The organism is Pseudomonas paraglycinae (assembly GCF_021601625.1).
Lineage (GTDB): Bacteria > Pseudomonadota > Gammaproteobacteria > Pseudomonadales > Pseudomonadaceae > Aquipseudomonas > Aquipseudomonas paraglycinae.
Genome location: NZ_BQHR01000004.1, coordinates 173,015 through 286,636, shown reverse-complemented (window position 1 = coordinate 286,636; position 113,622 = coordinate 173,015). Strand labels below are relative to the sequence as shown.

Here is a 113,622-nt window from a genome sequence, read left to right as displayed (position 1 = left end):
GCGCGGGGTAGCTGACCGCTACGACAAACCCCAGTCCCATGCCTTGCAACAGTCGCAGGGCGTTGAACACTTCGATGCCGGGTGTGGCGACAGCCGCCGCACAGGTCACGCCGAACAGCGCACAACCGCCCAGCAGCAGCGGGCGCCGGCCGAACCGGTCGGACAGCGGCCCGATCAGCCATTGCAGGCAGACACCGCCGATCAGGTAAAGATTGAACGCGTTGGGGATGTGAGCGGCATCGGCTTCGAGATCCCGGGTGACGGTCAGCATGGCCGGCATGACCATGTCACTGGCCATGTAGGTCAGCCATTCGAACAGCGTGATGGCCAGACAGAAGCCGAGCGCCCGGCGCGGCGGGAGGTTGATGAGAGTTCTTTGCATGCGCTTCCTGGACAGTTGAGAGGGAGCGCAAAGGGTAGGGAGGGGAAGTCATTGTTCCTACGTCGTTGGTGTGACGGTCTGTGACTTCGTTATGCGTGATGTTGCAGAGGGACACTTTCTTGCTTGCACAGGTGAAGCGCCCTACAGCATTGATCGCCGATCGATAAAAAAAGCCCACATTCCTGTGGGCATTTTTCCTGACGCTAAAATCCGTTGTTGCATTTGAACGGACGGACGCTGGCATCCTTTCCGTGAGATGACTTAACGATGGTAGTAATAGCCCGGGCCAGGCCCATAGTGGCGATGATCGCCATGCCAGCCGCCGTGGGGAAAGATGATGCAGCCGCTCAGGGTGAGCAGTGCAAGGACAGGAATCAGCCAGGTGATTCGACGCAGCATTTCAAGGATCCTCATGGTTGACGCCGTTTGAAGCCAAAGCTCTTCATCGGCTGTAACATGAGACCCCGTTTACCGCGGCGCATCCCCGTCAAACGGTATGTGCATGGCATCAACGCCGATACAAACCCGATACATTCCAACGGTTCAGGAACCTGTAATGACCCATAAGCAACGCTTGATATATTCGATTCTGATCGCCGTCGCCGTACTGCTGATCATGCTCGGCCTGTCCTGGCTGCAAAACGCCGGCAAGCTCAGCGAGCAAACGTTCCAGTACATCGCCATCGGTGTGGCGGTGGTAGTCGTTGTGATCAACGGCGTGATGCGCCGCAAGGTCAAGCCCTGACGGCGTCTGCCGGGTGCTTCAATCGTTGTTGAGCACCGCGGCAGCCTGGGGATGGAGGCTGTAGCTCTTGTCGTCGTTGAACGTGATCACGCCTTCGGCACACAGACGCTTGAGTACTTCACGAACGCTGAGGAAGGACAACGGAATGTCCAGATCCAGCAGTTGGCTATGCACGCCACGCACACCCAGACGCCGGTCGTCCTCGGCGGCGACCAGCAGGGTGTCGATGACTTTGAGGCGAATCAGACTGGTGCGCAGGCCGAAGCTTTTGAGCAGCAAACGGATGCGCTCATTGCCGTGACGCTCGACCCGTTGCCCGAATACGTCGACGTGCGAACCCATGGGCGCTCCTTGTGGGGTCTGGCTACCTTCCGATGGTAGGGGTGGGTTGTACATGCGATTACTCCTTTCAGAGCCTGATCAGGAAAGGTTTTTTGTGCTCTCTCTAAACAAGACGTTTCAGCTCGACAAATCATGAAGCGAAAAATGTAGAAAATTTGTCGTCGTTTCGTCTTTTCCCCGTGATTACGGTTCGAGACGGATGTGTGGCTGACTAAATTTTTTTTCCGCGGCTTCGTTTTCTGGACAGGCTCATTGCGCGTGACGCGTGGGTGATTTCAGAGCGAGCCGGGCCCGACGTGTTCACGGTGGCGGGCGGTTCGCTCTTCGGCATTTCGATCAGGAGCGAGCGTGACTATTTCCAGGCAATTCACCGGACTGACCCTTGCCGGCCTGTTTCTCGGGCTGAGTCTGTCGGCGCAGGCGTTCAGCCCTTCCGGCCAGACCGGCGCCGATATCCGTCGCACAGGTTTTGGCGTACCGCACATCCGCGCGGAAAACGAACGTGGTCTCGGGTTCGGCATCGGTTACGCCTATGCGCACGACAATCTCTGTCTGCTGGCCAACGAGATCGTGACGGTCAATGGCGAGCGGTCGCGGTATTTCGGGCCGGAGCAGCTGACAGTCGAAGAGCGCGAGAACCGCGTCAGCGACGTGTTCTTCCAGTGGCTCAACACGCCGCAGGCCGTGAATGCCTTCTGGCAGGCGCAACCGGTGGAAGTGCGTGATCTGGTGGAAGGTTATGCCGCCGGCTACAACCGTTATCTGGCCGAGCGCCGTCAGCAGGGACTGCCCCAGCAGTGCCAGGGCGAATGGGTGCGCGACATCGCTGCCGAAGACCTGGTGAAGCTGACCCGTCGCCTGCTGGTCGAGGGCGGTGTCGGCCAGTTCGCCGAAGCCTTGGCAGGTGCTACACCCCCGCAGGCCACTGCGCAGATTGGAAACGATGCCCGGGCTTATCAACTGGCTGAAACGCGCCAGCAACGCTTCGCCCTGGATCGTGGCAGCAACGCCGTGGCGGTGGGCAGTGAGCGCTCGTTCAATGGCCGCGGGATGCTGTTGGCCAACCCGCATTTTCCGTGGGTCGGCGGCATGCGCTTCTATCAGATGCACCTGACCATTCCTGGCAAACTGGATGTGATGGGCGCGGCGCTGCCGGGCCTGCCGATGATCAATATCGGCTTCAACCAGCACCTGGCCTGGACCCACACTGTCGACTCGTCCAAGCATTTCACCCTGTATCGTCTGCAACTCGATCCGAAGGATCCGACCCGTTATCTGCTCGACGGCCAGTCCCTGCCGATGAACAAGCAGACGGTCACGGTGCAGGTCAAACAGGCGGACGGGCAGGTGGTGCCGGTCCAGCGGGATGTCTACAGTTCGCAGTTCGGCCCGGTCGTGCAGTGGCCTGGCAAGCTCGACTGGAACAATCAGTACGCCTATAGCCTGCGCGATGCCAACCTCGACAACGACCGGGTGCTGAAACAGTGGTACGCCATGAACCGCGCCGGCAATCTCAAGGATCTGCAGGATTCGGTGCATACCATCCAGGGCATCCCGTGGGTCAACACCCTGGCTGTGGATGACAAGGGCCAGACGCTGTACATGAACCTGTCGGTGGTGCCGAATGTCAGTGCCGACAAACTGGCCAGGTGCAGCGACCCGCGTATGGGCCTGCAAATGATCGTGCTCGACGGCTCCAGCAGCGCCTGCGCCTGGGACATCGACCCGCAAGCCGCACAGAAGGGCATTTACGCGTCCAGCCAACTGCCGCAGCTGTTGCGCAAGGACTTCGTCCAGCACTCCAACGACTCGGCGTGGCTGGCCAACCCGGCGCAACCGCTGACCGGCTTCTCGCCGCTGATCAGTCAGGACGGCCAGCCTCTGGGCCTGCGCTCGCGCTTTGCGCTGGATCGTCTGGCGACCCTGAGCAAGAAAGGCCCGGTGTCGGTGCAGGACCTGCAACACATGGTGATGGACGATCAGGTGTTCCTGGCGACTCAGGTGGTGCCGGATCTGTTGAAGTTCTGTGCTTCCCAGCCTGAGGCAGCGCTGAAATCGGTGTGCAGCAGTCTGAAAGCGTGGGACGGCCGGGCGAATCTGGAGTCGGGCATCGGGCTGGTGCATTTCCAGACCATCATGCAAGCGATGCAGGAATCGCCGCAGGCCTGGCGTGTGGCGTTCGACCCGAAGGATGCGCAGCACACTCCGCGCGGACTGGCCATTGAAAAGCCCGAAGTGGCCAAGGCACTGCGCGAGGCCATGCTGGCGTCGGCCGAGTCCGCCACCAAAATGGGCCTGACCGAGAAAACCCGTTGGGGCGATGTGCAGGTGGTCAGCAGTGCAGGACAGCAAACGCCGATTCACGGTGGCCCGGGCACGCTGGGCATCTACAACGCGATCCAGAGCGTGCCCCGTGAAGACGGCAAGCTGGAAGTGGTCAGTGGCACCAGTTACCTGCAAGTCGTGACGTTCGACGACAAGGGGCCGCATGCCCAGGGTTTGCTGGCGTTCTCGCTGTCCAGTGATCCGGCGTCGAAGTATTCCCGCGACCAGACCGAGGCGTTCTCGAAGAAACAGTGGAGCGTGTTGCCATTCACCGAGCAGCAGATCAAGGCAGATCCGCAGTATCAGGTGCAGACCGTGCGTGATGATCTGGAAAAGGCGGGGAAAGTCGCGGCGCAGTAATCAGCTGTTCAACCCGTCGATAACCGCAAAAGCAGAAGGCCGCTCCCTCACGGGACCGGCCTTCAGTTTTTTGGCGGTTGCTGCGGCATCGGGTTGATCACCGGGTTGCCGTCCTTGTTGCGGGTCAGGAACACCGGCAGCACCTTGGGCATCGAGCCGGCGAAGCTGTTAAGCTCCTTGATGTTGTAAATGCCGCCGACCCGGATCGATCCGGTCGCGCTATCGGCAAGCATCAGAGGTTTGTCCAGGTAACGGTTGATCATCGGCAGCGCGTCGTTCAGCGCCAGGTTGTCGAGTACCAGTTTGCCGTTGCGCCAGGCCAGCGAAGTGTCGCTGGCATAGGTCTGGCTGATTTGCGGCATGAAGTCGCCGTGTCGGTAGCGAGCCTGCATCGAAGGGCCGAGGCGCAAGCCATCGCCTGGCAGCTGAGCGTTGCTGGTGACCAGTACCGAACCTTCGATCAGGTTGACCTTCACCTGATCCTCATACATCCAGACGTTGAAACGGGTGCCAGTGACGCGAATCCTGCCTTCTGCAGCCCTGACGACGAAAGGGTGGCTCAGGTCATGGCTGACTTCGAAGAAGGCCTCACCCTTTTTCAGGGTGACGCGACGCTCGTCCTTGTAATTGCTGTAGGTCAGTTCGGTGTTGAGGTTCAGCTCGACCTGACTGCCGTCGCCCAAAGTGACGTGGCGCACATTGTCGGTGGCGGCGAAGTGCTGATAGCTGTTGGGCAGCCACCCCAGATTCCACCCGGTCCAGGCCGCCAGCGGGAGCGCCAGCGCGCAAACGGAGGCAGCCACCGCGTATTGGCGCCACGTCCGGGCCGGCGGAGTGATCGGTATGACTACCGCAGGTTCCGGGCGTGGCAAATGTTCGGCGACATCCCAGATCTCCAACATCGCCTCATATTCGAACGCGTGAAGCGGGTGCGCATCGCGCCACTGGTCGAACGCCTGCCGCTCTTCAGCGGTGCAATCGACGGCGTGCAGACGCATGCACCAATGCGCGGCGGCATCGGTGATCGCATCGTATTCGGCTTCCGAGAGGGTGTTCTGGGTCATTGACTCATCCTGATTTCCCGCATTCTAACCTCGGGGGGGAGGTGCCGAGAACAACCGTCATGGCAATTACCCATCAAACGTGGAACTTTTTTCGCTCAGACGCCCCAAAAACCAGGACGTTTCGTGAACATTAACCACAAATGGAGTGAAAAAATGATCAAAAGAACCTTGGCCGCTTTCGTCGCCACCGCCAGTCTTCTGAGTGCAGGCGCGGCACTGGCTGACCGTCCTGGCGCAGGATGGATCACCATCGAGAAGGCCATCGAGATCGTCAAGACCAAGGCCGGTTATGTCGAGGTCTACGAGATCGAGGCCGACAATGACGGCTATTGGAAAGGGGAAGGGCGCAAGGCTGACGGTGTGGTGTACGAATTCCGCATCGACGGCGCTTCGGGCAACGTCCTGCGTGACCAGAAGGACTGAGTCTCACGGTTGTCGAGCAATGCGCAGGTGTCGAACCTGCGCATTTTTTTTTGGGGTCAGACGGTCGGGACAGGATCCAGCTGGCGGCCGACTTCGCAGATCAGCAGGGCGATCGAGTCCGCGTTGTGCAGGATGACACCCACCCGGGCATCCGATGACTGCTGATCCATGAACGCATTGCGCGCCTCGTTCATTGTCGTACTGTTCGTTTGCTTGAAAATTTCCGCAGCCGTGGTCTCTTTTTCGGGAATCCTGTCAAAGTCGATCCAGATCGCGCGATCCGGATTCCATTCCGCGAACAGTTGTGCCCGGGGTGTGGCCAGTGACAGCGCCATTCTCCGTTCGTCCTGCAACGACCGGAGCAACTTCGCACCGTCGGGTGTCACCGCCGATATCAGGTCACAGAAAGGCTCACGCCCGCGTACGGTTGCGATATCCCAGGCGTTGCTCAGTTGATGGGCGAGTTCGTGGATCAGGGTTTCGGCTTGCGCATGACCGTCAATATCAAACCCTTGAGCAACGACGGGGACGTAGTCACCCAGGTCCTGGTCAAAAAAGTGCTGGGTGAAATGGACCTTGTTCTGCAGATCGCCATCGAGGACAAACGCAATCACGTCGTGGAACCAGTTGGTCGAACCGACGATGAACCGGTCGGTGTTGAGCAAATCATCAGCGGGATCTACCAGGGCGTTGCAGATCGGCAAGATCGCGGTTTTTATCCTGGCCAGGATCTGCGTTGTGAGACGCGGGACATCAAAAAACTCCATTAGAAACCGGTTGACCCGTCCACCGGGCACAGCGGTTATGTCCAGAATCGCCAGGTTGTGCAGGCAGTTGAACGCATAATCCCGGGCCAGCCCCACTGCGTGCCCGAGTACCCGCGCTTTTTCAGGGTAGCGTCGAGTGATTTCTTCCATGCCGTGCGCTTCGATGTTGAGCATCGTGCGGCGCAGGCGCGTGTATTTGTTGTGCTCCAGCATTCTGGAGAAGGCTTTGCCGAAATGAACGGTCTGGCCGTGCGCGATCTGTACCATCCGCGAACCGTTTTTCAACAGCAACGGGCCGCGTTCCTCAGCTTTGGCCAATTGCCAGGCCGAACCCTGCTTGACGACCCGGTAGACCTTGCCATCAACGGCCGCATAGCTGCGGTTGTTCGCGGCGTTCTGATAGACGCCCTGAGCCGCGCTGTACGTGAGGTCCTTGAGCGCGACATCCGTCGCCTCGAAAGGCTGCAGGCGTGTGCGTTGTGGCGAGGTGGTTTCGATCTCGGCCAAGGTCGGTGCAATCGGTTTTTCGACTTTTCCAGTGCCGGTCGCGACGGTCTGCTCGCCGACCTCGGCGCTCACTGTGCTTTCGGCCGACATTTCCGGCAAAAGGCCGACAAGCACCATCTGCTCCGCGCCGTCGAAAAAAGATTTCAGTGCTCTTTTCCAATGATGATTCTGCAGGGCTTCGGCCGAGTCCTTGAATTCGTCGTAGGCTTGCCAGAGAAAGCGCCCATAGGCGAGTTTGCCTTGCAACATGTCCGTGACCTGTTTGATCTCGTCACTGAACAGGACTTTGGCGTTGTCCCAGTCGGATTGCCCGTCGCTGTCTTTCTGCGACCCGAGCATTTGTTTCAACACATCGAGGTTGTCCTGAAACAGCCGCTCCAGCAGGTTGCCCCCGATCGGGCGGTAATCGAGTGTTACTTCACTGGTCTGGCCGAGGGTGTCGGCGAACAGGCTGCGAAATGTTGCGCGTTGTGTGGGTGGCAGACGACGGAACAACAGGTTCTGCAGCAGCCCCGGAATATTAAGGGCGGCGATCAGACCCTGTTCATCGGGGAATTCGTGAAAGGCCTGCTCCGCATACGGGGTATAAAGCACTAACGGGCCTTTGTGCCCGGTATCGGGAGCCAGCACATACAGGCCACATGCCTCGACGGCGTTGGCCTTTTCCGTCTTGATCAATGACAGCGGACACACGATCGCGTGTGTCCCGGCGACGGCCGCGCGGGCGATGGCATCCGGCATGTCCAGTACCTGGCGGATGTAACTGAAGGCCTTCTCGGACAAATGCTGCTGAAGTTTCAGTGCATGAGCGTGTTGCAGCAATTGCCAGGGCACCTGGCGAAAAAAAACCTGTTGCCGGGCCAGACCCGCCACCGATGTCGTCGATAGCGCGTCACGGACCTTGTCGCTGTAGGTGGTCGGTATCGCCAGGGACAGCAGTAGTTGTGTCACGGCGCTTTGGTTCAGCCCGTCCGGAAGGGCCTGGGTGGTTTTCGAGGTGACCTTGAAACCGGTGCCCTGGGCGATGTTGATGTGATTGAGGGCAAACTCGACCAGGTTTCTGGCGGGCCCGGCCAGCGCCAGATTGGGCGTTATCTGAATGTGCCGGGGATTGAGCCCGCTCTTGGGGAATCGACTGTCGAGCAGTGATTTCAAGGTCTGCTCGACATGGCTGACCAGCGTCGGCACGCCTGTCAGGTAGTCCTTGTCGTCGACGACACTCTGGCGCCACTGCTCCATGAGTTCGACGTGCAGTTTCTGTTCCGCGTTCGCTGCCATGCCCAGCCACGCCGGGTAGGTCTGTTGTGTGGCAATGGCCCGGGCATGGGCCTTCGCCAGTTTGAGGTTGGTGTGAAAAGCCTGATTGCGCAGTTTCGTCAGAGCATTGTTGCGCCTGACGGGATCTTTCACGCGGGTGCGCACCTGCTCGCAGCGCCCGAGAAAATGCTCGATGGCCGATTGCACGCGATTGTGCAGCACGTTGTGTTCGATGATTTGAAATGCCCCAAGGGTGTAGCGCTGGTGGGGCTGAAACTGCGCGGGCAGCAGGTTTTCCAGTAACGACAGACGTTGCACGCTGTGCAGCAGCCGCTGATCGAGCATGCGCCGTGCAGCGGCGACAGTGTCGAACACTTCAATGCCCAGCGCGGGCGTCCAGATCACTGCCCGCCCGGAGTGACTGGCGTCCAGGCCGCCGCGCTCGGTCATCAGCAGGCAGTGGGCGAGCGGCAGCAGATTCTGCTGACCGGAAGACTCAAGGCTGAGTGTATAGGCATCGGGGCGAAAGCCCTCGAGGGAGTGCCGCAACGCACGGGTCGGCTGATCAGCGTTGATCACGGTGTTGACAATTGCCTGTACGGAGGCCGACAGGCTGTCGCCCAGCACCCGCAACCGGGCTTCGCCGGTGACACCGATAAACCATGCATGAGCAAGCATTGACTTCAGGCTTTCGAGAAACGGCCGTTGGGCCTCCTGATGCGCCATGGGTTGTGTTTCGAGCATCGCGACAAGCGGGCCCTCGACGCTGCTGAATGTCTTGATCGCCGCGCGCGCCTTGTCTGCCAGTACCTGAGAGGGTTGCTGGTTGCCTGCCAGCACCGGATGCGTGCTCCATCGACCTGCACTGTCCAGCACCAGCAAACGCTCATGAATCATCGAACGGATGTCCAGGCTCTTGTCGAAAAGGGCGTGCAGATTCACCGCGCCATCGCTGTGGCGAAACACTTGCAAGGCGTATTCGATGTTTTGCCGCTGCTTGGTGATGATCAATTCGAAGAGGATCTTGAAGATTTCTCCGATGATTCGGTCTCCCGACACCTGCGGCTGGTCGAAACCCAGAAACCGGTTGCGCTCGTCAAGGCTGAGCAGGCCGTAGAGTTCGTCTTCGTGGCCCTTGGCAATGAACTTGCTCTGCAACGTCTGTTTCAAGTCTTTGTAGTCGGTGAGAACTTGCAGGCCCTGCACCGGCGTGTAAAGAAATGCCTGGCTTGCGCTGATCATCAGCGACCCCGCCAGTTCGACGTAGTTGGCTTCGTGCTCCCAGAGCCGCACGGTTTCGGTGAGAGGGCGTTGCGGGCCTTGCGCGTCGTGCGTTATCAGCTGATGCAGTGCGTTGAACTGTGTTGCATCGAGAATGCCGCTTTCGCGTTTGATCATCCATTCGCTGCGTGCCTGGTCTTGCAGCACGTCGGCGAAGAACGTGCGGCGCGGCGCGGCGCGCCGTCTGCAGATGCCGCATTCCAATAGTGTTCCAGTTGCCGGAAAAGCAGCGCTGGCAACATGCCGGACGCGCTTTTGACAGCCTCTTCCCATTGCGCTTGATCGCCTTTGGTGACTGATCTGCCTGGGTTGCTGAACTCCCGCAGTGCGGCGGTCGGCCACTGTTGATGCCGGTAATGCAACAGCACCGCATCGCTCAGGCTCATGGAGTCGAGCCAGTGTCTGGTCGGCGTCGCGGCATCGGCGCCGGTGGCATCGTCCAGGGTGTAGAAACCGACACGAGTACGGTTTTGCTGCAGGCTGCCGAAATGCGACTTGAGCAATTCATCCAGAATGCTTTCCAGCAGATGATTGAGCGTCGGCAACTGCTCCAGCTCCGCACGCATGGCCTGCGTATTCAGAACTTGCCCCTGTTGGATGGCCGCGGTGTTTTCATCGAATACATCACCTTCGATGAGGCTGAACGACACCGTTATGTTTTCGGCATCGAACAGCCGCTTGCGTTGCGGCAACGACAGGAACGCAAACAGATTGGCCTGGTCGTCAGGATTGTTCAGTCGCTGCTCCAACTGTTGTTTCAAGTCGGCGCGGTCAGGGTACTTCTTGAGGCCGTCATACACGGTGTACAGGATCTGGGCTTTATTGACGGGCGTCTCGCCGAGAACGAACGCACCCGGCAACGGCAGCGGCATTTCCTTGCCAACATTGAGCAGGATGTGCTCGGCGCGCATGGCCGGGGTCTGCTGGCTGCGCAAGGCATGGGTGGACAGCTTTGCATGGGCGAGCCATCTGAATTCGTGCTCCGACAGGCCATGGGCCTTGCCCAGCTCGGTCCAGAGTCCGGGGGAATCAAAGACTTCGGGGAACAACAAGGGTTTGATGGGGGCTGACATGATCGAGTCTCGATGAGGGGCGCATGCTGGCAGGCGCCGATGGGTCGAGACGCAAGGCTAGGGCGGGTGACGGAGGCGAGGGTGGTAGATAAATATTGCGGGGTTGACAGGTAACCGGCCGGCCATGGTTAATCCTCAGGCGGGTTGTTCGTTCGCTGTTGTTCCCTCCAATAATTACTCTGGAGCTTCAGATGTCTGCGCCACACGATCATGCGGTCTCGTCCACGGTATCCCTGGACGAGCTGACTCAATTGCTGGAAAGGATTTTCACCCGTCACGGCACCTCCGCCGAAGTCGCCAGAACGCTGGCCGCGAATTGCGCGAATGCCGAGCGGGACGGTGCGCACAGTCACGGCGTATTTCGGATCCCCGGATATGTCTCGACGCTCAACAGCGGCTGGGTCAACGGCAAGGCTGTGCCGAAAGTCGAGGATGTGGCTTCAGGATTCGTCAGCGTCGATGCCGGCAACGGTTTTGCCCAGCCTGCGCTGGCGGCAGCACGTGCGCTGCTGGTGGAAAAGGCCCGCAGTGCCGGGATCGCGGTGTTGGCGATCCGCAATTCCCATCACTTTGCCGCGCTGTGGCCGGACGTCGAGCCTTTCGCCGATGAAGGCCTGGTAGCGTTGAGCGTGGTCAACAGCATGACATGCGTGGTGCCCCACGGCGCCGACCGGCCATTGTTCGGCACCAACCCGATTGCCTTTGCCGCGCCACGGGCTGACGGTGCGCCGATCGTGTTCGACCTGGCCACCAGCGCCATCGCCCATGGCGACGTGCAGATCGCCGCGCGCAAGGGCGAGAAGCTGCCGGCGGGCATGGGTGTCGACAGCCTCGGCCAGCCGACCTGCGACCCGAAAGCGATTCTGGAAGGCGGCGCATTGCTGCCGTTTGGCGGGCACAAAGGCTCGGCGCTGTCGATGATGGTCGAGCTGCTGGCCGCCGCGCTGACCGGCGGCAACTTCTCGTTTGAGTTCGACTGGAAGAACCATCCCGGCGCCAAGACCCCGTGGACCGGCCAGTTACTGATAGTGATCGACCCGAGCAAGACTGCCGGGCAAAGCTTTGCCGAACGCAGTCAGGAACTTGTGCGGCAGATGCACAGCGTGGGGCTCAAGCGCTTGCCGGGTGATCGGCGGCATTTGCAGCGGGCCAAGTCACTGGCCAAAGGAATCGAACTGGATCAACAGACCCTGTCGCAGTTGCGTGAACTGGCCGGCGAATGAGTGTGTGCCGGGCATGAAAAAGGCGAGCCCGAGGGCTCGCCTTTTTTGTTCGCGCTCAGCGGCGACCGAGCAGCAATCCGACCACCAGACCGAACCCGGCGGAAATCGCCACGGTCTGCCACGGATGACCGCCGATGTAGCTCTCGGTGGCGTCCACCGCCGGTTTGGTGCGGTCACGCACACTGGATACCGAATCCAGTGCCTGCTGCAATTTCAGGGCGATTTGTCCGCGCAGGGTTTCCGCTTCCTCGCCGACCAGTGAAGCACTGCTCTTGAGCAGTTTGTCCGACTCTTCGATCAGAGCCTGAAGTTCGCTGAACGCTTGATCCTTGATTTGGTCTTCAGCGGCTTGAACGGCGCTTTTGCGGGCCATTGGGTGACTCCTTGCAGGTGAATGGACAGTGAACAATGGAGTGTGGCGCGACTTGAAAAGTTGCAGCGATTTTCCATCCGGAGCAAAAACCAGCGTCAGAGGTTTCCGTCCAGAGTGTAAGATGTCGCCATTTCATGCAGCAGGTAATTCCCGATGAGTTTCAATCTGGCCGACAAATCCCTCGCAGAGCGCGCCGCGCTGGAAGATGAAAAATCCCGACTGTTCGAACTCTGGCAGAACAATCTGGGCAAAGCCAAGGGCGAAGCCGCGCGGTTGTTCGGCGAGCGCTCCAAACGCAAGGGCAAATGGGCCGAGTTCGTTCGCGCTGAACTGGACGGCATGTCGCCTCCGGAATTCGCCAACATGGTGCGCAGTGAAGTCAATCGCCTGATGGCGGCCAACAAGTAATCACTCGGCCCTGAAACTGGAGCCAATCGCTTCGCGCACCGTCAGCACCACCGGATCGATCTGGGTGCTGGTGCGCCAGCCCAGTTCGATCGGGTAACGCGGCAGCGCCAGCGGGCAGGGCAGCAGCGCCAGCCCGCTCATTACGGCAATGGCCTGCGCGGCGTGGGCCGGAATGGTCGCCACCGCATCGCTGCCCTTGAGCAGGTGCGGTAATGCCGCGAAATGCGTGGTCGAGGCGCAGACCCGGCGACTGCGGCCCAGCGCCGCCAGCCCTTCATCGGTGATCCCGATAAAACCGCCCGACGACACCAGAAGGTGCTCGCGGGTGACGAACTCCTCCAGATCGATCTGCTGCTGACCCGGCGCCAGGCTCGCCGGATCCACCAGACACGCGTAACCCCCTTCACCCAACACCTGACGGCTGAGCAGCCGCTCGGCGAACCCGCCGGCGGTAATTGCCAAGTCGATGCTGCGTTCCATCAGTGCCCGGGCGACGATCTGGCTGTGGGTCTGGCGGAAAATCAGCCGCAGTTTTGGCGCACGACGGGCGATTTCCTCGATCAGTCGCCGGCCGTAAGCGATCTCGAAATCGTCCGATAGGCCCACGGTGACCGAGCGTCCTTCGTAGTGATTGGCCGTCGGGTCGACCATGGCCAGGCTTTGCCGACATTTATTCAGCGCATCGCTGACCACTGGTTTCAACTGGTTGGCCTTGAGCGTCGGCGCCAGTCCCCGGCCGGTGCGCACGAACAATTGATCGCCATACACCTCGCGCAACCGCCGTAAGGCCGCGCTGACCGCCGACTGGGTCACGCCCAGGCGCAACGCCGCGCGGCTGGCGCTGGACTCTTCATGCAGCGCTTCGAAGACTTTCAGCAGGTTGAGGTCGACGGTCGCGATATTCATTTGGCTCATATCATTCAGCAGTGGATCGGTCTTTATTCATGATCCCTTGGCGCCGGACAATGAGCAACACCTGAACTTCACGGAGTGACCGCCATGCCCAAATCAATCGTTGCCGCCCTGCAGATCGGCGCCTTGCCCGGTGGCAAGGCTGAGACCCTGGAACAGATCCTGAGCTGGGAAACCGCGATCATCGAATCCGGCGCCGCGCTGGTGGTGATGCCCGAAGCGTTGCTCGGCGGTTACCCGAAGGGCGAGGGCTTCGGCACGCAATTGGGTTACCGCTTGCCCGAAGGCCGCGAGGCCTACGCCCGTTACTTCGCCAACGCCATCGACGTGCCGGGTGCGGAAACCGAAGCGCTGGCCGGTCTGTCGGCACGCACCGGGGCCAATCTGGTGATCGGCGTGATCGAACGGGCCGGCAGCACCTTGCACTGCACCGCGCTGTATTTCGACCCGCAGGCAGGACTCGTGGCCAAACACCGCAAGCTGATGCCTACCGGCACCGAACGGCTGATCTGGGGCAAGGGCGACGGTTCGACGCTGCCGGTGCTCGACACTCAGGTCGGCAAGCTCGGCGCCGTGATCTGCTGGGAAAACATGATGCCGCTGATGCGCACGGCGATGTATGCCAAGGGCATCGAGGTCTGGTGCGCGCCGACTGTGGATGAGCGCGAGATGTGGCAGGTCAGCATGCGCCACATCGCCCATGAAGGGCGCTGTTTTGTGGTCAGCGCCTGTCAGGTCCAGGCCTCGCCGAATGAACTGGGGGTGGAAGTTGCCAACTGGCCGGGGGATCGACCGCTGATCGCCGGCGGCAGCGTGATCGTCGGGCCGATGGGCGACGTGCTGGCCGGGCCGTTGCGCGGCGAGGCCGGACTGCTCACCGCCGAGATCGACACCGAAGAACTGGTGCGCGCCCGCTACGACTACGACGTGGTCGGCCACTATGCGCGGCCGGATGTGTTCGAGTTGAGCGTCGATGAGCGGGCTAAACCGGGCGTGCGTTTCACGGTTTGACGGATTGTCGGCGCCGCCATTCATCTCGGGTGATTTCCCAGATCTCCCGTGGGAAGCGGCCGCCGACGAAGTCGTCCTCATCGGTGCGAATCAAGCGCATGTCAGCGCGTTCCGAGAGCTTTCGCGAGCCAAGGTTCGGTGCGGCTTTCGGCACGCGCATCAACGGTTGATCGAGGGTTTCGAACCAGTACCGGGTCACGGCTTCGCTGGCTTCGGTCATCAAGCCCTGGCCCTGCCAGGTCGGGGCGAGCCAAAAACCGCGGTGGTTGTCCGGCTCGTCCATCAGGCTGATGTTGCCGATCAATTGCTCTGGCGCCGACCTGAAACGAATCGTCCATTGCCACTCTTTGCCTGCCGCAATGGCAGGCAGCGCAATGTCACGCAGATAGGTGAGGGCGCCATCGTCCGGATAAGGCCAGGGCACGAAGACGTTCAGATAACGCACCACTTCCCAGTGGGGGAATTGCTGCTGGATGGCCTCGGCGTCCGCCAGTTCAAGTGGACGCAAGATCAGTCGTTCGGTGTACAGCGTGGGGATGTCTTCCATAAACCTGCGGCTTCCATGTTTCTGATAGTAAACGCTGCAGGCTACCGCATCTTTACCAGGTTGCGGCACTGGCTCTCGGCAGACTCAGCTTGCCGGTGTCGACAAAACGCATCGTGCCAAACAACCCGCCCGCAAGTTTGCCGCGCAGCACATAGGGCAGGTTGTCGAGGGTTTGCGTCTGGCTCAGGCCCAAGGTCTGGCGCAGCACCGAGAACGCGGAAATGCTCACCGGGACGCTGACGATGGTTTCGGAGAACCGTGGAATCGAGCCGCTCTGATCGCTAACGCCCGACGCCAGGGAGTGGCCGTTGACCTCCAGATCCAGCGCGATGCCGTTGTAGTCGATGGGCGTTTCGTTGGGGTTCTGCACCCGCAGCTTGATCGCGAAACGGACTTCCAGATCCTGGCTCGGCAGCGGTTCGAGGCCGACCACGTTGATGTTCACCGGGTCGCGGTTGGGAAACAGCGCACAGGCGCTGAGCGAGAGCAGAAGCAGGGACAGGATGACGGCTTGGAAACGGCGCATTGATGCTCTCTCATTGAAAAAGGGCTGAACCGTCGCCGGTATCAGCCCTTTTTTCATGGAGCGGACAGGATCAACGGTTCAACTGTGCGACAGCGGCCGGCGCGGCGGGTTCAGCTTTGGCCGGCAGGTCGGGGTTTTCCATGACCTGAAGGATAGAGGCTTCCGGGTCGAAGTCATCTTCTTCCAGTTCGATGAATTCTTCCGGCAGGAAGATATTCAGCACGATGGCACACAGCGCGCCGACGGTGATTGGCGACTCGAAAATATTGCGCAGCGCCTGCGGCAGTTCACGCAGCACTTCCGGCACGGCGGCGATGCCCAGGCCCATGCCGACGGAAATCGCCACGATCAGCATGTTGCGCCGATGCAGGCCGGCCTCGGCGAGGATCTTGATCCCGGCCACGGCTACGGTGCCGAACATCACCAGCTCTGCGCCGCCGAGCACCGGTTTCGGCATCAGTTGCAGCACCGCGCCGATCATCGGGAATAGCCCCAGCAACACCAGCAGGCCGGCGATGAAGAACGCGACGTAGCGGCTGGCCACGCCGGTGAGCTGAATCACCCCGTTGTTCTGGGCGAAGGTCACCATCGGCATGCTGTTGAACACCGCCGCCATGGCCGAGTTGAGGCCGTCGGCCAGCAGCCCGGACTTGATCCGGCGGATGTACAGCGGGCCTTTGACCGGTTGCCGCGAGATCATCGAGTTGGCGGTCAGGTCACCGGCAGCCTCCAGCGGCGACACCAGGAAAATCACCGCCACCGGCACGAACGCCACCCAATCGAAGTTGAAACCATACTTGAACGGCACCGGCACGCTGACCACCGGCACTTCGGGCAGGTTGGCAAAGTCTACGGTGCCCATCAGCCACGCCACCACGTAGCCGAGGGTCAGGCCGATGACGATCGCGCCCAGCCGCAGGAACGGCACATCAACCCGGTTCAATACCACGATGGTGCCCAGCACCAGCGCTGCCAGAAACACATGGCTGGCCGCGCCCAGGTCCGCCGCGCCGAAGCCGCCGGCAATGTCGGTCATCGCCACTTTGATCAGCGACAGGCCCATCAGGGTGATGATGGTGCCGGTGACCACCGGGGTGATCAGCATGCGCAACTTGCCGATAAACTGGCTCAGCACCACTTCGATGAAGGCGGCGAAGAAGCACACGCCGAAGATCGTCGAGAGGATTTCATCGGTGCCGCCGCCCCGGGCCTTGACCATGAAACCGGCGCTGAGAATCACGCTGATAAAGGAAAAACTGGTGCCTTGCAGGCACAGCAGCCCCGAACCGACCGGGCCGAAGCGCTTGGCCTGAACGAAGGTGCCGAGGCCCGAGACGAACAGCGCCATGCTGATCAGGTACGGGATTTCACTTTGCAGGCCGAGGGCACCGCCCATGATCAGGGTCGGGGTGATGATGCCGACGAAGCTGGCCAGCACGTGTTGCAGGGCGGCAAACACCGTTGCGGTGAAGTGCGGACGGTCGTTGAGGCCGTAGATCAGATCGTTGTTGCGCGGGGCTTTTTCAGAGACGGTCATGGTGGTTTGCGTGCCGCAATGCGGGGCCGGGTCGGAAAATGGGTGCGCAGGATGCCGTAAGCGAGGGGCGAGGGCAACGCATGATCGTTCCCACGCTCTGCGTGGGAATGCAGCCGGGGACGCTCCGCGTTCCAAAAAATGCTCAGGTTCGACCAAAGGCTGACAGCAGATCTTCTTCAAAAGCCTTCTGTGCATCGCCGGGCACCTGCGCCCGATGGCGGGCCAAGTGGAACGCCACGTCAAAGCTCAACTCGCCTTCGCGCACCGGGCGCAACAGACCCTTTTCCTGCCATTGGCGGGCGTAATGGTTGGGCAGATAACCGACGTGTTTGCCGGACAGAATGAAGGCGAGGGTGCCTTCGACCTGTTCCGAGCGCGCCGAGCAGACCTTGCCCTGAAACGGCTCGTCACTGCGCAGGAACCGGTAGGGATGATCGACCCGGTCGCAGGCCTGCAACGCGGTGTCATCGGGAGCATCGTCGGTAAACAGCGGATGACCGGGGGCGCAATACAGATGCTGGGTTTCGCTGAACAGCTCGCGATAGTCGAACGCGCTCTGCACCTGGGAGAAATAACCGATGGCCAGGTCCAGCCGCTGTTGCAGCAACAGACGCTCCATTTCGCCGGGCATGGCGCTGATCAGTTCGATGCGCACTGATTCGTCCCGCTCGCGAAACCGCCGGATCGCATCCGCCACCCGTTGCAGCACCGACTGATCGACCGCTTCCGACAGACCCAGCCGCACTTCACCGATCAATCGTCCGGCGACGCCGTTGGATTGATGGCGGAAGGTTTCGATCGAATCGAACAGCGCCCGGGCGGCAATCAACAGCTGTTCGCCCTTGGGCGTCAGGCTGAAACCGGCCTTGCCCCGGTTGCACACCCGATAGCCGAGACGGGTTTCAAGCTTGGCCATTTGCTGGCTGATGCTCGACTGGCTCAGGCCCAGTTCACCTTGCGCAGCACTGAAACCATTGGATTCGACCACGCCGAGAAACAGCCGCAGAAGCTGAAGATCGACATCGTGGAGCTGACCGAGCATCACATTACTCCGGGATAAAGTCAGGTTAACAAACTTGATATTTCTCGAATGTATCCGACGGCGCATCCTGCCACCACTTCCTTCGGTCAGGTGTTCGTCATGGCTCCCGTCTTCAAGCTGTGTTTGCCCGCTTTGTTGCTTACCGTCTCCATCGCCGCCCAGGCCGAAGAGAAAACCCTCAATCTCTACAGCTGGGCCGATTACGTGGCGCCTGAAACCTTGCAGCGCTTCGAAAAGGATACCGGCATCCACGTGCGCTACGACACCTTTGATACCTCCGAGGTGCTGGAAACCAAGCTGCTTACGGGCGGCAGTGGCTATGACGTGGTGGTGCCATCGTCCAGCGTGTTGGCCCGAGGTCTGGCCGCTGGAGCGCTCAAGGAAATTCCCCACGAAGGGGTCAAGGGTTACGCCAATCTCGATCCGGATCTGCTGGAAAAACTGGCGGCGGTCGATCCCGGCAACCGCTACGGCGTGCCTTACACCTGGGGCACCCTCGGCCTGGGCATGAACGTCGAGGCAGTCAAACAGCGGCTGCCGGATGTGCCGCTCAACAGCCTCGATCTGCTGTTCAAGCCAGAATATGCCAGCAAACTCAAGGATTGCGGGATTGCGATTCTCGACTCGCCTCAGGAAGTGATCGGCCTGGCGCTGCACTATCTCGGTAAAGATCCCTACAGCACCGACAAGACCGATCTGGCCGCCGCCGAAGCCTTGTTGCAGAAGTTGCAGCCCTCGGTGCTGTACGTCGCCACCGGCCGGCAGATCAGCGATCTGGCCAACGGCAGCGTCTGCCTGGCGCTGACCTATAACGGTGACGCGAGCATGGCTGCCGATCAGGCGCGCAAGGCCAACAAGCCGTTTGAGGTTGCTTACCGGATTCCCAAGGAAGGCACGCTGGTGTGGCAGGACAACCTCGCCATTCCCAAAGACGCGCCGCATCCCGAGGCCGCGCGCACCTTCATCGAGTTCATGTTGCGCCCCGAATCCGTGGCGGCGCTGACCAATACGCTGTTCTTCGCCACCGCCAACCAGGCCGCCACGCCGCTGGTGGATGAAGCGGTGCGCAACGACCCGGACATTTATCCGAAACCCGAAGTGCGTGAGCGGCTGTACGCCGACCGCAGCATGAGCCTCAAGGACATGCGCCAGCGCACGCGCTTGTGGACCACTTTCCGTAGCCGCCAATAGCCCTTCATAACAACAGGAACACACCGATGGACGTGCCCATGCAAAACGATCAGGCCCTGACCCGTGACAGCCTTTACGGCACTGCTGCCGAAAGCACCTACGCCGGGATCACCAGTTTCATGCGCCGGCGCTACAGCCGTGACCTGCGCGGCGTGGACGTGGCGGTCAGCGGTGTGCCGTTCGACACCGCCACCAGCAACCGTCCCGGCGCGCGTTTCGGGCCGCGCGGAATTCGTGCGGCGTCCACCGGGATTGCCTGGGAACGGCACTGGCCGTGGGCGTTCGACCCGTTCGATCATCTGGCGGTGATCGATTACGGCGATTGCGACTTCGATTACGGCTCGCCGCACACCATTCCGGAAAGCATCGAGGCCCACGCCGAGCACATCCTCAGCTCCGGCAGCGCCATGCTCACCTTTGGTGGCGACCACTTCATCAGTTACCCGCTGCTCAAGGCCCATGCGCGCAAGCACGGCACGCTGTCGCTGATCCACTTCGATGCACACAGCGACACCTGGCCGGACGAGGGTGGCAAGCGGGTCGATCACGGCACCATGTTCTGGCACGCCGCGCGGGAAGGGCTGGTGGATCCGGCGCGTTCGGTGCAGATCGGTTTGCGCACCACCAACGACGATCATCAGGGTTTTCAGGTGCTGGACGCGCGGCAGGTGCATCGCCGTGGTTGTGAGGCGATCGTCGAGGCCATTCGTGCGCGAGTCGGGGATAACCCGGTGTACCTGACGTTCGACATCGATTGCCTCGATCCGGCCTTTGCACCGGGCACCGGTACGCCGGTTTGCGGCGGCCTGAGCACGGTGCAGGCGCTGGAGATCCTTGGCGGCCTGCGCGGGATCAATCTGGTCGGCATGGACGTGGTGGAAGTGGCCCCGGCCTATGACCACGCGGACGTGACGTCGCTGGCGGCGGCAACCCTGGCCATGGAGATGCTTTGCCTGTATGCGGCCCGGCACAAAGTCGACGCGTGATCCCCTCCGAGTCTGGTGAAAGCTCCTGACAATTTCTGACACCAGGCTCTGCTAAGCTCCGGCAAACTTTTGTCCGGAGCCTCTCACCGTGTCGCGAACCACTCGCCTGTTGACCCTGCTGCAAGTGCTGCGTGGCAAGAAACGCCCGGTGACTGCGGCGACGCTGGCGTCCGAGCTGGAGATCTCCGAGCGCACGCTCTATCGCGACATCGCCGAATTGACCGCACTCGGCGCGCCGATCCATGGCGAGGCGGGCATCGGTTACGTATTGCGCAGCGGTCTGTTTCTGCCGCCGCTGATGCTCAACGCCGACGAGACCGAAGCCATCGTGCTGGGCCTGCGTTATGTCGATCAGCGTGGCGACGAGGTGCTGAGCAAGGCTGCGGCGGATGCGCTGGCGAAAATCGCTGCGGTGCTGGACCCGCAGGCCCAGGAAGCGCTGCGCAACCCGACCGTCATGCCCGGGCCGCCGGGTTACGGTTTTCCGCAAAACGCGGTGCCGTTGAACGTTTTCCGTCACGCGATCCGCGATCAGGCCAAGTTGCACATCGATTACGCCGATGCGCAGCAGGTGCAGAGCCAGCGCTTGATCTGGCCGCTGGCGCTGGGCTTTCTCAACGAGGTGCGGATCATCGTGGCGTGGTGTGAATTGCGCGGCGCCTATCGCACCTTTCGCACCGACCGGATTGCCGCGGCGAGCCTGCAGGGCGAGCGCTATCCGGGGCGGCGCAGCGACCTGTTGCGCACCTGGCAGCGGCAGATGCAACTGGACGAAAATGGCCGTTTCACTCCTGACAGGAATTGACGCAGGGCTGTTCTAGGATGGCGACAGAACCCGAAAAAAGGAGCTGTAACCATGTTCCATCCCACCTCGATACTTGCCCCGGCCATCGTTGAGTACATCAACGCCGCCAATGCTCGCGATACGTCCCGGGTCGGCAGTTTTTTTGCCGAGGATGCCCATGTGTTCGATGAAGGCCATCATCAGGTCGGCCCGCAGGCCATCGCCAACTGGATGCAAGACACCGCCCAGCGCTATCAGCCGCGGGTGGAAGTGCTGGGCGTTCAGCAGCGCACCGGCAAGGTGCTGGTGCAAGGGCTGATCTCCGGAACGTTCCCCGGCAGCCCGTTGGAGCTGCGCTACACGTTCCGGCTCAACGAACAGGGCAAAATCGCTCGGCTGGATATTTCCCTGTAGCCATCGTGGCATACTGCCGCGCATGACTTTCGACTCCCCTTTGAGCGCCTGGCAATACGCCGTCGACCACAAGGGCTTCATCCAGGATGAAGCCCAGGAACACGCGGTCTGGTCCTTGCAAAAATGCCATGAAGCCCTGCACGCCGGTGCCCGTTCGGTCACCGGCGTTTACCTGTGGGGCCCGGTCGGGCGCGGCAAGACCTGGCTGATGGATCAATTCCACCAAAGCCTGCGGGTGCCGGCGCGGCGCCAACACTTTCATCACTTCATGGGCTGGGTGCATCAACGCTCGTTTCAACTGACCGGGATCGCCGATCCATTGAGGGCCCTGGCTCGTGAGTTGGCGGTCGAGGTGCGGGTGCTGTGTTTCGATGAACTGTTCGTCAATGACATCGGTGACGCGATCATTCTCGGACGACTGTTTCAGGTGATGTTCGATGAAGGTGTGGTGGTGGTCTGCACCTCTAACCTGCCGCCGGATCAGCTCTATGCCGACGGCTTCAACCGCGATCGCTTCCTGCCGGCAATCACCGCGATCAAGCAGCACATGCAAGTGGTCGCGGTGAATGGCGCCGACGATCACCGCTTGCATCCCGGCGCTGTCGAACAACGCTATTGGGTCGCCTCTGCGGGGCAGGGTAGCGAGCTAAGTCAGGTGTTCGACGCCTTGGCCGCCGGGCAGACCGTCAGTGCCGAACCGGTGCCGGTCGGTTACCGTGCTTTGAACGTGGTACAGGCCGGCGATTCGGTGCTGTGGTGCCGCTATGCCGATCTGTGCGAGCAACCGTTCGCCGCCATGGACTTCATCGCGCTGTGCGACACCTACCGGGCTATCCTGTTGAGCGAGGTGCCGAACCTCAGCGCGAAAAAGCGCGAAGGGCGGATTGCCCGTGGCACCGAGGACGGCGCGGAACGGGTAGTGGCCGGCGATCGCGAATTGCCGCAGTTGTCGGTGCACGACGACGGCGTGCGCCGGTTCATCGCGCTGGTCGACGAGTGCTACGACCGCAAGGTGCCGCTGTACATTGAGGCCGAAGTGCCGATGGACGCGCTGTACACCGAGGGCTACCTGGAATTCCCGTTCCGCCGGACCCTCAGCCGCTTGCAGGAGATGCAGCTGCAACGCTTCGCCGAGACCTGAAACACGGAGGGCGCGACATGACTCAGCCACTGTCCCATCATTTGCTGACCATGGCTTATCAGAACGCTTGGGCCAACCATCGACTGGCCAAGGCCTGGAGCCAGCTCGATGATGCGCAGCTGGCAGCGCCACGGGTGAGTTTCTTCCCGAGCATCCGCCTGACCCTCAATCACATCCTGACCTGCGACTGGTTCTACGTCGATGCGCTGGAGCGCGAGTTGCGCGGTGACGAACCGCATCCCGATTGCTACGTGTTCTTCAACGCTGACGAGCCCTTCACCGAGGCGCAGGCCCTGCGCCGTGAGCAGGACCATGTCGACCGTCGGCTGATCGCCTACTGCGAGCAACTGCGCGATGCCGATCTGGGGCGCATCGTCACGATCGCCCGCGACACGCCGCAGCACGACAGTCGGCTGCGGATGATTTCCCACCTTTTCGAGCATCAGATCCATCATCGTGGCCAGGTCCACGCGATGCTCAGCGGCACCTCGGTGAAACCGCCGCAGCTGGACGAGTTTTTCTGTGCCGGCGAGTCCGGTCTGCGAGCCGAGGATTTCGCCGAGCTGGGCTGGACTGAAGAACTCATCTGGGGCCACTGAATACGTCGGGTTGTGGCCGGGGCCTGCCTCGCGCTAAGGTCGCCGAGCCTATCAGTGCGTATCAAACGCGCCGGGGCCCCGTGCGATCGAGGAAGGAAATGGATTCCGCAGAAATTCTTGTGCTTCAAGCCAGTTACACCAACCCGGTGCATGCCGAGGCCATCGGTGTGGTGCTCAATCATTACGCCGAAGACCCGATGGGCGGCGGCCATCCCATTGCCCCCGAACTGTTGCAGCAACTGCCCGCCGAACTGGCCAAGCGGCCCCACGCGTTCAGCGTCCTGGCGTTCGTCGGTGGCGAGCCGGCGGGGCTGGTGAACTGCTTTGAAGGGTTTTCCACGTTTGCCTGTAAACCATTGGTCAACGTGCACGATGTGTCGGTGGTGACCAAGTTTCGCGGTCTGGGGTTGAGCCAGAAAATGCTGCGCAAGGTCGAGGAAATAGCCCGTCAGCGCGGTTGCTGCAAGATCACTCTGGAAGTACTTGAAGGCAATGCCGTGGCGCAAAACTCCTACGCCAAGTTCGGCTTCGCGCCGGGCATGTTCGACCCCAGTCACGGGCGCATGCTGTTCTGGATCAAGGATCTGCAGGCATAAAAAAAGGCGCCCGGAGAGGGCGCCCAACTGTCATCTGCGGGGCCAGAGCGGAGCCATCGCAGGTCCATCGGTAAAGCGTTCGCTCAAGGGCGATAGGACTCGGTGACCTGGGCGGTCTGGTCGTCCGGAACCTTGAGTTCGTTGGTCTTCGCCTCAGCCTGCTGGCTCTGTGCGGAATGAACCGGGAAATTGGCCCAGTAATGTCTCATGCGCTCGGCGCCGCCTTCGGCGAATGCGCTGGCGGATGCGAGGGTGAGCAGGCCTGCAAGAATTGCAGTCGTGGTTTTCATGGTGCCTCCTACGAAAAATGTCGGAGCCGTTCGTCCATGAATCAGGGCCTCGGGGCGCAGTGTCCGTCGAGGGCATTAACAAGAGGTTAACGCTCGTTCAGTGTAGGTTTTACAGGGTGTTTCCACGGCGTATCGGACGAACGCTGCACGCGTGAATGACGCGTGCTGGTCGTAAGGAAGGAGGGGGCAGTGCGGCTGTGAATGTCGAAAAGGGCCGTTTCCGGCCCTTTTTGTTACTGTTGCAGAACCACTTCCGTGGTCGCAGTGGCGGGTTTCTTCGGCTTCATCAGGCTGAAGTCGATCAGAGCCCGCTGTTCGCGTTCGTAAGGGTTGCCGATCAACAGCGGACGCGGCTTGAAGCTGTCGCTGACCACGCTCTTGGTGCGATCCAGTTCATCGAAACTCAAACCGGCCAGGTCCGCCCAGGTGTGGATCAGGTGCGAGCTGCTGTAAGGGCGGCTCAGATCCCCGGCGAAACTCCAGTCGTGGTTTTCACGCCACTTCGGCGACGCCCAGGCCATGAACGGAATGGTGTACATCGGTGCGGTCGGCTTGTTTTCGTTGCGACCCAAGGTGCTGTGGCCGACCGAGTCGAACACGTCTTCACCGTGGTCGGAGAGGTACAGCAAAAAGCCGTTAGGATCGGATTTGGCGTAGTCCTTGATCAGGCTCGAGACCACGAAATCGTTGTACAGCACCGCGTTGTCGTAGCTGTTGTAGGTCGGAACCTGATCGTCACGCACACCGGCCGGAACGCCGTTGCGGTCCTGGAACTTGTCGAAGCTCGGCGGATAACGGTACTGGTAGCTCATGTGCGTACCGAGCAGGTGCACGACGATCAACTTGCGCGGCGCCGCGTCGGCCAGGGCCTTGTTGAACGGCTCGATCACGTCGCCGTCGTACTGGGCGGCGTTCTGGTTGCGGTTGTTGTTCAGGTACACCTGCTCGTCGGCCTGTTCGGAGAAGGTCGTGAGCATGGTGTTGCGTTTGGTCATGGTCTGCTGGTTGGTGATCCAGAACGTCTTGTAGCCGGCCTGTTTCATCATGCTGACCAGCGACGGCGTGGACAGGTACAGGTCCGGGTTTTCTTCGTCGGCGAAGGTCAGCACCTGTTGCAGCGCTTCAATCGTGTAAGGGCGCGGAGTGATGACGTTGTCGAAGATCGACAGCTGATCCTTGAGCTTGTCCAGCTCCGGCGTGGTTTTACGCGGGTAGCCGTAGAGGCTCATGCGCTGGCGGTTGGTGGATTCGCCGATCACCAGCACCAGGGTTGCCGGCTGGTTGGCGCCCGAGTCCTTGAGGTTTTTCAGCGGCGGGATCTTGCTCGCGCTGTGCAGCATGCCCTGCATGTCGGCCAGGGTGTCCTGATAGCGGTGGTACGCCACGGCCATCTGCCACGGCACGGCCGGCTCGATGCGGGTCTCGAATTTCTCGAAACCGCCAGCAAGGCTGCCCGTGCGCATTGTCTGCTTGACCAGCGGGTAGCCGATCACGGCCACCAGAATCGCCATGGCGGCGACGACTGCCCGGCCACGGGGCAAGTACACCGGACGCAGGCGGGTCCACAGGAAGTACGCGAACGCGGTGTGTGCGATGAACGCCGGAACCATCCACCAGGCAAAGTACTGGGTCATGTACTCGCCGGCTTCGGACACGTTCGATTCGAACATGATGAAGATGACGCTCTGGGAGAATTCCTGCTGATAGATGAAGAAATACCCCAGGCTGGCCATCGAGCAGGCCCACAGCACCACGCCGATCAGCGCGGCGAGCAAACGGGTGCGTTTGGGGAACAACAACATCGGCGCGAGCCACACGGCGCTCATCACGAAGGCCTGGCGAAAGCCCGTGAACCCTGAAGTGCCCGTCAACTGGATCAGCAGTTGGGTGATACCGGAGAAGTACCAGAAAAACACGAACAACCAGATAAAACCGGCCCAGTCGAAACCTGTCGCAGTCGTATTGCTGCGTTTGAACACCGCCATTCAGCACTCCAGCTCAGTCGTCACATCCACCGCCGGGCGCTTCATGTAACCGCGTATGAACCCGACGAACGGAGGCCATGCGCAGACACGCACGGCCAGAATGCGCCGGAGTATCAACAAGCCAATGTGAAAACTTTGTTAGTTGCCGAAACAGGCAGGAGGTGCAGCATGTCGGGAACGGCAATGGCCGCTCCCGAAGCGGGCGGGGAGATCAGGCGTGGGGCGAGCGCTGTACGCGCGGCAAGGGCTGTGGCTCGGCGCCTTGGGTCAGCAGGCGCAATTGCGCGAGTTCCTGCTTGAGCTGATCGCGTTCATCTTTCAACTGTCGCAATTCATCGCGACGGATGGTGACGTACAGGGTTTGTGGCGGCATTGCTGTATGTACTGTGCCCATTGCTCACCTCGCAAATGGCGTGTCTCAACTGCAGATCAGCCCCGGTTTCGGGCCTTGAACTGCTATCGGCGCCGATTTTGATTTCTTTTGCTCGTGAATGGAACTTTTTTATTTTTCATGGTCGTTGTGTCTTCGACACGTTTCCCGACGTTATCAGTCTGGATCGGGCACAATGCACGGAAACTTCAACCCGACGCTCTGGACTAACCTCCATTAGTCGCGTTGGGCTATACCTTTGACACACTTTTATTTGTAGTAAGGAGCATCAGCACATGCAACTCGGGATTATTGGACTGGGCCGCATGGGCGGCAATATTGCGCGACGTCTGATGCTCAACGGTCACACCACCGTTGTTTACGACCGCAATACCGCCTTTGTCGACACCCTGGCCGCCGAGGGCTCTACCGGCGCCGCCGACCTGCCTGCACTGGTCGCAGGCCTGGCCAAGCCGCGTGCGGTGTGGGTCATGCTGCCGGCCGGCGCACCGACTGAAGACACCATCGAAACCCTGAGCACGCTGCTCGAGGCGGGCGACACCATTATTGATGGCGGCAACACCAACTATAAGGATGACATCCGCCGGGCCAAAACCCTGGCCGAGAAGGGCCTGCACTACATCGACGTCGGCACCTCCGGCGGCGTCTGGGGCCTGGAGCGCGGCTACTGCATGATGATCGGCGGCGATGCCGAGACCGTTAAGCGTCTGGATCCGCTGTTCGCCGCGCTGGCGCCGGGCATGGGTGACATCCCGCGCACCAGGGACCGCAAGTCCGATGACCACCGTGCCGAGCACGGCTACATCCACGCAGGTCCCGCCGGTGCCGGTCACTTCGTCAAGATGATCCACAACGGGATCGAGTACGGGATGATGGCGGCGTTCGCCGAAGGCTTCGACATCCTCAAGACCAAGTCCAGCGAGCTCCTGCCGGAAGATCAGCGTTTCGACCTGAACGTGGCTGACATTGCCGAAGTCTGGCGTCGTGGCAGCGTGGTGTCGTCCTGGCTGCTCGACCTGACCGCCGATGCCCTGGCGGTCGACCCGAAACTCGACGGTTTCTCTGGCTCCGTAGCCGACAGCGGCGAAGGTCAATGGACCATCGAAGCGGCAATGGAACAAAAGGTGCCGGTACCGGTGCTGTCCAACTCGCTGTTCTCGCGCTACCGCTCGCGCGGTCAGGGCACTTTCGGCGACAAGATTCTTTCGGCCCAGCGCTTCGGCTTCGGCGGCCATGTGGAGACACCGAAGAAATGACCCATACGATCCGCAGGAAATCCAAGGCAGAACCCGCGCCACCGACCACGCTGTTTTTGTTCGGCGCCCACGGTGATCTGGTCAAGCGCCTGCTGATGCCGGCGCTGTACAACCTGAGTCGCGACGGCCTGCTGGATGAGGGTCTGCGGATCGTCGGCGTTGATCACAACGCCATCACCGATGAAGCCTTCGCGCAAAAGCTCGAAGACTTCATCCGCACCGAAGTGGCAGCGAAGGTCGGCAAGGGCGATCAGATGCTTGATCCGGCCTTGTGGGCCAAGCTCGCCAAAGGCATCAGCTACGTCCAGGGCGATTTCCTGGACGACAGCACCTATTCAGCCCTGGCGGCGAAAATCGCCGACAGCGGTACTGGCAATGCGGTGTTCTACCTGGCCACCGCGCCACGTTTCTTCAGCGAAGTGGTGCGCCGTCTCGGCAGCGCCGGATTGCTCGAAGAAACCCCGGAAGCCTTCAGAAGGGTGGTGATCGAAAAACCGTTCGGCTCCGACCTGCAAACCGCCGAGGCGTTGAACGCCTGCCTGCTCAAGGTCATGTCGGAAAAGCAGATCTACCGGATCGATCACTATCTGGGCAAGGAAACCGTGCAGAACATTCTGGTCAGCCGGTTCTCCAACAGCCTGTTCGAAGCGTTCTGGAACAACCATTACATCGACCACGTGCAGATCACCGCCGCCGAAACCGTCGGCGTCGAAACCCGTGGCAGTTTTTACGAACACACCGGCGCCCTGCGGGACATGGTGCCCAATCACCTGTTCCAGTTGCTGGCCATGGTCGCCATGGAACCGCCGGCGGCGTTCGGCGCCGATGCGGTGCGCGGCGAGAAGGCCAAGGTCGTCGGTGCGATCCGCCCTTGGACCACCGAGGAAGCACGGGAAAACTCGGTGCGCGGTCAATACAGCGCCGGTGAAGTCGCTGGCAAACCGGTATCCGGTTACCGCGACGAGAACAACGTCTCGCCCGACAGCACCACGGAAACCTACGTGGCGCTCAAAGTGATGATCGACAACTGGCGCTGGGTCGGCGTGCCGTTCTACCTGCGCACCGGCAAACGCATGAGCGTGCGCGACACCGAGATCGTCATCTGCTTCAAACCCGCGCCGTATGCGCAGTTCCGCGATACCGAGGTCGACGAATTGCAGCCGACCTACCTGCGTATCCAGATCCAGCCCAACGAAGGCATGTGGTTCGACCTGCTGGCCAAGCGGCCGGGGCCGGCGCTGAACATGGCCAATATCGAGCTGGGTTTCGCCTACAAGGACTTCTTCGAAATGCAGCCGTCCACCGGCTACGAAACCCTGATCTACGACTGCCTGACCGGTGACCAGACGCTGTTCCAGCGCGCTGACAACATCGAGAACGGCTGGCGCGCGGTGCAGCCGTTCCTCGACGCCTGGCAACAGAACGCGAGCGTGCAGAGCTACGCCGCTGGCGAAGACGGGCCGAAAGCCGCCGATGACCTGCTGACTCGCGATGGTCGCGTCTGGCATGGTCTCGGATGAGTGAGCCGATCCGTTTTCTGTTGAGTGACATGGACGGCACGCTGTTGCTGCCCGATCACAGTCTGAGCCAGCGCACCATCGATGCCGTTCGTGCGCTGCGCGAGGCGGGCCTGCTGTTCAGCCTGGCCACCGGGCGTCCGCCCAAAGCCATGTTGCAGCAGATCGAAGCGCTGGGCGTCGACCTGCCGACCGCGGCGTTCAATGGCGGCACGATCGTCAATCCGGATGGCAGCATTCTGGTTGCGCATTACCTGCCGGCCACAGCAGCGTTGACTGCACTGGCGTTGTTCGCCGATCAGCCGGATGTCGAAATCTGGGTGTTCAGCGGTGGCGACTGGCTGCTCAAGGATCCGCACGGGCCGATGGTGCCGCGCGAGCAGCACGGGCTCGGTTATCCGCCGGTGGTGGTGGAGAGCTTCGAGCCGTATCTGGAACGTATCGACAAGATTGTGGCGACCAGCAACAACACTGAACTGCTGATCGAACTGGAGGCGCAGTTGCTGCCGAAGGTCGAAGGGTTGGCACAGGTGTCGCGCTCGCAACCGGTGTACCTTGACGTGACGGCGCTGGACGCCAACAAGGGCGCTGCGTTGGCAACCTTGGCCGCGCATTTGGGCGTGCCGCTGGCGCAGACCGCTGCAATTGGCGATGGCGGCAATGATCCGGCGATGTTCCATGTTGCCGGGTTGTCGATTGCCATGGGGCAGGCCGAGGACGCGGTGAAGCGTCAGGCCGACGTGGTGACGGGGTCGAACACAGAGGATGGCGTAGCGCAGGCCATCGAAAAGTACCTCTTGCCGCGCTGATCGAAGCATAAAAAAACGGGAGCCCCAGGGCTCCCGTTGTTGTTTCTACAGCCAGTAACTCACGGCGTACCAGCCGAGCAATCCCATCACCACGGTGTAGGGCAACGCCATCCACACCATCCGCCCGTAGGACAAGCGCACCAGCGGTGCAATCGCCGACGTCAGCAGAAACAGAAATGCTGCCTGACCATTGGGCGTCGCCACGCTCGGCAGGTTGGTGCCGGTGTTGATCGCAATCGCCAGCGTCTCGAAGTGTTCGCGGCTCATGTGGCCGGACAGGAACGCCTGTTTCACTTCAGTGATGTAGATTGTTGCAACGAACACGTTGTCACTGATCGCCGACAGCAGACCGTTGGCGATGAACAGCATCCCCGGCTGCTGATCGGCCGGAAGTGCCAGCACCCACTGGATCAGCGGCGCAAACAGTTGCTGGTCGTGAATCACCGCCACCACGGCGAAGAACACCACCAAGAGCGCGGTGAACGGCATGGCGTCCTTGAAGGCGCTGCCCAGTCGGTGCTCGTCGGTGATGCCGGTGAAAGCCGTGATCAGCACGATCACCATCAGGCCGATCAAGCCGACTTCAGCGATATGGAACGCCAGCCCGGCAATCAGGATCAGCGCAGCGCAGCCTTGCACCAGCAGGGCGGCGCGTTGGCGCGGGGTGCGCTCTGCGTTGTCTTCAGCGGCGTAGTTAGCCAGCACGACGCGTACGTTGTCCGGCAGCAGCGTGCCGTAGCCGAACCAGCGCAGTTTCTCCAGCAGCAGGCAGGTCACCAGTCCCGCGACCAGCACTGGTAGCGACACCGGCGCGACTTTTTGGAAGAATTCGGCGAAGTGCCAACCCATCTCATGGCCGATCAGCAGGTTCTGCGGTTCGCCCACCAGGGTGCAGACCCCGCCCAATGCAGTACCGACGGCGCCGTGCATCAACAGGCTGCGCAGGAAGGCGCGAAACTGTTCCAGATCCTCATGATGCAGCTGGGGCAGATGCTGGTCATCGCTGAATTCGCTGTCCTGGCGCGGATCGTTGCCGGAGGCCACCCGGTGATAAACCGAATAGAAGCCCACGGCGGCGCTGATGATCACTGCGGTCACGGTCAGCGCATCGAGAAATGCCGACAGAAACGCCGACAAAAAGCAGAACATCAGGGCCAGCAGCGCCTTCGAACGCACGCCCAGCAACAGACGCGAGAACAGAAACAGCAGCAGGTCTTTCATGAAGTAGATGCCGGCGACCATGAACATCAGCAGCAGAATCACCGGGAAATTGTGCTGCAGCTCTTCGTACAGCGCCTGCGGCGTGGTCATTTTCAGCAGCAGTGCTTCGATCAGCAGCAAGCCGCCAGGCATCAGCGGGTAGCACTTGAGCGCCATGGCCAGGGTGAAAATGAACTCGATCACCAGCAACCATCCGGCGGCGACGGGACCTGCGGCCCACAGCACAAGCGCATTGAGTAGCAGAAACCCGACGATGCACGCCTTGTACCAGCGGGGTGAATGCCCGAGAAAGTTGTGCGCGAACGCCTGGGCCATCGAACCGGACATTGGTTGCTCCTTGTATTAAGAAGCGCGCAAGTTGCCGTAAGCGATGGGCAAGATCAAGTGTGGGAAGGTTCGCATCAGTGATTCAGATAACGTGCGACCACTGCACGGTGGTTGCCATCCAGCGTATAACCGCCCACCAGAATTTCGCCATTCGTTTGAATCGCCACTGAAGTAGCGGTATCGAGGCTGCGCCCCAGCCGCGTACGCAACCAGCCATTACCGGAACCGAAGCTTCGATCAAGGCTGCCGTTGGCCAGATAGCGGGCGACGATAAAGTCAGCTTCAACCCCGCCGATCGTCGCGCCGACCGCGATGATGCGCTCGTCCGGCATCACTTGTGCCGCGCTCCACTGACATCCGCTTGGGCCGACTTCCAGCAGGTGTGGCTGACCACCGTTGCAGTGCAGGTCGGGGCGACCGTTGCCGTGAACAGACTGCGCCATGCATCGGATCGGATCGCGACTGCTGCCAAAACAATGCAGATGCTCTGCCGATTCGATGACCTGATTGACCAGCGCACTGCGCCCGTGGACTTTGAAGGCCAGAAAACCGTCTACTGCGAAGCGTTCGTCGAGTTGCCCGTCCGGCAGATAGCGGGCGAGCAGGCCTTCCTGTGGGAAATCGATGGAGCCGGCCACCACGATTCTTCCGTCTTCTTGCAACAGCAGGCCGCCGAGCCAGGTATTGAGCAGCAAGTGGCGAACCATGACGAATCCGCGACCGTTGAAGGAGGGATCCAGGCGGCCGTCGGGTTTGAGGCGAATCAGTATGCCGACGTGATCGGCCAGTTCGAAGTGATGGTTGGCGATCAGCAGGATATGCCCGTTGGGCTGCACCGCGAAATCACAGGCTTCGGCGCCCGGAACGCCCGGCGGGAGCCAGGCATCTCGGGTGCCCATGGACAGGTCGCCGGGTAGGCGGACAATTTTCCGGCCGTTGTCACCAAAATCCGGGTCAGGGCGGCCCTGGGCATCGAACAGAGCCAAGGCGGGCAGGGAGCGATGTTCCGATTCGTAGTGCAGACCCGCCAGCAGAATCCGCCCGTCTGGCAAGACCTGCACCTTGCTGCCGGTGGCTTCGAAACCGGCAGCGAACCGGCCGATCACGCTGCCTTGAAAACCGAACTCCAGATCCGCCGAGCCGTCTTCGAGCAGGCGGGCCAGACCGAAACGGCTGCCTTGAGCGGTGCCCACCTTGGCGGCGACCAGAATCCGACCTTGCCCATCGAGCGCCACGCTCTGAGTCAGGCTGGACGTACTGCCGGAGAAGTAGACCTGCGCCACACCGTTGCTGGAAAAGGCCTTGTCGAGTTGTCCGGCGTTATTCGCAAGCGTCGGCAGCGCTATGGCGATCTGGGATGACATGCATGCTTCTCCTTGCGAGTCGACCGATTTCCGGGAGGCGGAACGGGTAACTGCATGAGCGGAACATTCAATCCCTGAATACGCGCAAGTACAACTGACAGAACTAACAGGTGGAGGGTCGCACTGTGCCAGAACAGTGTCTTTTTGAACCAGTCGCAAGCCTGCCAAGCATTCAGGCGCGAAAGTATTGAGGAAAGTTGTACAAAGAGACTGAAGTTGGAAAAAGATTCGCAACTTACAGAAGAGGGCGGATGACTTGATCGTCATCCGCATTGCCCGCAAATATCAGTGTGGCATCGACCACGATTGCAGCGCGTAACCTTCTTCGCTCAGTTCGGCGCGGGCTTGTTGCAGCAGGTATTCAAGTTGCGCCGGATCGGAGTAGGCGCTGCTTGGAATCTGAGTACGACCGATGTGAGAGTTGGTGCGGTCGATGACGGTCAGGCTCAGTTCGCCATTGCCGTCTTGTGGTGCCCAGGCGACGCATTGAAAAGGTTTAAATGCGCGGTTGGCAATCAAAAGAGCTTCGTTGATACGGAGCGGGGCGGTCATGGGGTCTTCTCTCTATTAGTGCCCAATCAAGTGATGTGCCGTCGGTTGGGCTTACCGTTCGGCGAGTTACTTGTACTGATGCACGCAACCCGCTGGCGGGTCACACAGAATCTGAAGAAATTTCGACTTTCTTTCATACACTCAATATTCAGACAGGTTTTGAAAGCCTGGCGAAAGAATCAAGTCGATAGCTAACTAATAAACCGGCTTCTTATAACTGCTTCACTTGTACATCTATAAGCAATCGATACAAGACGCCGTCAAATTCTTGCTAATGTAACAGTCAGGTTTGCCAAATGACTGTTTTTACGATCATTTCCTAAAATTTGGCGCCAAGGAACAGTCATGAGCGAAGCGCCTGCATTAAGACGTTTATTGGTCGTCGACCCGTGCGACGACTGTCACCGATTGCTCCCTGGTTTACGTGCCGTGGGTTGGGACGTCGACAGTTGTAGCCTGGAAAATGCCGCCGATCGAAGCTGCGATGTCGGCCTGTTGCGGTTACAGCCTTTTCACCTGGAACGCCCCGAAGCCGTCAAAGAGCTGATCAGCCGCAGCGGCACCGAATGGATCGCCGTGCTGAATCAGGAAGTGCTGCGCTTGCAGAACGTCGGCGATTTCGTCTGCGAATGGTTTTTCGATTTCCATACCTTGCCGTTCGACGTGTCACGGGTGCAGGTCACCCTTGGCCGCGCGTTCGGCATGGCGCGCCTGCGCGGTCAGGGCACGATTCACGTGGATCAGCCGGAACATGAGCTGCTCGGCGACAGCAAACCGATCCGTGAGCTACGCAAGTTGCTGAGCAAACTGGCGCCCACCGAGTCACCAGTGCTTATTCGTGGCGAAAGCGGGACGGGTAAAGAATTGGTCGCCCGCACCCTGCACCGACAGTCGCAACGCCACAGCAAACCGTTTGTGGCGATCAACTGCGGAGCGATTCCCGAACACTTGATCCAGTCCGAGCTGTTCGGCCACGAGAAAGGCGCGTTCACCGGTGCGCATCAACGCAAGGTCGGGCGTATTGAAGCAGCCAATGGCGGCACCTTGTTTCTCGATGAAATCGGCGATCTGCCGCTGGAACTGCAAGCCAATCTGTTGCGCTTTCTGCAGGAAAAACACATTGAACGGGTGGGCGGCAGTCAGCCGATACCGGTGGATGTGCGGGTGCTGGCGGCGACTCACGTCGATCTCGAAGCTGCCATCGAGAAGAAACGCTTTCGTGAAGACTTGTACTACCGGCTCAATGTGCTGCAAGTAGTCACCGCGCCGTTACGCGAACGCCACGGCGACCTGTCGATGCTGGCCAACCATTTTTCCCATTTCTACAGTCACGAAACCGGCCGTCGTCCGCGCAGCTTCAGTGAAGATGCGCTGATTGCCATGGGCAAGCACGACTGGCCGGGCAATGTCCGCGAGCTGGCCAACCGCGTACGCCGCGGTCTGGTACTGGCCGAAGGACGGCAGATCGAGGCCCGAGACCTGGGGCTGATCAGCCAACAGTCGATCGCTGCACCGATGGGCACGCTTGAAGACTACAAGACCCGCGCCGAACGCCAGGCGTTGTGCGACGTATTGAACCGGCACAGTGACAATCTCAGTGTGGCGGCCAAAGTGCTGGGGGTTTCCCGGCCGACCTTCTACCGTTTGCTGCACAAGCACCAGATCCGCTAGGGCGCGGTGCTTCCTGAAGACAGGAAGCTGAAAAGGCCCGCTGCGATGCAAGTCGCAGCGGGCCTTTTCATGATGTTGCTGTTTAAAAGTAGTACGGGAATTTCAGGCTGAAGGAGAAGTCCGGGGCATCGTCCGTCATGCCGATGGACAGGTTGGGCACGATGGTCAGGTTGTCGGTGGCCGCAATGGTCATGCCGACGTTGAAGTAACCGGCGTTGGCGTCGCTGGACACCACCGATTCCCAATCCCCGCCATCCTGTTTCAGCTTGCTCTTGCGTTGCACCAGGTCAGAGACGGAGAACGACATACTCATCTTCTCGTTCAGAGCGAAGGCAACACCCGCGCCAATCTGGAAGCTGTCGCCGATGCGTACCTTGCCCGGGTTTTTCTGGTTGACGGTCGAGCTGATGTCGTCGAACGATTCCTCGAAGTTATGGGTGTAGGACAGGCTGCCAAACAGCACGGCCGGGTCAAACGTCTTGACCAGCGAGATGCCCGGGGTGATCGACCAGACGCCGTTGCCGGTGGGCAGGGTGTCAGGCACGAACAGGTTCGAGTTGGCATCGGTCTGGCGCAGCTTGATCCCGAACGGGTCCTTGCCCGTAGGCGCCTTGACCCGCAAGGAAACCACGGCGTCCGGGGTATTGACCGACTCGTCCAGGAACTTGTACGCAATGCCGAAGTTGACGTCGCCGATAGTCGGATCGCGGCTTACGTCCTGTTCGGTGGTGACGTTTGAGGCCCCTCCGTTGCCGCCGCCGGACTGATAGGTCGATTCACGGTAGACCACCGGCACGTTTAGGTCGAACTGCCAGCGGTTGTCAAAGTTGTAGCGTCCCGTCAGGTCGAGGGTCCAGGTGTCGGCCTTGATCCGGTCGAGGTTGATGTTGCCGAGGAAAATCGAGTCCAGGGCGAGGAAGCCGTTGAGAATCAGCTGGCGGGTGTCGTAGCGTGAATAGGTCACGCCGGTTTCAAAGCTGAACTTGCCGCCGCCAAAAAAGCCGCTGGCTTCGTCGTACAGGTTGGACACACTCTGTGCCGGTTGCGAATCGTCGGCCAGCGACTGGCCATAGGACGCGCCACTGCCCCCGGCGGCGCCCCCCGACGCTGCTGCAGCCCCGGTCCCTGCGGCCACCCGGTTGCCTTTCATGTCCGAAGGCGATTTGGCCAGGCGTTTAGGAGGTGGGGAGGCGGGTTGTTCTTCGACCTGGCGGACCCGTTGTTCGAGTACCGCCAGGGCTTTTTGTTGTACTTCGTATCGTTGTTTCAGCTCCAGAAGTTCCTGTTTCAGGGCTTCTACATCTGCGTCGGGTGCCGCTTGCAACATCGCCGCGGGTAGAAGAGTACTCAAACATACAGCGGCACGCAGTGATACTGATCGATACATGAATAAGCCGTCCCTTTAAGCCCGATGATCGAGACTCAGCGTAGTTCAATATCCGATGTTGCGTAGTGCCCTGAGTTGAGTCAGGTTGCAGTCCAGTGCGCCGGCACTCATGCCGTTATTGTTAAGGACAACGTTGAGTTGTGTCAGGTTGTTGACTACGTTCGCGTTACCCAGCAAACGGGTGTTTTGCAGCAGTCCGCCCTGGGCGACCTGTTGCAAGGCTGTACCCTGATTGCCGGAGGCCTGAATGGCCATTTGCACTCCGCCATTTGTGGCTGAAACCGCGACGCTGCCAGCGCCGTTGCTGCCGGAAATGGTCTGGCCGGCCATCAAGGCCTGGCCCTGGGCAGGCATCAGTGCAGGTGCCTGACTGGCTTCTTTGACGTTGATCGCAACGTTGTTGTAGGCGGCGTTGCCGTCGCCAGCGGCGCGCACACTCTGCGTCACGCCCTGGCTGGAGTTGAGTCCCGCGCCACCCACGACCGAGCCAGTCCCCAGTTCCGGGGTACTGCCATTGCCGTGTTCCTTGATGGTCGAGACGTAGAATTCGGGTTTTACCGAAGCTGCCTGCAATTGCATCGTGGCCGAGGCCCCGATCAGATCTCCACTGGCGTTGCGCCAGGTACTGCTCATGACGACACCGAAGCTGATGATCCGGCCCGGCATGACATAGCGACCGCGTAGCTCAGCGAGCTCCTGGTCCTTGATTTCGATGGGTTTGAATCCTGCATTGGCATAGCCTGACGCGCTCGCTGCCAGGCAGGCGGCGGCCAGCCAGTATGAGGTTTTCATCTGCTGCTCCCGGGACATCCAGCCCCACTCTTGTAATCGGCGATTAAAAGAAGTCGCTCTGTATGAACCCGAAGTCCATCAATTCAGCATCTTTGACCGGGTTGAAGGCATCCAGCTTGTTTTTGGCCGTCACCGGTACCGGAGGGCTGCGCAAGGCATTGGCCTTGTCATATCCGGGGCCGACGATGGCAAAGACAATGCCGTTCCAACCTTTGACAAAGTCATCATGGGAGTAGCGTTTGTGTCCTAAAACCGGGTCTCCGATGTAAACCCAATCCTTGTCCGCCCGCTGCATCACCACGAAATGCTTGTAGCCGCGAATTTCCATCAGTACCACCACCGGGATCGTGACTGCGTCGAGTTTTTCCGGCGGAATCTTGTAGCCCCTGGCGCGCATGCCGATGCTTTCTATGTAGCGTTTCATGTCCAGCATGGAAAAACCCTGAGTACGAACAAGGTCCTGGTCAGCGTTGACCAGCATGCCTTTGATGATGTGCTCCTCATCGACGTCGAGCCAATAAGCCTGGCGCAATACCGTGGCCAGTGCGGCGGCGCCGCAGCTGAAGTCGGTTTTCTGTTCGACGATGTCGGCAAACTTGCGCTCACGAATGCTTTGCACGTTCTTGTAGACGAGTGTGCCGCCAGGCAGGGCGGCAACGGGCATCTGGGCAGCCTGGGTCAGGCCGCAGAAGCAAAGCAGAGCGAGGAGGGCAGTCTTACGCATGATCGATACGCCTTTGGGACTGAGGAAAAGCCCCGTTTCCGGGGCTTTCGTTTCGATCGCGATTACATGCAGGCTTTGCAACCTGCGGCGATGGACAGCGAGTTGCTTTGTTGGTTGCCAACACCAGCGGCGTTGTTGTAACCAGCGTTACCCGAGAAGTTGTTACCAACATTGGAGATGGAAGCGTTGTTGGTCACAGGGTTTTTCCAGCCATCAGGGGTCATCACTTGTTGAGTGGTCACACCTGCCAGGCCAAAGACGCCCACTGCTTCGAATTTGGCTTTTTGATCTTTGTCGCCACCATGGCCTCTGTCGTTATTGCCATATCCGCCATGACCGTGATCGTCGTCTTCGATTTTTGCAGTGCCCTTCGCGTAGAACGCGCCAGCCCCGGCGAAAGTACCGGTGAGGGTATCTTTTTTGTAGGTTTGAGTGCCGTTGTTGGCTACGGTCAGGCCAGTGGAGGTTTGGTTCGCAGCAGCAGCGGCGTTAGCTACACGACCACCCGATACAGCAATTGCCAGGTTGTTTTTCTGTTGGTTGAAGTTGCCGGCACTGTTGTTCACGCCAATGTTGCCGGAACCGCCGTTACCCACGTTGTTGAGGTTGGCGTTGTTTGTGGTGGAGTAGTTCGCAACGGCGTTGTTGGTGTTGACTTGAGTTGCGCTGGAGACCGACACCGCAGAGCCGAAGATGAAACTTTCATCGGCAGTGGCCAGAGCGGCGGCATTGTCTTGCTGGTTGCCATCGCCGGCGGTGTTGTTCATGCCAACGTTGCCGTTGGTGCCATTGGCCGAGTCGCGGACGGAGGCATCATTTTTGGTGCCTTGGTTGCCGACCAGGTTGCCAGAGCTGCTTTGCGTGTCGAGCACTGCCGCCCCGGCGCCAGCGCCGATTTGCAGCAGTTGTTCCAGGGTTGGGCCTTTTGGTTCATGGTTGCCATGCCCGTTACCATGACCGTGATTATCATCACGACCGCCTGCCTGTGCTGCGATTGCCATCACTGCTGCGAGTGCGAAAACCAGTGGTTTGAGGGCCATTGTAGGTTTCATGGTGTTTCTCCGTCGTGCTTATTAGTTGGTTAAGTGTTGGTACTTTCTAATTGCACTGCTTTTGTTGTTTGGGTCAGTCAGCGACCCGGATGCTCAGGGTGTTAGCCATTCGGTTCCCCACCCCGGCACTCTGGTTCACCTGGATTACCCCTCGGCTGCCGGTGAAGGCCTGATCACTTGTCGTGACCTGGCGACTGCCGGGTGAGGTGCCAGTTGCTCCTGAGCTCGGTAACAACGCCACGTTCTGTTGGGAAAGGGCGCTATCGTCAACGCTCTGCGGGGCAGCACTGATGCTGACGCGCGTAACGTTGGCCATCTGGTTGTTGGCCCCGGCGCCCTGATTCACGCCCAGGATTCCGTTGCCATTGCTGAAAGAGTTGCCGCCAATGGTGGCGCTGGCATTGCCAGTGCGCTCGGCGGGTGTGTTGATGTGCTGGATGACACTGGTGGTCGCACTGGCATTGGTGCCAATGGCGATTGCTTTGGTATTGGTCTGTTGCATCTGGTCGCCTGCCGCCTGGTTGACGTTGTAGTTGCCGCGATACTGGATGCCGGTGTCTTGAATGTTCGCGTTGTTCACAGAGCTTGGGTCGGCCATGACGCTGGTGCAGCCGAGGAGGGCGAGCAGGAGCAGAGAGCGATTCATTTATTGGCCTCCAGCCATACGGGTCAGCGGAGCAAGACCGGAGCTCATGGCACGGTTGACGGTATTGGAGATCGAGCCGCCGGCGCCGCCGCCGTGACCACCTCCCATGCCTGGCAAACCATTGGGGTTGGTTACAGTGTTCATGCCGGGGATGTTCGAAGTCGGGGTGGTGATGCTGCCGCGAATCGAGGAGCCGCTGGCTACACTGGCAAATTCACCGTCGTTGAGTTCGGTGCTGGTCATTGCTTGACCGATGCGGCCCGAAGGATTGGCATTGACGGTGGTGGGGTACGGGTCTTTGCCGCCGCTGCGGCCGATCGGGATCGGCTGGACGTCACGATTGAGCACGATCACGCCATTGCCTTCGGCCTGAACGTTGAAACTGAGAAACGGGCTGGCGGCTGATCCGATCAGCAGAAGGCAGGTAAAGGCTTTTTTGATATTTCCCACGGTGGCAATTCCTTCTTCAGTGGGCTGGCCTGGTCAGCGTTGTGAAGGAGAGAGCGAAAGCTGTGCCGCTTTTGAAATATCTTTGAATTTCAGTGCCTTGGGTTGGATTAGCGCAGGGCTGATACAAAAACTGTTTCAACGCTGAAACAGGCCAGGACCTTCCCCGCCCCCCATAGCCATTGCAAAGCTCTGGAACAAGGGTTTGCAGGGCAGTGTTTCAACCGCGTAACAAGTCGGATGACAAAGGCATGAAGGGCGCTGAGACGGGCACTTTGCACCCGAAAGAGTGTTTCAGGAACGGACACTTTGGCCCCAAAACAGGGGGCTGCGGCGGGGCAAACGCCCCGAAAACCGGGTCAGTCCGCGAGCAGGGCGCGGACCGCGTCGAAGGCTTGCTGCTGGCGTTCGAGCCAGTTGCCCTGAATGATCTGCAAGGGTTGGTGATGGATTTCCAGCCAGGTCCGGGTGGCCTGATAGAACGCGAGCCGTTCACTGAAATCGGGCTGGCAGCGCTGACCATCGTCCGTCCACTCGATCTGCTCGGGGGAGAGCAGCAGGTGCAAGTCGTAATGACGGGCCAGCAATTCGGTTTCCAGCCAGGGCGGGCAGTCGCCGAACAGGGTCTGGCTCCACAGAATGTTGCTCAACAGATGGGTATCGAGAATCAGCAATTGCGGCTGCTGCGTGCGTGCCGCGTCTTCCCATTGCAACTGGCCGCGCGCGATCTCGGGGATATCGGCCAGGCAAGTATCCCGCTGGTTCTGCTCGATGAACCAGCGCACATACTCGTCCACCCGCAAACCGCCGAACTGCTGTTGGATTCCAGCCGCCAGCCAGCTCTTGCCCGTGGATTCGGGGCCGGTCAGAACGATTACTTTCATCGTTGCAACGCCGGATCGGCACGCCATTCGCGCCAGCCTTGCACCGCGATCAGGGTGAACAGGGCATACAGCGCCGCCGTGAGGTACAGCCCTTTATAGAGGAACAGCCCGACGAAGATCACATCCAGCACGAACCACAGCGCCCAGCATTGCAGGCGCTTGTGGGCCATCCAGAATTGCGCGACCAGGCTGAAACCGGTCAGCGCCGCGTCGAGCCACGGTTGCGCAGCGTCAGTCCAGTGGGCCATGGCCGCGCCCAGTAACAGACTGCCCACCGCGCCGATGGCCAGGCCCTGCGCAATCGAGCGATTGTCGAGCCGGCTGACTTCGCGCCCGTCATGCATCGTCCCGGCCCGTGTCCATTGCCACCAGCCATAGATTTGCAGCCCGGCATAAACCACCTGCAGCAGCATGTCCGAATACAGCTTCACCTCGAAGAACACCCAGGTGTAGAGCGACACCATGACCAGCCCGATCGGCCAGCACCACGGATTCTGTTTGACCGTGAGCCACACGGCGATCACGCCGAGGGCGGCCGCAAACAGTTCAAGCCCGGACATGCAGGATCCTTGGGGGGAAATAAAAGAGGGAGCGGATTGTACCGAAAAACAGGTGGGAAACGAGTTCCCACCTGCAAGGGCTATCAGACGCGGAACTGGCGCAGCAGCCCGTTCAGTTGTTCGCTGAGCTGGCCGAGTTTCACACTCGCCACGCTCGACTGTTCGGCCGCCAGCGCGGTGCTGTGGGACAAGCCCGCCGCCTGGGTGACGTTCTGATTGATGTCCTCGACCACGTGCGCCTGCTGCAGCGTTGCGCTGGCAATAGAGGCGTTCAGGCCGTTGAGGTTGCGCAGCGCCTGGCCGATGGCGTTCAGGCTGGCGCTGGCGAGGCCGGCCTGTTCGATGGTCAGTTGCGAGGCCTTGCTGCTGTCGCCGATCACCTTCACGGCGGCTTCGGAGTGATTCTGCAGGCGTTCGATCATCGTCTGAATCTCCGCCGTGGACTTCTGCGTGCGCTGAGCCAGCAAACGCACTTCGTCAGCCACCACCGCAAAACCGCGACCCTGTTCACCGGCGCGAGCCGCTTCAATCGCGGCGTTGAGGGCGAGCAGGTTGGTCTGCTCGGCAATTGAACGGATCACCTCCAGCACGCTGCCGATCTGCGTGCTTTCCGTCGCCAGCGTGCGGATGACTTCAACGGCCTGATCGATGGTGCCGGAGAGCTTGTCGATCTGCTGCAGGCTGCCATCGATGTTGATCTGGCCTTGCTGGGCCTGCGCCTCGGCATCACGCATTTCGCTGGCGGCGTGTTCGGCATTCTTCGCCACGTCCTGTACGCCGTAGGTCACTTCGTTGACGGCAGTAGCCACCAGTTCCATCTGCTGCGACTGCTGTTGGCTGCGTTGCTGGGCCTGCGCTGCATCATTGCCCAATTCGCTGGACGACTGGCCTAATGCGCTGGCGGACACCTGCAAGTCACCGATCACCCGGCGCAACTTGGCGGTGAAGGCATTGAAGTGATGGGCCAGTTGAGTGACTTCGTCCTGGCCGTGGGTGTCGAGGCTGCGAGTCAGATCGCTTTCGCCGCTGGCAATGTTGGCCATGGCGTTCACGGTTTCCTGCAACGGGCGGACGATGCTGCGCGCGATCAGGATCACCAGCAGCGCCATGATCACCGCGATGACCAGCCCGACCACCGACGCCTTGATCACCTGCCCCTGAAACTCGGCCTGCACGTCGTCGACGTACACGCCCGAACCGATGACCCAGCCCCACGGCTCGAACAGTTTCACGTAGGAGGTCTTGGCCACCGGTTCACTGGCGCCGGGTTTGGGCCAGCGATAATCGACCATGCCGGCGCCCTTGGCCTTGGCGATGGCGACCATTTCGTTGAACACCGCAAAACCGTCCGGATCCCGTATCGCCGAGAGGTTCTGGCCTTCAAGCTTTGGGTTGGTCGGGTGCATGACCATCACGGGCGTGAGGTCGTTGATCCAGAAGTAGTCGTTCTGGTCATAACGCAGGCCGCGGATCGCGGTCAGCGCCTGTTTCTGCGCCACGTCGCGGGTCAGGGTGCCTGCCGCTTCAAGGCCTTGGTAGTAGGTCAGCAAACCGCTGGCGGTCTGCACCACATGCTGGGTTTTCTGGGCCTTGGCGTGATACAGGTCATCGTGGATCTGCTTGAGCATCAACACGCCCAACGTCAGGAGCATGACCACCGCCACAATCAAGATGAGCCACAAGCGTCGGCTGATCGACACACTGCGCAAGCTGTTCATAACGCTGTCACTCCGGATTCTTTTTCTTGTAATAAACCACCGCCAGCATCCAACCACGTTTCGGTGACCGGGCATACGCGACCCAAGTCGTAGAACGCGGCAGCGCGATTACGACTTGTCTGTTAGGATTTCGGCCCCGCGCGTGAAAACCTGAATCCAAATTGATTTTTCACGGAATTTTGACTGTTTCGTGTGGATCCTGCGCGTGCGGAATCGGTACAGCTACAACCAGCTACGCTGAACGAAGTGAACGTAAAAAATACTATCGGAGCATGCCGCTGCGCATCGCTCTCTGGGGGATTGATGGATCTTTGGACGGCCTTGCAGGCACTAATTCTTGGAGTTGTAGAGGGGCTGACGGAGTTTTTGCCCATTTCCAGTACCGGACACCAGATCATTGTTGCCGACTTGCTCGATTTCGGAGGCGAGCGGGCCATGGCGTTCAACATCATCATTCAGCTCGGCGCGATTCTCGCGGTGGTCTGGGAGTTTCGACGCAAGATTCTCGACGTGGTCATCGGCTTGCCGACCCAGCCGAGTGCGCGGCGCTTCACGGTCAACCTGCTGATCGCTTTCATGCCCGCCGTGGTGTTGGGGGTGATCTTCGCCGACTTGATTCATCACTACCTGTTCAACCCGATCACCGTTGCCGCCGCGCTGGTGGTGGGCGGGATCGTGATGCTGTGGGCCGAACAGCGTCAGCATGAAGTCCATGCCGAAACGGTCGACGAGATTCGCTGGACGGATGCACTGAAGATTGGCTTCGCCCAGTGCCTGGCAATGATCCCCGGCACCTCGCGCTCTGGCTCGACCATCATCGGCGGCCTGCTGTTCGGCCTGTCGCGCAAGACCGCCACCGAGTTTTCGTTCTTCCTGGCGATGCCCACCATGGTCGGTGCGGCGGTGTACTCGGGCTACAAGTATCGCGACCTGTTCGTACCGGCAGATTTTCCGGTGTTCGCCATCGGTTTTGTCACGGCCTTCATCTTCGCCATGATCGCCGTGCGCGGTTTGCTCAAGTTTATTGGCAGCCACAGCTACGCGGCGTTCGCTTGGTATCGGATCGTCTTCGGTCTGGTGATTCTGGCGACCTGGCAGTTCGGCTGGGTCGACTGGACGGCCGCCCAGCCATGAGTGATTCCCGCGCACGTCGCCCGGAACGCGGACCTTCCGGTGGCAATGTTCAGCATCTGAAATTGAAGCTGGTGGTGCTGCTGATCGTCTGCGCCTTGCCGTTGTCCGGCTCGCTGTCGATGTGGCTGCGCGGGATTTCCCTGGTACCGCTGACGGCTTACGGGCTGGTCAGCGTGCTGGCGTTTTTCCTGTACTGGGCGGACAAGCGCAAGGCCCGCGCCGACGCCTGGCGTACGCCGGAGAACATCCTGCACGCCGTGGAACTGGCCGGCGGCTGGCCTGGCGCGTTGATCGCCCAGCAGGTCTTCCGGCACAAGACGCGCAAGGTGTCGTTTCAGGTGCTGTTCTGGATGATCGTGGCGTTGCACCAGATGTTCTGGATCGATCAGTTGTTCCTCGGTTCCAACCTGCTGGCGCTGTTCTAGAGCAACAGCCCGACCTGCACGCGCTTGGGCAGCTTGCTCACCACCAGTTGATGAGAACGCTGCAGCAACCCTTGCAGTTCCTCGGCGCCCAGCGGGTAGGGCGGGTGCATGATGATCCATTGCGCCCGGGCCAGATACGGCGCCGGGTGAATGCCCGGCCGGTCGCAATGACCGAGAAACAGGTCCTTGTCGACCTTGAATGCCAGCGAATCACCGCGCAATCCCTGCAAGGCGAACATCTTGTTGCCGGCAATCGAAAACACCCGCACGCCACCCCATTTGTAGTCTTCCCGGGCGCCGGGCAGGGCCAGGCAGAACTCTGCGACGTCCTTCTCGCTCATCTTTCCTTGTTTCATAACAGCCGTTCTCCACAGGCATTGAACGATTCGACCAGATGATCGATCCACGCGCGCACCGCCGGCATCACCCCGCGCCGATGCGGATACACCGCTTGCAGCCAGCCGCCAGGCAGTGACCAGTCCGGCAACAATTGCACCAGCGTGCCGTTATTCAACTCGGCTTCGCAATACATCATCGGCAACAGGGTGAAACCCTGGCCGGCCAGCACACACGCCTTGCGCACGATGAAATCGTCGATCCCCAGCCGGGCTTCCAGCGCCAGATCGCAACTCTTGCCGTGCTGATCGAGCAGGCGCACATGCACCATGCGGTCGGCCTCCAAAGCGCCTAACACCGGCAAGTTCTTCAAGTCTTGCGGATGATTGATTTCCACGCCTTGTATAAAGGAAGGGCTAGCCACCACCACCATTTGCGCTTGCCGCAGGCGGCGGGTCACCAGCATCGGTTCTTCATCGCCGTGTTCGCGCACGCGCAGGGCCACGTCGATGCCTTCGGTAATCAGGTCGACCCGGCGATTGATCAGGGTGACTTCCAGCTGCACCTGAGGGTATTTGCCAAGGAAATTGCTGATCACCACTGGCAGCATTTCATGGGCCAGCCCGGTAGGGCTTGAAACGCGCAGGCGTCCGCGAGGCTCGCTGGACATGCTGGCGACCGTCTCGTCGGCCATTTCCGCTTCCAGCAGCATTGCCTGACAGTGACGCAGATAGCGTTCGCCGACCGCCGTCAGCTTCAATTGGCGAGTGGTGCGTTGCAGCAAGCGTGCGCCGAGGCGTTCTTCCAGCTCGGCGATGCGCCGTGAAAGGCGTGACTTGGGAATGCCCAGCAAGCGGCCGGCGGCGGCGAATCCGCCAGCCTCGACCACTTTGGCGAAATAGTAGAGATCGTTGAGGTCTTGCATGGGGAAATCCGACTGTTCTATCAGTGGGACAAACTATCGCATTGTTGCCGTCTAATCAGCTATTGGTTTCGTCGGTAGGATTGTCTCCATTCCGTCGCCACCGGCGATTCATTCCAGGAGATTCCACATGAAACTGCTGCACATCGATTCGAGCATTCTGGGCGACAACTCCGCTTCCCGTCAGCTGAGCAGTCAAGTGACTCAAGCCTGGCAAGCCGCCGAGCCAAGCGCTGTCGTGACCTACCGCGACCTGGCCGCCGACGCCATCAGCCACTTCTCGTCGACCACTCTGGTTGCCGCCGGCACCACCGCTGAACTGCGCAACGCCGCACAACAGCACGAAGCCGAACTGAGCGCCACCACCCTGGCCGAATTCATCGCCGCCGACGCCATCGTCGTCGCTGCACCGATGTACAACTTCACCGTGCCGACCCAGCTCAAAGCCTGGATCGACCGCATTGCCGTTGCCGGCCAGACCTTCCGCTACACCGAAGCCGGCCCTGAAGGCCTGTGCGGTGGCAAGAAAGTGGTGATCGTGTCCACCGCTGGCGGCATCCACGCAGGTCAGGCTTCGGGCGTGGCGCACGAAGACTACCTGAAGCTGGTGTTCGGCTTCCTCGGCATCACCGACATCGAAGTCGTGCGTGCTGAAGGCCTGGCCTATGGCGAAGAAGTGCGCAACAGCGCCATGAGCGCTGCTCAGGCGAAAATCAGCGAGCAACTGTTCGCCGCCGCGTAAGGCTTGCGTAAAGAACAGCTCCTGTTCAGGCAAACCCAAAAAAACTCTGTATTCTGGATCCGCAAGGGCCAGATACGGAGTTTTTTGTTTCTGACTGTTACATAATCTGGCCCGGGTTATGCAGTCTGATGATCAACGTCTGAGTGCAACGCCGCGCCGGATCACCGAACCTCGGAATTTCGGGCGTCGAACACAACGGATCTTTCGATTGAGTAACAACAGGGTGGGGCATCCCATGATGCGTCTTTGTGCAGCGTTACTGATTTGCCTGCTCGGCAGCCTCAATTCAGTGCACGCTGCGCCCGGGCAGCACCCACGCTGGAGCGTCGGCTATCACGAGATGACGTTCCTCGACCCGCTCGACCTGCAACCGATGCGTGCCATCGCGTTCTATCCCTCCAGCGATCGCGAACACATGAGCCTGCTCGAAGGCTATTCGGTCGAGGCCGGCGAAGACACCAAAGTCGCCATCGGCCGCTTCCCGATGCTGATGCTGTCCCACGGCAACACCGGCACGCCACTGGCGCTGCACGATCTGGCCACGTCACTGGCACGCAAGGGCTTTGTGGTGGTGGCGGTGATTCACCCCGGCGACAACTCCAAGGATCACAGCCGCCTCGGTACGCTGAGCAACCTTTACGGCCGGCCGATCCAGATTTCCGAAGCCATTACCGCCACGTTGGGCGACCGTATGCTCGCGCCGTACGTGAATGCTGATCAGGTTGGCGTCATTGGTTATTCGGCAGGCGGCGAGACCGCGTTGATTCTGTCCGGCGCACAGCCTGATCTGGATCGTCTGCGCCGTTACTGCCAGGAACGCCCGGACGACCGCGACGCCTGCAACACCCAGGGTGAGTTGATTGTCGATCGCGACGATCTGCAACCGGTGGCCGATCCGCGCGTGCATGCGCTGCTGTTGATGGCACCGCTGAGCCTCAAGTTTGGTCGTCACACCCTCGCCGATGTTCACGTGCCGGTGCTGCTCTACAGCGGTGACGGCGACAAACTGGTGGCCTTCGACAAAAACGCCGCCGCCCTGGCGCGCAAGCTGCCGACCGCGCCCGACTTCAAATTGCTGGCCGGGGCAGGGCACTTTGTGTTCATGGCGCCGTGCACCGAAGAGCAGATCCTCGCCATGCCGGCGCTGTGCACCGATGCCGATGGCGTGGATCGCGAAGACATCCATCGCAACCTGATTTCCGAGGCCGGGCGGTTCTTCTCCCACGCTCTGGGCAGGCCGACCCGCGCGGGGATGCAGACGGCGGATCAGTAAAGGCTCAGGCCATTGCCCGACGCTTGAGCCATAACGTCAGCGCCAGTCCGGTGACGGACAGCAGTGCAGCGATCAGGAAAATCCACGAATACCCCAGATTCAACGCCACCGCGCCCATCAACGGGCCGGCAATCGCCAGTGCGAGATCGAAAAACACCGCATAGGCACTCAGCCCGGCACCACGGCTGGAGTTGGGTACCTGCTTGATCGCTTCAACGCCCAGCGCTGGATACACCAGCGACAGACCGAATCCGGCCAGGCCTGCGCCGATCAAGGCGTACGCGGTCGAGGGTGCGAGCCACAGCAGCAACAGTCCGACGGTCTCGATGGCCATGCAGGCGATGGCGGACGCAAAACCGCCAAAACGTGCGATGGCTGAAATGAACAGCAGTCGCGACAGGATGAAGCACACACCGAATACCGTCAGGCAGTACGCCGCGCCGGTCCAGCCGCGATTGAGGTAATACAGGGTGATGAAGGTGGTCAGGGTGCCGTAACCGATCGAAGCCAGGCTCAGACTGGCGCCGAACGGTGCAATGCGTCCGAATACATTCCAGAACGGCAGGCGTTCGCCGCGCACCACCGGCACCGAAGGCTTGTTGCGGATCAGCAACAGGGCGCCAGCGGCCAATACCGAGAGCGCGATCCCGAGGCTGGTAAAGCCGTAGTCGGCCACCATCAGCACACCCAACGGCGCGCCGATGGCGATGGCGCCATAAGAGGCGATGCCGTTCCAGCCGATGGAACGGGCGGTATGTTCCGCCCCTACCTGACCCATGCACCAACTGATGGTGCCGACGCCGATCAATCCTTGCGCGATACCGAGCAGCAAGCGCCCGGCGATCAGGATGATCAGGCTCGTCAGCGGGAAGTCCTGCAGCAACGTAGAGACAAGCGTCAACAAGCCGCTGAGTACGATCCCCGACAAGCCGTAAACAATCGCCCGTTTGGTCCCGACGGTATCCGACATGCGCCCGGCCATGGGCCGACTGAGCAGAGTGGCCAGGTATTGCGAACCGATCACCAGCCCCGCGATCACGGCACTGAAACCCAGTTGTTCGTGCACGTAACCGGGCAGCACCGCAATCGGCAGGCCGATGCAGAGGAAGGCAATAAAGGTATAGAAAACGATGGAGACGATCTGCAGGGTGATCGCCATGGAGCTTTGCGGTGGCTGTTGCTGCGCAGACATGAGAACTCGTTCGCGGGCGGCGGTGGGAGAGTCCGCATCATGGCGTGGCGCTGAAATAAAAGAAAGCAGGCTAACGATCGATTCCACGCACCACGCACCCACGGCCTCATGTTGATCGTTCCCACGCTCCGCGTGGGAATGCAGCCCGGGACGCTCTGCGTCCCATTCGAGAGCTGGAACACGGAGCCTCCCTTGAGGCATTCCCACGCAGAGCGTGGGAACGATCAGCAATGAGCAAAAAAAAGCCCTGTCACAAGGACAGGGCTTTCTGTTTACCGCTCGATTCGACTCAGAACACTACGCCTTGGCTGCGCAGGTAATCGTCGTAGGTGCCGCTGAAGTCGGTCACGCCGTTCGGGCTCAGCTCGATGATGCGGGTGGCCAGGGACGATACGAACTCACGGTCGTGGCTGACGAAGATCAGCGTGCCCGGGTAGTTTTCCAGCGCCAGGTTCAGCGCCTCGATCGATTCCATGTCCAGGTGGTTGGTCGGTTCGTCCATTACCAGTACGTTCGGCTTTTGCAGGATCAGCTTGCCGAACAGCATGCGACCTTGCTCACCACCGGAAATCACCTTCACCGACTTGAGGATCTCGTCGTTGGAGAACAGCATGCGACCGAGGGTGCCACGGATCACTTGCTCGCCCTGAGTCCACTGACCCATCCAGTCGAACAGGCTGACGTCGTCTTCGAAGTCGTGGGCGTGGTCCTGAGCGTAGTAGCCCAGCTCCGCGCTTTCAGTCCACTTCACCGTGCCTGCGTCCGGGTTCAGTTCGCCCATCAGCGTGCGCAGCAGAGTGGTCTTGCCGATGCCGTTCGGGCCGATGATCGCTACGCGCTCGCCGGCTTCAACGGTGAAGCTGAAGTTCTTGAACAGGGTCTTGCCGTCGAAGCCCTTGGACATCTGCTCGATGGTCACGGCCTGGCGGTGCAGCTTCTTGGTCTGTTCGAAACGGATGAACGGGCTCACGCGGCTCGATGGCTTGACTTCGGCCAGCTGGATCTTGTCGATCTGCTTGGCACGGGAAGTGGCCTGCTTGGCTTTCGAGGCGTTGGCCGAGAAGCGGCTGACGAACGTTTGCAGTTCGGCGATCTGGGCTTTCTTCTTGGCGTTGTCCGACAGCAGTTGCTCGCGGGACTGGGTCGCCGCGGTCATGTACTCGTCGTAGTTGCCCGGGAACAGACGCAGCTCGCCGTAGTCCAGGTCGGCCATGTGGGTGCAGACGCTGTTCAGGAAGTGACGGTCGTGGGAAATGATGATCATGGTGCTGTTACGCGCCGTCAAAATCGTTTCCAGCCAGCGGATGGTGTTGATGTCCAGGTGGTTGGTCGGTTCGTCGAGCAGCAGCACTTCAGGATCGGAGAACAGTGCCTGGGCCAGCAGAACACGCAGCTTCCAGCCCGGCGCGACTTCGGTCATCGGGCCGAAATGCTGTTCCAGCGGAATGCCCAGACCCAGCAGCAGTTCACCGGCGCGGGATTCGGCGGTGTAGCCGTCCATTTCGGCGAACTCGGTTTCCAGCTCGGCCACGGCCATGCCGTCTTCTTCGCTCATTTCCGGCAGCGAGTAGATGCGGTCGCGCTCGGCCTTGACCTTCCACAGCTCCTCGTGACCCATGATCACGGTGTCGATCACGGTGAATTCTTCGTAGGCGAACTGATCCTGGCGCAATTTACCCAGGCGAATGTTCGGCTCCAGCATGACCTGGCCACCGGACGGCTCGAGGTCGCCGCCGAGGATTTTCATGAAGGTCGACTTGCCGCAACCGTTGGCGCCGATCAGGCCGTAGCGGTTGCCGCCGTTGAATTTGACCGAAACGTTTTCAAACAGCGGCTTGGCGCCGAACTGCATGGTGATGTTAGCTGTAGAAATCAAAGGTTTTTCCTGCGAAGCGTGCTGAGTAGCGAGGGTGCAGCCGGAGCGCTTGGCCCGAGTCGAAGTGCGCTGAGGCGGGACAATCCCGTCATCAACCAAGGGGGGCGCGTAAAGTTTGGCGGCGATTGTACTGGTCTGGCTCTTTAAACGATAGGGCGGTGACATCCCGATTGCCGTTTGGCGCGATCGCGGGACAGTTTTTCACAGACGAGTGTTCACTATTGGTTACAAACTGTGGCTAAAATGCCATCCATTCACCCAATGCCTTGTCCGGCATGGGCTCAAGGATGCGCCACCGGGACGTTTTTTTTGATTTCAGACCACTGCCACAGACCTTGGGCCACAGCCCTGAAGGCGCGCAGTTTGCTCACTTCTGACGTGTGACGATTTCCGTGAAACTCATCATTGCCGCTGTATATGTCATTTCCATTGCATACGTTCATCTGCGTGGTCGCGTGCGCCACAAGCTCGGTCGACAACTTAGCGATCACTCTTCGTTTCTGGCACCGATCAACTGCTTCCTTTATCTGTTCTCGAAAAAGCCCAACACGCCGTATCTCGATCCGAAGGATTTTCCCGACCTGACTCCGTTACAGACCCACTGGGAAGAAATCCGCGAGGAAGGCCGCAATCTGCTGCGCGCCGGCGAGATCAAGCGCTCGAATCAGTACGACGACGTCGGTTTCAACTCGTTCTTCAAGACCGGCTGGAAGCGTTTCTACCTGAAGTGGTACGGCGACAGCCACCCGTCGGCACTGCAACTGTGCCCACGTACTACCGAACTGGTGCAGAGCATCGGCTCGATCAAGGCTGCGATGTTTGCAGAATTGCCGCCGGGCTCGAAACTGGTGCGTCACCGCGATCCTTACGCCGGTTCCTACCGTTATCACCTGGGCCTGGAAACGCCGAACGACGCCGGTTGCTACATCAATGTCGATGGCGAGAACTATCACTGGCGTGATGGCGAAGCGGTGATGTTCGATGAGACCTTCATTCATTACGCAGAAAACACCACCGACCAGAATCGCATCATTCTGTTTTGTGACGTCGAACGTCCGATGAAGTATCGCTGGGCAGCGGCGTTCAACGGCTGGTTCAGCCGTACCGTGATGTCGGCGGCCGGTGCACCGAACGACGCGGGTGACCGCACCGGTGGCATCAACCGATTGTTTACCAAAATCTACAAGATTCGACTGCGCGGCAAAGAGCTGAAGAAGCGCAATCGCAAGCTCTATTACATGGAAAAGTGGGCGATCTTCGGCGGACTGCTGGCGATCTTTATTCTGATCTGACGCATCGGGCGACTGTTGAAAGGCAGTCGCCCGATTTCATTTTCACGACGCTCTTTTGGTCTTCTTCGCTGGTGTTGCCTTGCTGGCGGTCTTCTTCGCCGGTTTGGCCGGGGCTTTCCCGCCGAGGCTGCGCTTGAGCAGTTCGGTCAGGTCGATAACATCGGCCGATTTGCGCTCTTCCTCACCGGAAACGGTTTCAACGTCTTCGATCTTGCCTTCATGGGCCTTTTTGTCCACCAGCGCCATGATCTTGTTTTCGAACTCGTCGTTGTAGTCCTCGGGCGTCCAGTCTGCCGTCATGTCTTCCACCAGCCGCTTGGCCATGTCCAGTTCACCCTTGGCCAACTGCGGTTTGGTCACTTCGCTGCCCAGTGCCAGTTCATCAAGGCTGCGCACTTCCTGAGGCCAGCGCAGTTTCACCAGCACCAATGCCGACTCCAGGGGCATCAACGCGGCCAGATACTGACGCGTGTGTAAAACCACACGGGCGAGGGCGACCTTTTGGGTTTTGCTCAGGGTTTCACGCAGAAGGGCGTAGACCTTGCCACCGCGCTTGTCCGGGGCCAGGTAATAGGGCGTGTCGATGTTCTGCAACGGAATTTGCTCGCTGTCGACGAAGGCGAAGATGTCGATGGTCTGGGTCGAAACCGGGTGTGCCGAACGGATCTCTTCCTCGCTGAGCACCACATAGCGGCCTTTTTCGAACTGCACGCCTTTGACGATGTGCTCCTTGGTGACTTCCTTGCCGGTGACCTTGTTGACCCGTTTATAGCCGACCGGGTCCATGCTGCGGCTGTCGAGCCAGTCGAAATCGACGCCTTGGGACGAGGTCGCCGAAACCAGCGCAACGGGGATGTGCACCAGACCGAAACTGATTGCGCCTTTCCAGATTGCCCGAGCCATGGTGCTGTTCTCCGAGTGATGTTCGGGTGACCCGTGGCCCTGCGTAAAAGTTTCCGTTGTTTGCAGGGTGCGGCGGTAAACGGCAGGTCAAGCCGTGTTACATCTTGTTTAGCGGTGACGGGTTAACAAATCCGAACCCTGGGCGTAGCGTGGACTCGAAGGCTCTAATCCACGTGCATCGAAAGAGGCCGTTCATGAACCGTTTCCTGCTTGGCATTGCATTGCTCGCCCTCACTGGTGGTCTGGTTCACGCAGAGGGCGCAATCACGCATTCACCGTTGTTGCTGGCGCAAAGTCCGACCGGCAACAGCAACAACCCCTACAACAGCCCGATCCGCCGGGCCAACCCCAACAGCATGCAGGGCACCCAGCCCAGCGCTCCGCCTGTTCGCGGGCCGAACACGGTGCCCGTACCACGCCCGCCGACCCTGGAAAACCGCGGCATCGGCAATGGCCAGCCGCTGCGCTCCGTCCCGAGCACGCCACCCACCTTCATCCCCAATCCTCCAGCCCGTGACAGCGGGAGCAACCGTTGAATGGCAGAACCGCTTCTGTCAGCCCTTCACACGAACAAAAGGAATCGTGCATGTTGCGTAAAACACTTCTGGCCGGCCTGTGTGCCAGTGCACTGATCACTAGCCCGGCGTTCGCTGCCGCTCCCAAAGAGCTGCAAAGCGAGCAGGGCACCCTCGAGGTCACAACGATTACCCAAGGGCTCGAGCACCCATGGGCCTTGGCGTTCCTGCCGGATCGTCAGGGCATGCTGGTGACTGAGCGGCCCGGTAACCTGCGTGTGGTAGGCGCTGACGGCAAACTGTCCGCGCCGATCACCGGTGTGCCGGACGTCTGGGCCAAAGGGCAGGGCGGATTGCTCGACGTAGTGCTGTCACCGGATTTCAAACAGGATCGCCTCGTGTACCTGTCCTACGCCGAGGGCGGCGGTGCGGGTGACAAGGCTGGGACGGCGGTGGGGCGCGGGCGCCTGTCGGATGACCTGAAAACCCTGAAGGACTTCAACGTGATTTTCCGTCAGGAACCGAAACTGTCGGTCGGCAACCACTTCGGCTCGCGACTGGTGTTCGACCGCGACGGTTACCTGTTCATTACCCTGGGCGAAAACAACGACCGCCCGACCGCGCAGGACCTGGACAAGCTGCAAGGCAAGGTTGTGCGGATCTACCCCGACGGCAAGGTGCCTGATGACAACCCCTTTGTCGGCCAGTCCGGCGTGCGCCCGGAGATCTGGTCTTACGGCCACCGCAATCCCCAGGGCGCCGCGCTCAATCCGTGGACCGGAACCCTGTGGGAAAACGAGCACGGCCCGCGCGGCGGCGACGAGGTGAACATCATCGAGCGCGGCAAGAATTACGGCTGGCCGCTGGCGACCCACGGCATCAACTATTCCATGCAACCGATCCCGGAAGCCAAGGGCAAAACCGCAGAAGGCACGGTAGGGCCGCACCATGTCTGGGAAAAATCCCCGGGCGTCACCGGCATGGCCTTCTACGATGCCGATCGCTTCAAACCCTGGCAGCACAACGTGTTCATCGGTGCGCTGGTGACGCAGGAGCTGATCCGTTTGCAGTTCGACGGCGACAAGGTGGTGCATGAGGAACGCTTGCTGGGCGAACTGAAGCAGCGGATCCGTGATGTGCGCCAAGGGCCGGACGGTTACCTGTATGTGCTGACCGATGAGTCCGATGGTTCGCTGTACAAGGTCGGACTCAAATAAATGCGTCATGCGGGCGAGCGGGCGTAAAGCACCACCGCTGCCCGCAACTTGCCACGACCGAAGCGGCACATCTTCTCGAACTCCCCATGGCTGACCGGCACGTGCTGGCAGTCCATGGGCTGACGATGCTGGCTGTGATCGACATCCGGGTCGTGCAGGTAGACGAAGTCTTCATCGCAGTCGGTGACGATCACCCAGTGCGGCGATTTGGACCGGGTCAGGCGATAGCTGCTGATCAGCACCAGGGGCTGACCGCCGTTGGTCAGCAATGCGGGCAAGTCCAGCGTTACGCCAATGACCTGATCGACGTCTGTGTCGTTCAGTTGCGCCATGAACTCGTCATGGACCAGGCGCATGACGTCTTTTTTATGCGCATCGCGCACGCCATCGAGAAACAGCGGCCCGCTCATGCTCAGTTGCAAGCGCACTTTGAAACCCCGGCGCCAGGCTGCCAGTGCCAGACCTTGCGGGCTGCAACCGCCATGGCCAGCCGTCATGAACACCGTGGTTGCCTCGCGCCACAACTGCAATTCCTCGCGCCGCTCCAGCAAATGATCGGCCTGCAACGCACCCATGGCCATCAGCAGGCAGGCCGGGCCGCAGGTGAAGTCGGTAGTTTGTCGGTAATAGGGGACCTTGATGTTGCGTGAGTCGCGGTGCTGGAGAATGCGTTTCTCCAGACGCAGTGCGTCGGCGTGATCCTCGTAGTAGTCATGGATCAAGGCAAAGCGTCGGTAACCGTTGCGCTCGTACAGGGCGATGGCGGTGGGGTTGTCGGTGCGCACTTCCAGCCGCAGGTAGGCGCAGTCGTGATCGAGCGCACAGGTCTCGATCCGTTGCAGCAATTGCTTGCCCAGACCGCCGCCGCGCGCCTCGGGGGCAATCGCAATGGAATACAGTCGGGCCAGCGAGGTGCCGCGATGAAACAGCACCAACGCATAACCGGCGAGTTGGCCCTCACGTTCGGCCACCCACAATTGCCCGTTGGCCCGGGTGATCATCCATTGGAAACTGCGGCGGGTGAGCCGATCCGTGGTGAAACAGTGCATCTCCAGCGTGAGCAACGCTGGCAAATCTTCAACCACCGCCAGGCGAAAAACAGCATTCATATGACCACCGTAAAAGTTGCGTAACGAAACGGGACTTTCGAAAAACTTCGTGCTTAATAGAAAAGGTCTTGTTCTCCAACGGATCAATTTCTATGTCAGCGGTACAGGGTCATTGGCGCGAAGTATCCAGTCAAAATTTGCCACCGGCAACTTATTTAAAACCGCAGATCAGGACTTCCAGTCAAGTGTTGATCATCGTCGAACGCGAGGAAGACTGGGCCTCGTATTTCCCCAGCGAAGACATCCTGACGGCCCAGGAATACCTTGAACAACCACCCGACAGCGAGCCGGGAAAACGGGTGCAGGTGATCAACCTGTGCCGCAGCTACAAGTATCTGGGGCACGGTTATTACTGCTCGCTGCTGGCTGAAGCGCGCGGGCACAAGGTGATTCCTTCGGTGCGCACCATCAGCGAACTGACGCGAAAATCCCTTTACGGTCTGGCGCTGGATGACCTGGATAAAACCCTGGAAAAAGCCCTCAGTCATCATCTTTACAGCGATACCGAAGGTTTTACGCTGACACTTTATTTCGGCAAAACCCATATCGAGCCGTTGCAGGATCTGGCCCGGCAATTGTTTGAAGTATTTCCGTGCCCGATTCTGTTAGTTGAGTTTCGCAGAACTAACGGATGGCACATCGAAGGCATAAAGTCCGGTGCCTTGCACAAGTTGCGTGACGATCAGGAAGATCAGTTCGCCAATGCGCTGGACGGTTTCAGCCGCAAGATCTGGCGCGTACCGCGTTCGCCGCAAGTGGCGCGTTATGATCTGGCGATCCTGCACGATCCGCAGGAGGCGTTGCCGCCGTCCAACGCCCGCGCACTGGAAAACTTTGTGCGGGTCGGCAAGGGCATGGGCATCGATGTCGAGCTGATCGAACGCAAGGACTATGCAAGGCTGGCCGAGTACGACGGCCTGCTGATCCGCGAGACCACCAGCGTCGACAACCACACTTATCGCTTCGCCAAGAAGGCCGAAAGCGAAGGTCTGGTGGTGATGGACGACCCGACGTCGATCCTGCGCTGCACCAACAAGGTCTACCTCACCGACCTGCTCAACAGCCATCAACTGGGCATGCCGGCTACGGAAATCCTGTACAAGGAGCGACCCGAAGACTTCGAACGGGTCGGCGAGCGCCTCGGTTTTCCGCTGGTACTGAAGATCCCCGACGGATGTTTCTCCCGTGGCGTGATCAAGGTTGAGAGCCAAGAGGCTTTGCTGGAGGCCACCGCCGAGCTGTTCGAACATTCGGTGCTGTTGCTGGCCCAGGAGTTTTTCTACACCGAGTACGACTGGCGCATCGGCGTGCTCAACCGCAAACCGATCTTCGCCTGCCAGTACTTCATGTCCAAGGGCCATTGGCAGATCTACAACCACAAGGCCAAGGGCCAGGACGTCAACGGCGAATGCCGCACGCTGGCGATTCACGAAGCGCCGCGCGCGGTGGTGGAACTGGCGGTGAAGACCGCCAACCTGATCGGCGACGGCTTGTACGGTGTTGACCTGAAACAGGCCGGCGACAAGGTGGTGGTGATCGAGGTCAACGACAACCCGAACCTCGACGCCGGCATCGAAGACGCCTACCTGCAGGACGATTTGTATTCGCTGGTACTGGAAGAGTTCGTGCGGCGTCTCGAACTCAAACGCCGCGGGCAGGCCTGGTGACCGGCCGATGATCAACAGCTTTGCACTGAATCACGGCGGTTTGCAGCGGGTCGAGCGACTGGACGCCGAGGTGATGCTGTTCAGCGACCCCGACGCCGCCGAGCGCGACTTGCTGCACAGTCACTTCAAACTCGATGAACACGCGCTGGCCTCGGCGCTGGATCCGGACGAGGTGTCGCGGATCGAGTTTCACCCCGATCACTTGTTTCTGATCTGGAAACGCCCGGAGAATTATTCCGGCGGCGGCAGCCTGGCGTTCGAGGTGTCGTCCTGCGGATTGCTGTTCTCACCGGGCCAGTTGCTGGTGATCGCCACGGACGACACGCCGCTGCACGGTGTCGGCACACGTCAGCCACTGAACACGCCGCTGGACGTGTTGCTGGATCTGCTGTTCAACAACATCCATCACTACCTCGGGCATTTGAAGGTGATCAAACTGGTCGCCCGGGAGTTGCAGCAGAAATTCAACGCCTCGATGCAAAACCAGCATCTGGTGCAGATGTTCAACCTCAGCGAAAGCCTGATCTATTACATCAACGCCCTTCACAGCAACGGCGCGGTGCTGACGCGGTTGCGCAATCACGCGGAAAAACAGCATTTCGGCAGCGAAGCCATCGGCCTGATCGACGACCTGATCATCGAAAACAACCAGTGCTACAAGCAGGCGGAAATCTATTCGACGGTGTTCTCCGGGCTGATCGACGCCCGGGGCAACCTGATGAACAACAGCATGAACAACCTGCTGCGCAAACTGACACTGATCAACGTGGTGTTCCTGCCGCTCAACCTGATTGCGAGCATCGGCGGCATGTCGGAATTCAGCATGATGACCGCCGGCACGCCGTGGTGGGTGTCGTACCCGTTGTTCCTGGCGGCGATGCTGCTGGGGGCGGGCGGGATGCTGTTCGGGCTCAGGCGTCTGGCGAAATGAAAACAGAATTCGCCATTGACTTGCCAGCAGCGCCCGGGCTAATTTCGGGGCCATGACTTCCACCGTACTGCGCTGCCAGCCAAGCATTATTACCGCCATTCCTCATTTGGCGGGCTAGCTCACGACTGCAGCACCCAACCCGCCCTAGAGGCGGGTTTTCATTTTCTGTCTCCGGGGTTCTGAATCAAACGTCAGGAGACGACCATGCGCTACAGCCCCGCCCAGCAAGCCCTGCTTGAGCAGTACGTGAAAAAGATCCTCGCCGCGCCGGTGTATGAACTGGCGGTGCGCACGCCGCTGCAACCGGCGCCGGCGCTGTCCGAAGCGCTGGGCAACCGGATCCTGCTCAAACGCGAAGACCTGCAACCGACGTTCTCCTTCAAGATCCGTGGTGCCTACAACAAGCTGGTGCAGTTGAGCGACGAGCAGAAGGCGCGCGGCGTGATCACGGCGTCGGCGGGCAATCATGCGCAAGGCGTAGCGCTGGCGGCGCGGGAACTGGGCATTGCCGCGACCATTGTGATGCCGGCAACCACGCCTGAGTTGAAAGTGCTGGGGGTCAGCAGTCGCGGGGCTGAGGCGCTATTGCATGGTGAAAGCTTTCCCTTTGCCCTGGCCCACGCGCTGCAAATGGCTGAGCAGACTGGGCGAACGTTCGTTTCGCCTTTCGACGATCCAGATGTGATCGCTGGCCAGGGCACGGTTGCGATGGAAATCCTGCGCGAGCATCAGGGCGCACTGGATGCGATCTTCGTCCCAGTGGGCGGTGGCGGGTTGATCGCCGGCATCGCGGCGTATGTGAAATACCTGCGACCGGAGGTGCGGATCATCGGTGTCGAGTCGGAGCACTCGGCCTGCCTGAAAGCTGCCCTGCAAGCGGATGAGCGAGTGGTGTTGCCCAACGTGGGCACTTTCGCCGATGGCGTGGCGGTGGCGCAGATCGGCGCTTACGGGTTCGAGGTTTGCCGCTTCTGCGTGGATGAGGTCATTACCGTCAGCAACGATGAGCTCTGTGCGGCGATCAAGAATATCTACGACGATACCCGCTCGATCACCGAGCCTTCAGGTGCATTAGCGGTCGCGGGCATCAAACAGTACGTGGCGCAAACCGGCGCACGGAATCAGACGTTCATCGCCATCGATTCTGGCGCCAATATCAATTTCGACAGCTTGCGCCATGTCGCCGAGCGAGCGGCGGCGTGCGGCGTTGTGGCTTGAAGTTACTCGGGAATGGCCACGCCAACCTTGTCCGAGGCCGACCAGATGCGGAAGCGCACTTCGACGTCCTGCGGTGCGTAGATCACGATCGGCAGCTTGCTGTTGTAGCGCACGGTGAAACCGTCACCGATCACCGGCACGAATGCGCGTTTTTTCTGGGTGCCGGGCGGGCAGGCCATCAGCGTGCTCATCGGGCCGCTGACTTTTTCCAGGCGGTAGAACGGATAACCCCAGCCTTCGAGGTTTTTCTCTTCGAGGGTGCCGCCCAGGCGTTGGCGGTTGCAGTCGACTTCGAGGGTCTTGCCAGCGAGGATTTCGACTTTGAAGTTTTCTTCCTGGGCCTGCTGCGGCAGGTGGATGACTTGGCGAGTGAAGCCCGCTTCGGCCTTCGGATAAGGCGCGGTGTCTTCAAGTTTGGCGGCGTGGGTGAGGGTGGACAGGCTGGCGAGCATCAGGCCGGCGGTCGCGTAAACAGTGAAATTTCCCATTGAAGCCTCCTGGCGGGTGTACGTTGGTTGACGGGCATTCTCACTGCCAAGGGCGATGAATGCAAACCGCCAGCCGCATGCAAATTGCAGTGCCTGCACAATCGAATCTTGCATTTTGCAACTGGCCAGTGGCCTGCCTTTTTTCCAAGCCTTTGATTTGCAAGGAGGTGAATGCAACCTGATGAAAGGCACGTTTTATGCGTTGATTTGGTGCGGCGCACCGAGTTCGGGCGCCTACACTCCAATGGGCATTTCGCAGTACAGCCGCTTGTCACACCCAGGGATTCAGCGGGGATACACCCGTGGGAAGCCGTGGCAACGGTCGACGTGAATACTTGATTGGCAGTCTCACAGTAAGGAGAGGTTTCGCCATGTTTCTGTCTGCCTTGGAACTCCGCAACATCATAGAAAGCAGTTTTCTACCGAAACGCTGCCAATGCACGCTGTCCCCGGATCTGTCGATGACCGTCAAGGTGTATGGCGATCACCAGACCGATCAGGTTGAGTTGCAGGTGAGTGGCATTGATGCCAGTCATTTGAACAGCTGTCGCGAAATCAACGGCCTGATCGCCGGATTGCGCTCGGATCTTGCGCAACAAACGGCAATCCATCATTCAGTGCCGCGATCCCGAGTCGTCTAACCGACTGTTTCACCCAGTTCGACCGTCACGCGCCGGGCCTGCAAGAAGCCAAGGCCCAGCGCGAACTCGACCAGCACCGCGAGCAGAATCCCGGGGCCGGCGTGGCCGTTGAGCCATTCAGCAAACCCCAGCACCGCCAGGCCAAAACAGCCGACGATAAAGCCGTTGCTCAGCGCATTGCGCGCGATCGACACCGGCGCGTTGCGTACCAGATAAAACATCACTCCTAACGCTGCAAACAGCACTGCGCTGCGCCGTGCGACGAATCCGGCTGCCTCCGAATACTCGATGCTCCAGATCGCCAGCAACATCTGTGGCGCCAGACCCCATGCCAGGGACAGCAGAAAACACAGGGAAAAGGTGATGGTCGAGAGCGTGCGAAACGACAACTGCATGGCGAATCCTTGCGGCAGTGAGGAGGGCCCCGAGCATACTCTTCGAGACCCGTGCTCGCCTACCGCAAAGCCGCAAATCAGAGCTTTCTGTCAGTTCTGGAAGCTGCACGCGTCAGATAATTTCCGGTAACTGATTTCTTCCGGTTTCCCGGTGCTGTCGAGGTACTTCATGTCGGCGGTGATGACCTTGCACTCCTGCGTCTGCGGCTCGGTCAGGGAAACCACTTTGGCGACATGCAGCGGCATGCCGTATTCATAGGGAACAGCCTTGGAGGTGTCATTGGCCTGGGCCAGCCCGGCAAACGCGGTGCAGACGAGGGCGGTGGTGAGCAGGAACGGACGAATGTTCATGATGGACTCCGGTGCGACGGAAATGGAGTTTGGCGGATTGCCAGCCAAACCTGCCGCACTCGGCGTCAGCCTGGGGCTGAGGGTGTGCGGTTCAGTAGAGTTTTTGACCGCGGCGTTAAGCGATGGTTAACCGGGCTGAACGCCGGCTGTCTGGGCGGGGATTGTTTCGCGGGGGAGACTCGGCGGATTCCTACAAGGGTGGATGCCTTGTCTGCTTTCGGGGGCTGGAGTGGGGCGGTTATGGTTTGGCGTCGCTGCAAAATCAGCGGCTTAGGTTTGGTCACCTGAAAAACTCGACACATCTGTGCCATGATTCGCGCCGCGGACACTCACGTCTTCGGAGTACATTGCTGTGGCGGCTGTGTGCAGGGGCGCCTTCGGGCGAGCTGATCGGGTTTCTCAGTTGACCAAGCCTTGCATACAGTCCGCCTCCCATCGTTTGGTCACGGTGTCGGCGGGTCATTGAAGCCTATCGAGTAATGACAATGCCAATCCTGAAACCAAGCTCCGCCCGCTATCTCCCACTCAACAGCGGCGTCACCGACAGCGCGCCGCTGGTCATCGACACCCAAGCCAACCCGAAAGACCTCTTCGAAGCCGCCGTGCAACGCATCCGCGCCGCCAGCGACCTGCTCGAAACCCTGCACTGCCTGTGCTTCAAACACGCCGACGTCCAGGACATCCCCCACATCACCCATGCGCTGTACCTGCTGACGCAGGATGGCAGTGATTTGCTTCAGGTTGCGCAGCAGAAAATGTTGAACTGGACCGCACCGGTCTGACGTTTCACCAGCGTTCAACGGGGGACGCGATGGTCCCCCGTTGAAGAAAAAACCTCAGCGACTACGGGTAAGGTTTCAGCTCAATCAGCGATTCGCCGGTTGCAGGAACGGGCAGCTCATCCGTTTCGAGGTAAGCATCCGACGGACCGTAAATCAGGTACTTGTGGACGCTTTCATGTCCGACGTTCTCGAATATCACTTGAGGGCTTTTCGAGCCGCTCAATACCCAGCGAGGACGGTTCCTTTCGGCAAACTCCACACGGTGTATCCGTCTGTCGCTTGTATCTCGAAAGAACAAGATGCCTTGTTGGTAGTTGGAGCTGAACTCGCCGGTAATCAGCAAGACATTCACGTCGTTGCCTATAGACACGCACTGCCAATCGACACGGCTGCCATTAGACGCGTCGGCATCCGCATACAAGAATCTGGTTTCGTGTTTCTGACTGATTTTGTAAACGTGAGAGTCGGAGAGGGGATGGCCCCGCAGCAGGGACACTCTGCTGTCGGAGCCGGCGAGATTACACTCAGCCACCGTCGTGAACGGTGGCTGATCGGCAAAGACATGAAGGCTTGATGCGATGAGTCCAGCCGCGATGACTGCGTTGCGCATCAAGCCGACTTCACAACCTGCTTCGGCGAAACAACGGTGCCAGGCTTGTCGTTGGCGGCCGGTGCTGGAATGACCGGCGGTAGAATCGCGATCCCGGTGCCGGCGCCCGGCGCGCCGCCGGTGTTGGCCTTCACCTCGGCACCGCTGATGGTCACACCACCGGCATCAACCTTGACGAAACTGCCGCCAGCCTTGGCCGTGAGTTCCATGCCACCTTCGATAACCACTTTGTCGCCAGCGTGGTAGTGAATCTCCGTGCCTGCTTCCACGAACTGCCCGGTGCCGACCTTCACATGTTGGGTCACGCCGACAGTCAGGTGATCGTTGGCGCGCATTTCGCTCTTGCGATCCAAGTGGGTGATGCGGTGTTCCTCGACCTTGAATTCACTTAAAACATTGGCCTCGACGGTGTCATGCCGTTCGTTGCCGACGCGGATCTTCTGGTCGTGCTCGATGTTTTCGTCCCAGTCGCGCTGGGCGTGGATGTAGATCTGCTCGACGCCTTTCTTGTCTTCGATACGGAACTCGTTGTAGCCCTTGCCGCCCGGTGAACTCAGGGTTTTGAAGGTGCTGCGGGTCTTGTTCGCCGGCAAGTCGTAAGGGACGACGTTTTCCTTGTGGTACAGGCAGCCGGTGACCAGCGGCTGGTCGGGATCGCCTTCAAGGAAGGTCACCAGCACTTCCATGCCGATGCGCGGGATGGCGATGCCGCCATAGGCAGCGCCGGCCCAGCCGCTGGCGACGCGTAGCCAGCAAGTAGTCTTGTCGTCGGCCTGGCCGTCGCGGTCCCAGTGGAATTGCACTTTCACGCGGCCGTACTGGTCGCAGTGGATTTCTTCGCCGGCGGGGCCGGTGACGATCGCGGTCTGGCTGCCGAGGACTTTCGGTTTCGGGTGCTCGAGGGCAGGGCGGTAGTGGGCGTCCCACGGGGTGGCCACGAAGCTGTTGCGGTAGCCCTGGTGGAAATCGCTCTTGTGGTCGGTGACGTCGCTGGTGACGTTTTCGCCCAGCACTTGTGGCTGCTTGCCTTCGTGGAAGATTTCCAGCAGCAGCCACAGGTCGTTCCATTCGGCGCGCGGGTGTTCGGCCAGGGTCATGAAGTGGCCGCTGGTCAGGGTCGGTTCGTCACCCTTGCCTTCGGCGAGTTTGTAGTCGCTGCGGTGGCGCTCCAGCGCACGGGTCGAGAGGAACTTGCCGCGCTCGCGCGTGGTGAAACGGCCGGGGTAGTCGTAGTCTTCCAGGTCCGGCATGAACGCGGATTTGGCCGCGCCTTCAGGCAGAATCTTTGGTTTCTCGAAATCATAATCGCGGCGGCTGACGCGGCTGGTACGGGTTTCCAGGCGCAGGTTGAAACGCTTGATCACCGGTTTGTCGGCGGTCATGCCCGAGTCTTGCTGGTAGTTGACCGGTTTCAGTTTGCGGAACACGGTCTGGTCATCGCCGAACACCAGTTTGTGGCCGCTGCTGCTGTGCTGGAAGTGGAAGTGGATGCCTTCCTCTTCGCACAAGCGCTGGATGAAATGCAGGTCGGATTCGTCGTACTGCACGCAGTAGTCGCGTTCCGGGTATTCGGCGCTGAGCTGGAAGCTATAGGCGTTGGCCAGAACCCCGCGATCTTCCAGAACCTGGGCAATGATCTTCGGCACCGTCAGTTGCTGGAAGATCTGCTGGTCATGGTTGTGCCGCAGGTAGGCCAGTTGCGGCACCAGACTGATGCTGTAACGGGTCAGGGTCTTGCCGGAATCGCCTTGCTCGATGCGATACACCAGACCGTGAATCTTGCCCTCGCCGGTGGCGCCGAAGGTCAGGCAGCCGGGCTTGTGCAGGAGTTCTTCAAGTTTGAGGTCGGGGCGGGCGCTGACCAGTTCGATGTCGAAACGGAACGGCTCGTTGAGGGCTTCGCGACCGGTGAAGCTGAGGACTTGCAGGTCGGCGGAAGCGCCTTCGAGCGTGAGGGTAATGTGGGTAGCGTTGGCGTCCAGCATGCCTTGATTTCCGTCCTTTGGATTAGCGTGGGCGGATGGTGCAGGATTAAATCGCCTCGTTCAAGGCGCAAATGCCGTAGAGGCAGTGGTCAGAACCCATAGGGAAAACCCTTAGGCCCACGGTTTGGCCCAGTAAAACAGGCACTTGCGGACGAACCAGTCTGTCGCGAACGCCGAATACCGCGTCCGGGAACAACCAGTCAGTTTCAGACTAAAGTCGCCTGTAGCACGTCAAAGCCATCTGCCATCATTGCCGTTCACCCCCGCGTGTTCACTGCCTCCCGGTTCTTTATCGATCCGGGACGGGAGCTATTTCTGGTTGTTTGCGCCTATGCGCAATCGTTGTTCTGTTGGAGTTTTCAATGCGTCCCCCATTTTCCCTCATCACCCCGCGCCAGTCGCTTGGCTTCGGAGCCTTTGTGCTGTGCGCCGGTTTTACCGCACAGGTCCAGGCCAGCGGTTTTTTCGAAGACACCACGGCGAAGATCGAATCGCGCACGGTGTACTTCAACCGCGATTTCCGTGACGGGCACACCTCCAGTGATCAGGGCGCGTCCAAGCGCGAAGAGTCGGCGCAGGGTTTCATTCTCAATCTGCAATCGGGCTACACCGAAGGCACCGTGGGTTTCGGGATCGATGCGCTGGGCATGGCGGGTTTCCAGCTCGATTCCAGCCCGGATCGCAGCAACAGCGGCCTGCTGCCGTCCAGCGGCGACAACCCGCGCGGTTCGAAAGGTCAGTACGCAAAAATGGGCCTGACCGCCAAGGTCAAAGTCTCGGATACGGTGCTGAAGTACGGCGCGCTGCTGCCGGATCTGCCGCTGCTCAAGTACAACGACGGCCGCCTGCTGCCGACCATGTTCAACGGTGCGATGCTGACCTCCAAAGAGGTGAAGGACCTGACCTTCATGGCCGCGCGTCTGGACAAGTACACCGCCCGGGACTCGACCGATTCGCAAGACATACGCGTGCACTGCAAGAACAAGCGTTATGCGTGCAACACCACCGCCGATCATTTCGACATGTACGGCTTCGACTACAAGATCAACGAACGCCTGACCGCGCAGTATCACTACGCCGAACTGGAAGACATCTATCGCCAGCACTTCGTGGGTCTGCTGGCCAATCAGCCGCTGGGTGACGGTGTGTTGAAAGCCGATCTGCGTTTGCTGAAAAGCGCCGACAGCGGTGATGCGAAAGCCGGTTCCATCGACAACCGCGCGTTGAGCGGCATGCTGTCCTACGGCATCAGCGGTCATACCTTCAGTGCCGGTTGGCAGCGCATGAACGGTGACAACTCGATGCCGTATCTGGATGGCAGCAACCCGTATCTGGTGAACTACGTGCAGGTCAACGACTTCGCAGCTGCCCAGGAGCGTTCCTGGCAGCTGCGTTATGACTATGACTTCAAGGCGATCGGCATCAATGGCCTGAGCTTCCTGACCCGTTATGTGAACGGCGACCATATCAAGGTTCCGGGGAGCGATCAGGAAGGCAAAGAGTGGGAACGTGACAGCGAGCTGAAGTACGTGATTCAGAACGGGACGTTCAAGGACGTCAGCCTGCGGTTGCGTAATGCGACTTACCGCACCAACTACGAGAAGTTCGCCCGGGACGTGGATGAGACCCGGTTGATCCTGAGTTACAACTTTTCGGTGTTGTAACCCATCGGTCGGCGGTGTTTGAACTGACGCCTTCGCGGGCAAGCCCGCTCCCACAGGATCTACGTCGTTCTCTAAAGTTGTGGTTACCGTAGATCCCTGTGGGAGCTGGCTTGCCAGCGAAGGCGTCCTTAAGAGCGCTGAGGATCAGAGCCAATGCCAGAACCGGCTCCAGAACCCGCGATTCAGATCATCCTTGCACGCCGCGTATTGCTGACCGTACATGTCCGAGCGGTTCTGCACCTTGCGCGCCACCGGCATCAGCCACGCCTTGCTGGCATAAGTCTTCTGGCGGAAACCGCCCCAGCCTTCGTGGTAATTGAGGTATTGGTTGTAGGCGTCGTACTTGTACACGCCGTTGATCGAGGTGGTCTTGTCCATGTACCAGCCGACGAAGTCGATGGCGTCGTCGAAGTCCTCGCGGTCGGCGCCATATCGGCCGGTGCTTTTCTGGTAGTCGGACCAGACTTCATCCTTGGCCTGCGCATAACCCGAGGCTGTCGTGACGCGACCCCATGGGATCACCCACAGCAGGTATTTGCGCGGCGTCTTGGCGTCATAGCGGTAGCCGGACTCCTGATACATGATCGCGAACGGCACCTGGATCGGTACGCCCCAGCGCTTTTGCGTGACTTGCGCCGCGTCGTACCAATCACTTTTTTCGCGGAAAATCTCGCAGAGGTTTTCCGGCGAACGCGGCGGCGATGTTCCGCAACCGGTCAACAGTGCCGCCAATACCAACAGTCCAACCGTGCGCCGCGAATTCAAAAGCCGTCATCCCGTCGTGCAAAAAAGGGCGCCAGTCTACGCGGTCAGGTCAACTGGTGGCGATAAGGCAAATCCGGACCTGTTTTACTGCATGTAAGGGCGGCGGCCTGTACGGCAAACCTGAGCATGCCGTCGATCTGCTCGCGGTTAAGGTGCTGAACACCTTCCACCGAATCCAGTTCATGTTCGGTCAGCCAGGTGATCAAAGCGGCCTGGAAGGTATCGCCGGCGCCGACGGTGTCGGCAATCTTCACCGAGCTTGCCGGCACCGACCATGAACCGTGGGCACGGCTGAACACGGTCGCGCCTTCACCGCCACGGGTCAGGAACACGACCTGGCAGCGATGCTGCAACCAGCCTTCGATGACGCGCGCCGGATCTTGTTCGGGGTACAGCAGGCTCAAGTCTTCGTCGCTGACTTTGATCAAGTCCGCCAACGGCACCAGCGTAGCGATTCGTTCGCGCCACAGGTCGATGTTCGGCTCGGGGTTGAGGCGCACGTTCGGGTCGAGGCTGATCAGGCGTTTGCCGCTTTCACGCTGCACCAGCGCAAGCAAGGTATCGGCAATCGGCTGCACCACCAGTGAGAAGGAACCGAAGTGCAAGCCGCGCACTTCAGGGCCCAGCGTCGGCAGGTGCGCCAGGCTCAACTGGCGGTCGGCGCAACCCTCGCCACGGAAGCTGTAATGCGGCGAGCCATTGGCGCCCACCGCGACCATCGCCAGGGTGGTCGGCGCGGCGAAATCCACCAGGTAATCCGGGCGTACGCATTCATCCTGCAGCACTTGCTGCAAGCGCCGGCCGAGGTAGTCGGTGGACAACCCGCCAAACAGCGCCGAATCCACGCCCAGTCGGCGCAAACCCACCGCCACGTTGAACGGTGAACCACCGGCAATCGCCTTGAAATTGACTTTCGATGCCTGCCCGCCGGCATCGTCTTCGCTGAAGAAATCGAACAGCGCTTCGCCACACACCAGGTACATAGTTGTTTGCTCTTTATAAGGTTGCGACATGCAGTCGATAGCGTTCATAGGCCTGCTGGAACGCCGCAACATTCGCGGCAACCGGCAGGGTTTCACTGTTCAGGTCGAGCTTCACGCAGCGCTGGCACAGATCGGCCAGGGTGTCTTCGTGGCCGTTCGACCACGACTTGCACCACGCCGCCTGAATCGCCGCGCCAAGGGCGGCGGCTTCGCTCTGCTCGGTGCAGATCACCGGGGTGTTCATGATGTCGGCGACGATCTGCCGCCACACCGCGCTTTTCGAACCGCCGCCGATCAGGCAAATGCTGCGGCTTTGTAAACCATTCTGGCGTAGCAGATCCAGTCCATAACGCAGGCCGAAGGTGGTGCCCTCGACGGCGGCGCGGCACAGATTGGCCTGGGTCAGGTTATCGATCGTCAGGCCGTGCAGGCTGCCGGTGGCGTGGGGCAGGGGCGGCACGCGTTCGCCGTTGAGGAACGGCAACATGCTTACGCCTTCTGCGCCGATCGGGGCCTGGTCCACCAAGGCATTGAAGGCGTCGAGATCGAGGTTGAACAGTTCGCGGATCGCGCCGGTGGCGTTGGTCAGGTTCATGGTGCAGATCAACGGCAGCCAGCCGCCGCTTGACGAACAGAAGGTCGCGACCGACGCGTCCAGGCTGACCTTCGGTGCCTCGGCGTAGGCGTACACCGTGCCGGAAGAACCGAGGCTCATGGTGATCGCCCCCGGCTGAATATTGCCGGTGCCGATGGCGCCCATCATGTTGTCGCCGCCACCGCTGGACACCAGTGCGTTGGGGTTGATGCCCAGTTGTTCGGCGACCGCCGGCAGAATTGTGCCGACCGTTTGATGGGCATCGATCAGCTCTGGCAGCGCGGATTGCAGACGACCGCTGGCGTCGATGTCGCGCAGCAGCTGCAGATCCCATTGACGGGTGCGCACGTTGAAATAGCCGGTGCCGGACGCATCGCCGTATTCGCTGCATGCACGACCGGTGAGCCAGAAATTCAGGTAGTCGTGGGGCAGCAGAACTCGCGCGATGCGCGAGAACACATCCGGATGCTGTTCCTTGGTCCACAACAGTTTGGAGACGGTGTAGCCCGGCGCAATGACCACGCCGAGACGTTCCAGCGAGCCTTGTTCACTGCCCAGGTGAGTCAGCAGGCGATCGTTTTCAGGCGTGGTTTCGGTGTCGCACCAAAGCTTGGCCGGGCGTAGGACCTGGCCTTGATCGTCGAGCAGCACCAGGCCGTGTTGCTGGCCGGAAACGCCAATGCCCTGGATCGACTGGCCGTCGACATTTGCCGCCAATAAAGCGCGGCGGGTGGCGAGGGCGAAGGCTTCCAGCCATTGCGCGGTGTCTTGCTCGCGACGGCCGTTGGCGCCGCTGATCATCGTGTGGGCGGCGGCGCCCTGGCCGAGAACCTGACCGCTGACAGCGTCGAGGATGATGGCTTTGGTGCCTTGGGTGCCGCAGTCGATGCCGAGGAATAGTTGTTGGTTGTTCATGAGTGAACCTGTTGATTCGCGGTGAAGATCAAGGGCCACCCCTCACCCCAGCCCTCTCCCCAGAGGGGAGAGGGGGGAAAGGGAGCAGATTTGTATCGGTTTCAAAACCTGAGTTCGACTCAAAACGTTCAGGTCGATGTACCTCAACAGTGCGCCTCGGTCGGCTCCCTCTCCCTCTGGGAGAGGGCTGGGGTGAGGGGCTTTTCAGGCCAGAATACGCTCGAGAGTCCGAGTGACGCCTTCTTCACGCAAGCTATTCAGGCACCACTCAAACGCCGCAACAAAATCTGGCGAACGCGGTATCGCCACCCCGAAAATCTCCTCAACCCCCAATAACCGCTCAGTGATCAAAGCATCCTCTGCCACCAACCCCTGACAGAACGCGGCCCGAGGATCCGGAATCGAATAAGTGTCACCATTCTCATCCACACCCTTCAAGTAAAGCGCCCAGGCCGCCACCACCAACGCTGCCCGTTTGGTCTCCTGCCCATCGGCAATCAACCGATTGATCGTCGGAATAGTGAACTTGGGAAACTTCGACGACCCATCCGAACAAACCCGCTCAAGCTGATCGGCAATCGCCTGATTGGAAAACCGCGCCACCAGCGTGTCCTTGTACTCGGTCAGGTCGATCCCCGGCACCGGCGCCAGTTGCGGGGTCACGTCCAGGTCCATATAGGCGCGCATGTAGCGCACGAACAACGGGTCGTTCATGGTTTCGTGAACGAAGCGGTAACCCTTCAAAAAGCCCAGATAAGTCAGGGCCAGGTGACTGCCGTTGAGCAGTTTGATCTTCATCTCTTCGTAGGGCGAAACATCATCGGTGAACTGCACGCCGACCTTTTCCCAGGCCGGGCGGCCGTTGACGAACTTGTCTTCCAGCACCCATTGCACGAACGGTTCGCACACAACAGGCCAGGCGTCGTCAACGGCGTGTTTGTCCGCCAGTTGCAGGCGATGCGCGGTGCTGGTCATCGGCGTGATGCGATCGACCATGGCGTTGGGGAAACTGACGTTGGTGTCGATCCACTCGCGCAGGTCCGGATCCAGCAAAGCGGTAAAGGCCAGCAGTGCCTTGCGGGTGACGGCGCCATTGTGTGGCAGGTTATCGCAAGACATCACCGTGAACGCCGGAATGCCCGCCGCACGGCGTCGGGACAGTGCCGCGCAGAGGAAACCGAACACGGTTTTCGGCTGTTGCGGGTTCGTCAGGTCGTGCTGAATCTGCGGCAGGTGCGCCATGAATTCGCCGTTGCTGTCGTCGATGCAATAACCGCCCTCAGTGATGGTCAGCGAGACGATGCGGATCTGCGGATCCGCGAGCTTGTCGATCAGCACCTGGGCGCTGTCCTCGGCCAGCAGCATGTCGCGGATCGCGCCGATGACCCGGACTTCGGTGTCGTCGCTGTCGCCGAGTTCGAACAGGGTGAACAGGTAGTCCTGCTCCTTGAGATCGTCGCGGGCGCGGCGGTCTTCGGCGCGCAGGCCGACGCCGCAAATCGCCCAGTCCAGCGCTTCGCCGGTGTTCATCAGCGCATCGGTGTAATACGCCTGATGCGCGCGATGGAAGCCGCCGACGCCAATGTGGGCGATGCCCTGGCGGGTGTCGCTGAGGCTGTAGGCCGGAAGCTTCACTTCGAGGGCCAGGCGGTTGAGGTTTTGCTTGTTCAGTTTCATCGGGTCAGTCTCGAAATCAGGCGGCCGCGCGCAGCGGGCGGGTCAGCGCCACGCCGTCGGCATCGAACAGATGGCAGTGGGCAGCGTCCAGGTGCAGGTTCAATTGTTCGCCGTAACGGCTCGCCAGATCACCGCGCACGCGCATGGTGAGGGCTTCGCCGGCGTTGGTCTTGACGTGGCAGAAGGTGTCGCTGCCCAGCCGTTCGCTGACGTCGGCGGTGACTGGCAGGGTGCAGTCGCCCGGTTGCGCCAGTTCCAGATGTTCCGGGCGAATGCCCAGGGTCACGGCGCTGCCGACGCTCAGGTTCGACGCGTTGAACGGCAGGGTGATGCGGGTGCCGGCGTCCAGCGAGACTTCGCAGCTCGCGCCGTCGATGCGCGCGATCTGGCCTTTGAGAAAGCCCATTTTCGGCGTGCCGAGGAAACCGGCGACGAACAGGTTGGCGGGATTGTGATACAGCTCCAGCGGCGAGCCGACCTGCTCGATCTTGCCGCCATTGAGCACCACGACCTTGTCGGCCATGGTCATGGCTTCGACCTGATCGTGGGTCACGTAGATCATCGTCGCTTTCAAATCTTTGTGCAGGCGCAGCAGCTCCAGGCGCATCTGTACCCGCAGGGCGGCGTCGAGGTTGGACAGCGGCTCATCGAACAGGAAGATTTTCGGGTTGCGCACGATTGCCCGGCCGATGGCAACGCGCTGACGCTGGCCGCCGGACAGTTGTTTCGGCTTGCGTTCGAGCATCGGGCCCAGTTCGAGTATGCGCGCAGCTTCGCCGACTTTCTTCTCGACTTCAGCCTTCGGTACGCCGGCCAGATCGAGGGCGAACGACATGTTTTTCTTCACGGTCATGTGCGGGTACAGCGCGTAGGTCTGGAACACCATCGCCAGATCACGCTTGGCCGGGCTGACTTCGGTGATGTCTCGTCCGTCCAGTTCGATGGTGCCGCCGCTGACTTCTTCAAGACCGGCGATCAGTCGCAGCAGGGTGGATTTGCCGCAGCCCGACGGGCCGACGAACACCACGAATTCCTTGTCGTTCACCTCAAGGTCGATGCCCTTGATGATGGAAAAACCTTCGAAGCCTTTTTGCAGATTCTTGATTTTCAGGTTGGCCATGATGGCGCTCCTTTTGCGAATTCTTATTTGACGGCGCCGAACGACAGGCCGCGCACCAGTTGTTTCTGGCTGATCCAGCCGAAGATCAGGATCGGCGCGCAGGCCAGCGTCGAGACAGCCGACAACTTGGCCCAGAACAATCCTTCGGGGCTTGAGTAGGAGGCGATCAACGCGGTCAGTGGCGCGGCTTTGGACGAGGTCAGGTTCAGCGACCAGAACGCCTCGTTCCAGCACAGGATCAGCGACAGCAGCACGGTCGAGGCGAGGCCACCCTTGGCGATCGGCAGCAGCACGCGGAGCATTTCCTGGGCGAGGGTGGCGCCGTCGAGGCGGGCGGCTTCGAGGATGTCTTTGGGGATGTCCTTGAAGTAGGTGTAAACCATCCAGACCACGATCGGCAGGTTGATCAGCGTGTAGATCACGATCAGCGCAATGCGCGTGTCGAGCAGGCCGAAACTCTTGGCCAGCAGGTAGATCGGCATCAGCACGCCCACCGGCGGCAGCATCTTGGTGGAGAGCATCCACAGCAGCGTGCCCTTGGTGCGCTGGGTTTCGTAGAACGCCATCGAGTAGGCCGCCGGCACCGCAATCAGCAGGCACAGAGCCGTGGCGCTGAAGGAAATCACCACCGAGTTCCAGGCGAAACTGAAGTAATCGCTGCGCTCGTTGATGTGCAGGTAGTTCTCCAGCGTCGGCGTGAAGATGAACTGCGGCGGCGTGGCGAAGGCGTCGATTTCGGTCTTGAAACTGGTCAGCACCATCCAGAAGATCGGGAAGAAAATGATGATCGCGATGGCCCAGGCCAGCGTGCCGAGCAGCAGGCTTTGCAGCCGGCGGGATTGTTGAAGAGTCATGGCAGGCCTCAGGCTTTGTCAGTCAGGTTTTTGCCGATCATCCGCACCAGAATGATCGCGGCGATGTTGGCGATGACCACGGCGATCAGGCCGCCGGCCGAGGCCATGCCGACGTCGAACTGCACCAGCGCCTGGTTGTAGATCAGGTAGGCGAGGTTGGTCGACGCGTAGCCGGGGCCGCCATTGGTGGTGGTGAAGATTTCGGCGAACACCGACAGCAGAAAGATGGTTTCAATCATCACGACTACGGCAATCGGGCGTGCCAGGTGCGGCAAAGTCAGGTGCCAGAAAATCGCGATCGGGCCGGCGCCGTCGAGGCGGGCGGCTTCTTTCTGTTCCTGGTCGAGGGACTGCATGGCGGTCATCAGGATCAGGATCGCGAAGGGCAGCCATTGCCACGAGACAATGATGATGATCGACAGCAGCGGGTAGTGAGCGAGCCAGTCCACCGGTTGCGCGCTGAAGAGCTTCCAGATGTAGGCGAGGATCCCGGACACCGGGTGGAAAATCAGGTTCTTCCAGATCAGCGCACCGACCGTGGGCATGATGAAGAACGGCGAAATCAGCATCACCCGCACGATGCCGCGACCGAAGAACTCGCTGGCCTCCAGCAGCGCACTGATCAATACGCCGAACACCACGCTGATCAGCAGCACGCTGCCTACCAGCAGCAAGGTATTGGTAGCGCCGGGCATGAAGCCGGAGTCGGTCAGGAAGTAAGTGAAGTTTTCCAGCCCGACAAATTCGTTGGTGCCCGGGTCGAGCAGGTTGTAGCGGATCATCGAGAAATAGACGGTCATGCCCAGCGGCACGATCATCCACAGCAGCAACAGGGCCACCGAAGGGCTGACCAGAAACCAGCCGGGATTGGCCACACGGCTTTTGCGCCGGGGCTGCGACAGGTCGATGTGGGCTTTGGCAGTTGAAGTATTCATGGCGTTTACAACCGAGTCATACAGACCTATGGAGATCCCATGTGGGAGCGACGGTGCGACGATTCGACTTGCTCGCGAAGGCGTCGTGTCAGACAACAAAATGTTTCACTGATACACCGCTTTCGCGAGCAAGCCCGCTCCCACAGGAGGCAGGAGCAAGCTTTGCGAGTTACTTCGGATAACCCGCGCGCTTCATCTCGCGTTCGGTGGTTTGCTGGGCGGCGGTCAGCGCCTGGTCGACCGTGGTCTGGCCGATCAGTGCGGCGGAGAACAGCTTGCCGACCTGAGTGCCGATCCCCTGAAACTCGGGAATGGTCACCAGCTGGATGCCGATGTAAGGCACAGGCTTGAGGGAGGGTTTGCTCGGGTCAGCCGCTTTCAGCGATTCCAGCGTGACCTTGGCAAACGGCGCGGCGCTCATGTAAGCATCGCTGTAGGTCGAGGCGCGAGTGCCCGGCGGAACGTTGGCGATGCCGTCGGTCTTGGCGACCAGTTCGCCGTATTCCTTTGAGGTGGCCCAGGCGCTGAATTCTTTGGCGGCGTCCTTGGCCTTGGAACTGGTCGGAATCGCCAGCGCCCACGAGTACAGCCACGCCGAGCCTTTGTCGGTGACCTGATGCGGCGCGTAGGTGAAGCCGACGTGATCGGCGACCTTGCTTTGAGTCTTGTCGGTGACGAACGAGCCGGCGACGCTGGCATCGACCCACATTGCGCATTTGCCGCTGTTGAACAGGGCGAGGTTTTCGTTGAAACCGTTGCTGGAGGCGCCCGGCGGGCCGGATTTCTTCATGGTGTCGACGTAGAAGTTCAGCGCGTTCTTCCATTCCGGACCATTGAATTCCGGTTTCCACTGCTCATCAAACCAGCGCGCGCCGTAAGCGTTGGCCACGGTGGTGATCAGCGCCATGTTCTCGCCCCAGCCGGCCTTGCCGCGCAGGCAGATGCCGTACTGCTCCTTGTCCTTGTGGGTGAGTTTTTCGGCGAAGCCGGCAATCTGTTCCCAGGTTGGACGCTCCGGCATGGTCAGGCCGGCGTCCTTGAACAGGTCGGTGCGGTAGTAGGTGATCGAGCTTTCAGCGTAAAACGGCAGGGCGTACAGCGAACCCTTGACTGACAGGCCTTCGCGTACGGACGGGAACACGTCATCGAGGGCGTAGCTGGCCGGCAGATCCTTCATCGGCTCCAGCCAACCCTTGGCACCCCAGAGTGCGGCTTCGTACATGCCGATGGTCAACACGTCGAACTGACCGCCCTGGGTGGCGATGTCGGTGGTCAGGCGCTGACGCAGAACGTTTTCTTCCAGCACCACCCAATTGAGCTTGATGTCCGGATGCTCGGTCTCGAAGTTTTTCGAGAGCTTTTGCATGCGGATCATGTCGCTGTTGTTGACGGTGGCGATGGTCAGGGTCTGGGCGCCAAGGCTGACGCTGCTGAGGGTCATGCAGGTGAGGGCCAGCAGAGCTTTTGCAGTGGGTTGCATCGTGCACTCCTTTTCTGCACCCGGCGGGGGCAGAAGGACAGTTATTGTTTTTGTGTTCTTCCGGCGGGGGAAGAATGTGCACTGATTACAGCCTTCTGGCGCAGGGCTGACAAATCATCCCTAGCACTCGAATCGATACTTTTTTGCACTCTGGATTGGCGCGATAAACGCAGGGAAGGGCGTTTCAGCAGGGCGATGGGCGCGAAACCGTACAGATTTTCCTGTTCAGCCGTGGTTTTGCTCGGTCAGGCGCTGCACCACCAGCCGCCGGTAATGCGAAGGCGTCATGCCTTTGAGCTGCTGAAAGCGCCGATTGAAATTGGAAATATTATTGAAGCCCGACTCAAAGCACACTTCGGTCACCGGCTTGTCGCCATCAGCCAGCAACTCGCAGGATTTACTGATGCGCAGGCGATTGACGAATTCGATGAAGTTGCGCCCGGTCGCCTGCTTGAACACGCGGCTGAAATAGGTGGGTTTCATGCCCAGGTGCTCGGCGACCTCCTCAAGGGGTAGTTCGCGGGCGTAGTGGGCGAAGATGTAATCCACCGCGCGGTTGGTGCGGTCGATGTTGTGCTCGTCGGCCAGTTGCGGGGTGGTTGCGCCGGACAGCAGTTGGTAGTCGTCGCAGGCCGCCAGCAATTCCATCAGGATGAAAAAATGCCCGAGACGGGTGATGCCGGTTGAATCGGCGATGCGTTGCATCAGGGTCATGGCCTGACGGATTGTCTGCGGGGAGCGGAATTCGATGCCGTACTGCGCACGCTCAAGCAGTGGCGCCAGGGTCTTGAGTTCGGCGAACACCTGATGACCGCTTTCGAACAACTCATCGGTGAAGTTGACCAGCATGTCGCGTTTCTCGACCACCTCGTCTTCGGCCACCTGGCTGATCCAGTTGTGCGGCAGATTGGGCCCGGTCAGGAACAGCGTCTGCGGGTAGAAGTTGCCGATGTAATCGCCGATGAACACCTTGCCCGAACTGGCGACGATCAGGTGCAGCTCGTATTCCTTGTGAAAGTGCCAGCGCACCAGCGGGCAGGGGAAACCATGCTGGCGATAGATGATGGATAACCCGTTGTGGTCATCCATCAGTTCATAGGAAGGGTCGGTGACGCGGGCTGTTCGGGTCATGGTCGGACGCTTTTTTTGTTATCGCCCGGCGATCATGCCTCTTTGCGCGGCCGTTACGCCAGTAGGCGATCAGCAGGGCGCAGGTGCGCCTTCGTCTGATTCACTGCCCGGCAGAACGACACGATGTTGGTCTCTTCGATGAAGTCGACGTTGATCACGTTGCACTTCATTGCCCAGTCACTGTTGTTCGGGTCGAACCACTCGTTCAACTCCTTATGAATATCGACCGGCCCGCCCAGCGCCGTGTAACTGGTGGCGGACAACGACCAGGGTTTCCAGGAGCCCGGTGGGGACTTCAGGACATTGCCGATGAATTGCTTCAGTTCCGCCGTTCCGGTCAGGTCGTTACCCGACCATTGATGGTTGATGTAATCGATGAACACGCTGCGATCCAGTTGCCAGTGCGAACGGGCGGCAACGAATATACGTTGCTCATTGTTGATTTGTTTAAGCTGGCCGAGGCTGGCACTCAGATTTCGACTCGGAATCAAACGGTGGCCGAGAAAGTGAATCATCATATTATTGAAATAGACATAATCGAAGTCGTTGCCATCCAGACTATGGAAGTCAAGAACAATGAACTCATCCGGGTTTTGTTTCAGGAAACTTTCCAGGTCGGTGATCAGGTTACCCAGGGTTCGGGAGTTGCGGTGCCCGCCATGGTGAGCACGAAACTTGCCGACGCCTTCTGCCTTGGAGTCGTAGATCAGGCGAATGTCCAGCACCCTTGCGCCATGGTGTAGCTGAGCGTGGAACGAATCATGCTGGCAGGCGAGCCAGTGGCGGGGTGGGCCGAAAACTGGATAATCGGCGCGCCAGTCGCTGCCGGCGTTGTGGGTTCCTGGCAGCGTCAACTCAGAAATGGAAAGAGAATCGATGGAAGGTGTCGCCGCCATCCAGTCATGGGTGGCGAAGTTGTTGTTGTCGGTCATGTATGCATCCTGCACTAGTTGATTGATTGCACCACTTTCAAATGATGAGAGTGGTGAAGGCAGGATGTTTATAGTGTTTAATTTGTTTATTTGCCAACGATGGATTGATGCAATTTATTGGCTCTTGTGTTTATACATTTCGAGAGTGAATTACTTGTTCAGGTTTTTGGCTTCAATCCACTGCGCCATGTATTGCGTACTTTTATGTGAATGATGTCGCAGCATGCTGCCGGTGAAATTGTTCCTTCTTAGTTGGGCAAGATTTTTACGGCAGTCCAACAGTTTGTTGATTAATGCCGGACCATGTATCGCTTGCTGATACACGTCCTCGAGTAGCGTTTGCCCATGGGACCGGGCCGCTTGCCAGGCAATGTCATCGCTATAAAGCTTCACTGCGGCATTGGCCAGATCCTGCGCGGTGCGGCAGATCGCCCCCGGCCATGGCTGATCGGTATGCATGCCTTCAGCCCCGATCGGCGTGGTGACACTCGGTGTGCCGCAGAGCATGGCATCAATCAATTTGCCCTTGATTCCGGCGCCAAAACGCAAGGGCGCCAGGCAGATGCGCGCATCGGACATGACCTGCAACGCATCCTCGGCCCAGTTCATGATGTGAAAACCCTGCGCGGCATTGTGCAGTGCTGCTGCCTTGGGCGGCGTGTAGGCGCCGTACAGATGCAATTGGGCTTTTGGCAGTTGCTCGCGGATCAGCGGCCAGACGGTGGATTTCATCCACAACACGGCGTCCCAGTTCGGCGCGTGACGGAAGTTGCCGATACTGAGGAAATGCGCGCGCTCCTCGAAGGGTTTCGCTGGCGTACTCGGTGGCTCGACCATCAAGGGACACCAGTGCAACAGCTCGGGCGGCAGCTTGAACTGCTGCACCAGCAACTCGATTTCCACCTGCGAGATCATCAGGTTCAGGTCGCAGCGATACAGGGCGGCGATCTCGCGTTTGGCCAGATCGGTGTCCGCCATCAGCTCGAACTCTTCAGCCAGCGCCGGGGCAAATAGCTCAGCGAAGTCGTTGGCGTCATCGCTGAGCTTCAGCCGGTCCTTCAACCGCTGATGCCGTGCATGCCGCAAGCTTTGCAGGTCCGAGGTTTCCAGTACCCGCAGGGCATCGGGGCAATGTTTCTCCACGCGCCAGCCGAATTGTTCTTCGATCATGAACTGGTCGAACAACACGATATCCGGCATCAGTTCGCTGATGAATGTGTCGAAACTGCTGTTGTTCAGTTCGATCGGGACTTCGCGGATGCCCAGCGCGGTCAGGTCGGCGCGGTGTTCGCCAGTGCCGGCCGGGCTGGCAAAAGTGATTTGCCAGCCCTGTTGCAGGAACGTCTCGAGAATCTGCATCACATGCCCGCTCGCAGCGGAGGAGCGGGGTTCCGGCCAGACGTAACCAATGACGAGGACTTTGGTTGCGGGCTGACTCATGAGAAACGGTTCCTGAAACGAAGAGACGGAAAAAAGGCGCGCGGATTAGACCATAATCCACGTGTCGGGTGATCCGTTTTTATTGGGTGTGCATCGGGCAAGACCGAGCAAGAAGACCACCGGCAGGGCGCGTGACAGCTTCATTCAGGTATTGAAGTCTCGCGTTCAGGATTGCCCGAGTACGGATTTGACCTTGTCACGCAGTTGATCAATGGAAAAAGGCTTGCCGATTACGTGCATGTCCTTCGGTACTTCAATCGTTTCTGCATAACCGCTGGCAAACAGAATCGGCAGGGCGGGGCGAATGTTGCGGGCTTCGGTGGCCAGTTGACGGCCATCCATGATCGGCAGGCCGACGTCGGTCATCATCAGGTCGATGTGCTGGTTCACGTCCTTGAGGATTTCCAGCGCCTGCTCGCTGCCGTCCGCTTCCAGGACCTTGAACTCCAATTCCTCCAGCACGTCGACGATCAGCATGCGCACGATGGCATCGTCTTCTACTACAAGGATGGTGGAAACAGGGCTGGACATAATGGCGGCTCTCAAGAATGGGGGACGGGGCACCGGTCGATCAAAAATGCCGGGCTCTTGCATGAGTAAGTGGCGCATAGCCACAAGTTCCCGAATGGATACAAAAAAGAATAGGCGCAAACGGGGGGGGCAAGGATAACCGTTGGCCTTGGATTAGGCGCAGGCAATTGTGGGAAAACAGTACTAAAGCTGTGAGAAAAATGGATCCATGGTGCCGTTTTGGGGCAAACTCCCTGGTTTTCACCAGTTCGACAAGGCTGCCACATGTCCTCTCCGTCTTCGGTTGATGAGCAACGGTTTCGCAAACTCTTGAGCCGCAACGTCAGTTTGCCGTTGGGCGTCGGCGTGATCAGTGCGGTGTTTTTCATCTCATTGATCACCTATTTGTTGTCCGTGATTCAGTGGGTGGAGCACACCGACCGGGTGATCAATAACGCCAACGAAGCGGTGAAACTCACCGTGGATCTGGAAACCGGCATGCGCGGGTATCTGCTCAGCGGCGACGAGCACTTCCTCGACCCGTACGAGACGGCCAAGCCCCGCATCGCCGTGGCACTGAATACCTTGCTTGAACTGACTGCCGACAATCCGGCTCAAACCGATCGCCTGCGTCGTCTTCAGGCGCTGCAAACCGAGTGGGCGACGTATGCGCAGTCGATGATCGATCTGCAACGCGCGAGCGGTGATTACAAGTCCGCGGTCAAAGCGGGGAAGGGCAAGCGCCTGACCGACGAAATACGTAAACAGTTCGAAGATGTAATTGAAACCGAACAGTTGCTGCGTGCTTCACGCAACGAAGACGTGCGCCGCACCACGATCTGGAGCATCAGCCTTTATCTGCTGTTCGTGGCCGGCATCAGCGGTCTGCTGGCCTATGTCGGTCGGCGCGATCTGGTCAACCTGTCGCAAAGCTATGGCGCGACCCTGGCGGCGCAAGAGGCCAGTGCAAAACGTCTGGAACAGCAAGCCTGGTTGCGCAACGGCCAGACCCAGCTCGCCGAGCAAGTGCTGGGGCAACTGACGGTCAATCTGCTGGGGCGCAATATTCTGCAATTCTGCGCCCAGTACCTCGGCACCGCCGTGGCCGCGTTGTATGTGCGCGAGGAACATGGCGGCCTCAAACGCGTGGCGACTTACGGATTCTCTCGCGAACAGGAACAACAGAATCAAGTGATCTACAGCGATGAAGGCCTTGTCGGGCAGGTCGCCCAGCAGGCTCGGCTGATTCGTCTCGATTCGGTGCCGTCCGACTACTTCAAAGTCAGTTCCGGCTTGGGTGAAGGCCTGCCGCACAGTGTGCTGGTGGTGCCTACCAGTGATGACGAACGAGTCAACGGCGTGATCGAGCTCGGTTTCCTGCGTCCGCTCACCGATCGCGACGTGGCGCTGCTGGAACTGATCGCCGGCAACATTGGTACGTCCATCGAAGCGGCGCGCTATCGCCAGCGTCTGCAGGAAGTGCTGGCCGAAACCCAGCAACTCAATGAAGAGTTGCAGGTGCAGCAGGAAGAGTTGAAAACCGCCAATGAAGAGTTGGAGGAGCAGTCGCGCATTCTCAAGGAATCCCAGGCCCATCTGGAAACCCAGCAAGTCGAGCTGGAACAGACAAACGAGCAACTGGCCGAACAGGCCCAGACCCTGGCCGAGCAGCGCGACGCCATGGATCAGAAGAACACCGAGCTCAATCAGGCCCAGGCACAACTCGAAGAACGCGCCGAAGAGCTGCAGCGTTCGAGCAAGTACAAATCCGAATTCCTCGCCAACATGTCCCACGAGCTGCGCACGCCGCTCAACAGTTCGCTGATCCTGGCCAAGCTGCTGGCAGAAAACCCGCAGGACAACCTCAGTGCCGAGCAGGTCAAATTTGCCGAATCGATCTATTCCGCCGGCAACGATCTGCTCAACCTGATCAACGACATTCTCGATATTTCCAAGGTGGAAGCCGGCAAACTCGAAGTGATGCCGGAAAACACCAGTGTCGCGCGCCTGGCCGATGGCCTGCGCAGCGTGTTCGAACCGTTGGCGGCGGACAAGAAACTGACGTTCACCGTCGAATTGCAGCCCGATGCGCCCATCACTCTGTTCACCGACCGCCAGCGTCTGGAACAGATAATCAAGAACCTGTTGTCCAACGCCGTAAAATTCACCGAGCAGGGCACGGTCAGCCTGACCATCGCCGGCCAGCCGGACGATCGCATCGCTTTCATTGTGCGCGACTCGGGGATCGGGATTGCGCAAGATCAGCAGGAAAGCATTTTCGAAGCCTTCCGCCAGGCCGACGGCACCACCAACCGCAAATACGGTGGCACTGGCCTGGGCCTGTCGATTTCCCGGGATCTGGCGACCTTGCTGGGTGGCTCGATCAGCGTCAGCAGCGCGCCGGGGCAGGGCAGCGCCTTTACGCTGGTATTGCCGCAGCAATACAACGAACCAGGTGATACGCCGGTTGCACCGCTGACCTTCAGCCCGCCGGCCTCTGCGCCGGTCATCGCGCCTGTCGCAGCGGTTTCGCCTTTGGCGCCCGTAGACATCCCGCGCTTCAACGACGACCGCAACAAGGCACCGTTCACTACCCGCTGCATTCTGGTGGTGGAAGACGAGCCGAATTTCGCTCACATCCTCTACGACCTGGCCCATGAACTGGGCTATCAGTGCCTGGTCGCCCACGGCGCCGATGAAGGTTACGACCTGGCGAAAGAATTCGTGCCGGACGCGATCCTGCTGGACATGCGCCTGCCGGATCATTCGGGCCTGACCGTTCTGCAACGCCTGAAAGAACACGCCGAAACCCGCCACATCCCGGTGCACGTGATTTCCGTGGAAGACCGCGTCGAAGCGGCGATGCACATGGGCGCCATCGGTTATGCGGTCAAACCGACTACCCGCGAAGAGCTCAAGGACGTGTTCGCCCGTCTCGAGGCCAAGCTGACCCAAAAGGTCAAACGCGTGCTGCTGGTGGAGGACGACGATCTGCAACGCGAAAGCATCGCCCGTCTGATCGGTGATGACGACATCGAAATCACTGCTGTCGGCCTGGCGCAAGACGCACTGGAACTGCTGCGCACGACGATCTTCGATTGCATGGTCATCGACCTGAAGCTGCCGGACATGCTCGGCAACGACCTGCTCAAGCGCATGTCGACCGAGGATATTTGCTCGTTCCCGCCGGTCATTGTCTACACAGGACGCAACCTGACCCGCGACGAAGAAGCCGAACTGCGCAAGTATTCGCGCTCGATCATCATCAAAGGCGCCCGCTCGCCGGAACGCCTGCTGGACGAGGTCACACTCTTTCTGCACAAAGTCGAATCGCAGTTGTCCCATGAACGGCAGAAGATGCTCAAGACCGCCCGCAGCCGCGACAAGGTCTTCGAGGGTCGCAAAGTGCTGCTGGTGGACGACGATGTGCGCAACATCTTCGCCCTGACCAGTGCGCTGGAAACCAAGGGTGCAGTCGTGGTGATCGGCCGTAACGGTCGTGAAGCGATTGAAAAACTGAATGAAGTCGAGGACATCGACCTGGTGCTGATGGACGTGATGATGCCGGAAATGGATGGTTTCGAAGCCACCATGGAAATCCGCAAGGATCCGCGCTGGCGCAAGCTGCCGATCATCGCGGTGACGGCCAAGGCCATGAAGGACGATCAGGAGCGCTGCCTGCAGGCGGGCGCCAATGATTACCTGGCCAAGCCCATTGACCTGGATCGCCTGTTCTCGCTGATTCGCGTGTGGTTGCCGAAGATGGAACGCATTTAGTGGAACGTAGTAATCCCGTTGAACGAAACAGTGAAATCGAACTGCGGCTGTTGATTGAGGCGATTTATCTCAAGTACAGCTATGACTTTCGCGATTACTCCGGCGCCTCGATCAAGCGCCGGGTGCAACACGCGCTGAGCCAGTTCGAGTGCGCGACCATCTCGGCCTTGCAGGAGAAAGTCCTGCACGACCCGACGGCGTTCATGCAGTTGCTGCAATTGCTGACGATCCCGGTCAGCGAGATGTTCCGCGATCCGTCGCACTTCCTGGCGATCCGTCAGGAAGTAGTGCCGCTGCTCAAGACCTATCCGTCGATCAAGATCTGGATCGCCGGCTGCAGCACCGGCGAGGAGGTCTACTCGATGGCGATCCTGCTGCGCGAAGAAGGCCTGCTCGACCGCACGATTATCTACGCCACCGACATCAACCCGCGCTCGCTGGACAAGGCCAAGCAGGGGATCTTTTCGATGGAAAACGTGCGCGCCTACACCGCCAACTATCAGCAGGCCGGCGGTCAGCGCTCGTTCGCCGACTACTACACTGCAGCCTATGGCTACGCGATTTTCGACAAGAGCCTGTGCGAGAACGTGACCTTCGCCGATCACAGCCTGGCGACCGATAGTGTATTCTCCGAAACTCAATTAATTTCGTGTCGTAACGTGTTGATTTACTTCAACAAAAAACTTCAGGATCGAGCGTTCGGGTTGTTCCATGAATCATTGTGCCACCGTGGATTCCTGGTCTTGGGCAGCAAGGAAACTTTGGATTTTTCCGGCTACTCCAACCAGTTCGAACCGCTGGTGAAACAAGAACGGATCTACCGTAAATCATGAACAGTGCAGCGGATTTGCCTCGTGTCGGGGCGATTGTGGTCGGAGCTTCCGCCGGTGGCGTTGAGGCTTTGCTGACCTTGCTTGGTTCACTGCGTGCCGGGTTCGGACTGCCGATCATCATCGTCCTGCATTTGCCGGAAGAGCGCCGCAGTCAGCTCGCCGAGGTGTTTGCCCGGCGAGTGGCGCTGCCGGTCGCTGAGGCCATCGACAAGCAGGACATCACCCCCGGCACCGTGTATTTCGCGACGCCGGGTTATCACTTGTCGGTAGAACAGGATTTCAGCCTGTCGCTGAGCCTTGAAGACCGCCTGCATCATTCGCGGCCTTCGATCGACTTTCTGTTCGAATCCGCCGCCGATGCCTACGGGCCGGCGCTGGCCGCCGTGTTGCTGACCGGCGCCAACCACGATGGCGCACGGGGCCTGGCGCAAGTCAAACGCCTGGGCGGCCTGACCATCGTGCAGGACCCCGACGAGGCGCAGGTCGCCACCATGCCTCGCGCGGCACTGAAAACGCATCAACCGGATTACATCCTTCCCATAAACGGCATCGGCCGTCTGCTTGTCGAGCTGGAACGAATCGCATGCTGAGTAATATCCAGGCAAAACTGCTGATCGTCGACGATCTGCCCGAGAACCTGCTGGCCCTCGAAGCGCTGATCAAACGTGAGGATCGCACCGTCTACAAAGCATTGTCGGCGGACGAAGCACTGTCGCTGCTGCTGCAACACGAATTCGCCATGGCCATCCTCGACGTGCAGATGCCCGGCATGAACGGCTTCGAGCTGGCCGAGCTGATGCGTGGTACCGAGAAAACCAAAAACATCCCGATCATCTTCGTCAGCGCCGCCGGCCGTGAACTCAATTACGCGTTCAAAGGCTATGAAAGCGGTGCTGTGGACTTCCTGCACAAGCCGCTGGATATCCATGCGGTGAAGAGCAAGGTCAACGTCTTCGTCGACCTGTACCGCCAGAGCAAGGCGATGAAGCAACAGGTCGAAGCACTGGAGCAGAGTCGTCGCGAACAGGAAGCGCTGCTGCAGCAACTGCAAAGCACCCAGGGCGAACTGGAGCAGGCGGTGCGCATGCGTGACGATTTCATGTCGATCGTCGCCCACGAAGTGCGCACGCCGCTCAACGGCCTGATCCTCGAGACCCAACTGCGCAAGATGCACCTGGCCCGGGACAACGCCGCCGCGTTCACCCTCGACAAGATGCACGCCATGGTCGACCGCGACGAGCGCCAGATCAAAAGCCTGATCCGGCTGATCGAGGACATGCTCGACGTGTCGCGGATCCGCACCGGCAAGCTGTCGATCCGACCGAGTCGCTTCGATCTCGCGCAACTGGTGGGCACTCTGCTGGAGAATTTCGCCCAGCAGATCGAAGCTGCCGAGACCGAAGTCAGCTTCACCGCGACCGAGCCGGTGGAAGGGCAGTGGGATGAATTCCGTATCGAGCAGGTGGTGTCGAACCTGCTGACCAACGCGTTGCGTTATGGCGGCAAAAGTCCGATCCAGGTTCGGGTTTATCGCGAAGGCAATGAGGCTCGGGTCGAAGTTCAGGATCAGGGCATCGGCATCAGCGAGGAGAACCAGAAACGCATTTTTCAACAGTTCGAACGGGTCTCCGCCAAGACGGTGGTGGCCGGCCTCGGGCTGGGTCTGTTCATTTCCGAGCAGATCGTCGCCGCCCATGGCGGCTCCATCGTCGTCGAAAGCAAGATCAACGAGGGCGCCCTGTTTCGCGTTTGTCTGCCGCTCCAGGAAAACGGCAAAACAAACGCAACCTCTGAGTGACCACACGGTCGTATCAGCAGCTATTGACCGAACAAAGGCTTCCCATGAGCGTAGATGCACAAGATGTAGTACTCGTCGTCGAGGACGAACCGGTGATCCTGATGGTCCTGACCGATTACTTGTCAGGCCAGGGCTATCGCGTATTGCAGGCCGAAAACGGCGAGCAGGCGTTCGAGATTCTGGCGAGCAAGCCGCATCTGGACATGTTGATTACTGATTTCCGCCTGCCTGGCGGGATCTCCGGCGTGCAGATCGCCGAGCCTGCCGTCAAATTGCGCCCGGATCTGAAGGTGATCTTCATCAGCGGCTATCCGCAGGAAATCCGCGAGACCGGCAGCCCGATCACTCGTCGGGCACCGATCCTGGAAAAACCGTTCGATCTGGATGTGTTGCAGGAGAAGATTCAGGAACTGCTGGCCTGAGGCGTCAACCGCCTCAGCTCTTGATCATTTCCCGCACCTTCGCCGTCAACAGATCGAAGGTGAACGGCTTGGTGATCATCTGCATGCCAGAGTCGAGGAAGCCGCCGCGCACCGCCGCGTGCTCGGCATAACCGGTGATGAACAGGACCTTCAAGTCTGGCCGGTATTGCCGGCCGATTTCCGCCAGCTGCCGACCGTTCATGCCCGGCAGGCCGACGTCACTGATCAGCAGATCGATGCGTTGCTCCGAATCCAGAATCGGCATGGCACCGTTAGCGTCGCCGGCCTCGACAAACCTGTAACCCAATTCACTCAATACCGCACTGACCAGCACGCGCACGGCCGGGTCGTCCTCGACAATCAATACGGTTTCGCCTTCCACGGCGTCCGGCGCCTGCTCCATGTCAACCGGTGCGTGAGGCAGTGATTCACCCTGGAAGCGCGGCAGATAGAGTTTGACTGTGGTGCCCTCATCGATTTTGCTGTCGATCGACACATGACCACCGGATTGCTTGCTGAAGCCATAAATCATCGACAGACCCAGCCCCGTGCCCTGGCCGATTGGTTTGGTGGTGAAAAACGGGTCGAACGCGCGATTGATGACACTTTCCGGCATGCCGCAGCCATTGTCAGTCACGCTCAATACGACGTAATCACCGGGCTCCAGATTGCTATAGGTCGCGGTGTAGTCGCGATCCAGCACCTGATTCTTCGTCTCGACCACCAGATTGCCGCCGTCGGGCATTGCGTCGCGCGCGTTGATGACAAGGTTGAGCAGGGCGCTTTCCAATTGATTGGGGTCGGCCTCGGCCACCCACAATTTTTCGTGCAGACGCATGTCCAGCTGAATGCTTTCGTTGAGGCTGCGTTGCAGCAGCTCGCCCATCGACTGCACCAGATCGTTCATATGCACGGCTTTGGAGTCCAGCGACTGGCGACGGGAAAACGCCAGCAGCCGATGGGTCAGGCCGGCGGCGCGGTTGGCCGAAGTCACACCGAGGTCGATCAGGCTGTCGAGATCATCCAGGCGGCCACGGGCCAACCGACGGCGTAGCAATTCAAGACTGCCGATGATGCCGGTCAGCATGTTGTTGAAGTCGTGGGCGATACCGCCGGTGAGCTGGCCGACCGCTTCCATCTTCTGCGACTGTCGAAGGGCTTCCTCGTTGTGCCGCAGCTGTGCGGTGCGCTCTTCGACTTGTTGCTCGAGGGTTTCGAGGGTCGATTGCAGGCGCCGTTCGCTATTGCTCAGATCGATCAGGCGATCGCGGGCTTCGTATTGTCGTCGTCGCCCGCGCAGGGCGGTGGAAATGAGGCTGACCAACGTTGCCGGATGAAAAGGGCGTTCAAGGAACGTCACGTTGCCCAGTAATTTGCTGAGCTGCGACGAGGGCCCTTGTTCGGATCCTCCGTGATGGGTGAGCAAGACAATTGGCAAGTCAGACCACGCCGGTTGTTGCTCCAGGTACAGCAGCAGGCCTTCGAGTTCCGGACCATTCAGGGCCTCGGCCGCGATCAGCAGCAGCCCGGCGCCAGGCTCGAGTTCGGTGCACAGGGTGGCCAGATCGGGCGTGATCAGGCCACCGTATCCGGCCTCGTTGAGGATCATCAGCGCCACTTGGCTGTCGCGACCCTGGGGCGCAAGAATCAACGCCCGTTCCGACAGCGGTACGGTGAGGGTCACAAGTTGTCATCCTTGAGCAGCGGGTTACTCGCGCCGAGGTAGGTGGGGACTCCGCGCAGCACACCCTGGAAGGCTTCCAGCGGTTCACCGATGGTCATGCCTTGCTTGGAAATGCGGAATTCACGAATGGTCGATTCGTGGCTGCCGGTGCGTTTCTTGATGATCGAAATCGCCCGACGCACTTTACCGAGGGCTTCGAAGTAGCGCAGCAGAATCACCGTGTCAGCGAGGTACGTGATGTCGACCGGAGCCTGCATGTCGCCGACCAGTCCATGCTGGGCGACGGTCATGAACGTCGCGGCGCCCTTGCGGTTCAGGTACAGCAACAGTTCGTGCATGTGCAGTACCAGCGCGTTCTCTTCCGGCATCGCGGCCTGATAGCCGTTGATGCTGTCGATCACAACGGTCTTGATGTCACCTTCATCGACGCAGCGTCGCACCCGGTGGGAAAACTCGCCAGGAGAAAGCTCGGCAGCATCCACCTGCTCGATCAGCAGATTGCCGGTGGCCTGCAGGGCCTTGAGGTCGATGCCGATGTTATTCATGCGCTCGAATAGCAGGCCCAGTTCTTCGTCGAAAATGAACAGCGCGGCCTTTTCACCACGCGCCACGGCGGCTGCCGCGAAAATCATGGTGATCAAGGATTTGCCGGTCCCCGCCGGACCCAGAATCAGCGTGCTGGAGCCAGTCTCGATACCGCCACCGAGCAGGGCGTCCATTTCCTTGATGCCGCTGGACAGTTGCAACCGCGGGTAATCGCCCCGGTGCTCCGCCGCCACCAGGCGCGGGAAGACGTGCACGCCATCGCCCATGATGGTGAAGTCATGGAAGCCGCCACGGTATTTCTGGCCACGATACTTGATCACCCGCACGCGACGTCGTTCGGCGCCATAGTTGGGGGTCAGTTCTTCGAGGCGGATCACGCCGTGAGCGACACTGTGCACGGTTTTGTCGAGGGATTCGGTGGTCAGGTCATCCAGTAGCAAAACCGTGGCGTCGTAGCGCACGAAATAATGCTTGATCGCCAGGATCTGTCGACGGTAGCGCAGGGAGCTTTGCGCCAGCAGGCGGATTTCCGAGAGACTGTCGAGCACGACCCGCGTGGGTTTGAAGCGCTCGACCACTTCGAAAATCTGCTTGGTCGCTTCGCCCAGTTCAAGATCCGAGGAGTACAGAAGGCTCTGATGATGCTCGGCGTTGAGCAGGCTTTCGGGCGGCGTCAGCTCGAAAATTTCGATGTTTTCGTTCAGTTCCCAACCGTGGGACGCCGCGCCCTGGCGCAATTCGCGCTCGGTTTCGGACAGCGTGATGTACAACGAACGTTCGCCGGCACGGGCGCCGGCCAGCAAAAAATGCAACGCGACTGTGGTTTTACCGGTTCCAGGCTCGCCCTCCAGCAAGAAAACATGACTGCGGGACAAACCACCAGCCAGGATATCGTCGAGACCCTCGATGCCGGTGGCGGCTTTTGCACTGATCAACGCGTTCGATGTAGACAAAAAATGCCCTCTCATGACTAGGGGAAACGCGGCAGCGGGCGCCGGACGCCGTTTGGCACTGCCTGTTTACTTGACCTTTTGCCGTGACGACGGTTCCGATTTTCTTGCGGGATGTCGAGAAGGCCGCTAGAGGCCTTGCTGCAAAGAGGGATCGTCCGGGTTCATCTGTTCGAGCTGCGCCAGCAGAATCTGCACGTTCTGCAACTGACCGCTTTCTTTCCAGTAGTTGATCAGCAACACCCGCGCCTTACGATCGGCAGGATGACGCTGGACGATTTCCTGCAACTGCTTTTGCGCCGCTTCCAGTTCTTCGGCGCTGTGCAGGGTCGTGGCGAGGTCGTAGCGATAGTCCTTGTTATCGGGCTCGAGCTCCACGGCTTTGGACAAACCGAGCAGGGCGTACTCGCGTTGATCGTGGTGCAGCAGCCAGAGTCCCAGCGCATGTTGCAGATAAGCCGAGTCAGGCTGGGCCTTCAATTGTCGGGCGAGCAATTGTCGCGCGGCGTCGCTCTGACCCTGACGATCGAGCACTTCGATCTGCATCACCAGCGCCGGCAGGTTGCCGGGGTCGAGACGCAAGGTCTGTTCCAGCGCTTCCTGTGCCTGTTTCAACTCGGCGTTGTGCAGATACAGGCGCGCCAGTTGCACGTAGTTGGCGGCGCTTTCCGGCTGACTCTTGAGCGCCTGCTCCCACACATCGATGCCTTGCTGGAGCGGGGCGAAATACAGGCCCAGTTGATCCGGCGACAAGCCGAGCAGGGCGTTGATTGCCGCAAAACGAACGTTCTGATCTTCATCCTCGAGCAACGGGCCGAGCAGCAGGCTGCGCTGGCCACCGGGCACCAGACCGGTCACGCTCCTGATGGCTGCCATTCGCACGTCGGGAGATTCATGCTGCAGATCGGCATCCGCCAGTTTCAAGGCTTGCGGACTCGGGTAATTGGGCAGTTCGGCATGCAGCCAGACCCGCCGCTTGGCGGACAAATCCGGACGTCCCAGCTGTTGATACAGAACCCGCGCGGCCCCCGGCTGACCGGCACGAGCGGCGTCCAGCGCTTCACTGTAACCATGCCTGATCGCTTCTGGCACAACCGGCACTGTGCTGCGAAAAGACAGCCACCCAACGAGCAGGACCAACACAAGGCCGAGGCTGATGAGCAAATAGCGGCGAGACTGAGGCATGCGAATTTCCGAAACTTTCGTTTTATAGCGGAGGTCGCAAGCTTCTGTCAGCTCGCGCCGTGAGTCAAACCCTCTGCCCGATATGGCCTACTACAGGCGTTGAATCGACCTACAGCTTGTGTCGACTCTGTTTGCCGTCATGCCCTCCATGCAGTGTCTACGCTTGCAGAAGTTGTTTCGAAGAGGCTACCCATGCAATCCCTGCTTGTTTATTTCAAGGCGGTGATCCACCCCAGCCAGGCCGTGCTGCTGTTTGGTTTACGCACCATTGCCGCCGGATTGCTGACCTTGTACCTGGCGTTCCTGTTCGACCTGGATCAGCCGAAGTGGTCGATCATGGCCGTGGTGATCATCAGCCAGCCACTGGCCGGGATGGCGCTGGCACGCAGCTTCGGGCAAATCATCGGGACAACCCTTGGCGCGGTGGTGGCGGTGGTGCTGATGGCGATCTTTCCCCAGGCGCCGTTGCCGTTCATCACGACCCTGGCGCTGTGGCTGGCCCTGTGCACGGCGGGCGGCACGTTGCTGCGCTACACCAGTTCCCAGGCGTTCGTGTTGAGCGGGTATACCGCCGTGGTGGTGGCGCTGCTGGCGATTCCGGATCAGGACGGCACCTTTCTGCTGGCGGTGACCCGGGTTACCGAAACCTTGCTGGCGGTGGCGTGCGTATGCGTGGTCAGCCTGCTGACGGCGCGGCCCGAGGCGGTATCACGCAACTATTTCGCGAAGGTCGATCAGGTGATCAAGCTCGCCGCCACCCATGCCGCCGCTGTGCTTCGCACCGAAGAAAGCGAAGCGGACTTTCAGCGTCGGCAAATGCAGCTGCTGGGGGAGATCAGCGCCCTCGAAGGCCTGCGCCGGCACTTGTATTTCGATGCTCCACGCCTGCGCAGTGCCAACAATCTGGTGCTGTTGCTGGGCAATCAGCTGATGCTGCTGACCTCGCGCCTCACCGCGTTGCGTCACCAGCGGGAACTGCTCACCGAACGCTGGGAGGGCGATCTGCCGCTGGACATCCAGCAATTGCGTGCCGAGGAGCTGGCACTGCTTGATCAGCTCGCACAGCAAGGACGCTCACTGCCAGCCGAGGTGCGGCACCAGTTCGTCGCGCTGCAACAGCAATTCGAAGCGCTGGCCTACAAGGCCGAACAACTGACGGAAGACATGAGTGCAACCCTGCGCTCGCTGGCCTGGGCATTGCGCTGGGAACAGGCGCGGCTGTTGCAGCAACTGGAGCAGATTCTCGAACTGAGCGATGCGATACAGGAAGGCCGGGAGGCCAGCTGCATGTTCCGTGGCCAGTCCAGCCCCTTGCACCTGGATTTCACGCTCGCGACGATGAACGCCATCCGCGCATTCAGCGCGTTACTGGTGGCCGGACTGATCTGGATCGAAACCGCCTGGGACGGCGCGCGGGGCGGGATGATTCTGGTGGGGATTCTGTGTTCGCTGATGGCGACGTTTCCGCGCCCGTTGGTTGCTGCGCAGAGTTACGCGCGAGGGTTGGGACTGGCCCTGGTGGTTTCGGCGTTTTATCAGTTCATGCTGGTCCCGGCGATCAGTGATTTCGAAATGTTGGCCTTGTTGCTCGCGCCTTTGCTGTATGTGATCGCGGTCGGACTGTCCAGCCCGGCCACCGCCGGTATCGGAATGGGGCTGGGGCTGTCGAGTTTCCTGATGCTCGGTCCGCAGAACGTCGGCACCGGGCAGAACACCGCCATTCAATGGTTCGAATTCGCCGGGGCCTATGTCAGTGCGGCGATGCTGGCTTTGATTGTCTACGCCTGGATCTTCCCTTTTCGCCCGGCCTTTCGAATCAGGCGCTTTTATAACGAGGCGCGGGAGCAGGTCTATCAACTGACAAAAAGCCCGGCTACCGACGAAGAGCAATTCGCCTTCGAAAGTCGAATGGTCGATCGCCTGACTTCAATGCTGGGCGTGTTACCCGCCGCCAACGATCGGGACATGCAGCGCCTGTATGAAATCAGTCTCGCCTGCGTGGCGCTGGGCGTGGCCATGCACCAACTGAGGCAACAGGCACAGAACAACGCCTTGCTCACGGACGCTTTCGGTCGGCAGCTGTCGACGGCGCTGCGTCAGACCGGTCGTTTCGTCGCCGGCCGACCGGATGTGCGCCTGACACCGTTGCTGACTACGCTGCATTCGCTCGGCGATGAGCTGGATGCCTTGCATGTCGCCACCCATGAACACCTATGGTCGGTGTTTCGCATGCGAGTGGCCCTGTTGATCGTGGTGTCGTTTCTGGAGCGGCATGGCGAACATTTGCAGCCCGACCGTTCTGAAGGAGAGTCCGTCCTTGCCCATTGATTTCGAGATCGGCGGCGTTTACTTGCCTCCTATCGCCCAGGCCTTGTTGCTGGCCATACCGGTTTTTCTGCTGCTCGACTGGGGTTTGCGCCGGCTTGGCGTCCTGCGTTTTGTCTGGCATGAGGCGCTGTTCGAGGGCGCCTTGTACGCCTGCGTGTGCGCCACACTGATTTTGCTGATGGGAGCCTGAAACCTTGAAGACGTTGCTCACTCGATTGACGACCTTGGCAGTGGTGCTGCTGGCAATCGTGCTTGGCTGGTTTGCCTGGGAACATTACACCCGAGCTCCGTGGACGCGGGATGCGCGGGTGAGGGCGGATGTGGTGACGCTGTCGGCGGATGTTTCGGGCCGCATCGTCACACTGGCGGTGCAGGACAATCAGCATGTCGACAAGGGCCAGTTGTTGCTGGAGATCGACCCGGCTCGTTACAGCCTCGCGGTCGAGCATGCGAAACGCTCGGTGGAGGTCTCAAAGGCCACGCTCGGGCAGTCGCAAGCGGCGATTGTCGCCAGCGAAGCGTTGCTCAAACAGCGCCAGAGCGAAGAACGCCGGCGACGCACGCTCAAGCAAGGGTTCGCGATTTCCGGGGAGGAGTGGGAGAAGTCCAGTACTGACGTGGCGGTTGCCCAGGCCGATCTGTTGCGCAATCAGGCCAATCTCGGTCTGGCTGAAGCCAACGTGCAACTGGCGATAGCTGCATTGACCCAGGCCGAACTGGATCTGCAACGTACCCGAGTCGAAGCGCCGGTCAGCGGTTACGTCACAAATCTGCTGACCCGTCAGGGGGATTACGCGGTGGCCGGTAGCGCCCTGCTGGCACTGGTGGACAGCGGCTCCTTTTATGTCAGCGGCTATTTCGAGGAAACCAAACTGCCACGGATCGAGGAGGGTGATCGTGTGCGGATCGAATTGATGAGCGGGGAAAAATTCGGTGGAACCGTGCAAAGCATCGCCTTCGCCATTGCCGACCGGGAAAACGCCCCGGGAAGTCGATTGCTGGCCAACATCAACCCCAGCTACACCTGGGTGAAACTGGCGCAGCGGGTACCGGTGCGGATCGGCATCGATCCCGATTACGCGGGCAAGGACCGACTGAGAGCCGGCACTACCGCCACGGTCACCGTGCTGGAAAACCATGAAAGACAGGTACAAAAAAGCCCCGCGACCGAATGATACGCGGGGCAAAAAATTTGGTTGGTTGCGGCCAACCAAAGGAGCTCTTTAAAAAACTGTTACTTGCTGGCGACCGTCTCCGGCTGCCAACCGCCACCGAGGGCCTTGTAGATCGCTACGATGCCGCGATACAGATCCACTTCGGCCTGGGCCTGACTGTCCTCGGCGTTCAAACGTTCACGCTGGGCGTCGAGCAACACCAGGAAGTCGGTGGTGCCTTCGCGGTAGCGAATTTCGGCGAGGTCGGCAGCCTTGCGGCTTGATTCGCTCTGGCGGATCAGCGAGATCAGCCGTTGCTGACGTTTGCCGTAATCGCTGAAGGCGTTTTCCGACTCTTCCAGCGCGAGCAATACTTGCTGCTCGTAGGTCGCCAGTGCGCCTTCGGCATCGGCATCGGCGCCGCGCAGACGGGCCCGCACGCTACCGAGGTCGAACGCTGCCCAGGTGATGCTTGGGCCCAGTGCCCAGGCGTTGGCCGCCGAGGAACCGATCTGCGAACCACGTCCGGCCGTCCAGCCGAGGAAACCGCTGAGGCTGACCCGTGGGAACAGGTCGGCCTTGGCCACACCGATACGCGCCGTGGCCGAAGCCAATCTGCGTTCGGCGCTGAGGATGTCCGGACGACGCTGTAGCAGTTCGCCCGGATCACCGATCGGCAAGGCCTTGGCAATCGCCGGCAGGTCTTTCGGGCTCAGGTCGACGGTCAGTTTGTCCGGACGTTCACCCAGCAGGGTGGCGATGCGGTTTTTCTGGCGGGCCTGTTCTGCCTGCAACTGCGGCACGCTGGCTTCGACCGACGCCAGACGGGCATCGGCCCGTTCAACATCGAGCTGATCGCCAACGCCGGCGTCACGCAGGCTGATGGTGATCTTGCGCGACTCCTGCTGGTTGTTCAGGTTGGCCAGGGCGATCTTTTCCCGAAGCTGGGCACCGCGCAGTTGACCGTAAGCGTCCACCAGTTCGGCAATCATGGTGACTTGCAGTTGGTACAGATCGGCTTCGGCCGCTTGCTGATCGGCGTCGCTGGCTTCCAGATTGCGCTGGATGCGTCCAAACAGGTCCAGCTCCCACGCCATGTCCAGACCCAGGTCGTAGCGTTCGCTGTTGACCCGTTTGGTGGTCTGGCCCGGAATCTGACCTTTGGCCAGGTCGCTGCTGGCGCGGCTGGTGATGGTCGGCATTGCGTCGTTGCTGACGTCGTCGCGGATTGCCCGGGCGGCTTTCCAGCGGGCGAATGCCACGCGCAGTTCACGGTTGCCTTGCAGCGATTGGGTCACCAACTGGTTGAGAGTCGGATCGTCGAACTGCTGCCACCAGATGCCTTCGAATTTCGAACGGTCGAAGTTCTTCTGGCCGGCGGCGCCATCGGTGGCGGACGTGATGTTCGCCGCCTCCGTCGTCGGGGTCTTGTAGTCAGGGCCGACGGCGCAGGCACTCAGGGCCAGCACCAGCAGGCTCGGCAGGAAGACTTTCAGACTCATTGGTGCGCCTCCAGTGGCTTTTGAAGATTGTTCGCCTTCGCCGCTTTGCGCGCTTCGCTGCGCTCCACGAAGTTGCGGATCAGCACGTAGAACACGGGGGTCAGCAGCAGACCGAAGAAGGTCACACCGAGCATCCCGGAGAACACCGCCACACCCATGGCATGACGCATCTCGGCACCGGCACCGCTGGAGAACACCAGTGGCACCACACCCATGATGAATGCGAACGAGGTCATCAGGATCGGCCGCAGACGCAGACGGCAGGCTTCCAGTACAGCGGCCAGCGGATCGAGGCCTTCTTCCTGCTTATCCTTGGCGAACTCGACGATCAGAATCGCGTTCTTACACGCCAGGCCAACCAGTACGATCAAGCCGATCTGGGTGAAGATGTTGTTGTCGCCACCAGAAATGATCACACCGGTGATGGCCGACAGCAGGGTCATCGGTACGATCAGGATCACCGCCAGTGGCAGGCTCCAACTTTCGTATTGAGCCGCGAGTACCAGGAACGCCAGCAATACGCAGAGCGGGAACACGAACAGCGCAGTGTTGCCGGACAGAATCTGCTGGTAGGTCAGGTCGGTCCACTCGTAGGTCATGCCGTTCGGAAGTTCATCCTTGAGCAGTTTCTCGATGGCTTTTTCGGCTTGGCCGGAGCTGTAGCCCGGGGCTGCCGCACCGTTGATTTCAGCGGTGATGAAGCCGTTGTAGTGCATCACGCGATCCGGGCCCGAGGTGTCGCTGACCTTGATGAAGGTCGCCAGCGGGATCATTTCGCCTTTGTTGTTGCGTACTTTCAGCTGGCCGATCTGGTCGGATTCGAGGCGGAACTGTTGCTCTGCCTGAACGTTGACCTGATAGGTACGACCGAAGCGGTTGAAGTCGTTGGCATACAGCGAACCCAGGTAGATCTGCAGGGTGTCGAAGATGTCGCTGACGGCCACGCCGTGGGTCTTGGCTTTTTCCCGGTCGATGGCGGCATCGACCTGCGGCACGTTCACGGTGTAGCTGGTGAACAGGTTGGCCAGTTCCGGAACGTTATGGCTCTTGGCAATAATGTTCATGGTCTCCTTGTACAGCTCTTCGTAGCCCAGGTTGCCCCGGTCTTCGATTTGCAGGCGGAAACCACCAATGGTGCCCAGACCTTGTACCGGTGGTGGCGGGAAGATCGCCATGTAGGCTTCCTGAATCCCGGCGTACTGGCCGTTCAAGGCACCGGCAATCGCACCGGCAGACATGCTCGGGTCTTTACGCTCGTCGAACGGTTTCAGGGTCACGAACACGATGCCGGCGTTCGGGCTGTTGGTGAAGCCGTTGATCGACAGGCCCGGGAACGCTACGGCGCTTTCCACGCCCGGCTGTTTCAGTGCCAGGTCGGACATGCGCTTGATCACATCTTCGGTGCGGTCGAGGCTCGCGGCGTCCGGCAGTTGCGCGAAGGCCACCAGGTATTGCTTGTCCTGGCCGGGTACGAAACCGGTCGGCGTGCTGGAGAAACCGAAGAAGGTCAGCACCATCAGGCCTGCGTACAGGAAGAGGGCGATGCCGCTGCCACGGATGACCCGGCGCACGGTGCCGACGTAGCCATGGCTGGCGCGGTCGAAGAAACGGTTGAACGGACGGAACAGCCAGCCACCGAAGATCTTGTCCAGCACTCGCGAGAAACGGTCTTTCGGTGCGTCGTGACCTTTAAGCAACACAGCGGCCAGCGCTGGCGACAGGGTCAGCGAGTTGAAAGCCGAGATCACGGTTGAAATGGCGATGGTCAGAGCGAACTGCTTGTAGAACTGACCGGTGAGGCCCGAGATGAATGCCGCCGGTACGAACACCGCACACAGCACCAGCGCCGTGGCAATGATCGGGCCGGTCACTTCGCCCATGGCCTTTTTGGTCGCATCGAAGGGGTTGAGCCCCAGTTCAATGTTCCGCTCGACGTTCTCCACCACCACGATGGCGTCGTCCACCACGATACCAATCGCCAGTACCAGGCCGAACAGCGACAGGGCGTTGAGCGAGAAACCGAACAGGTGCATCACCGCAAACGTACCGATCAACGATACCGGTACCGCCACCAACGGAATGATCGAGGCGCGCCAGGTCTGCAGGAACAGGATTACCACCAGTACCACGAGGATCAGCGCTTCGAAGAGGGTGTGAACCACCGCCTCGATGGAGCCGCGCACGAAGATCGTCGGGTCATAGACGATGCTGTAGTCCATGCCTTGCGGGAAGCTTTTCTTCAGTTCTTCCATCTTGCCGCGAACTTCGTTCGAGATTTCGATGGCGTTGGAGCCCGGACGCTGGAAGATCGGGATCGCTACGGCCGGCTGATTGTTCAGCAACGAACGCAGGGCATATTGGCTGGAACCCAGTTCGACGCGGGCGATGTCTTTCAGGCGAGTGATTTCACCGTTGTCGCCTGCGCGAATGATGATGTTCTCGAACTCTTCCTCGGAGACCAGACGGCCCTGAGTGTTGACCGACAGCTGGAAGCTCTGGGCATTCGGCGCAGGGGGCGCGCCCAATTGGCCGGCGGCCACCTGACGGTTCTGCTCGCGAATCGCGGTCACCACATCAGTTGCGGTCAGATTGCGCGAAGCGGTCTTGTTCGGGTCGAGCCATACACGCAGCGAGTAGTCGCCCATACCGAACAGCTGCACGTCACCGACACCGCCGAGGCGAGCGAGCTCATCCTTGATGTTGAGGATCGCGTAGTTGGACAGGTACAGCATGTCGTAGCGTTTGTCCGGCGAGGTCAAGTGCACAACCATGGTCAGGTCGGGCGAAGCCTTGTCGACGGTGATACCGATGCGCGTCACTTCTTCTGGAAGTTTCGGCTCTGTACGGGTCACGCGGTTCTGCACCTGCACCTGCGCGTTGTCCAGGTCAGTGCCCAGAGCGAAGGTGATGGTCAGGGTGATCTTGCCGTCAGCGGTGGACTGCGAGGACATGTACAGCATGTTCTCGACGCCGGTGATGGCTTGCTCCAGCGGAGCCGCCACGGTTTCACCGATGACTTTTGGGTTGGCGCCCGGGAAGTTGGCACGCACCACCACGGTCGGTGGCACGACTTCCGGGTATTCGCTGATCGGCAACTGGAACAGCGAAATCGCACCGGCGATCAGGATCAGCAGCGACAGCACCGCTGCGAAGATCGGCCGTGAAATGAAGAATTGGGAAAAATTCATCGGAGTTGTCGTCCCTTAACCGCGTGGGGTCGCAGCAGCCAGTTTCACAACCGAACCCGGCGCGCCTTTGGCAGGTGCGACTTTGGGCAGGTTGCTGGCTTCCAGCGCTTGTCGTTGTTGAGCGAGAGCGGCAATGGTTTGCTCGCTGGCCATCGGGATCACTTCAGGCGAAACCGGGGAGCCAGGACGAACCCGTTGCAGACCCTTGACGATGATCGTGTCGTCCTTGTTCAGGCCGCTGCGCACGATACGCAGGCCTTCGATCTTCGGACCGAGTTCGACGGCGCGGTAGGCGGTCTTGTTGTCGCCATCCATCACCAGCACGAACTTCTTGCCGAGGTCGGTACCGACTGCTTCGTCGTTGATCAGCATGGCGTTGTAGGTGCCGCTGCCGACCAGTTTCAGGCGTGCGTACAGACCCGGGGTGTAGCTGCCGTCGCTGTTGTCGAACACCGCGCGACCACGGATGGTGCCGGTCTTCGGGTTGACCTGGTTGTCGATAAAGTTCATCTGGCCCAGGTGCGGGTTGCCGTCTTCGTTGGACAGGCCCATGTACACCGGAGTGGTTGCACCGCGCTGACCCTGACGGGCGAGTTGGGTGTATTTGAGGAATACACGCTCGTCGGCGTCGAAGTAGGCGTAGACCTTGTCGGTGGACACAACGCTGGTCAGCGGGGTGGTGTCGGCGGTCACCAGGTTACCGGCGGTAATCTCGGCACGGCTGACGCGGCCACTGATTGGCGCAGTGACGCGGGTAAAGCTCAGGTTCAGTTTGGCCAGGTCCAGTTGCGCTTGCAGCGCGCCAACAGCAGCACGGGCTTCTTGTGCAGCGCTGGTGCGCGAGTCGGCCAGTTCAGCGGAGATCGCGTTGCTGGCACGCAGGCGTTCGCCACGACCGGCTTCGTTTTCACTGCGGGTGGCATTGGCGCGGGCCTGGGCAACCAGGGCTTCGAGGCGGCGGACCTCGGCCTGGAACGGACGCGGGTCGATCTGGAACAGCAGGTCGCCTTTCTTGACCAGTGCACCTTCGGTGAAGGCGACTTCGTCGATCTGGCCGGAGACCCGCGGACGGATTTCAACGGTTTCCGGCGCCTCGAGACGCCCGGTGAATTCGTCCCACTCGTTGACCGGTTGTTCCAGCACCTTGGCCACGCTGACCTTGGCAGCGGGCATGGTGGCGGCGGTTTCCGGAGTCTTGCCGCACGCGCTCATCACCAGCACGGCCAACAGAGCCAACGGGAAGCGCAAATGTTTGAGTGATTGTTCCATGGATGCATCCGCCAATGTATTGAAGATGGGCGGATGATGCTCGGCGGGTAGATGGCAAACGAATCGAATGACACGAAGGTAACTATCATTCGGAATGATATAAGCCCGAGGAAAGCCCTCTAGCATGCACCTTTCGTTAGGAGGCTATCAATCGATTCGATGACAATTCTGTGTTGCGTGATCGGCAACTGTCGCAGGCGAAATTGCGCGGTGAGGATTATGCGGCGATTAAATATCACCACGGACAAGATCATCCACTTCGCCAGCAGCGAAGCCGATGTCGCGATTCGCTTGGGCAAGGGCGACTATCCCGGTCTGTATTCACAGTTTTTGTTCGGTGAGCAGGTTTTCCCGGTGGCCAGTCCCGAACTGCTGCAACGCGTCGGAATGCCCGGCAGTCCCGCCGATTTGTTGCAGTTGCCGCTGCTGGCTCGCAACGGTGCCGAACTGGCGCCGAAATGGGAAGCGTGGTTCCAGTCCGTCGGGCTGGCGTTTTTGCCGCTGCGGGAAAGCGTCAGGTTTGGCGATACCAATATGACGGTCGAGGCGGCTTTGCTCGGCCATGGCATTGCTCTGGTGCGCAGCGGGCATGTCGAGAAGGAAATCGACGATGGCCGTCTGGTGCGGCTGTTCGATGTGCCGTTTCAGTCACCGCTCGCCTATTACTTCGTTTGCCCCAAGGGCGTTGAGACGCAGCCGCACATTGAGAGTTTTCGCGAGTGGTTGCTCGGTGAGGCGCTCAAAGTGCAAGGCGGGCAGGTTTGAGGCATGAAGAATCGCTCATGGAGCAATGAGGAGTCTTCTCTGTAATCCGGCCGTTCGGGCTGCCTAAAATGGCCAATGCCTACTCATCTCGTCCTCCTTGTCCTGTTCGCCGCGCTGCTGCACGCCAGCTGGAACGCGCTGCTGCGCGGCGGTGCCGATCGGCTCTGGTCGATGACGGTGATGTGCGTTGCCATCGCCATAGTCTGTGCAGTCGCCGCGATGTTCATGGTGGCGCCTGCACCTCGTAGCTGGGGATATGCACTGCTGTCGGCATTGCTGCACGTTGGCTACAACCTGTTTCTGGTGCGCAGTTACCGGGTCGGCGATCTTGGGCAGATTTATCCGATCTCGCGCGGTTCATCACCCGCGTTGATTACGCTGGGCGCCGCGCTGTTTGCCGGCGAAACCATCACCCCCGGCGAATTGCTCGGCATTGCGCTGGTGTCAGGCGGAATCATTTCGCTGGCTTTTCGGGGACGCAGGCTGTCGGTGCCCAGCCTGCCTTACGCATTGGGAACCGGCTGCTTTATCGCGGCTTATAGCGTGGTCGATGGCATTGGCGCGCGGCTTTCCGGTGCACCGCTGGCCTACACGGTGTGGATGAGCGCCTTGTGGGGCGTGCTGATGCCGGTGGTCTACATCGGTTTGCGCGATGCCCGCAGCCTGTTTTCGATCCGGCCCGGAATGTTCGCTGCGGCAATGGGCGGGCTGGTCTCTCTGCTTGCCTATGCAATCGTTATCTACGCGATGAACGAAGCCCCGCTGGGCGCGGTGTCAGCCTTGCGCGAAACCAGCGTGCTGTTTGCGGCGCTGCTTGGCTACCTGTTCCTCGGCGAAACACTTACCGTCCGCCGGGTGCTGGTCTGTGTGGTGATCGCCAGCGGCGCGATCATCATCGGCTGACTCGGCATCATCTGCTAAGGAGTAGTTTTCATGGTCAACGTCTCGCAGGCTCCGCTGATTCTGATCACGGGTGGTAGTCGTGGAGTAGGCGCCGCCACCGCCCGACTCGCTGCTGCCCAAGGCTACGATGTCGCGATCAGTTACGTTGCCAATGAGTCCGCCGCGCTGGCGGTTGCGGCGGATGTCGAAGCGATGGGGCGCAAGGCATTGGCGATGCGCGCCGACAGTGCCGATCCCGAGCAGGTCGCGAGTCTTTTTACCGCGATCGACCACACGTTCGGGCGCATCGATGTCCTGGTCAATAACGCTGGGGTGCTGGCGCAACAGTCACGTCTCGAAGACCTGGGTTTCGAACGCATGCAACGCATCTTTGCGGTCAATGCGCTCGGGCCGATACTGTGCGCCCAGCAGGCCGTAAAGCGCATGTCCCTGCGGCACGGCGGTGCGGGCGGCGTGGTGATCAATGTGTCGTCGGCCTCGGCCCGTCTGGGCAGTCCGAATGAATATGTGGACTACGCAGCATCAAAGGGTGCGCTGGAAACGTTCACCATCGGATTCGCCAAAGAGGTCGCCCGGGAAGGAATACGCGTCAACTGTATTCGCCCCGGACATATCTATACCGACATGCACGCCAGCGGCGGCGAGCCGGGGCGGGTCGATCGTGTCAAGGACTCGATCCCGATGGGGCGAGGCGGGCAGCCGGAGGAAGTGGCGCGGGCCATCTTGTGGCTGGCCAGCGCAGAGGCATCATTTGTGACCGGTACATTCCTCGACGTAACGGGTGGTAAATGAGTCAGAGGCACGGATCGTCGACTCCTTGCGCTCGAGCTCAAGTAACCGCCGGTTGCCTCGCCTTGCGACTCAAACCCGGTGTCCTGCCCGTAATACGCTTGAATGCACGACTGAAAGCAGCCTGGGAGGTATAGCCCAAACGCTGCGCCACCTCTTCAATCGGCAGTCTTTCGAGCGTCAGCCACTGGCTTGCAAGCCGCATTCGCAGTTCGGTCACGTAGCGCAGCGGAGACATGCCAATCGTGACCTGGAAGCGCTCCGCAAATACAGAGCGCGAGGTATTGCAGTGCTCTGCCAACTGCGCAACGGTCCATTCGCGGCCCGGTTGTTGGTGGAGCGCAAGCAATGCACCGGCCAAGCGTGGATCGCGCAAGGCGGCGATCAGCCCGGAAGCATTGCCGCAGGCGCATTCAACCCAGCCGCGAACGACCATGGCGGCCACCACGTCGGCCAACCGCGCGAGGATACCGGCGAAGCCGACACGGGCGGCGCTGACCTCCCGTTCCATAGTGGTCAGGATCGGCACCAGCCCGGGATAACGCTGGCCACCGGCATCAATCAGCATCAGGCCCGGCATCAGCCGGCCGAGCCCATGGATACTGCCCAGTTCAAACTCCATGCAACCACTGAACAAGATAGTGCTCGGCGTGGGGCTGGCATCCGCTCCGGTATCCACCGCGCTGACGGTGTCACCCAAGGTTTCGCCGTCTAGACGGTCGATGTCTTGAACAGGCACGTCCGGATGGGAAAACAGTTGATGGGACGCGCCATGGGAGATGAACACGGCGTTGCCGGCAGACAGCGCGTAGGTGTTGCCGTCCTCCATTTGCAGTACCGCATTGCCAACGGCCATGAAGTGGAACCAGGCGTGCCCAGGTTTTTCCGCGAAGCTCAATCCGAACGTTGGACCCGCCTGGATACGCCGGTATTCAACGCCACGCAGGCGCATGCCGCGCAATAGCTCATTGATGAGGTCCGAGGAGAGAGCAAACTGGTCTGCAGACATCGTTCAGGGGTTTTGATCAAAAAGTAGAGACTTTGGATCATAGATCATCCAGTTTTCAGCGCCTAGACTCGGCTCGCAATGAACATTGGGAGATCCGTGCGATGAATAACTGTGTATGTAACGCCGTATCCGACCGCCATTGCGGCGTCGGTGCGGATGTAGAGCCTGCGACGCCCGCGTGGATGGCCGTCTTCTCATTGGCAATGGGTGTGTTCGGATTACTCACCGCTGAGTACCTTCCCGCAAGTTTGTTGACGCTGATGGCTACCGAACTGGGAGTGTCCGAAGCGCTGGCTGGCCAGGCGGTGACGGTAACAGCCGTGGTGGCGCTGTTCGCTGGCTTGTTGGTGCCAGGTCTGACCCGCAGCATCGACCGACGTTGGGTGTTGCTGGGCTTTTCCACGTTGATGGTCGCCTCGAATCTGTTGGTCGCCGTTTCTTCCAGCTTCGTGGTGCTGTTGTTGATGCGCATCTTGCTGGGTATTGCCCTTGGCGGGTTCTGGAGCATGGCGGCAGCGGTAGCGATGCGCCTGGTGCCGAATGCTCTGTTGCCTCGGGCGTTGTCGATCATTTTCAGCGGCATAGCCATTGGGACGGTGGTGGCAGTGCCGCTGGGCAGTTATCTGGGCGGGTTATATGGCTGGCGCAACGCGTTCTTTGCAGCGGCGGCGGTAGGCCTGGTGACCTTGGCTTTCCAGTCGCTCACTCTGCCGCGCCTCGCGCCGCGCCGGCCGGCAAGACTGCGCACCGTTTTCGAGGTGTTGCAGCGTCCGGGCATCGCCATCGGCATGTTCGGCTGTGTACTGGTGCACAGCGGGCACTTTGCGATGTTCACTTATGTTCGGCCATTCCTAGAAGGGACTACCGGGATCGGCCCGCAAGGATTGTCGCTGATGCTGCTGGGGTTCGGTGTGGCGAACTTCGTCGGCACGTTGTTAGCCGGGAGACTGCTGGAGCGCTACCCGCTGGCCACTCTGGTGTTGATGCCCGCGCTGGTCGGCGTCGCAGCACTGGCGTTGGTGCTGTTGCCGGCGTCGGTGCCGGGGCAGGCGGTATTGCTGGCGATCTGGGGTCTGGCCTTTGGTGGTGTGCCGGTGGCGTGGTCGAACTGGGTCGCCAGCGCGGTACCTGATCAGGCGGAAAGCGCCGGGGGCATGGTGGTGGCCTCTGTGCAGTCCGCCATTGCAACGGGCGCGGCCGCTGGCGGTGCGATGTTCAACCTTGGAGGAAGTGCCGCCGTATTCGTAGCGGCGGCCGTGCTGATGCTGCTCGCCGCGTTACTGATTGCGCTACGTGTCCGCGCGCCTTCTGTCCATGGCGTTCGCCAGGCCAAGCCTGCGTTGCACCTTTGATGCGGTTTGCCAAAACGCTTCAAGTCCGTCCGTAATCAGGAGATATTCCAATAGAAGCCTAGAGACTGTCAGGATCCCCAAAAAACATCTGAATCCGCGACCGCAACCACCGCTCACCCGGATCGTTGTCCTGCGACCCACGCCACGCCATGTGCAGCTCGAAAGTGCGTGTCGGCAACGGTGGATCTTCCGCGCGAAGACCACCAGCCGCCGTCAGCGCTTCCGCCGTGTAATCAGGCACGGTCGCGACGATGTCGGTGCCCGCCAGCAGCGTACCCAGTCCGTTGAACTGCGGCACCGCCAGTACCACATGCCGTTTACGTTCGAGTTTTTCCAGCTCTTCATCGACGAAACCACTGAGGTCGCCGGCGAACGACACCAGCGCATGCGGTCGGGCGCAGTAATCGTCGAGACTCAACGGTCCCGGCACAGTATCGGCGCGCAGCAACTTGGGAGCGCTGCGGCGCAGGACCTTGCGTTTGGCGTTGGCCGGCAGGTCGGTGGTGTAGCTGACGCCGATGGAGATTTCGCCGGAGGCGAGCAGGCCGGGCATCAGGATGTAGTTGACGCGGCGCACCACCAGCACGATGCCGGGTGCTTCGGCGCGCAGGCGCTTGAGCAACATTGGCAGCAACGCGAATTCCACGTCGTCCGACAGGCCGATGCGAAATACTGAAGTGCTGGTGGCGGGGTCGAATTCCGCTGCGCGGCTGACGGCTGTCGAAATCGAGTCCAGGGCCGGGGAGAGCAGGGCGAAGATTTCCACCGCGCGGGCGGAAGGCTCCATGCTGCGCCCGGTGCGCACAAACAAAGGATCGTCGAACAGGCCACGCAGGCGCGAAAGCGCTGCGCTGATCGCCGGCTGGCCGAGAAACAGCTTTTCCGCCGCACGGGTCACGCTGCGCTCATGCATCAGCGTTTCGAACACGATCAACAGGTTGAGGTCGACACGACGCAGGTCATTACGATTCATCTGGAGTCCTGGCAGAGTCATCAAGCTTGACGAGAGCGACCATATGAGAACAATGGCCGGCATGAATCTTACGGGGAAAGGCTGGTAGTCTGCACCGGGTAATTCAGCTTTACTGAGAAGGCGGCAGCAGTTTTTTCATGGATTTTTTCAATGCTGACCATGCTGCGGAATCAATGACAGGCATGTCGACTATTAATAGCCACTGATAGTCTTGGCTGGAAAGCCCAGATAGAGTTCATGGCATTAGAGGTTACTTTGACGAGGTTTGCGATGTCCCGCACGATCCGTTTTCACAAGTTTGGTCCAGCCGAGGTGCTCAAATGCGAAGAGCATGCGGCTGCTCAGCCAGGTCCTGGCGAAGTGCAGGTGCGTGTCGAGGCGATCGGCATCAGCTGGTATGACACGCTCTGGCGCCAGAATCTGGCGTCGTCCCAGGCGCGTCTGCCTTCCGGCCTCGGTCATGAAATGGCCGGCGTGGTCACGGCGATCGGCGACGGCGTCGAAGATCTTGCCGTGGGCGACAAGGTGGCCAGCTTCCCGGCCGAGAGCCCCAACGATTACCCGGTCTACGGCGAACTGATCGTTCTGCCGCGCACCGCGCTGACCCGTTATCCGGACGTGCTCAGCCCGATTGAAGCCAGCGTGCATTACACGCCGCTGTTGATCGCCTATTTCGGTTACGTTGATCTGGCACGGGTCAAACCCGGGCAGTTCGCCCTGGTGACCGACGCCAGCCACTGTGCCGGTCCGTCCTTCGTCCAGTTGGGCAAGGCGCTGGGTGTACGGGTGATTGCTGCCACCAAAACGGCGGAGGAACGTGAGTATCTGCTGTCGCTCGGTGCCGAGAAAGTGATCGTCACTGAAGAAGAAGACTTGTTGATGCGGATCAACAAGATCACCGACAACCGCGGCGTCGACGTGGTGTTCGACGGTCTCGGCGGGCCTCAGATGTCGCTGCTCGGCGATGTGCTGGCACCCCGTGGCAGTCTGGTGCTGTACGGCCTGCAGGGCGGCAACCAGACGCCGTTCCCGGCCTGCGCAGCGTTCCAGAAGAACATTCAGTTCTTCGTGCATTGCATCGGCAACTTCACCGGCAAACCGGAGCTCGGCATCATTCAGGATCACGTCGCCTTGCAGCGTGCCTTGCGTGATATCAACCAGCTCACTGCCGACCGTGTGCTGCTGCCGCTCAAGACTCGTGTGTTTCCGTTCAACGAGTTTGTCGAAGCTCACCGCTACATGGACGAATGCCCATGCCGCGAGCGGGTTGCCCTGCAAATCGAAACTGCCTGACCCTTCCAATCAGAGTCCGTGGCCGCACGGACTCTTGTGCGTTTAATCCTTCAGATATCGAGAAGCCCCTGGGCCATACACCTGGGGACGTTCAGCAACTGAACTGGTTTTTGCTCTCGATCTGTATCTTCTAATTGCCCTCCAGACCCTGATAATTGAATGACTACTTTCATCTCAAGGAATGAGCTATGTCTGTGCATTCTATTTGTTCTGTGCAGTATCAATCTGCTGTTTATCATTGCATCTCAAACTTTTGTTTAAAGTTTGTAGGCGCGTCATGTAATCCCTTCTTTTTTTCTTGTGCTCATCATGTGCAGGGGCTTGTAAGAAGTTTCCTAGGAAAGCTCGACCTTGCAAGGAGCCCAGCAACGACGGGGCTTTCGGTCACGCCCTTCGTGATTCCAAAATGCCGCGCGCTCAACTGTTTCAAATAACTACAAAAGCTTAAGTGTTAGCATTTCAGCGTCTATTAATTAATGAAGAATGATTGTGCGTCCGCCATTTGCGTCCGTGCGATATAAAACCTTTGATACCGGGTGAAGTACTGATGAGCACGATCCATGATCAGGCAATGAATTATGTCTACCAGCAAGTATTGCAACGACTGCTGAGTTTCTTTTCCCGTGCCGAGCGCACGGCATTGCAGCTGTTGATCCAGCGGCTGGCGGTCGCTGCCGGAGGTATGGATCGCATCGGTGAATTCAAGGTGATGACGATTCAGTCCGGCACACGAGATTGCAGCTACAGCCTGGCCCTGTTGCGTGCTGCCCAGCTGAGCATTGCCGGGCGTGCACCGGCTACGTTCCAGTTACGGGTCGCAACCTTGCGGAGCAATGGCTTACCGGCTTCGGCATTGCACAATCTGCATCGCAGTTTCAGCGCCCTGTTTCTGCATGACGATCCGAGGGTCGAACTGTTGATGGTCGATCATCGCGAGATTCTGCCTTTCAACCATCTGACACCTGTCTGCGATGAAGGTCGTGAAGCCGGCAGAATCGACCTGTTGATGGTCGGGCATCGTCGTGGATGGAATGAGGAGCTGACGTTGTGGGATGACGAGTACTTGACCACCGCCGAGTTCTACGGTCAGGTCGCCCGATGGAACAACGGTGTCGATGCATTGATCAGTAGCGACAGCGCACACCGTCAGGAGCAGTTTCTCGATGGGCTGGACCGCGCAGTGCGCAAGGTCGGCATGGGCGATCTGTCGCGAAAGGGCGGCGGGTTCGATGAACTGTTCAGTCTGCTCGACAACATCGGCGGCGATTGTTATCGCGAACTCTACTCGCAAGACGATCGGGTGCCGTGGCGTCCGCTCGGCGAGTTCGAAGCCTGTCGTCGCACCAGCTATATCGGGATCGACGATATGGTCGTCGGCAAAATGGAGGAGCGCTGGCCCTTGCTCAGCGATTTTCTCGGGTTTCAGGCTGACGAGATGATGCTTGAAGCCCGCCCCGGCGAGTGCGCTGATCCCTTGATCGGCGGCTATTTGAAGGGACTGCAAGCCAGTTACATCGAAGGGAGTACCTACGAGGCCGGCGTATCGGACTATCTGCAGCAATGCCTGGCCACGATGCGCCGCAGGAACACGCCCGAGCAGATTTGCGAACGCTTCGTTGCCACGTTCGACAAAGATCTCGCCGAGCATCGGTCGCTGGCAACGTCGTCCCTGCAAAAGAATTTCAGTATCAATGAGTCGCAACTGGTTTGTCTGTTGTTCGCTCCCTTCAACAATTCCGGTGCCGGTCTCGAGCGATTCCTGCGCACTTGTCACCCCGGCATGCTGGTCGCCATGCCGGACCTGCACCGCGCCATGCAGGGTTTGCACGCGCCGGAGCAGGTCTTGCAATGGATGACTGATGTCAGCGGTTTGCCCCTGCGACTGATCTGCCGGTTATATGCAATGGGGGCTGTCCGGATGGGCGAACACGTCGCACAAGCTCAGGAGTTGCCCGAGCACGAGGTCACTCTGGGCGACCGCTCGGCGGAAGGTTGAATGGGATTTTGTCGCCCGATCACACGGACACCTCTGCGGACGTACGCTCATGAGTGAGCCGAGAGAATCTGATTTTGCCTACCAAGCGGTCTATCGCTACCTGACGCAACTGATCAGCGAGCCGGGCAACCAAGGGGCGATTCGACTGCCATCGTTAAGGCAGCTGGCTGAGCGGTTGAACGTTTCGATATCGACTATTCAATATGCTTACGCGCTACTGGAGAAAGAAGGCCGGGTCTATTCCGTCGCCAAATCCGGATACTTCGCGCAGCCTGCATCGTCGGTCATGCCGCCCGGACGCGGCGGTGATTTGCTGGAAACGGTGTACGTCAATGCCAGATGCACTGGCATGCAGGTATTGAGCGCCGATGAGCCGGCGTCGATCCAGCCCCTCGATCGTCCGTTGCTGATGCTTGAACGAGAGCTGTTGCGCCAGTATCCCCGGCACCTGCAAACGCCGGCCCAGCCTTGCGGAGAACTGGAATTGCGCACGTTGCTGGCGGCCCGCTACACGTCATCGGCCGCTCATTGCTGGCACGCTGAAGACGTCTACATCGGTGCCGATCTGCGAGGAGTGCTGGAAATCCTGATCGCCGTCCTTGAGCTGCGCCACGCAACCGTGGTGATCGAATCGCCGTGTGACTGGATGATCCTGCGCCTTTTCCAGTCCGCCGAGGTTCAGGTGATCGAGTTGCCGCTTCAGCCGGACGGGGCATTCGATCCGCAGAAACTCCAGAGACTGCTTGAAAGCGAGCGGGTGCGATTGATCCTGCTGTCCTCCAGATTGAACATGCCCCACGGTAGTCGTGTCCCGCCGGCCAGCCGTGAAGCCATTGCGCATTTGCTGCTGAGTCATGGCACCTGGTTGCTGGAAAATGATTGCCACGGCGACTTGCTGGACGACGCCGAAGGGGAGCCGCTGCGCGAGTTGGTGGATCCCGACCGCTTGTTGGTGTTTTCCATGTTCGAAAAAATCATCGGGGTCGAAGCACCTTACGGTTTTGTCCTGTCGCGGCAATGGCGTGCGGACCTGCAGCGTCACTTCCTGCTGCGTTCGTTCCGCCTGTCACCGATCCGCCAGAAAGCCATTGCCCGACTCTATGCGAGCGGGCGGGTCGACCAGCATCTGCCAGTGCTCAAGCACTTGCTCAGAGAGCGCCGAACGCAATGGATCGATTTGATACGTGAGCGTCTGGGCGACTTTCTGCAAATCGTGGAACCTGATGGCGGCGCAACAATCTGGCTGCATTCTGCGCGCCCGGTCGTGATGGATGCCGTGTTTCAACGGTTGCTCAAGCAGCACGTGCTGATTGCTCCGGGGGAGTTGTTCAGCCTCAGAGGGTTGCACGCGCAGCACATGCGTTTGAGCGCGATTGGTGGCACGGAACACGAGTTGTTAAGACTTGTCGGACTGCTTGGGGATGCGTTGCGACTGGCTCCGCGGACAGATGCGCGCAAACACTCGGCTTGTACGCAATAGACCCCATCGCACTCCGGACAAACTGCCAGTAAACTCCGGTGTAATTTCCTGAACCACTCTATTTCAGAGGTTTTGCATGACACTCAGTCCTTTTGCGGGCAAACCGGCACCGGCAGAACTGTTGGTCGACATCCCGCGACTGGTTACGGCGTATTACACCGGTCAACCCGACGCCTCGGTTTCCACCCAGCGCGTGGCGTTCGGCACCTCCGGGCACCGGGGCAGTTCCTTTGATTTGAGTTTCAACGAGTGGCACGTTCTGGCCATCAGCCAGGCGATCTGCCTGTATCGCGAAGCCCAGGGCATCACCGGGCCGCTGTTCGTCGGTATCGACACCCATGCGTTGTCGACCCCGGCCGGGGCCAGCGCCCTGGAAGTGCTGGCGGCCAACGGCGTGACCGTAATGATCGCCGAAGGCGATGAATACACGCCCACCCCGGCAGTCTCCCACGCCATTCTTTGCTACAACCGTGGTCGCACCACGGGCCTTGCCGACGGCATCGTCATTACGCCGTCGCACAACCCGCCTCAAAGCGGCGGCTACAAATACAACCCAACCAACGGCGGCCCGGCCGACACCCATATCACCAAGTGGATCGAAGCCAAGGCCAACGAACTGCTGGCCAACAAACTGGCCGGCGTCAAACGCATCAGCTACGAGCAAGCGCTCAAGGCCGAAACCACCCACCGTCACGACTACGTCAACACCTACGTCGCCGACCTGATCAACGTCATCGACTTCGATGCCATTCGCGGGGCCAAACTGCGTCTGGGCGTCGATCCGTTGGGCGGAGCAGGGGTGCGCTACTGGTCGGCGATTGCCGAGCACTATCGTCTGGACCTGGATGTGGTGAACAAGGAAGTCGATTCGACGTTCCGCTTCATGACCGTCGACTGGGACGGGCAGATCCGCATGGACCCATCGTCCAGCCATGCCATGCAAGGCCTGATCGGTCTGAAGGAACGCTTTGACGTGGCCTTCGCCTGCGATCCGGATCACGACCGCCACGGTATCGTCACACCGTCCGGCGGCCTGCTGGCACCGAATAACTACCTGGCGGTGTCGATCGACTACCTGTTCCAGAACCGTCCGCAATGGCGCGCCGATGCTGCCGTGGGTAAAACCGTGGTCAGCAGCGGTCTGATCGATCGCGTGGCCAAGCGTCTGGGCCGTCGCCTATATGAAGTACCGGTCGGCTTCAAATGGTTTGCCGATGGTCTGTTCGACGGCTCGCTGGGTTTTGGCGGCGAAGAAAGCGCCGGCGCCTCGTTCCTGCGCAAGAATGGCGGTGTCTGGAGCACTGACAAGGACGGTCTGATTCCAGCCCTGTTGGCCGCTGAAATGACTGCCCGTACCGGACGCGACCCAAGCCAGGCCTACCGTGCGCTGACCGATGAACTGGGCGAGCCGTTCTCGGTGCGTGTCGACGCCAAGGCCAATCCGGAACAGAAAGCGCTGCTGAGCAAACTGTCGCCGGAGCAGGTTACCTCGACCGAGCTGGCGGGCGAGAAGATCCAGAGCATTCTGAGCAAGGCTCCAGGCAACGATCAGGCCATTGGCGGCCTGAAAGTGATGACTGAAAACGGCTGGTTCGCTGCGCGCCCGTCGGGCACTGAAGACATCTACAAGATCTACGCTGAAAGCTTCATCGGCGACGACCACCTCAAGCAACTGGTGGCCGAAGCGCAAACCCTGGTAGACGGTGCTATCAGCACCCAATAAATCCGGACAACGGAAAAGGGCGACCCTGAGGTCGCCCTTTTTTGTGCCCGCGATTCGCCGATCAGGCCAGATCCACCAACACGATTTCGCTGTCTTCCAACGCCGTGACGGTCAGCACCTGTTCATCAGCCACCGCTACACCGTCTCGAGCTTGTGCGCGCAAACCGTTGACTTCAATGACACCCGTAGCCGGCACCAGATAGGCACGGCGTCCGGCATCAAGACGGTATTCAGCCGTTTCCCCGGCCTTGATATTGGCCGCCACCAAGCGCGCGTCGGCGCGGATGCG

105 protein-coding genes and 1 pseudogene (2 of these 106 only partly in view) are annotated in these 113,622 nt (G+C 60.0%); 47 read left to right on the top strand and 59 right to left on the bottom strand.

The genetic code is table 11. The features are described 5' to 3' along the window. Both L6D82_RS08070 and L6D82_RS08065 read right to left on the bottom strand, forming a co-directional pair. Positions 1-382 carry the beginning of an MFS transporter gene (locus L6D82_RS08070; protein WP_236188630.1) on the bottom strand. Its footprint begins 866 nt before the window's first position, so the window shows 382 of its 1,248 coding nt (coding positions 1-382); the start codon lies at positions 380-382; its stop codon lies off the left edge, out of view. Between the two features lie 261 nt (positions 383-643). Further along, positions 644-781 (bottom strand): hypothetical protein, encoded by a 138-nt coding sequence (locus L6D82_RS08065; RefSeq protein ID WP_007957554.1) that lies wholly within the window; start codon positions 779-781, stop codon positions 644-646. A gap of 157 nt (positions 782-938) precedes the next feature. Between L6D82_RS08065 and L6D82_RS08060 the strand changes: the two genes are divergently transcribed. Next, a complete protein-coding gene (locus L6D82_RS08060) occupies positions 939-1,127 on the top strand; it encodes a hypothetical protein (RefSeq protein WP_007957552.1) in 189 nt (62 codons plus the stop codon). A gap of 18 nt (positions 1,128-1,145) precedes the next feature. Here L6D82_RS08060 and L6D82_RS08055 read toward each other — a convergent pair whose 3' ends face one another. Further along, entirely contained in the window at positions 1,146-1,523 is a 378-nt protein-coding gene (locus tag L6D82_RS08055) for a fe2+ zn2+ uptake regulation protein (protein WP_085745805.1), read from the bottom strand. A gap of 294 nt (positions 1,524-1,817) precedes the next feature. Between L6D82_RS08055 and pvdQ the strand changes: the two genes are divergently transcribed. After that, positions 1,818-4,154 carry a bifunctional acylase PvdQ gene (pvdQ, locus tag L6D82_RS08050; protein ID WP_236188628.1) on the top strand — a complete coding sequence of 779 codons (2,337 nt, stop codon included), beginning with the start codon at positions 1,818-1,820 and terminating at the stop codon, positions 4,152-4,154. 62 nt (positions 4,155-4,216) lie between these two features. Here the strand turns inward: pvdQ and L6D82_RS08045 are convergent, their stop codons facing one another. Beyond that, on the bottom strand, positions 4,217-5,218 hold the full coding sequence (locus tag L6D82_RS08045) for a FecR family protein (RefSeq protein WP_236188627.1): 1,002 nt from the start codon (positions 5,216-5,218) through the stop codon (positions 4,217-4,219). Positions 5,219-5,371: 153 nt separating this feature from the next. Here L6D82_RS08045 and L6D82_RS08040 point away from each other — a divergent pair, with 153 nt between their 5' ends. Continuing rightward, entirely contained in the window at positions 5,372-5,641 is a 270-nt protein-coding gene (locus tag L6D82_RS08040) for a PepSY domain-containing protein (RefSeq protein ID WP_085745803.1), read from the top strand. Positions 5,642-5,697: 56 nt separating this feature from the next. Here L6D82_RS08040 and L6D82_RS08035 read toward each other — a convergent pair whose 3' ends face one another. Next, the gene (locus L6D82_RS08035; RefSeq protein ID WP_309295557.1) at positions 5,698-9,657 is read right to left on the bottom strand and encodes a dermonecrotic toxin domain-containing protein; all 3,960 of its coding nucleotides are present in this window, start codon (positions 9,655-9,657) and stop codon (positions 5,698-5,700) included. Then, on the bottom strand, positions 9,567-10,526 hold the full coding sequence (locus tag L6D82_RS28585) for a hypothetical protein (protein WP_309295556.1): 960 nt from the start codon (positions 10,524-10,526) through the stop codon (positions 9,567-9,569). The genes L6D82_RS08035 and L6D82_RS28585 overlap by 91 nt, the downstream gene beginning before the upstream one ends. Before the next feature lie 191 nt (positions 10,527-10,717). Here L6D82_RS28585 and L6D82_RS08030 point away from each other — a divergent pair, with 191 nt between their 5' ends. Then, entirely contained in the window at positions 10,718-11,749 is a 1,032-nt protein-coding gene (locus tag L6D82_RS08030) for an Ldh family oxidoreductase (protein ID WP_085745801.1), read from the top strand. A gap of 55 nt (positions 11,750-11,804) precedes the next feature. Here the strand turns inward: L6D82_RS08030 and L6D82_RS08025 are convergent, their stop codons facing one another. After that, positions 11,805-12,122: an ElaB/YgaM/YqjD family protein gene (locus L6D82_RS08025; RefSeq protein WP_016982860.1), complete on the bottom strand. Its 318-nt coding sequence runs from the start codon at positions 12,120-12,122 to the stop codon at positions 11,805-11,807. Positions 12,123-12,275: 153 nt separating this feature from the next. Between L6D82_RS08025 and L6D82_RS08020 the strand changes: the two genes are divergently transcribed. Further along, positions 12,276-12,530: a hypothetical protein gene (locus L6D82_RS08020; protein WP_007957535.1), complete on the top strand. Its 255-nt coding sequence runs from the start codon at positions 12,276-12,278 to the stop codon at positions 12,528-12,530. On the opposite strand, the gene L6D82_RS08015 is transcribed toward L6D82_RS08020, so the two are convergent. Then, complete coding sequence (locus tag L6D82_RS08015; RefSeq protein ID WP_236188626.1) at positions 12,531-13,445, bottom strand: LysR family transcriptional regulator; 915 nt, start codon at positions 13,443-13,445, stop codon at positions 12,531-12,533. A gap of 84 nt (positions 13,446-13,529) precedes the next feature. Here L6D82_RS08015 and L6D82_RS08010 point away from each other — a divergent pair, with 84 nt between their 5' ends. Continuing rightward, entirely contained in the window at positions 13,530-14,453 is a 924-nt protein-coding gene (locus L6D82_RS08010; RefSeq protein ID WP_236188625.1) for a carbon-nitrogen hydrolase family protein, read from the top strand. Here the strand turns inward: L6D82_RS08010 and L6D82_RS08005 are convergent. From L6D82_RS08005 to L6D82_RS07990, 4 genes are all read right to left on the bottom strand, one after another. Next, positions 14,443-15,000, bottom strand: a complete 558-nt coding sequence (locus L6D82_RS08005; RefSeq protein ID WP_236188623.1) for a GNAT family N-acetyltransferase — start codon at positions 14,998-15,000, stop codon at positions 14,443-14,445. The genes L6D82_RS08010 and L6D82_RS08005 overlap by 11 nt on opposite strands. Before the next feature lie 52 nt (positions 15,001-15,052). Continuing rightward, the gene (locus L6D82_RS08000; protein WP_236188621.1) at positions 15,053-15,526 is read right to left on the bottom strand and encodes an LEA/WHy family protein; all 474 of its coding nucleotides are present in this window, start codon (positions 15,524-15,526) and stop codon (positions 15,053-15,055) included. Between the two features lie 70 nt (positions 15,527-15,596). Next, positions 15,597-17,063: a nucleobase:cation symporter-2 family protein gene (locus tag L6D82_RS07995; RefSeq protein WP_085667096.1), complete on the bottom strand. Its 1,467-nt coding sequence runs from the start codon at positions 17,061-17,063 to the stop codon at positions 15,597-15,599. Positions 17,064-17,205: 142 nt separating this feature from the next. Continuing rightward, positions 17,206-18,105 carry a LysR family transcriptional regulator gene (locus tag L6D82_RS07990; RefSeq protein WP_236188619.1) on the bottom strand — a complete coding sequence of 300 codons (900 nt, stop codon included), beginning with the start codon at positions 18,103-18,105 and terminating at the stop codon, positions 17,206-17,208. A gap of 99 nt (positions 18,106-18,204) precedes the next feature. Between L6D82_RS07990 and L6D82_RS07985 the strand changes: the two genes are divergently transcribed. From L6D82_RS07985 to L6D82_RS07955, 7 genes are all read left to right on the top strand, one after another. Then, positions 18,205-19,296 carry a polyamine ABC transporter substrate-binding protein gene (locus L6D82_RS07985; RefSeq protein WP_236188618.1) on the top strand — a complete coding sequence of 364 codons (1,092 nt, stop codon included), beginning with the start codon at positions 18,205-18,207 and terminating at the stop codon, positions 19,294-19,296. 26 nt (positions 19,297-19,322) lie between these two features. Then, positions 19,323-20,282 (top strand): agmatinase, encoded by a 960-nt coding sequence (gene speB, locus L6D82_RS07980; protein ID WP_064381781.1) that lies wholly within the window; start codon positions 19,323-19,325, stop codon positions 20,280-20,282. 88 nt (positions 20,283-20,370) lie between these two features. Further along, on the top strand, positions 20,371-21,087 hold the full coding sequence (locus tag L6D82_RS07975) for a helix-turn-helix transcriptional regulator (protein ID WP_115077845.1): 717 nt from the start codon (positions 20,371-20,373) through the stop codon (positions 21,085-21,087). Between the two features lie 51 nt (positions 21,088-21,138). Continuing rightward, positions 21,139-21,480 carry a nuclear transport factor 2 family protein gene (locus tag L6D82_RS07970; protein ID WP_007957516.1) on the top strand — a complete coding sequence of 114 codons (342 nt, stop codon included), beginning with the start codon at positions 21,139-21,141 and terminating at the stop codon, positions 21,478-21,480. Positions 21,481-21,502: 22 nt separating this feature from the next. Next, positions 21,503-22,621: a cell division protein ZapE gene (gene zapE, locus L6D82_RS07965; RefSeq protein ID WP_236188617.1), complete on the top strand. Its 1,119-nt coding sequence runs from the start codon at positions 21,503-21,505 to the stop codon at positions 22,619-22,621. 17 nt (positions 22,622-22,638) lie between these two features. Beyond that, positions 22,639-23,220: a DinB family protein gene (locus L6D82_RS07960; RefSeq protein WP_102718020.1), complete on the top strand. Its 582-nt coding sequence runs from the start codon at positions 22,639-22,641 to the stop codon at positions 23,218-23,220. Between the two features lie 98 nt (positions 23,221-23,318). Continuing rightward, on the top strand, positions 23,319-23,816 hold the full coding sequence (locus tag L6D82_RS07955; RefSeq protein WP_085745791.1) for a GNAT family N-acetyltransferase: 498 nt from the start codon (positions 23,319-23,321) through the stop codon (positions 23,814-23,816). Positions 23,817-23,899: 83 nt separating this feature from the next. Here the strand turns inward: L6D82_RS07955 and L6D82_RS07950 are convergent, their stop codons facing one another. The 3 genes from L6D82_RS07950 to L6D82_RS07940 form a co-directional block, all read right to left on the bottom strand. Next, positions 23,900-24,106 (bottom strand): hypothetical protein, encoded by a 207-nt coding sequence (locus L6D82_RS07950; protein WP_085603949.1) that lies wholly within the window; start codon positions 24,104-24,106, stop codon positions 23,900-23,902. A gap of 233 nt (positions 24,107-24,339) precedes the next feature. Continuing rightward, positions 24,340-26,091, bottom strand: a complete 1,752-nt coding sequence (locus L6D82_RS07945; RefSeq protein WP_236188616.1) for a phosphoethanolamine transferase CptA — start codon at positions 26,089-26,091, stop codon at positions 24,340-24,342. A gap of 211 nt (positions 26,092-26,302) precedes the next feature. Further along, entirely contained in the window at positions 26,303-26,485 is a 183-nt protein-coding gene (locus tag L6D82_RS07940) for a DUF6026 family protein (RefSeq protein ID WP_007957508.1), read from the bottom strand. A 272-nt stretch (positions 26,486-26,757) separates the two neighbouring features. On the opposite strand from L6D82_RS07940, the gene gnd reads away from it, so the two are divergent. From gnd to L6D82_RS07925, 3 genes are read left to right on the top strand one after another with little or no spacing between them, the layout of a single operon-like run. After that, complete coding sequence (gene gnd / locus L6D82_RS07935; RefSeq protein ID WP_236188614.1) at positions 26,758-27,738, top strand: phosphogluconate dehydrogenase (NAD(+)-dependent, decarboxylating); 981 nt, start codon at positions 26,758-26,760, stop codon at positions 27,736-27,738. Further along, entirely contained in the window at positions 27,735-29,258 is a 1,524-nt protein-coding gene (gene zwf / locus L6D82_RS07930; protein WP_236188613.1) for a glucose-6-phosphate dehydrogenase, read from the top strand. Before gnd ends, zwf begins: the two co-directional genes overlap by 4 nt. Continuing rightward, positions 29,255-30,064 (top strand): HAD family hydrolase, encoded by an 810-nt coding sequence (locus L6D82_RS07925; RefSeq protein ID WP_102686238.1) that lies wholly within the window; start codon positions 29,255-29,257, stop codon positions 30,062-30,064. The genes zwf and L6D82_RS07925 overlap by 4 nt, the downstream gene beginning before the upstream one ends. Before the next feature lie 45 nt (positions 30,065-30,109). Here the strand turns inward: L6D82_RS07925 and nhaB are convergent, their stop codons facing one another. From nhaB to L6D82_RS07910, 3 genes are all read right to left on the bottom strand, one after another. Beyond that, the gene (nhaB, locus tag L6D82_RS07920; RefSeq protein ID WP_102686237.1) at positions 30,110-31,612 is read right to left on the bottom strand and encodes a sodium/proton antiporter NhaB; all 1,503 of its coding nucleotides are present in this window, start codon (positions 31,610-31,612) and stop codon (positions 30,110-30,112) included. A 74-nt stretch (positions 31,613-31,686) separates the two neighbouring features. After that, positions 31,687-32,976: an NHL repeat-containing protein gene (locus tag L6D82_RS07915; protein ID WP_129972768.1), complete on the bottom strand. Its 1,290-nt coding sequence runs from the start codon at positions 32,974-32,976 to the stop codon at positions 31,687-31,689. Positions 32,977-33,261: 285 nt separating this feature from the next. Further along, the gene (locus L6D82_RS07910) at positions 33,262-33,528 is read right to left on the bottom strand and encodes a hypothetical protein (RefSeq protein WP_085745783.1); all 267 of its coding nucleotides are present in this window, start codon (positions 33,526-33,528) and stop codon (positions 33,262-33,264) included. Between the two features lie 345 nt (positions 33,529-33,873). Here L6D82_RS07910 and L6D82_RS07905 point away from each other — a divergent pair, with 345 nt between their 5' ends. Next, positions 33,874-35,199: a sigma-54 dependent transcriptional regulator gene (locus tag L6D82_RS07905; protein WP_007957480.1), complete on the top strand. Its 1,326-nt coding sequence runs from the start codon at positions 33,874-33,876 to the stop codon at positions 35,197-35,199. Between the two features lie 82 nt (positions 35,200-35,281). On the opposite strand, the gene L6D82_RS07900 is transcribed toward L6D82_RS07905, so the two are convergent. The 9 genes from L6D82_RS07900 to L6D82_RS07860 all read right to left on the bottom strand — a co-directional run bounded on the left by L6D82_RS07900 (position 35,282) and on the right by L6D82_RS07860 (position 43,409). After that, positions 35,282-36,586 carry a transporter gene (locus L6D82_RS07900; protein ID WP_085745782.1) on the bottom strand — a complete coding sequence of 435 codons (1,305 nt, stop codon included), beginning with the start codon at positions 36,584-36,586 and terminating at the stop codon, positions 35,282-35,284. A 45-nt stretch (positions 36,587-36,631) separates the two neighbouring features. Next, positions 36,632-37,378, bottom strand: a complete 747-nt coding sequence (locus tag L6D82_RS07895; protein ID WP_085745781.1) for a hypothetical protein — start codon at positions 37,376-37,378, stop codon at positions 36,632-36,634. A gap of 43 nt (positions 37,379-37,421) precedes the next feature. Beyond that, entirely contained in the window at positions 37,422-38,102 is a 681-nt protein-coding gene (locus tag L6D82_RS07890; RefSeq protein WP_007957477.1) for a C39 family peptidase, read from the bottom strand. Between the two features lie 62 nt (positions 38,103-38,164). Further along, a complete protein-coding gene (locus L6D82_RS07885; protein WP_102718818.1) occupies positions 38,165-39,154 on the bottom strand; it encodes a heme utilization protein in 990 nt (329 codons plus the stop codon). Between the two features lie 73 nt (positions 39,155-39,227). Further along, positions 39,228-39,800 (bottom strand): adhesin, encoded by a 573-nt coding sequence (locus tag L6D82_RS07880; RefSeq protein ID WP_102718819.1) that lies wholly within the window; start codon positions 39,798-39,800, stop codon positions 39,228-39,230. Continuing rightward, positions 39,801-40,250, bottom strand: coding sequence for a hypothetical protein (locus L6D82_RS07875; protein WP_085745779.1), 450 nt, complete (start codon positions 40,248-40,250; stop codon positions 39,801-39,803). Positions 40,251-40,606: 356 nt separating this feature from the next. Continuing rightward, positions 40,607-41,131: an AAA family ATPase gene (locus L6D82_RS07870; protein ID WP_085745778.1), complete on the bottom strand. Its 525-nt coding sequence runs from the start codon at positions 41,129-41,131 to the stop codon at positions 40,607-40,609. Beyond that, the gene (gene pnuC / locus L6D82_RS07865) at positions 41,128-41,691 is read right to left on the bottom strand and encodes a nicotinamide riboside transporter PnuC (protein ID WP_007957471.1); all 564 of its coding nucleotides are present in this window, start codon (positions 41,689-41,691) and stop codon (positions 41,128-41,130) included. Before pnuC ends, L6D82_RS07870 begins: the two co-directional genes overlap by 4 nt. Before the next feature lie 83 nt (positions 41,692-41,774). Further along, positions 41,775-43,409 carry a methyl-accepting chemotaxis protein gene (locus L6D82_RS07860; protein WP_102686233.1) on the bottom strand — a complete coding sequence of 545 codons (1,635 nt, stop codon included), beginning with the start codon at positions 43,407-43,409 and terminating at the stop codon, positions 41,775-41,777. A 303-nt stretch (positions 43,410-43,712) separates the two neighbouring features. Here L6D82_RS07860 and L6D82_RS07855 point away from each other — a divergent pair, with 303 nt between their 5' ends. Continuing rightward, the gene (locus tag L6D82_RS07855) at positions 43,713-44,543 is read left to right on the top strand and encodes an undecaprenyl-diphosphate phosphatase (RefSeq protein WP_085745775.1); all 831 of its coding nucleotides are present in this window, start codon (positions 43,713-43,715) and stop codon (positions 44,541-44,543) included. Then, a complete protein-coding gene (locus L6D82_RS07850) occupies positions 44,540-44,968 on the top strand; it encodes a DUF1294 domain-containing protein (protein WP_085745774.1) in 429 nt (142 codons plus the stop codon). Before L6D82_RS07855 ends, L6D82_RS07850 begins: the two co-directional genes overlap by 4 nt. On the opposite strand, the gene L6D82_RS07845 is transcribed toward L6D82_RS07850, so the two are convergent. Both L6D82_RS07845 and L6D82_RS07840 read right to left on the bottom strand, forming a co-directional pair. After that, complete coding sequence (locus L6D82_RS07845) at positions 44,965-45,324, bottom strand: MmcQ/YjbR family DNA-binding protein (RefSeq protein WP_064381756.1); 360 nt, start codon at positions 45,322-45,324, stop codon at positions 44,965-44,967. The two genes, L6D82_RS07850 and L6D82_RS07845, sit on opposite strands and share 4 nt — an antisense overlap. Beyond that, positions 45,321-46,229: a LysR substrate-binding domain-containing protein gene (locus L6D82_RS07840; RefSeq protein WP_102686231.1), complete on the bottom strand. Its 909-nt coding sequence runs from the start codon at positions 46,227-46,229 to the stop codon at positions 45,321-45,323. The genes L6D82_RS07845 and L6D82_RS07840 overlap by 4 nt, the downstream gene beginning before the upstream one ends. Before the next feature lie 127 nt (positions 46,230-46,356). Here L6D82_RS07840 and L6D82_RS07835 point away from each other — a divergent pair, with 127 nt between their 5' ends. Further along, positions 46,357-46,968, top strand: coding sequence for an FMN-dependent NADH-azoreductase (locus L6D82_RS07835; RefSeq protein ID WP_102686230.1), 612 nt, complete (start codon positions 46,357-46,359; stop codon positions 46,966-46,968). A 235-nt stretch (positions 46,969-47,203) separates the two neighbouring features. Then, the gene (locus tag L6D82_RS07830) at positions 47,204-48,241 is read left to right on the top strand and encodes an alpha/beta hydrolase family protein (RefSeq protein ID WP_085745770.1); all 1,038 of its coding nucleotides are present in this window, start codon (positions 47,204-47,206) and stop codon (positions 48,239-48,241) included. 4 nt (positions 48,242-48,245) lie between these two features. Here L6D82_RS07830 and L6D82_RS07825 read toward each other — a convergent pair whose 3' ends face one another. Continuing rightward, complete coding sequence (locus L6D82_RS07825) at positions 48,246-49,433, bottom strand: MFS transporter (protein ID WP_085745769.1); 1,188 nt, start codon at positions 49,431-49,433, stop codon at positions 48,246-48,248. A gap of 289 nt (positions 49,434-49,722) precedes the next feature. Next, complete coding sequence (locus L6D82_RS07820; protein WP_236188612.1) at positions 49,723-51,309, bottom strand: ABC-F family ATPase; 1,587 nt, start codon at positions 51,307-51,309, stop codon at positions 49,723-49,725. 392 nt (positions 51,310-51,701) lie between these two features. On the opposite strand from L6D82_RS07820, the gene lpxO reads away from it, so the two are divergent. Then, a complete protein-coding gene (lpxO, locus tag L6D82_RS07815) occupies positions 51,702-52,601 on the top strand; it encodes a lipid A hydroxylase LpxO (protein ID WP_102718826.1) in 900 nt (299 codons plus the stop codon). A 42-nt stretch (positions 52,602-52,643) separates the two neighbouring features. Here the strand turns inward: lpxO and ku are convergent, their stop codons facing one another. Then, a complete protein-coding gene (gene ku, locus L6D82_RS07810) occupies positions 52,644-53,504 on the bottom strand; it encodes a non-homologous end joining protein Ku (protein ID WP_102686229.1) in 861 nt (286 codons plus the stop codon). A gap of 194 nt (positions 53,505-53,698) precedes the next feature. Here ku and L6D82_RS07805 point away from each other — a divergent pair, with 194 nt between their 5' ends. Together L6D82_RS07805 and L6D82_RS07800 are read left to right on the top strand one after the other, a co-directional pair. After that, positions 53,699-54,040, top strand: coding sequence for a hypothetical protein (locus L6D82_RS07805; RefSeq protein ID WP_102686228.1), 342 nt, complete (start codon positions 53,699-53,701; stop codon positions 54,038-54,040). A 50-nt stretch (positions 54,041-54,090) separates the two neighbouring features. Beyond that, positions 54,091-55,236: a PQQ-dependent sugar dehydrogenase gene (locus L6D82_RS07800; RefSeq protein ID WP_129972760.1), complete on the top strand. Its 1,146-nt coding sequence runs from the start codon at positions 54,091-54,093 to the stop codon at positions 55,234-55,236. A 5-nt stretch (positions 55,237-55,241) separates the two neighbouring features. Here L6D82_RS07800 and L6D82_RS07795 read toward each other — a convergent pair whose 3' ends face one another. After that, positions 55,242-56,345: a GNAT family N-acetyltransferase/peptidase C39 family protein gene (locus L6D82_RS07795; protein WP_236188611.1), complete on the bottom strand. Its 1,104-nt coding sequence runs from the start codon at positions 56,343-56,345 to the stop codon at positions 55,242-55,244. Between the two features lie 92 nt (positions 56,346-56,437). Here L6D82_RS07795 and L6D82_RS07790 point away from each other — a divergent pair, with 92 nt between their 5' ends. From L6D82_RS07790 to ilvA, 3 genes and pseudogenes are all read left to right on the top strand, one after another. Continuing rightward, the gene (locus L6D82_RS07790) at positions 56,438-58,012 is read left to right on the top strand and encodes a RimK family protein (RefSeq protein ID WP_134019833.1); all 1,575 of its coding nucleotides are present in this window, start codon (positions 56,438-56,440) and stop codon (positions 58,010-58,012) included. A 7-nt stretch (positions 58,013-58,019) separates the two neighbouring features. Further along, the gene (locus L6D82_RS07785) at positions 58,020-58,943 is read left to right on the top strand and encodes a magnesium transporter CorA family protein (protein WP_085683743.1); all 924 of its coding nucleotides are present in this window, start codon (positions 58,020-58,022) and stop codon (positions 58,941-58,943) included. 204 nt (positions 58,944-59,147) lie between these two features. Then, positions 59,148-60,137: pseudogene (ilvA, locus tag L6D82_RS07780) on the top strand (threonine ammonia-lyase, biosynthetic); the annotation flags it as partial. 26 nt (positions 60,138-60,163) lie between these two features. On the opposite strand, the gene eco reads toward ilvA, so the two are convergent. Further along, positions 60,164-60,649: a serine protease inhibitor ecotin gene (eco, locus tag L6D82_RS07775; RefSeq protein WP_085745761.1), complete on the bottom strand. Its 486-nt coding sequence runs from the start codon at positions 60,647-60,649 to the stop codon at positions 60,164-60,166. Positions 60,650-61,020: 371 nt separating this feature from the next. On the opposite strand from eco, the gene L6D82_RS07770 reads away from it, so the two are divergent. Continuing rightward, on the top strand, positions 61,021-61,290 hold the full coding sequence (locus L6D82_RS07770) for a DUF1652 domain-containing protein (RefSeq protein WP_085745760.1): 270 nt from the start codon (positions 61,021-61,023) through the stop codon (positions 61,288-61,290). Here L6D82_RS07770 and L6D82_RS07765 read toward each other — a convergent pair. Both L6D82_RS07765 and L6D82_RS07760 read right to left on the bottom strand, forming a co-directional pair. Next, positions 61,287-61,685: a hypothetical protein gene (locus L6D82_RS07765; RefSeq protein ID WP_085745759.1), complete on the bottom strand. Its 399-nt coding sequence runs from the start codon at positions 61,683-61,685 to the stop codon at positions 61,287-61,289. The two genes, L6D82_RS07770 and L6D82_RS07765, sit on opposite strands and share 4 nt — an antisense overlap. Positions 61,686-61,775: 90 nt before the next feature. Beyond that, complete coding sequence (locus L6D82_RS07760) at positions 61,776-62,036, bottom strand: DUF2790 domain-containing protein (protein ID WP_236188610.1); 261 nt, start codon at positions 62,034-62,036, stop codon at positions 61,776-61,778. On the opposite strand from L6D82_RS07760, the gene L6D82_RS07755 reads away from it, so the two are divergent. Both L6D82_RS07755 and L6D82_RS07750 read left to right on the top strand, forming a co-directional pair. Further along, positions 62,029-62,166 (top strand): hypothetical protein, encoded by a 138-nt coding sequence (locus tag L6D82_RS07755; protein WP_176240475.1) that lies wholly within the window; start codon positions 62,029-62,031, stop codon positions 62,164-62,166. The genes L6D82_RS07760 and L6D82_RS07755 overlap by 8 nt on opposite strands. A gap of 355 nt (positions 62,167-62,521) precedes the next feature. After that, complete coding sequence (locus tag L6D82_RS07750; protein WP_085745757.1) at positions 62,522-62,818, top strand: hypothetical protein; 297 nt, start codon at positions 62,522-62,524, stop codon at positions 62,816-62,818. A gap of 61 nt (positions 62,819-62,879) precedes the next feature. Here the strand turns inward: L6D82_RS07750 and L6D82_RS07745 are convergent, their stop codons facing one another. Both L6D82_RS07745 and L6D82_RS07740 read right to left on the bottom strand, forming a co-directional pair. Further along, positions 62,880-63,428, bottom strand: coding sequence for a hypothetical protein (locus L6D82_RS07745; RefSeq protein ID WP_085745756.1), 549 nt, complete (start codon positions 63,426-63,428; stop codon positions 62,880-62,882). Further along, entirely contained in the window at positions 63,428-65,413 is a 1,986-nt protein-coding gene (locus tag L6D82_RS07740) for a type VI secretion system Vgr family protein (protein WP_236188609.1), read from the bottom strand. Before L6D82_RS07740 ends, L6D82_RS07745 begins: the two co-directional genes overlap by 1 nt. A 362-nt stretch (positions 65,414-65,775) precedes the next feature. Here L6D82_RS07740 and L6D82_RS07735 point away from each other — a divergent pair, with 362 nt between their 5' ends. Continuing rightward, complete coding sequence (locus L6D82_RS07735; protein ID WP_236188608.1) at positions 65,776-67,077, top strand: OprD family porin; 1,302 nt, start codon at positions 65,776-65,778, stop codon at positions 67,075-67,077. A gap of 144 nt (positions 67,078-67,221) precedes the next feature. On the opposite strand, the gene L6D82_RS07730 is transcribed toward L6D82_RS07735, so the two are convergent. From L6D82_RS07730 to L6D82_RS07675, 12 genes are all read right to left on the bottom strand, one after another. Then, positions 67,222-67,842, bottom strand: a complete 621-nt coding sequence (locus tag L6D82_RS07730; RefSeq protein ID WP_236188607.1) for a transglycosylase SLT domain-containing protein — start codon at positions 67,840-67,842, stop codon at positions 67,222-67,224. Between the two features lie 44 nt (positions 67,843-67,886). Then, a complete protein-coding gene (locus tag L6D82_RS07725) occupies positions 67,887-68,825 on the bottom strand; it encodes a carbohydrate kinase family protein (RefSeq protein WP_236188605.1) in 939 nt (312 codons plus the stop codon). Positions 68,826-68,838: 13 nt separating this feature from the next. Further along, positions 68,839-70,335 carry a xylulokinase gene (xylB, locus tag L6D82_RS07720; protein ID WP_236188604.1) on the bottom strand — a complete coding sequence of 499 codons (1,497 nt, stop codon included), beginning with the start codon at positions 70,333-70,335 and terminating at the stop codon, positions 68,839-68,841. A 204-nt stretch (positions 70,336-70,539) separates the two neighbouring features. After that, a complete protein-coding gene (locus L6D82_RS07715) occupies positions 70,540-72,012 on the bottom strand; it encodes a mannitol dehydrogenase family protein (RefSeq protein WP_236188603.1) in 1,473 nt (490 codons plus the stop codon). Positions 72,013-72,028: 16 nt separating this feature from the next. Continuing rightward, positions 72,029-73,132, bottom strand: a complete 1,104-nt coding sequence (locus L6D82_RS07710; RefSeq protein WP_236188596.1) for an ABC transporter ATP-binding protein — start codon at positions 73,130-73,132, stop codon at positions 72,029-72,031. A 23-nt stretch (positions 73,133-73,155) separates the two neighbouring features. Further along, positions 73,156-73,986 (bottom strand): carbohydrate ABC transporter permease, encoded by an 831-nt coding sequence (locus tag L6D82_RS07705; protein ID WP_007957423.1) that lies wholly within the window; start codon positions 73,984-73,986, stop codon positions 73,156-73,158. Between the two features lie 8 nt (positions 73,987-73,994). Next, positions 73,995-74,921, bottom strand: a complete 927-nt coding sequence (locus L6D82_RS07700) for a carbohydrate ABC transporter permease (protein WP_236188595.1) — start codon at positions 74,919-74,921, stop codon at positions 73,995-73,997. A 169-nt stretch (positions 74,922-75,090) separates the two neighbouring features. Then, the gene (locus L6D82_RS07695; protein ID WP_102716864.1) at positions 75,091-76,401 is read right to left on the bottom strand and encodes an ABC transporter substrate-binding protein; all 1,311 of its coding nucleotides are present in this window, start codon (positions 76,399-76,401) and stop codon (positions 75,091-75,093) included. Between the two features lie 225 nt (positions 76,402-76,626). Beyond that, on the bottom strand, positions 76,627-77,532 hold the full coding sequence (locus L6D82_RS07690) for an AraC family transcriptional regulator (protein ID WP_011334055.1): 906 nt from the start codon (positions 77,530-77,532) through the stop codon (positions 76,627-76,629). Between the two features lie 53 nt (positions 77,533-77,585). Next, positions 77,586-78,464, bottom strand: a complete 879-nt coding sequence (locus tag L6D82_RS07685) for a PI-PLC domain-containing protein (protein WP_134019874.1) — start codon at positions 78,462-78,464, stop codon at positions 77,586-77,588. Between the two features lie 150 nt (positions 78,465-78,614). Further along, a complete protein-coding gene (locus tag L6D82_RS07680) occupies positions 78,615-79,904 on the bottom strand; it encodes a glycosyltransferase (RefSeq protein ID WP_236188594.1) in 1,290 nt (429 codons plus the stop codon). A gap of 165 nt (positions 79,905-80,069) precedes the next feature. Continuing rightward, entirely contained in the window at positions 80,070-80,435 is a 366-nt protein-coding gene (locus L6D82_RS07675) for a response regulator (protein WP_085745746.1), read from the bottom strand. Between the two features lie 264 nt (positions 80,436-80,699). Here L6D82_RS07675 and L6D82_RS07670 point away from each other — a divergent pair, with 264 nt between their 5' ends. Genes L6D82_RS07670 through L6D82_RS07650 form a run of 5 tightly spaced genes read left to right on the top strand, consistent with a single transcriptional unit; the run spans position 80,700 to position 87,244 of the window. Next, a complete protein-coding gene (locus tag L6D82_RS07670; RefSeq protein ID WP_236188593.1) occupies positions 80,700-84,191 on the top strand; it encodes a response regulator in 3,492 nt (1,163 codons plus the stop codon). Beyond that, the gene (locus L6D82_RS07665; RefSeq protein ID WP_085603817.1) at positions 84,191-85,024 is read left to right on the top strand and encodes a CheR family methyltransferase; all 834 of its coding nucleotides are present in this window, start codon (positions 84,191-84,193) and stop codon (positions 85,022-85,024) included. The genes L6D82_RS07670 and L6D82_RS07665 overlap by 1 nt, the downstream gene beginning before the upstream one ends. Next, on the top strand, positions 85,021-85,614 hold the full coding sequence (locus L6D82_RS07660; protein ID WP_085745744.1) for a chemotaxis protein CheB: 594 nt from the start codon (positions 85,021-85,023) through the stop codon (positions 85,612-85,614). The genes L6D82_RS07665 and L6D82_RS07660 overlap by 4 nt, the downstream gene beginning before the upstream one ends. Then, positions 85,608-86,822, top strand: a complete 1,215-nt coding sequence (locus tag L6D82_RS07655; RefSeq protein WP_085603811.1) for a hybrid sensor histidine kinase/response regulator — start codon at positions 85,608-85,610, stop codon at positions 86,820-86,822. The genes L6D82_RS07660 and L6D82_RS07655 overlap by 7 nt, the downstream gene beginning before the upstream one ends. 44 nt (positions 86,823-86,866) lie before the next feature. After that, complete coding sequence (locus L6D82_RS07650) at positions 86,867-87,244, top strand: response regulator (RefSeq protein ID WP_007954537.1); 378 nt, start codon at positions 86,867-86,869, stop codon at positions 87,242-87,244. Between the two features lie 13 nt (positions 87,245-87,257). Here L6D82_RS07650 and L6D82_RS07645 read toward each other — a convergent pair whose 3' ends face one another. The 3 genes from L6D82_RS07645 to L6D82_RS07635 all read right to left on the bottom strand — a co-directional run bounded on the left by L6D82_RS07645 (position 87,258) and on the right by L6D82_RS07635 (position 91,609). Beyond that, positions 87,258-88,928 carry an ATP-binding protein gene (locus L6D82_RS07645; protein ID WP_236188592.1) on the bottom strand — a complete coding sequence of 557 codons (1,671 nt, stop codon included), beginning with the start codon at positions 88,926-88,928 and terminating at the stop codon, positions 87,258-87,260. Then, a complete protein-coding gene (locus L6D82_RS07640; RefSeq protein ID WP_102716861.1) occupies positions 88,925-90,427 on the bottom strand; it encodes an ATPase domain-containing protein in 1,503 nt (500 codons plus the stop codon). Before L6D82_RS07640 ends, L6D82_RS07645 begins: the two co-directional genes overlap by 4 nt. A gap of 126 nt (positions 90,428-90,553) precedes the next feature. Beyond that, entirely contained in the window at positions 90,554-91,609 is a 1,056-nt protein-coding gene (locus L6D82_RS07635; protein ID WP_085745742.1) for a tetratricopeptide repeat protein, read from the bottom strand. 192 nt (positions 91,610-91,801) lie between these two features. Between L6D82_RS07635 and L6D82_RS07630 the strand changes: the two genes are divergently transcribed. Genes L6D82_RS07630 through L6D82_RS07620 form a run of 3 tightly spaced genes read left to right on the top strand, consistent with a single transcriptional unit; the run spans position 91,802 to position 95,112 of the window. Next, the gene (locus L6D82_RS07630) at positions 91,802-93,937 is read left to right on the top strand and encodes an FUSC family protein (protein WP_102686207.1); all 2,136 of its coding nucleotides are present in this window, start codon (positions 91,802-91,804) and stop codon (positions 93,935-93,937) included. Next, complete coding sequence (locus L6D82_RS07625; RefSeq protein WP_085745740.1) at positions 93,927-94,127, top strand: DUF1656 domain-containing protein; 201 nt, start codon at positions 93,927-93,929, stop codon at positions 94,125-94,127. The genes L6D82_RS07630 and L6D82_RS07625 overlap by 11 nt, the downstream gene beginning before the upstream one ends. Positions 94,128-94,131: 4 nt before the next feature. Continuing rightward, positions 94,132-95,112, top strand: a complete 981-nt coding sequence (locus L6D82_RS07620; RefSeq protein WP_236188591.1) for an HlyD family secretion protein — start codon at positions 94,132-94,134, stop codon at positions 95,110-95,112. 59 nt (positions 95,113-95,171) lie between these two features. Here L6D82_RS07620 and L6D82_RS07615 read toward each other — a convergent pair whose 3' ends face one another. From L6D82_RS07615 to mexE, 3 genes are read right to left on the bottom strand one after another with little or no spacing between them, the layout of a single operon-like run. Then, a complete protein-coding gene (locus L6D82_RS07615) occupies positions 95,172-96,593 on the bottom strand; it encodes an efflux transporter outer membrane subunit (RefSeq protein WP_236188590.1) in 1,422 nt (473 codons plus the stop codon). Next, a complete protein-coding gene (locus tag L6D82_RS07610; RefSeq protein WP_085745737.1) occupies positions 96,590-99,781 on the bottom strand; it encodes an efflux RND transporter permease subunit in 3,192 nt (1,063 codons plus the stop codon). The genes L6D82_RS07615 and L6D82_RS07610 overlap by 4 nt, the downstream gene beginning before the upstream one ends. Positions 99,782-99,796: 15 nt before the next feature. Next, on the bottom strand, positions 99,797-101,050 hold the full coding sequence (gene mexE, locus L6D82_RS07605; RefSeq protein WP_236188589.1) for a multidrug efflux RND transporter periplasmic adaptor subunit MexE: 1,254 nt from the start codon (positions 101,048-101,050) through the stop codon (positions 99,797-99,799). A 159-nt stretch (positions 101,051-101,209) separates the two neighbouring features. Here mexE and L6D82_RS07600 point away from each other — a divergent pair, with 159 nt between their 5' ends. The 3 genes from L6D82_RS07600 (at position 101,210) to L6D82_RS07590 (ending at position 103,510) form a co-directional block, all read left to right on the top strand. Next, positions 101,210-101,815, top strand: a complete 606-nt coding sequence (locus L6D82_RS07600) for a LysR substrate-binding domain-containing protein (protein WP_373870899.1) — start codon at positions 101,210-101,212, stop codon at positions 101,813-101,815. Between the two features lie 75 nt (positions 101,816-101,890). Further along, complete coding sequence (locus L6D82_RS07595; RefSeq protein WP_236188588.1) at positions 101,891-102,718, top strand: DMT family transporter; 828 nt, start codon at positions 101,891-101,893, stop codon at positions 102,716-102,718. A gap of 30 nt (positions 102,719-102,748) precedes the next feature. Further along, positions 102,749-103,510 carry an SDR family oxidoreductase gene (locus L6D82_RS07590; protein ID WP_236188587.1) on the top strand — a complete coding sequence of 254 codons (762 nt, stop codon included), beginning with the start codon at positions 102,749-102,751 and terminating at the stop codon, positions 103,508-103,510. A gap of 37 nt (positions 103,511-103,547) precedes the next feature. On the opposite strand, the gene L6D82_RS07585 is transcribed toward L6D82_RS07590, so the two are convergent. After that, positions 103,548-104,516, bottom strand: a complete 969-nt coding sequence (locus tag L6D82_RS07585; RefSeq protein WP_236188585.1) for an AraC family transcriptional regulator — start codon at positions 104,514-104,516, stop codon at positions 103,548-103,550. A gap of 101 nt (positions 104,517-104,617) precedes the next feature. Between L6D82_RS07585 and L6D82_RS07580 the strand changes: the two genes are divergently transcribed. Then, positions 104,618-105,868, top strand: a complete 1,251-nt coding sequence (locus L6D82_RS07580; protein WP_236188583.1) for an MFS transporter — start codon at positions 104,618-104,620, stop codon at positions 105,866-105,868. A 58-nt stretch (positions 105,869-105,926) separates the two neighbouring features. On the opposite strand, the gene L6D82_RS07575 is transcribed toward L6D82_RS07580, so the two are convergent. Beyond that, a complete protein-coding gene (locus L6D82_RS07575) occupies positions 105,927-106,841 on the bottom strand; it encodes a LysR family transcriptional regulator (RefSeq protein WP_074690647.1) in 915 nt (304 codons plus the stop codon). A 270-nt stretch (positions 106,842-107,111) separates the two neighbouring features. Between L6D82_RS07575 and L6D82_RS07570 the strand changes: the two genes are divergently transcribed. From L6D82_RS07570 to pgm, 4 genes are all read left to right on the top strand, one after another. Beyond that, positions 107,112-108,134, top strand: coding sequence for a zinc-dependent alcohol dehydrogenase family protein (locus L6D82_RS07570; protein WP_064381679.1), 1,023 nt, complete (start codon positions 107,112-107,114; stop codon positions 108,132-108,134). Between the two features lie 547 nt (positions 108,135-108,681). Then, entirely contained in the window at positions 108,682-110,130 is a 1,449-nt protein-coding gene (locus tag L6D82_RS07565) for a hypothetical protein (RefSeq protein ID WP_085745731.1), read from the top strand. Between the two features lie 49 nt (positions 110,131-110,179). Next, the gene (locus L6D82_RS07560) at positions 110,180-111,610 is read left to right on the top strand and encodes an aminotransferase-like domain-containing protein (RefSeq protein ID WP_085745730.1); all 1,431 of its coding nucleotides are present in this window, start codon (positions 110,180-110,182) and stop codon (positions 111,608-111,610) included. A gap of 76 nt (positions 111,611-111,686) precedes the next feature. Next, positions 111,687-113,333 carry a phosphoglucomutase (alpha-D-glucose-1,6-bisphosphate-dependent) gene (pgm, locus tag L6D82_RS07555; RefSeq protein ID WP_236188581.1) on the top strand — a complete coding sequence of 549 codons (1,647 nt, stop codon included), beginning with the start codon at positions 111,687-111,689 and terminating at the stop codon, positions 113,331-113,333. A 61-nt stretch (positions 113,334-113,394) separates the two neighbouring features. Here the strand turns inward: pgm and L6D82_RS07550 are convergent, their stop codons facing one another. Continuing rightward, positions 113,395-113,622, bottom strand: partial view of a pirin family protein gene (locus tag L6D82_RS07550; RefSeq protein ID WP_085683700.1) — the 3' end only. It continues 468 nt past the right edge of the window; 228 of the gene's 696 nt are visible here — the last part of the coding sequence; the start codon falls outside the window, past its right edge; the stop codon is at positions 113,395-113,397.

What these genes read in the sequence shown, in the direction of transcription:
- mexE (WP_236188589.1), bottom strand. Translation starts at nt 101,050, where the DNA reads ATGGAACAATCACTCAAACATTTGCGCTTCCCGTTGGCTCTGTTGGCC.
- L6D82_RS07990 (WP_236188619.1), bottom strand. Translation starts at nt 18,105, where the DNA reads ATGCTCGGTCAGCTCCACGATGTCGATCTTCAGCTTCTGCGGCTGTTT.
- L6D82_RS07705 (WP_007957423.1), bottom strand. Translation starts at nt 73,986, where the DNA reads ATGACTCTTCAACAATCCCGCCGGCTGCAAAGCCTGCTGCTCGGCACG.
- L6D82_RS07745 (WP_085745756.1), bottom strand. Translation starts at nt 63,428, where the DNA reads ATGCGCAACGCAGTCATCGCGGCTGGACTCATCGCATCAAGCCTTCAT.
- L6D82_RS07740 (WP_236188609.1), bottom strand. Translation starts at nt 65,413, where the DNA reads ATGCTGGACGCCAACGCTACCCACATTACCCTCACGCTCGAAGGCGCT.
- L6D82_RS08015 (WP_236188626.1), bottom strand. Translation starts at nt 13,445, where the DNA reads ATGAGCCAAATGAATATCGCGACCGTCGACCTCAACCTGCTGAAAGTC.
- L6D82_RS07670 (WP_236188593.1), top strand. Translation starts at nt 80,700, where the DNA reads ATGTCCTCTCCGTCTTCGGTTGATGAGCAACGGTTTCGCAAACTCTTG.
- nhaB (WP_102686237.1), bottom strand. Translation starts at nt 31,612, where the DNA reads ATGTCCGGTTCGATGGCCCAGGCGTTCGCGCACAACTTTCTCGGGCAT.
- L6D82_RS07805 (WP_102686228.1), top strand. Translation starts at nt 53,699, where the DNA reads ATGAACCGTTTCCTGCTTGGCATTGCATTGCTCGCCCTCACTGGTGGT.
- L6D82_RS07695 (WP_102716864.1), bottom strand. Translation starts at nt 76,401, where the DNA reads ATGCAACCCACTGCAAAAGCTCTGCTGGCCCTCACCTGCATGACCCTC.
- L6D82_RS28585 (WP_309295556.1), bottom strand. Translation starts at nt 10,526, where the DNA reads ATGTCAGCCCCCATCAAACCCTTGTTGTTCCCCGAAGTCTTTGATTCC.
- L6D82_RS07955 (WP_085745791.1), top strand. Translation starts at nt 23,319, where the DNA reads ATGGATTCCGCAGAAATTCTTGTGCTTCAAGCCAGTTACACCAACCCG.
- L6D82_RS07725 (WP_236188605.1), bottom strand. Translation starts at nt 68,825, where the DNA reads ATGTACCTGGTGTGTGGCGAAGCGCTGTTCGATTTCTTCAGCGAAGAC.
- L6D82_RS08010 (WP_236188625.1), top strand. Translation starts at nt 13,530, where the DNA reads ATGCCCAAATCAATCGTTGCCGCCCTGCAGATCGGCGCCTTGCCCGGT.
- L6D82_RS07950 (WP_085603949.1), bottom strand. Translation starts at nt 24,106, where the DNA reads ATGAAAACCACGACTGCAATTCTTGCAGGCCTGCTCACCCTCGCATCC.
- L6D82_RS07560 (WP_085745730.1), top strand. Translation starts at nt 110,180, where the DNA reads ATGAGTGAGCCGAGAGAATCTGATTTTGCCTACCAAGCGGTCTATCGC.
- L6D82_RS07905 (WP_007957480.1), top strand. Translation starts at nt 33,874, where the DNA reads ATGAGCGAAGCGCCTGCATTAAGACGTTTATTGGTCGTCGACCCGTGC.
- L6D82_RS08060 (WP_007957552.1), top strand. Translation starts at nt 939, where the DNA reads ATGACCCATAAGCAACGCTTGATATATTCGATTCTGATCGCCGTCGCC.
- ku (WP_102686229.1), bottom strand. Translation starts at nt 53,504, where the DNA reads ATGGCTCGGGCAATCTGGAAAGGCGCAATCAGTTTCGGTCTGGTGCAC.
- L6D82_RS07755 (WP_176240475.1), top strand. Translation starts at nt 62,029, where the DNA reads ATGTTCATGATGGACTCCGGTGCGACGGAAATGGAGTTTGGCGGATTG.
- L6D82_RS07910 (WP_085745783.1), bottom strand. Translation starts at nt 33,528, where the DNA reads ATGACCGCCCCGCTCCGTATCAACGAAGCTCTTTTGATTGCCAACCGC.
- gnd (WP_236188614.1), top strand. Translation starts at nt 26,758, where the DNA reads ATGCAACTCGGGATTATTGGACTGGGCCGCATGGGCGGCAATATTGCG.
- L6D82_RS07585 (WP_236188585.1), bottom strand. Translation starts at nt 104,516, where the DNA reads ATGTCTGCAGACCAGTTTGCTCTCTCCTCGGACCTCATCAATGAGCTA.
- L6D82_RS08025 (WP_016982860.1), bottom strand. Translation starts at nt 12,122, where the DNA reads ATGGCCCGCAAAAGCGCCGTTCAAGCCGCTGAAGACCAAATCAAGGAT.
- L6D82_RS07580 (WP_236188583.1), top strand. Translation starts at nt 104,618, where the DNA reads ATGAATAACTGTGTATGTAACGCCGTATCCGACCGCCATTGCGGCGTC.
- L6D82_RS07635 (WP_085745742.1), bottom strand. Translation starts at nt 91,609, where the DNA reads ATGCCTCAGTCTCGCCGCTATTTGCTCATCAGCCTCGGCCTTGTGTTG.
- L6D82_RS07655 (WP_085603811.1), top strand. Translation starts at nt 85,608, where the DNA reads ATGCTGAGTAATATCCAGGCAAAACTGCTGATCGTCGACGATCTGCCC.
- L6D82_RS07690 (WP_011334055.1), bottom strand. Translation starts at nt 77,532, where the DNA reads ATGACCCGAACAGCCCGCGTCACCGACCCTTCCTATGAACTGATGGAT.
- L6D82_RS07680 (WP_236188594.1), bottom strand. Translation starts at nt 79,904, where the DNA reads ATGAGTCAGCCCGCAACCAAAGTCCTCGTCATTGGTTACGTCTGGCCG.
- pnuC (WP_007957471.1), bottom strand. Translation starts at nt 41,691, where the DNA reads ATGTCCGGGCTTGAACTGTTTGCGGCCGCCCTCGGCGTGATCGCCGTG.
- L6D82_RS07565 (WP_085745731.1), top strand. Translation starts at nt 108,682, where the DNA reads ATGAGCACGATCCATGATCAGGCAATGAATTATGTCTACCAGCAAGTA.
- L6D82_RS07660 (WP_085745744.1), top strand. Translation starts at nt 85,021, where the DNA reads ATGAACAGTGCAGCGGATTTGCCTCGTGTCGGGGCGATTGTGGTCGGA.
- L6D82_RS07785 (WP_085683743.1), top strand. Translation starts at nt 58,020, where the DNA reads ATGATCAACAGCTTTGCACTGAATCACGGCGGTTTGCAGCGGGTCGAG.
- L6D82_RS07840 (WP_102686231.1), bottom strand. Translation starts at nt 46,229, where the DNA reads ATGCAAGACCTCAACGATCTCTACTATTTCGCCAAAGTGGTCGAGGCT.
- L6D82_RS08045 (WP_236188627.1), bottom strand. Translation starts at nt 5,218, where the DNA reads ATGACCCAGAACACCCTCTCGGAAGCCGAATACGATGCGATCACCGAT.
- L6D82_RS08065 (WP_007957554.1), bottom strand. Translation starts at nt 781, where the DNA reads ATGCTGCGTCGAATCACCTGGCTGATTCCTGTCCTTGCACTGCTCACC.
- speB (WP_064381781.1), top strand. Translation starts at nt 19,323, where the DNA reads ATGGACGTGCCCATGCAAAACGATCAGGCCCTGACCCGTGACAGCCTT.
- L6D82_RS07835 (WP_102686230.1), top strand. Translation starts at nt 46,357, where the DNA reads ATGAAACTGCTGCACATCGATTCGAGCATTCTGGGCGACAACTCCGCT.
- L6D82_RS07850 (WP_085745774.1), top strand. Translation starts at nt 44,540, where the DNA reads ATGAGTGATTCCCGCGCACGTCGCCCGGAACGCGGACCTTCCGGTGGC.
- L6D82_RS07915 (WP_129972768.1), bottom strand. Translation starts at nt 32,976, where the DNA reads ATGTCATCCCAGATCGCCATAGCGCTGCCGACGCTTGCGAATAACGCC.
- L6D82_RS07610 (WP_085745737.1), bottom strand. Translation starts at nt 99,781, where the DNA reads ATGAATTTTTCCCAATTCTTCATTTCACGGCCGATCTTCGCAGCGGTG.
- L6D82_RS07700 (WP_236188595.1), bottom strand. Translation starts at nt 74,921, where the DNA reads ATGAATACTTCAACTGCCAAAGCCCACATCGACCTGTCGCAGCCCCGG.
- xylB (WP_236188604.1), bottom strand. Translation starts at nt 70,335, where the DNA reads ATGAACAACCAACAACTATTCCTCGGCATCGACTGCGGCACCCAAGGC.
- L6D82_RS07925 (WP_102686238.1), top strand. Translation starts at nt 29,255, where the DNA reads ATGAGTGAGCCGATCCGTTTTCTGTTGAGTGACATGGACGGCACGCTG.
- L6D82_RS07985 (WP_236188618.1), top strand. Translation starts at nt 18,205, where the DNA reads ATGGCTCCCGTCTTCAAGCTGTGTTTGCCCGCTTTGTTGCTTACCGTC.
- L6D82_RS07895 (WP_085745781.1), bottom strand. Translation starts at nt 37,378, where the DNA reads ATGAAAACCTCATACTGGCTGGCCGCCGCCTGCCTGGCAGCGAGCGCG.
- L6D82_RS08000 (WP_236188621.1), bottom strand. Translation starts at nt 15,526, where the DNA reads ATGCGCCGTTTCCAAGCCGTCATCCTGTCCCTGCTTCTGCTCTCGCTC.
- L6D82_RS07960 (WP_102718020.1), top strand. Translation starts at nt 22,639, where the DNA reads ATGACTCAGCCACTGTCCCATCATTTGCTGACCATGGCTTATCAGAAC.
- L6D82_RS07630 (WP_102686207.1), top strand. Translation starts at nt 91,802, where the DNA reads ATGCAATCCCTGCTTGTTTATTTCAAGGCGGTGATCCACCCCAGCCAG.
- zwf (WP_236188613.1), top strand. Translation starts at nt 27,735, where the DNA reads ATGACCCATACGATCCGCAGGAAATCCAAGGCAGAACCCGCGCCACCG.
- L6D82_RS07770 (WP_085745760.1), top strand. Translation starts at nt 61,021, where the DNA reads ATGTTTCTGTCTGCCTTGGAACTCCGCAACATCATAGAAAGCAGTTTT.
- pgm (WP_236188581.1), top strand. Translation starts at nt 111,687, where the DNA reads ATGACACTCAGTCCTTTTGCGGGCAAACCGGCACCGGCAGAACTGTTG.
- L6D82_RS07945 (WP_236188616.1), bottom strand. Translation starts at nt 26,091, where the DNA reads ATGGCGGTGTTCAAACGCAGCAATACGACTGCGACAGGTTTCGACTGG.
- L6D82_RS07970 (WP_007957516.1), top strand. Translation starts at nt 21,139, where the DNA reads ATGTTCCATCCCACCTCGATACTTGCCCCGGCCATCGTTGAGTACATC.
- L6D82_RS07615 (WP_236188590.1), bottom strand. Translation starts at nt 96,593, where the DNA reads ATGAGTCTGAAAGTCTTCCTGCCGAGCCTGCTGGTGCTGGCCCTGAGT.
- L6D82_RS07870 (WP_085745778.1), bottom strand. Translation starts at nt 41,131, where the DNA reads ATGAAAGTAATCGTTCTGACCGGCCCCGAATCCACGGGCAAGAGCTGG.
- zapE (WP_236188617.1), top strand. Translation starts at nt 21,503, where the DNA reads ATGACTTTCGACTCCCCTTTGAGCGCCTGGCAATACGCCGTCGACCAC.
- L6D82_RS08030 (WP_085745801.1), top strand. Translation starts at nt 10,718, where the DNA reads ATGTCTGCGCCACACGATCATGCGGTCTCGTCCACGGTATCCCTGGAC.
- L6D82_RS08005 (WP_236188623.1), bottom strand. Translation starts at nt 15,000, where the DNA reads ATGGAAGACATCCCCACGCTGTACACCGAACGACTGATCTTGCGTCCA.
- L6D82_RS07825 (WP_085745769.1), bottom strand. Translation starts at nt 49,433, where the DNA reads ATGTCTGCGCAGCAACAGCCACCGCAAAGCTCCATGGCGATCACCCTG.
- L6D82_RS07735 (WP_236188608.1), top strand. Translation starts at nt 65,776, where the DNA reads ATGCGTCCCCCATTTTCCCTCATCACCCCGCGCCAGTCGCTTGGCTTC.
- eco (WP_085745761.1), bottom strand. Translation starts at nt 60,649, where the DNA reads ATGGGAAATTTCACTGTTTACGCGACCGCCGGCCTGATGCTCGCCAGC.
- L6D82_RS07795 (WP_236188611.1), bottom strand. Translation starts at nt 56,345, where the DNA reads ATGAATGCTGTTTTTCGCCTGGCGGTGGTTGAAGATTTGCCAGCGTTG.
- L6D82_RS08040 (WP_085745803.1), top strand. Translation starts at nt 5,372, where the DNA reads ATGATCAAAAGAACCTTGGCCGCTTTCGTCGCCACCGCCAGTCTTCTG.
- L6D82_RS07855 (WP_085745775.1), top strand. Translation starts at nt 43,713, where the DNA reads ATGGATCTTTGGACGGCCTTGCAGGCACTAATTCTTGGAGTTGTAGAG.
- L6D82_RS07880 (WP_102718819.1), bottom strand. Translation starts at nt 39,800, where the DNA reads ATGAATCGCTCTCTGCTCCTGCTCGCCCTCCTCGGCTGCACCAGCGTC.
- L6D82_RS07845 (WP_064381756.1), bottom strand. Translation starts at nt 45,324, where the DNA reads ATGAAACAAGGAAAGATGAGCGAGAAGGACGTCGCAGAGTTCTGCCTG.
- L6D82_RS07575 (WP_074690647.1), bottom strand. Translation starts at nt 106,841, where the DNA reads ATGAATCGTAATGACCTGCGTCGTGTCGACCTCAACCTGTTGATCGTG.
- L6D82_RS07885 (WP_102718818.1), bottom strand. Translation starts at nt 39,154, where the DNA reads ATGAAACCTACAATGGCCCTCAAACCACTGGTTTTCGCACTCGCAGCA.
- L6D82_RS07600 (WP_373870899.1), top strand. Translation starts at nt 101,210, where the DNA reads ATGACAATTCTGTGTTGCGTGATCGGCAACTGTCGCAGGCGAAATTGC.
- L6D82_RS07900 (WP_085745782.1), bottom strand. Translation starts at nt 36,586, where the DNA reads ATGTATCGATCAGTATCACTGCGTGCCGCTGTATGTTTGAGTACTCTT.
- L6D82_RS07675 (WP_085745746.1), bottom strand. Translation starts at nt 80,435, where the DNA reads ATGTCCAGCCCTGTTTCCACCATCCTTGTAGTAGAAGACGATGCCATC.
- L6D82_RS07760 (WP_236188610.1), bottom strand. Translation starts at nt 62,036, where the DNA reads ATGAACATTCGTCCGTTCCTGCTCACCACCGCCCTCGTCTGCACCGCG.
- L6D82_RS07590 (WP_236188587.1), top strand. Translation starts at nt 102,749, where the DNA reads ATGGTCAACGTCTCGCAGGCTCCGCTGATTCTGATCACGGGTGGTAGT.
- L6D82_RS07995 (WP_085667096.1), bottom strand. Translation starts at nt 17,063, where the DNA reads ATGACCGTCTCTGAAAAAGCCCCGCGCAACAACGATCTGATCTACGGC.
- L6D82_RS07830 (WP_085745770.1), top strand. Translation starts at nt 47,204, where the DNA reads ATGATGCGTCTTTGTGCAGCGTTACTGATTTGCCTGCTCGGCAGCCTC.
- L6D82_RS07570 (WP_064381679.1), top strand. Translation starts at nt 107,112, where the DNA reads ATGTCCCGCACGATCCGTTTTCACAAGTTTGGTCCAGCCGAGGTGCTC.
- L6D82_RS07890 (WP_007957477.1), bottom strand. Translation starts at nt 38,102, where the DNA reads ATGCGTAAGACTGCCCTCCTCGCTCTGCTTTGCTTCTGCGGCCTGACC.
- L6D82_RS07790 (WP_134019833.1), top strand. Translation starts at nt 56,438, where the DNA reads ATGTCAGCGGTACAGGGTCATTGGCGCGAAGTATCCAGTCAAAATTTG.
- L6D82_RS07595 (WP_236188588.1), top strand. Translation starts at nt 101,891, where the DNA reads ATGCCTACTCATCTCGTCCTCCTTGTCCTGTTCGCCGCGCTGCTGCAC.
- L6D82_RS07800 (WP_129972760.1), top strand. Translation starts at nt 54,091, where the DNA reads ATGTTGCGTAAAACACTTCTGGCCGGCCTGTGTGCCAGTGCACTGATC.
- L6D82_RS07750 (WP_085745757.1), top strand. Translation starts at nt 62,522, where the DNA reads ATGCCAATCCTGAAACCAAGCTCCGCCCGCTATCTCCCACTCAACAGC.
- L6D82_RS07765 (WP_085745759.1), bottom strand. Translation starts at nt 61,685, where the DNA reads ATGCAGTTGTCGTTTCGCACGCTCTCGACCATCACCTTTTCCCTGTGT.
- L6D82_RS07940 (WP_007957508.1), bottom strand. Translation starts at nt 26,485, where the DNA reads ATGGGCACAGTACATACAGCAATGCCGCCACAAACCCTGTACGTCACC.
- L6D82_RS07860 (WP_102686233.1), bottom strand. Translation starts at nt 43,409, where the DNA reads ATGAACAGCTTGCGCAGTGTGTCGATCAGCCGACGCTTGTGGCTCATC.
- L6D82_RS07650 (WP_007954537.1), top strand. Translation starts at nt 86,867, where the DNA reads ATGAGCGTAGATGCACAAGATGTAGTACTCGTCGTCGAGGACGAACCG.
- L6D82_RS07685 (WP_134019874.1), bottom strand. Translation starts at nt 78,464, where the DNA reads ATGACCGACAACAACAACTTCGCCACCCATGACTGGATGGCGGCGACA.
- L6D82_RS07715 (WP_236188603.1), bottom strand. Translation starts at nt 72,012, where the DNA reads ATGAAACTGAACAAGCAAAACCTCAACCGCCTGGCCCTCGAAGTGAAG.
- L6D82_RS08055 (WP_085745805.1), bottom strand. Translation starts at nt 1,523, where the DNA reads ATGTACAACCCACCCCTACCATCGGAAGGTAGCCAGACCCCACAAGGA.
- L6D82_RS08020 (WP_007957535.1), top strand. Translation starts at nt 12,276, where the DNA reads ATGAGTTTCAATCTGGCCGACAAATCCCTCGCAGAGCGCGCCGCGCTG.
- L6D82_RS07710 (WP_236188596.1), bottom strand. Translation starts at nt 73,132, where the DNA reads ATGGCCAACCTGAAAATCAAGAATCTGCAAAAAGGCTTCGAAGGTTTT.